At 35.2% G+C, this 115,343-nt stretch carries 120 protein-coding genes, 1 tRNA gene and 1 other RNA gene (1 of these 122 only partly in view); 83 read left to right on the top strand and 39 right to left on the bottom strand.

Annotated features, from left to right (window positions below; translation table 11 throughout):
* The 3 genes in view from QY322_03250 to QY322_03240 are tightly spaced (at most 52 nt apart) and all read left to right on the top strand, a layout consistent with a single transcriptional unit that may run on beyond the window.
* A protein-coding gene (locus tag QY322_03250; protein ID WKZ25383.1) for a DNA adenine methylase crosses the window boundary here: on the top strand, positions 1-285 show its 3' end. Its footprint begins 783 nt before the window's first position; the window shows 285 of its 1,068 coding nt (coding positions 784-1,068); the start codon falls outside the window, past its left edge; its stop codon occupies positions 283-285.
* Positions 286-337: 52 nt separating this feature from the next.
* Positions 338-718 carry a hypothetical protein gene (locus QY322_03245; GenBank protein ID WKZ25382.1) on the top strand — a complete coding sequence of 127 codons (381 nt, stop codon included), beginning with the start codon at positions 338-340 and terminating at the stop codon, positions 716-718.
* Positions 715-1,224: a disulfide bond formation protein B gene (locus QY322_03240; protein ID WKZ25381.1), complete on the top strand. Its 510-nt coding sequence runs from the start codon at positions 715-717 to the stop codon at positions 1,222-1,224. Before QY322_03245 ends, QY322_03240 begins: the two co-directional genes overlap by 4 nt.
* Here the strand turns inward: QY322_03240 and QY322_03235 are convergent.
* Positions 1,207-1,773, bottom strand: coding sequence for a ComF family protein (locus tag QY322_03235; protein ID WKZ25380.1), 567 nt, complete (start codon positions 1,771-1,773; stop codon positions 1,207-1,209). The genes QY322_03240 and QY322_03235 overlap by 18 nt on opposite strands.
* Positions 1,774-1,830: 57 nt before the next feature.
* Between QY322_03235 and smpB the strand changes: the two genes are divergently transcribed.
* Together smpB and ssrA are read left to right on the top strand one after the other, a co-directional pair.
* A complete protein-coding gene (gene smpB / locus QY322_03230; GenBank protein ID WKZ25379.1) occupies positions 1,831-2,265 on the top strand; it encodes an SsrA-binding protein SmpB in 435 nt (144 codons plus the stop codon).
* Positions 2,266-2,274: 9 nt separating this feature from the next.
* Positions 2,275-2,651: a transfer-messenger RNA gene (gene ssrA, locus QY322_03225) on the top strand.
* A 4-nt stretch (positions 2,652-2,655) separates the two neighbouring features.
* On the opposite strand, the gene QY322_03220 is transcribed toward ssrA, so the two are convergent.
* Genes QY322_03220 through QY322_03205 form a run of 4 tightly spaced genes read right to left on the bottom strand, consistent with a single transcriptional unit; the run spans position 2,656 to position 6,680 of the window.
* Positions 2,656-4,053 carry a hypothetical protein gene (locus QY322_03220; protein WKZ25378.1) on the bottom strand — a complete coding sequence of 466 codons (1,398 nt, stop codon included), beginning with the start codon at positions 4,051-4,053 and terminating at the stop codon, positions 2,656-2,658.
* A 4-nt stretch (positions 4,054-4,057) separates the two neighbouring features.
* Positions 4,058-4,270 (bottom strand): hypothetical protein, encoded by a 213-nt coding sequence (locus QY322_03215; GenBank protein ID WKZ25377.1) that lies wholly within the window; start codon positions 4,268-4,270, stop codon positions 4,058-4,060.
* Positions 4,267-4,911 (bottom strand): PH domain-containing protein, encoded by a 645-nt coding sequence (locus QY322_03210; protein ID WKZ25376.1) that lies wholly within the window; start codon positions 4,909-4,911, stop codon positions 4,267-4,269. Before QY322_03210 ends, QY322_03215 begins: the two co-directional genes overlap by 4 nt.
* Before the next feature lie 20 nt (positions 4,912-4,931).
* Entirely contained in the window at positions 4,932-6,680 is a 1,749-nt protein-coding gene (locus QY322_03205) for a SpoIID/LytB domain-containing protein (GenBank protein ID WKZ25375.1), read from the bottom strand.
* A 62-nt stretch (positions 6,681-6,742) separates the two neighbouring features.
* Between QY322_03205 and QY322_03200 the strand changes: the two genes are divergently transcribed.
* The 10 genes from QY322_03200 (at position 6,743) to QY322_03155 (ending at position 14,307) form a co-directional block, all read left to right on the top strand.
* Positions 6,743-7,363, top strand: a complete 621-nt coding sequence (locus QY322_03200; protein WKZ25374.1) for a hypothetical protein — start codon at positions 6,743-6,745, stop codon at positions 7,361-7,363.
* Positions 7,364-7,382: 19 nt separating this feature from the next.
* Positions 7,383-7,697: a hypothetical protein gene (locus QY322_03195; protein WKZ25373.1), complete on the top strand. Its 315-nt coding sequence runs from the start codon at positions 7,383-7,385 to the stop codon at positions 7,695-7,697.
* Position 7,698: 1 nt separating this feature from the next.
* Positions 7,699-8,025 (top strand): hypothetical protein, encoded by a 327-nt coding sequence (locus tag QY322_03190; protein WKZ25372.1) that lies wholly within the window; start codon positions 7,699-7,701, stop codon positions 8,023-8,025.
* A 9-nt stretch (positions 8,026-8,034) separates the two neighbouring features.
* Entirely contained in the window at positions 8,035-8,373 is a 339-nt protein-coding gene (locus tag QY322_03185; GenBank protein ID WKZ25371.1) for a hypothetical protein, read from the top strand.
* Positions 8,370-8,747, top strand: coding sequence for a hypothetical protein (locus QY322_03180; protein WKZ25370.1), 378 nt, complete (start codon positions 8,370-8,372; stop codon positions 8,745-8,747). Before QY322_03185 ends, QY322_03180 begins: the two co-directional genes overlap by 4 nt.
* 1 nt (position 8,748) lies before the next feature.
* Positions 8,749-9,129, top strand: a complete 381-nt coding sequence (locus QY322_03175) for a hypothetical protein (protein WKZ25369.1) — start codon at positions 8,749-8,751, stop codon at positions 9,127-9,129.
* A gap of 13 nt (positions 9,130-9,142) precedes the next feature.
* Positions 9,143-9,484 (top strand): hypothetical protein, encoded by a 342-nt coding sequence (locus QY322_03170; GenBank protein WKZ25368.1) that lies wholly within the window; start codon positions 9,143-9,145, stop codon positions 9,482-9,484.
* 44 nt (positions 9,485-9,528) lie between these two features.
* Positions 9,529-9,804 carry a hypothetical protein gene (locus QY322_03165; GenBank protein WKZ25367.1) on the top strand — a complete coding sequence of 92 codons (276 nt, stop codon included), beginning with the start codon at positions 9,529-9,531 and terminating at the stop codon, positions 9,802-9,804.
* 13 nt (positions 9,805-9,817) lie between these two features.
* Positions 9,818-12,178, top strand: coding sequence for a hypothetical protein (locus tag QY322_03160; GenBank protein ID WKZ25366.1), 2,361 nt, complete (start codon positions 9,818-9,820; stop codon positions 12,176-12,178).
* 476 nt (positions 12,179-12,654) lie between these two features.
* Positions 12,655-14,307, top strand: a complete 1,653-nt coding sequence (locus QY322_03155; protein WKZ25365.1) for a hypothetical protein — start codon at positions 12,655-12,657, stop codon at positions 14,305-14,307.
* Positions 14,308-14,309: 2 nt separating this feature from the next.
* Here the strand turns inward: QY322_03155 and QY322_03150 are convergent, their stop codons facing one another.
* The gene (locus QY322_03150; protein ID WKZ25364.1) at positions 14,310-16,772 is read right to left on the bottom strand and encodes a hypothetical protein; all 2,463 of its coding nucleotides are present in this window, start codon (positions 16,770-16,772) and stop codon (positions 14,310-14,312) included.
* A 56-nt stretch (positions 16,773-16,828) separates the two neighbouring features.
* Here QY322_03150 and QY322_03145 point away from each other — a divergent pair, with 56 nt between their 5' ends.
* Positions 16,829-17,248 (top strand): adenylyltransferase/cytidyltransferase family protein, encoded by a 420-nt coding sequence (locus QY322_03145; GenBank protein ID WKZ25363.1) that lies wholly within the window; start codon positions 16,829-16,831, stop codon positions 17,246-17,248.
* 12 nt (positions 17,249-17,260) lie between these two features.
* Here the strand turns inward: QY322_03145 and QY322_03140 are convergent, their stop codons facing one another.
* Entirely contained in the window at positions 17,261-18,409 is a 1,149-nt protein-coding gene (locus QY322_03140; GenBank protein WKZ25362.1) for an ATP-binding protein, read from the bottom strand.
* A 192-nt stretch (positions 18,410-18,601) separates the two neighbouring features.
* On the opposite strand from QY322_03140, the gene QY322_03135 reads away from it, so the two are divergent.
* The 5 genes from QY322_03135 to QY322_03115 are packed head-to-tail and all read left to right on the top strand — an operon-like array spanning position 18,602 to position 25,490.
* The gene (locus tag QY322_03135) at positions 18,602-19,579 is read left to right on the top strand and encodes a carboxypeptidase-like regulatory domain-containing protein (GenBank protein ID WKZ25361.1); all 978 of its coding nucleotides are present in this window, start codon (positions 18,602-18,604) and stop codon (positions 19,577-19,579) included.
* Positions 19,580-19,599: 20 nt separating this feature from the next.
* Positions 19,600-20,301, top strand: a complete 702-nt coding sequence (locus QY322_03130; GenBank protein WKZ25360.1) for a hypothetical protein — start codon at positions 19,600-19,602, stop codon at positions 20,299-20,301.
* Positions 20,298-22,163 carry a DUF87 domain-containing protein gene (locus QY322_03125; protein ID WKZ25359.1) on the top strand — a complete coding sequence of 622 codons (1,866 nt, stop codon included), beginning with the start codon at positions 20,298-20,300 and terminating at the stop codon, positions 22,161-22,163. Before QY322_03130 ends, QY322_03125 begins: the two co-directional genes overlap by 4 nt.
* 2 nt (positions 22,164-22,165) lie before the next feature.
* Complete coding sequence (locus QY322_03120) at positions 22,166-24,913, top strand: hypothetical protein (protein WKZ25358.1); 2,748 nt, start codon at positions 22,166-22,168, stop codon at positions 24,911-24,913.
* A gap of 1 nt (position 24,914) precedes the next feature.
* A complete protein-coding gene (locus tag QY322_03115; GenBank protein WKZ25357.1) occupies positions 24,915-25,490 on the top strand; it encodes a hypothetical protein in 576 nt (191 codons plus the stop codon).
* Here the strand turns inward: QY322_03115 and dnaN are convergent, their stop codons facing one another.
* Positions 25,491-26,594 (bottom strand): DNA polymerase III subunit beta, encoded by a 1,104-nt coding sequence (gene dnaN / locus QY322_03110; GenBank protein WKZ25356.1) that lies wholly within the window; start codon positions 26,592-26,594, stop codon positions 25,491-25,493.
* A 206-nt stretch (positions 26,595-26,800) separates the two neighbouring features.
* Positions 26,801-28,174 carry a chromosomal replication initiator protein DnaA gene (gene dnaA / locus QY322_03105; protein WKZ25355.1) on the bottom strand — a complete coding sequence of 458 codons (1,374 nt, stop codon included), beginning with the start codon at positions 28,172-28,174 and terminating at the stop codon, positions 26,801-26,803.
* Between the two features lie 157 nt (positions 28,175-28,331).
* Between dnaA and QY322_03100 the strand changes: the two genes are divergently transcribed.
* The 10 genes from QY322_03100 to QY322_03055 all read left to right on the top strand — a co-directional run bounded on the left by QY322_03100 (position 28,332) and on the right by QY322_03055 (position 35,383).
* Complete coding sequence (locus QY322_03100; GenBank protein ID WKZ25354.1) at positions 28,332-28,532, top strand: hypothetical protein; 201 nt, start codon at positions 28,332-28,334, stop codon at positions 28,530-28,532.
* 46 nt (positions 28,533-28,578) lie between these two features.
* A complete protein-coding gene (rpmH, locus tag QY322_03095) occupies positions 28,579-28,725 on the top strand; it encodes a 50S ribosomal protein L34 (protein ID WKZ25353.1) in 147 nt (48 codons plus the stop codon).
* Positions 28,725-29,060 (top strand): ribonuclease P protein component, encoded by a 336-nt coding sequence (gene rnpA, locus QY322_03090; GenBank protein WKZ25352.1) that lies wholly within the window; start codon positions 28,725-28,727, stop codon positions 29,058-29,060. The genes rpmH and rnpA overlap by 1 nt, the downstream gene beginning before the upstream one ends.
* 28 nt (positions 29,061-29,088) lie before the next feature.
* The gene (gene yidD / locus QY322_03085) at positions 29,089-29,226 is read left to right on the top strand and encodes a membrane protein insertion efficiency factor YidD (protein ID WKZ26133.1); all 138 of its coding nucleotides are present in this window, start codon (positions 29,089-29,091) and stop codon (positions 29,224-29,226) included.
* Positions 29,227-29,244: 18 nt separating this feature from the next.
* The gene (locus QY322_03080; GenBank protein WKZ25351.1) at positions 29,245-30,054 is read left to right on the top strand and encodes a YidC/Oxa1 family membrane protein insertase; all 810 of its coding nucleotides are present in this window, start codon (positions 29,245-29,247) and stop codon (positions 30,052-30,054) included.
* Between the two features lie 13 nt (positions 30,055-30,067).
* A complete protein-coding gene (locus QY322_03075; GenBank protein WKZ25350.1) occupies positions 30,068-30,514 on the top strand; it encodes a KH domain-containing protein in 447 nt (148 codons plus the stop codon).
* Positions 30,515-30,531: 17 nt separating this feature from the next.
* Complete coding sequence (locus tag QY322_03070) at positions 30,532-31,623, top strand: O-antigen ligase family protein (protein ID WKZ25349.1); 1,092 nt, start codon at positions 30,532-30,534, stop codon at positions 31,621-31,623.
* 12 nt (positions 31,624-31,635) lie between these two features.
* Positions 31,636-32,055: a ribonuclease HI family protein gene (locus tag QY322_03065; protein ID WKZ25348.1), complete on the top strand. Its 420-nt coding sequence runs from the start codon at positions 31,636-31,638 to the stop codon at positions 32,053-32,055.
* A gap of 133 nt (positions 32,056-32,188) precedes the next feature.
* Positions 32,189-34,723, top strand: a complete 2,535-nt coding sequence (locus QY322_03060; GenBank protein ID WKZ25347.1) for a DUF4012 domain-containing protein — start codon at positions 32,189-32,191, stop codon at positions 34,721-34,723.
* Positions 34,724-35,383 (top strand): 50S ribosomal protein L25, encoded by a 660-nt coding sequence (locus tag QY322_03055; protein WKZ25346.1) that lies wholly within the window; start codon positions 34,724-34,726, stop codon positions 35,381-35,383.
* Here QY322_03055 and QY322_03050 read toward each other — a convergent pair whose 3' ends face one another.
* Complete coding sequence (locus QY322_03050) at positions 35,384-35,638, bottom strand: hypothetical protein (GenBank protein ID WKZ25345.1); 255 nt, start codon at positions 35,636-35,638, stop codon at positions 35,384-35,386.
* A complete protein-coding gene (locus QY322_03045; GenBank protein WKZ25344.1) occupies positions 35,619-37,679 on the bottom strand; it encodes a valine--tRNA ligase in 2,061 nt (686 codons plus the stop codon). The genes QY322_03050 and QY322_03045 overlap by 20 nt, the downstream gene beginning before the upstream one ends.
* A gap of 426 nt (positions 37,680-38,105) precedes the next feature.
* On the opposite strand from QY322_03045, the gene QY322_03040 reads away from it, so the two are divergent.
* Positions 38,106-38,444, top strand: coding sequence for a sigma-70 family RNA polymerase sigma factor (locus tag QY322_03040; GenBank protein ID WKZ25343.1), 339 nt, complete (start codon positions 38,106-38,108; stop codon positions 38,442-38,444).
* Position 38,445: 1 nt separating this feature from the next.
* Here QY322_03040 and tsaD read toward each other — a convergent pair whose 3' ends face one another.
* Entirely contained in the window at positions 38,446-39,510 is a 1,065-nt protein-coding gene (gene tsaD, locus QY322_03035) for a tRNA (adenosine(37)-N6)-threonylcarbamoyltransferase complex transferase subunit TsaD (GenBank protein ID WKZ25342.1), read from the bottom strand.
* 12 nt (positions 39,511-39,522) lie between these two features.
* Complete coding sequence (locus QY322_03030) at positions 39,523-40,602, bottom strand: L-threonylcarbamoyladenylate synthase (GenBank protein WKZ25341.1); 1,080 nt, start codon at positions 40,600-40,602, stop codon at positions 39,523-39,525.
* Between the two features lie 35 nt (positions 40,603-40,637).
* Between QY322_03030 and QY322_03025 the strand changes: the two genes are divergently transcribed.
* Positions 40,638-41,354, top strand: a complete 717-nt coding sequence (locus QY322_03025) for a hypothetical protein (protein WKZ25340.1) — start codon at positions 40,638-40,640, stop codon at positions 41,352-41,354.
* Here QY322_03025 and QY322_03020 read toward each other — a convergent pair.
* Complete coding sequence (locus QY322_03020) at positions 41,347-41,985, bottom strand: VTT domain-containing protein (GenBank protein WKZ25339.1); 639 nt, start codon at positions 41,983-41,985, stop codon at positions 41,347-41,349. The two genes, QY322_03025 and QY322_03020, sit on opposite strands and share 8 nt — an antisense overlap.
* A gap of 20 nt (positions 41,986-42,005) precedes the next feature.
* Between QY322_03020 and QY322_03015 the strand changes: the two genes are divergently transcribed.
* Positions 42,006-42,245, top strand: coding sequence for a hypothetical protein (locus tag QY322_03015; protein WKZ25338.1), 240 nt, complete (start codon positions 42,006-42,008; stop codon positions 42,243-42,245).
* Here the strand turns inward: QY322_03015 and QY322_03010 are convergent.
* Positions 42,196-43,932 (bottom strand): VanW family protein, encoded by a 1,737-nt coding sequence (locus QY322_03010; protein WKZ25337.1) that lies wholly within the window; start codon positions 43,930-43,932, stop codon positions 42,196-42,198. The two genes, QY322_03015 and QY322_03010, sit on opposite strands and share 50 nt — an antisense overlap.
* A 21-nt stretch (positions 43,933-43,953) precedes the next feature.
* On the opposite strand from QY322_03010, the gene QY322_03005 reads away from it, so the two are divergent.
* The 8 genes from QY322_03005 to QY322_02970 all read left to right on the top strand — a co-directional run bounded on the left by QY322_03005 (position 43,954) and on the right by QY322_02970 (position 49,879).
* Entirely contained in the window at positions 43,954-45,357 is a 1,404-nt protein-coding gene (locus QY322_03005; GenBank protein WKZ25336.1) for an extracellular solute-binding protein, read from the top strand.
* Complete coding sequence (locus QY322_03000) at positions 45,338-46,099, top strand: hypothetical protein (GenBank protein WKZ25335.1); 762 nt, start codon at positions 45,338-45,340, stop codon at positions 46,097-46,099. Before QY322_03005 ends, QY322_03000 begins: the two co-directional genes overlap by 20 nt.
* Before the next feature lie 75 nt (positions 46,100-46,174).
* Positions 46,175-46,477: a co-chaperone GroES gene (locus tag QY322_02995; protein WKZ25334.1), complete on the top strand. Its 303-nt coding sequence runs from the start codon at positions 46,175-46,177 to the stop codon at positions 46,475-46,477.
* 27 nt (positions 46,478-46,504) lie between these two features.
* The gene (gene groL, locus QY322_02990; GenBank protein WKZ25333.1) at positions 46,505-48,136 is read left to right on the top strand and encodes a chaperonin GroEL; all 1,632 of its coding nucleotides are present in this window, start codon (positions 46,505-46,507) and stop codon (positions 48,134-48,136) included.
* 80 nt (positions 48,137-48,216) lie between these two features.
* A complete protein-coding gene (locus QY322_02985; GenBank protein ID WKZ25332.1) occupies positions 48,217-48,420 on the top strand; it encodes a hypothetical protein in 204 nt (67 codons plus the stop codon).
* 63 nt (positions 48,421-48,483) lie between these two features.
* Complete coding sequence (locus tag QY322_02980; protein ID WKZ25331.1) at positions 48,484-48,834, top strand: hypothetical protein; 351 nt, start codon at positions 48,484-48,486, stop codon at positions 48,832-48,834.
* On the top strand, positions 48,824-49,429 hold the full coding sequence (locus QY322_02975) for a DNA-3-methyladenine glycosylase (protein ID WKZ25330.1): 606 nt from the start codon (positions 48,824-48,826) through the stop codon (positions 49,427-49,429). The genes QY322_02980 and QY322_02975 overlap by 11 nt, the downstream gene beginning before the upstream one ends.
* Before the next feature lie 21 nt (positions 49,430-49,450).
* Positions 49,451-49,879 (top strand): NUDIX hydrolase, encoded by a 429-nt coding sequence (locus QY322_02970; GenBank protein ID WKZ25329.1) that lies wholly within the window; start codon positions 49,451-49,453, stop codon positions 49,877-49,879.
* Here the strand turns inward: QY322_02970 and QY322_02965 are convergent.
* The 3 genes from QY322_02965 to QY322_02955 all read right to left on the bottom strand — a co-directional run bounded on the left by QY322_02965 (position 49,862) and on the right by QY322_02955 (position 51,136).
* Positions 49,862-50,539, bottom strand: a complete 678-nt coding sequence (locus QY322_02965) for a M23 family metallopeptidase (GenBank protein ID WKZ25328.1) — start codon at positions 50,537-50,539, stop codon at positions 49,862-49,864. The genes QY322_02970 and QY322_02965 overlap by 18 nt on opposite strands.
* Before the next feature lie 120 nt (positions 50,540-50,659).
* Positions 50,660-50,731, bottom strand: a tRNA-Cys gene (locus tag QY322_02960).
* Positions 50,732-50,761: 30 nt separating this feature from the next.
* On the bottom strand, positions 50,762-51,136 hold the full coding sequence (locus tag QY322_02955) for an Hsp20/alpha crystallin family protein (protein ID WKZ25327.1): 375 nt from the start codon (positions 51,134-51,136) through the stop codon (positions 50,762-50,764).
* Positions 51,137-51,294: 158 nt separating this feature from the next.
* Between QY322_02955 and QY322_02950 the strand changes: the two genes are divergently transcribed.
* Complete coding sequence (locus QY322_02950) at positions 51,295-52,152, top strand: PEGA domain-containing protein (protein ID WKZ25326.1); 858 nt, start codon at positions 51,295-51,297, stop codon at positions 52,150-52,152.
* On the opposite strand, the gene QY322_02945 is transcribed toward QY322_02950, so the two are convergent.
* Genes QY322_02945 through QY322_02930 form a run of 4 tightly spaced genes read right to left on the bottom strand, consistent with a single transcriptional unit; the run spans position 52,135 to position 55,947 of the window.
* Complete coding sequence (locus QY322_02945) at positions 52,135-53,094, bottom strand: decaprenyl-phosphate phosphoribosyltransferase (protein ID WKZ25325.1); 960 nt, start codon at positions 53,092-53,094, stop codon at positions 52,135-52,137. The genes QY322_02950 and QY322_02945 overlap by 18 nt on opposite strands.
* The gene (locus QY322_02940) at positions 53,087-54,112 is read right to left on the bottom strand and encodes an MraY family glycosyltransferase (protein WKZ25324.1); all 1,026 of its coding nucleotides are present in this window, start codon (positions 54,110-54,112) and stop codon (positions 53,087-53,089) included. The genes QY322_02945 and QY322_02940 overlap by 8 nt, the downstream gene beginning before the upstream one ends.
* Positions 54,113-54,472 carry a hypothetical protein gene (locus QY322_02935; GenBank protein WKZ25323.1) on the bottom strand — a complete coding sequence of 120 codons (360 nt, stop codon included), beginning with the start codon at positions 54,470-54,472 and terminating at the stop codon, positions 54,113-54,115.
* Positions 54,451-55,947, bottom strand: coding sequence for a hypothetical protein (locus QY322_02930; GenBank protein ID WKZ25322.1), 1,497 nt, complete (start codon positions 55,945-55,947; stop codon positions 54,451-54,453). Before QY322_02930 ends, QY322_02935 begins: the two co-directional genes overlap by 22 nt.
* A gap of 109 nt (positions 55,948-56,056) precedes the next feature.
* Between QY322_02930 and QY322_02925 the strand changes: the two genes are divergently transcribed.
* Positions 56,057-57,010, top strand: coding sequence for an SDR family oxidoreductase (locus QY322_02925; protein WKZ25321.1), 954 nt, complete (start codon positions 56,057-56,059; stop codon positions 57,008-57,010).
* 2 nt (positions 57,011-57,012) lie between these two features.
* Here QY322_02925 and QY322_02920 read toward each other — a convergent pair whose 3' ends face one another.
* From QY322_02920 to QY322_02905, 4 genes are read right to left on the bottom strand one after another with little or no spacing between them, the layout of a single operon-like run.
* On the bottom strand, positions 57,013-58,506 hold the full coding sequence (locus QY322_02920; GenBank protein ID WKZ25320.1) for a glycosyltransferase family 2 protein: 1,494 nt from the start codon (positions 58,504-58,506) through the stop codon (positions 57,013-57,015).
* 2 nt (positions 58,507-58,508) lie between these two features.
* Positions 58,509-59,936, bottom strand: a complete 1,428-nt coding sequence (metG, locus tag QY322_02915) for a methionine--tRNA ligase (GenBank protein ID WKZ25319.1) — start codon at positions 59,934-59,936, stop codon at positions 58,509-58,511.
* A 14-nt stretch (positions 59,937-59,950) separates the two neighbouring features.
* Positions 59,951-60,313, bottom strand: coding sequence for a Trp family transcriptional regulator (locus QY322_02910; GenBank protein ID WKZ25318.1), 363 nt, complete (start codon positions 60,311-60,313; stop codon positions 59,951-59,953).
* Positions 60,294-60,629 (bottom strand): hypothetical protein, encoded by a 336-nt coding sequence (locus QY322_02905; protein WKZ25317.1) that lies wholly within the window; start codon positions 60,627-60,629, stop codon positions 60,294-60,296. Before QY322_02905 ends, QY322_02910 begins: the two co-directional genes overlap by 20 nt.
* Positions 60,630-60,649: 20 nt before the next feature.
* Here QY322_02905 and QY322_02900 point away from each other — a divergent pair, with 20 nt between their 5' ends.
* The 3 genes from QY322_02900 (at position 60,650) to QY322_02890 (ending at position 65,109) form a co-directional block, all read left to right on the top strand.
* Positions 60,650-61,576, top strand: coding sequence for a DNA recombination protein RmuC (locus QY322_02900; GenBank protein WKZ25316.1), 927 nt, complete (start codon positions 60,650-60,652; stop codon positions 61,574-61,576).
* 76 nt (positions 61,577-61,652) lie between these two features.
* Complete coding sequence (locus QY322_02895; protein ID WKZ25315.1) at positions 61,653-62,210, top strand: hypothetical protein; 558 nt, start codon at positions 61,653-61,655, stop codon at positions 62,208-62,210.
* A 49-nt stretch (positions 62,211-62,259) separates the two neighbouring features.
* A complete protein-coding gene (locus QY322_02890) occupies positions 62,260-65,109 on the top strand; it encodes an exodeoxyribonuclease V subunit gamma (GenBank protein ID WKZ25314.1) in 2,850 nt (949 codons plus the stop codon).
* 31 nt (positions 65,110-65,140) lie between these two features.
* On the opposite strand, the gene QY322_02885 is transcribed toward QY322_02890, so the two are convergent.
* From QY322_02885 to QY322_02875, 3 genes are read right to left on the bottom strand one after another with little or no spacing between them, the layout of a single operon-like run.
* Positions 65,141-66,043, bottom strand: a complete 903-nt coding sequence (locus tag QY322_02885; protein WKZ25313.1) for a hypothetical protein — start codon at positions 66,041-66,043, stop codon at positions 65,141-65,143.
* Entirely contained in the window at positions 66,040-66,939 is a 900-nt protein-coding gene (locus QY322_02880) for a peptidoglycan bridge formation glycyltransferase FemA/FemB family protein (GenBank protein ID WKZ25312.1), read from the bottom strand. The genes QY322_02885 and QY322_02880 overlap by 4 nt, the downstream gene beginning before the upstream one ends.
* The gene (locus QY322_02875; protein ID WKZ25311.1) at positions 66,936-68,765 is read right to left on the bottom strand and encodes a 3'-5' exonuclease; all 1,830 of its coding nucleotides are present in this window, start codon (positions 68,763-68,765) and stop codon (positions 66,936-66,938) included. Before QY322_02875 ends, QY322_02880 begins: the two co-directional genes overlap by 4 nt.
* Before the next feature lie 77 nt (positions 68,766-68,842).
* Between QY322_02875 and QY322_02870 the strand changes: the two genes are divergently transcribed.
* A complete protein-coding gene (locus tag QY322_02870) occupies positions 68,843-69,751 on the top strand; it encodes an LCP family protein (protein ID WKZ25310.1) in 909 nt (302 codons plus the stop codon).
* On the opposite strand, the gene QY322_02865 is transcribed toward QY322_02870, so the two are convergent.
* Both QY322_02865 and QY322_02860 read right to left on the bottom strand, forming a co-directional pair.
* Positions 69,723-70,910, bottom strand: a complete 1,188-nt coding sequence (locus QY322_02865) for a hypothetical protein (GenBank protein ID WKZ25309.1) — start codon at positions 70,908-70,910, stop codon at positions 69,723-69,725. The genes QY322_02870 and QY322_02865 overlap by 29 nt on opposite strands.
* On the bottom strand, positions 70,886-72,049 hold the full coding sequence (locus QY322_02860) for a hypothetical protein (GenBank protein WKZ25308.1): 1,164 nt from the start codon (positions 72,047-72,049) through the stop codon (positions 70,886-70,888). Before QY322_02860 ends, QY322_02865 begins: the two co-directional genes overlap by 25 nt.
* Between QY322_02860 and QY322_02855 the strand changes: the two genes are divergently transcribed.
* Entirely contained in the window at positions 72,023-74,428 is a 2,406-nt protein-coding gene (locus tag QY322_02855) for a glycosyltransferase family 39 protein (protein WKZ25307.1), read from the top strand. The genes QY322_02860 and QY322_02855 overlap by 27 nt on opposite strands.
* A 47-nt stretch (positions 74,429-74,475) precedes the next feature.
* Here the strand turns inward: QY322_02855 and QY322_02850 are convergent, their stop codons facing one another.
* The 7 genes from QY322_02850 to rpsT form a co-directional block, all read right to left on the bottom strand.
* Positions 74,476-75,066: a hypothetical protein gene (locus tag QY322_02850; GenBank protein WKZ25306.1), complete on the bottom strand. Its 591-nt coding sequence runs from the start codon at positions 75,064-75,066 to the stop codon at positions 74,476-74,478.
* A gap of 13 nt (positions 75,067-75,079) precedes the next feature.
* Positions 75,080-76,261: a hypothetical protein gene (locus tag QY322_02845; GenBank protein WKZ25305.1), complete on the bottom strand. Its 1,182-nt coding sequence runs from the start codon at positions 76,259-76,261 to the stop codon at positions 75,080-75,082.
* Complete coding sequence (locus QY322_02840) at positions 76,248-77,576, bottom strand: Ig-like domain-containing protein (GenBank protein ID WKZ25304.1); 1,329 nt, start codon at positions 77,574-77,576, stop codon at positions 76,248-76,250. The genes QY322_02845 and QY322_02840 overlap by 14 nt, the downstream gene beginning before the upstream one ends.
* A gap of 5 nt (positions 77,577-77,581) precedes the next feature.
* The gene (locus QY322_02835; GenBank protein WKZ25303.1) at positions 77,582-77,785 is read right to left on the bottom strand and encodes a hypothetical protein; all 204 of its coding nucleotides are present in this window, start codon (positions 77,783-77,785) and stop codon (positions 77,582-77,584) included.
* Positions 77,786-77,787: 2 nt separating this feature from the next.
* Positions 77,788-78,453 (bottom strand): type 4a pilus biogenesis protein PilO, encoded by a 666-nt coding sequence (pilO, locus tag QY322_02830; GenBank protein WKZ25302.1) that lies wholly within the window; start codon positions 78,451-78,453, stop codon positions 77,788-77,790.
* 1 nt (position 78,454) lies between these two features.
* Entirely contained in the window at positions 78,455-78,913 is a 459-nt protein-coding gene (locus tag QY322_02825) for a PilN domain-containing protein (protein ID WKZ25301.1), read from the bottom strand.
* A gap of 120 nt (positions 78,914-79,033) precedes the next feature.
* Positions 79,034-79,300, bottom strand: coding sequence for a 30S ribosomal protein S20 (rpsT, locus tag QY322_02820; protein ID WKZ25300.1), 267 nt, complete (start codon positions 79,298-79,300; stop codon positions 79,034-79,036).
* Between the two features lie 22 nt (positions 79,301-79,322).
* Here rpsT and murJ point away from each other — a divergent pair, with 22 nt between their 5' ends.
* The 24 genes from murJ to QY322_02700 all read left to right on the top strand — a co-directional run bounded on the left by murJ (position 79,323) and on the right by QY322_02700 (position 100,829).
* Entirely contained in the window at positions 79,323-81,029 is a 1,707-nt protein-coding gene (gene murJ / locus QY322_02815) for a murein biosynthesis integral membrane protein MurJ (protein WKZ25299.1), read from the top strand.
* Positions 81,030-81,081: 52 nt separating this feature from the next.
* Positions 81,082-81,354 (top strand): hypothetical protein, encoded by a 273-nt coding sequence (locus QY322_02810; protein WKZ25298.1) that lies wholly within the window; start codon positions 81,082-81,084, stop codon positions 81,352-81,354.
* Between the two features lie 5 nt (positions 81,355-81,359).
* The gene (locus QY322_02805; GenBank protein ID WKZ25297.1) at positions 81,360-81,758 is read left to right on the top strand and encodes a type II toxin-antitoxin system VapC family toxin; all 399 of its coding nucleotides are present in this window, start codon (positions 81,360-81,362) and stop codon (positions 81,756-81,758) included.
* A 42-nt stretch (positions 81,759-81,800) separates the two neighbouring features.
* Positions 81,801-82,523, top strand: coding sequence for a hypothetical protein (locus QY322_02800; GenBank protein ID WKZ25296.1), 723 nt, complete (start codon positions 81,801-81,803; stop codon positions 82,521-82,523).
* Positions 82,520-83,002, top strand: a complete 483-nt coding sequence (gene grpE, locus QY322_02795; GenBank protein ID WKZ25295.1) for a nucleotide exchange factor GrpE — start codon at positions 82,520-82,522, stop codon at positions 83,000-83,002. Before QY322_02800 ends, grpE begins: the two co-directional genes overlap by 4 nt.
* A 4-nt stretch (positions 83,003-83,006) precedes the next feature.
* Positions 83,007-84,920 carry a molecular chaperone DnaK gene (gene dnaK / locus QY322_02790; GenBank protein ID WKZ25294.1) on the top strand — a complete coding sequence of 638 codons (1,914 nt, stop codon included), beginning with the start codon at positions 83,007-83,009 and terminating at the stop codon, positions 84,918-84,920.
* Positions 84,917-85,102 (top strand): hypothetical protein, encoded by a 186-nt coding sequence (locus tag QY322_02785; GenBank protein ID WKZ25293.1) that lies wholly within the window; start codon positions 84,917-84,919, stop codon positions 85,100-85,102. The genes dnaK and QY322_02785 overlap by 4 nt, the downstream gene beginning before the upstream one ends.
* Before the next feature lie 18 nt (positions 85,103-85,120).
* Positions 85,121-86,023, top strand: a complete 903-nt coding sequence (locus QY322_02780; protein WKZ25292.1) for a DnaJ C-terminal domain-containing protein — start codon at positions 85,121-85,123, stop codon at positions 86,021-86,023.
* Positions 86,024-86,057: 34 nt separating this feature from the next.
* Positions 86,058-86,564, top strand: coding sequence for an NUDIX domain-containing protein (locus QY322_02775; GenBank protein WKZ25291.1), 507 nt, complete (start codon positions 86,058-86,060; stop codon positions 86,562-86,564).
* Positions 86,565-86,689: 125 nt separating this feature from the next.
* Positions 86,690-87,760: a transcription termination factor NusA gene (gene nusA / locus QY322_02770; protein ID WKZ25290.1), complete on the top strand. Its 1,071-nt coding sequence runs from the start codon at positions 86,690-86,692 to the stop codon at positions 87,758-87,760.
* A 30-nt stretch (positions 87,761-87,790) separates the two neighbouring features.
* Positions 87,791-89,182: a GTP-binding protein gene (locus QY322_02765; protein WKZ25289.1), complete on the top strand. Its 1,392-nt coding sequence runs from the start codon at positions 87,791-87,793 to the stop codon at positions 89,180-89,182.
* Positions 89,172-90,101, top strand: a complete 930-nt coding sequence (locus QY322_02760) for a hypothetical protein (protein WKZ25288.1) — start codon at positions 89,172-89,174, stop codon at positions 90,099-90,101. The genes QY322_02765 and QY322_02760 overlap by 11 nt, the downstream gene beginning before the upstream one ends.
* A gap of 2 nt (positions 90,102-90,103) precedes the next feature.
* Positions 90,104-90,241 (top strand): hypothetical protein, encoded by a 138-nt coding sequence (locus QY322_02755; GenBank protein ID WKZ25287.1) that lies wholly within the window; start codon positions 90,104-90,106, stop codon positions 90,239-90,241.
* A 159-nt stretch (positions 90,242-90,400) separates the two neighbouring features.
* Positions 90,401-90,670, top strand: a complete 270-nt coding sequence (gene rpsO, locus QY322_02750; protein WKZ25286.1) for a 30S ribosomal protein S15 — start codon at positions 90,401-90,403, stop codon at positions 90,668-90,670.
* A gap of 30 nt (positions 90,671-90,700) precedes the next feature.
* Entirely contained in the window at positions 90,701-93,046 is a 2,346-nt protein-coding gene (locus tag QY322_02745) for a polyribonucleotide nucleotidyltransferase (protein WKZ25285.1), read from the top strand.
* Positions 93,047-93,121: 75 nt separating this feature from the next.
* On the top strand, positions 93,122-94,171 hold the full coding sequence (locus tag QY322_02740) for an AAA family ATPase (protein ID WKZ25284.1): 1,050 nt from the start codon (positions 93,122-93,124) through the stop codon (positions 94,169-94,171).
* Positions 94,172-94,183: 12 nt separating this feature from the next.
* Positions 94,184-94,609, top strand: a complete 426-nt coding sequence (locus QY322_02735) for a metallophosphoesterase family protein (protein ID WKZ25283.1) — start codon at positions 94,184-94,186, stop codon at positions 94,607-94,609.
* Complete coding sequence (locus QY322_02730) at positions 94,606-95,220, top strand: HAD-IA family hydrolase (GenBank protein WKZ25282.1); 615 nt, start codon at positions 94,606-94,608, stop codon at positions 95,218-95,220. The genes QY322_02735 and QY322_02730 overlap by 4 nt, the downstream gene beginning before the upstream one ends.
* A complete protein-coding gene (locus QY322_02725; protein WKZ25281.1) occupies positions 95,213-95,794 on the top strand; it encodes a uracil-DNA glycosylase in 582 nt (193 codons plus the stop codon). The genes QY322_02730 and QY322_02725 overlap by 8 nt, the downstream gene beginning before the upstream one ends.
* A gap of 26 nt (positions 95,795-95,820) precedes the next feature.
* On the top strand, positions 95,821-97,464 hold the full coding sequence (locus tag QY322_02720) for a ribonuclease J (protein WKZ25280.1): 1,644 nt from the start codon (positions 95,821-95,823) through the stop codon (positions 97,462-97,464).
* 31 nt (positions 97,465-97,495) lie between these two features.
* On the top strand, positions 97,496-97,789 hold the full coding sequence (locus QY322_02715) for a hypothetical protein (protein WKZ25279.1): 294 nt from the start codon (positions 97,496-97,498) through the stop codon (positions 97,787-97,789).
* Positions 97,790-97,841: 52 nt separating this feature from the next.
* On the top strand, positions 97,842-99,932 hold the full coding sequence (locus tag QY322_02710) for a DNA translocase FtsK (GenBank protein ID WKZ25278.1): 2,091 nt from the start codon (positions 97,842-97,844) through the stop codon (positions 99,930-99,932).
* 18 nt (positions 99,933-99,950) lie between these two features.
* The gene (locus QY322_02705) at positions 99,951-100,571 is read left to right on the top strand and encodes a helix-turn-helix domain-containing protein (GenBank protein WKZ25277.1); all 621 of its coding nucleotides are present in this window, start codon (positions 99,951-99,953) and stop codon (positions 100,569-100,571) included.
* Between the two features lie 21 nt (positions 100,572-100,592).
* Positions 100,593-100,829, top strand: coding sequence for a hypothetical protein (locus tag QY322_02700; protein WKZ25276.1), 237 nt, complete (start codon positions 100,593-100,595; stop codon positions 100,827-100,829).
* A 2-nt stretch (positions 100,830-100,831) separates the two neighbouring features.
* Here the strand turns inward: QY322_02700 and QY322_02695 are convergent, their stop codons facing one another.
* Positions 100,832-101,056, bottom strand: coding sequence for a hypothetical protein (locus tag QY322_02695; protein WKZ25275.1), 225 nt, complete (start codon positions 101,054-101,056; stop codon positions 100,832-100,834).
* Between the two features lie 61 nt (positions 101,057-101,117).
* On the opposite strand from QY322_02695, the gene QY322_02690 reads away from it, so the two are divergent.
* The 10 genes from QY322_02690 to rpsG all read left to right on the top strand — a co-directional run bounded on the left by QY322_02690 (position 101,118) and on the right by rpsG (position 115,201).
* Positions 101,118-102,848, top strand: coding sequence for an alanine--tRNA ligase-related protein (locus QY322_02690; protein WKZ25274.1), 1,731 nt, complete (start codon positions 101,118-101,120; stop codon positions 102,846-102,848).
* Positions 102,817-104,880 carry a hypothetical protein gene (locus tag QY322_02685; protein ID WKZ25273.1) on the top strand — a complete coding sequence of 688 codons (2,064 nt, stop codon included), beginning with the start codon at positions 102,817-102,819 and terminating at the stop codon, positions 104,878-104,880. Before QY322_02690 ends, QY322_02685 begins: the two co-directional genes overlap by 32 nt.
* Before the next feature lie 18 nt (positions 104,881-104,898).
* A complete protein-coding gene (locus QY322_02680) occupies positions 104,899-105,564 on the top strand; it encodes a sortase (GenBank protein WKZ25272.1) in 666 nt (221 codons plus the stop codon).
* A gap of 20 nt (positions 105,565-105,584) precedes the next feature.
* A complete protein-coding gene (ruvX, locus tag QY322_02675; GenBank protein WKZ25271.1) occupies positions 105,585-105,950 on the top strand; it encodes a Holliday junction resolvase RuvX in 366 nt (121 codons plus the stop codon).
* Positions 105,943-106,140 carry a hypothetical protein gene (locus tag QY322_02670; GenBank protein ID WKZ25270.1) on the top strand — a complete coding sequence of 66 codons (198 nt, stop codon included), beginning with the start codon at positions 105,943-105,945 and terminating at the stop codon, positions 106,138-106,140. Before ruvX ends, QY322_02670 begins: the two co-directional genes overlap by 8 nt.
* The gene (gene mltG, locus QY322_02665; GenBank protein ID WKZ25269.1) at positions 106,130-107,083 is read left to right on the top strand and encodes an endolytic transglycosylase MltG; all 954 of its coding nucleotides are present in this window, start codon (positions 106,130-106,132) and stop codon (positions 107,081-107,083) included. The genes QY322_02670 and mltG overlap by 11 nt, the downstream gene beginning before the upstream one ends.
* 93 nt (positions 107,084-107,176) lie before the next feature.
* Complete coding sequence (locus QY322_02660; GenBank protein ID WKZ25268.1) at positions 107,177-110,554, top strand: DNA-directed RNA polymerase subunit beta; 3,378 nt, start codon at positions 107,177-107,179, stop codon at positions 110,552-110,554.
* Positions 110,544-114,272, top strand: a complete 3,729-nt coding sequence (gene rpoC / locus QY322_02655) for a DNA-directed RNA polymerase subunit beta' (protein ID WKZ25267.1) — start codon at positions 110,544-110,546, stop codon at positions 114,270-114,272. Before QY322_02660 ends, rpoC begins: the two co-directional genes overlap by 11 nt.
* A gap of 1 nt (position 114,273) precedes the next feature.
* The gene (gene rpsL / locus QY322_02650; GenBank protein WKZ25266.1) at positions 114,274-114,696 is read left to right on the top strand and encodes a 30S ribosomal protein S12; all 423 of its coding nucleotides are present in this window, start codon (positions 114,274-114,276) and stop codon (positions 114,694-114,696) included.
* Positions 114,697-114,721: 25 nt separating this feature from the next.
* Positions 114,722-115,201: a 30S ribosomal protein S7 gene (gene rpsG / locus QY322_02645; GenBank protein WKZ26132.1), complete on the top strand. Its 480-nt coding sequence runs from the start codon at positions 114,722-114,724 to the stop codon at positions 115,199-115,201.
* The last annotated feature ends 142 nt before the right edge of the window (positions 115,202-115,343 follow it).

The following is a 115,343-nucleotide window of genomic DNA, read 5'->3' as shown; positions in this document are numbered from 1 at the left end:
GGTTTGCGTGAGTATCAGGACCAAAAATCCCTTTATTGTTCAAGAACACAAGTAAAAAATGTATTTAGAGATTTAATCTTAAGTGCAAAAGCTAAATATATCTTTTTAAGCTACAACAACGAAGGTTTAATGACAACAGACGACATTAAACAAATAATGAGCTTGCGTGGGAAATATGGTCACTTTACAAAAGAATATGGCCGTTTCAAGGCAGATAAATCACAAAATAGGAAATTTACAACAAATAGAACAACAGAATATTTACACTTTGTAGTTTGTAATTAACGAACGTTATTAAAATCTAAGTTCTAAAAGTGTAAATATGTTACAATAATTCATGCCTTTTAGTAAAAATGTCATTATTATAATAATATCTTCAGCAATTTTAATAATTGGTGCATCTGTTCTTTTAGTTAAATCAGGTAACACTCCTGGTAAATATGATGATTTTGCAAAGTGTTTAAATGAAAAAGGTGCCGAGTTCTATGGTGCTTTTTGGTGCTCACACTGTAGAAATCAAAAAAATATGTTTGGTAAATCTGTAGATTTTTTAAATTATATTGAATGCTCTACTCCAGATGGTAATAGTCAGTTATCCCAATGCACTGAAAAGGGAATCGAAAGTTATCCAACTTGGATTTTTGCAGACGGAAGCCGAGAAAATGGAGTGATACCACTTGAAAAACTGGCCGAGAAAACAGAATGCTCATTACAATGACAGAATTTTTATCAGTTCTAACTATTATTGCTCAAGTTCAAATTATTATTCTTTTAGTTTTGATGTATCTAAACAGAAAAAAGAAATCTAACTTTTTTAAAAAAATAGTTAAGTTTGCAGATATTTATACTTTTATAATTGCTTTAGTATCAATGCTTGGGAGTCTATATTATTCTGAGATTGCAGGTTTTGAACCTTGTAAGTATTGTTGGTATCAAAGAATTCTAATGTATCCACTAGTTGTGATACTTTTTGTTTCCTTAAAAAATAGGTACAAAGATGTTTCAAAATATGTTCTTCCCCTCTCTGGTATGGGTGTTTTACTTGCAGGATTTCACTACCTAACTCAGCTTGGATTGCTACCATCTTCCTGTGTTGCGGTTGGCTATTCAGTGGGCTGTGCAAAAGTTTTTGTAATGACTTTTGGCTACATAACAATACCTTTAATGTCTTTTACTGCTTTTCTTTTAATCTTTTTACTCCAACTGTTATCTCGCAACCGTTAAACTGAAAACCTTTTTAAAACCTGCATTTATAAGCACTTTTTTGGCCTCCTTTATGGTAGAACCTGTTGTGTAAACATCATCAAAAATAATAATTTTTTTATTAATTATCTTTGATATTTCATAATTTTTATTAAGAATAAAAACATCTTCAAGATTTTGGTGACGAGCAAGACCCTTTAATCCCACTTGGGGCTGTGTATTTTTGTTCCTAACAAGTAAGTCAGAAACATACTTCCAACCAGTTGCCTTTGCCAGCTTCTCTCCAATTATTTCTGACTGGTTAAAGCCTCTCCAATTCTCTCTCCTGAAATGTAATGGAATCGGGAGTAAAACAATGTTTTTGGGTTGTTCAAAAGTTTTTAAGTTTTTAAGACTAATCTCTGTTAGTTCATCTGCTATGTCAAACGCAAATTTATACTTTAAAGAAATTATTGCTTTTCTAACTATGCCTGTATATGTAAATATAGAATAATTACCATTTCTTAAGCCACCCTTTGGAACCTTATTAAAACAGGATTCACATATATATTTTCCTTTAAAATTACACATTAAACACTTTTTAGGAAAAAGAAAATCATAAATCATATATAATCAACGATATAGATTATGAAATCATTTAACAAGAGAGCTAGGTTTGAGTATGAACTAACTCCAGAGAGGGTTGAGGCCGGTATTGTCTTAAAAGGAGCTGAGGCTAAATCGTTTAGAGATGGTAGGGTAAATTTGTCACAGTCACACGTTAGAATTATTGAAGGTGAAATTTTTTTGATTAATGCAAATATCCCCGTTGATGGTCTGCAAAAATATGAACCTACAAGGATTAGGAAGTTGTTGTTACATAAAAATGAAATACTAGCACTTGTTACAAAAACAAAGCAAGCAAAGTTGCAAATTGTGCCTACGATGATGTATAATAAACGACGTAGAGTCAAAGTAGAACTTGTACTTGGAAAGTCAAAAAGAAAGTTTGATAAAAAGGATTCTATAAAGAAAAAAGATGTTCAGCGTGATATTGAACGCGAACTAAGAGGTAAAGATTAGTTATTAAATGGGGATGACCGGTTTCGACGGATAGCTCTTTTACAAAACAGCAAGCCAAGTTTGATAAACACTTGTCAAAAGATATCAAAAACTAAAAGCAATGCCTAAAAACATCGCTCCTAGCTTCGCTTATAACTATCAAATGTTATACGCTTAACTGGCGTCCTGAAGTCTGATTCTCGATCGGACCGACTGGGTGTAAACCAATTCGAGATGCTGTAATTTTCCTTTTGATTTAAAGGAATTTTACAAAAGATAATTAAATCTTACTTTTAATCTCCTGTTAGTTGGATAAGTTAAAAGGAAATTTCATTAACTAAATAAGCTTGTAGAAGTTTTGTTATAAAGTTTTTCGGATGAGGGTTCGATTCCCTCCATCTCCACTAAGTGTTAGTTGTTTGGTTCTATGAATAAAAGTTTAGGGCCTGTCAGAAGTATGATTTTGTTTTCCTTCTCAGATACTACCAAATCAGTTGTGTTTTTAATTTCATCGTTTATGTATTGCATTTTGAAGTTTCCATTTTTTTCCAAAACTACTACTCTTCCCCTATCTTTTTCTAAGATATATACATATTTTAAGTTTTCATTAGTATAAATTGCAGTTGGATTAATTAATTGCTCAGATATTCCTTTTAAACTAATTGATTGGGGGTTACCTAGTGTAAATTTTGTAACTTTTCCTGATGATGATATTGCCCAAATAGATCCGTCTATGGCAACGTCTGTAACTTTTGATAAATCCATCTCTATTCCAGGTGCCAGCCAACTTGATTTTGAGGAAAACCCTCCTTGGCTACCAGAATATCTATATATTTGATTGTCATTAATACCCAATGTGTAGATATTACCTGCATACAAGTAAAAAATACTATTTTCCCAGTCTTTTTCTACCTGTTTCTCCATTCCACTTGATTTAAGTTCATATATGCCATCATTTTTTTCCAAGAAAAGTCTATTTTCATATGAACCAATTTTTTCTATACCTTCACCTTCGCTTGAGTTGACAACTAAACGTGCGTTTTTGTTTTTAATTTCTACCCTAATTATGTTTTTGGTGTCCTTGTCTAGAATAAACATTTCCTCACCAGAAGAAACAACTTCGTAACCCATAAAGCCTGATGTTTGTAGGGTTAGGTCTAGAAATTCTTTTATTTCAGCTTGAATCTCACCTAAAATATTTGCCTCAATTGAATTGATTTTTTCTATTAGCTCATCAAGTGTGTTGTTTTTAAAACCACTTGATTTCAACTCCAATGCAATTGTTTTTGAGTTAACAAAACTTTTTCTAGCATCTTCAACATCAACCGATCCCGAAACAGCCAAGTCATAATCGCTTAAAGCTTGGTTTAAAAGAACTGTACTTTTTTTATTAAATTCATTTATCTTTTTTTGATTTATCCCAAATACAACACTTACGATTAATAAAATCAAAACAATAATCCCAACACTTATAACTGTTTTTCTTTTCTGGTCTGTTGAATCGTTAACTTGGTGAGTGTTTATATAAATATCTTCTTCAACTGTTTCAATCTGTTGTTCAACCTTTACAATCAACTTTTCCAATCCTCTGGTAATTGAGTAGATATCACCAATTTTTGCAATTCCTGAAACTTTAACTGTTTTGTCTTTACCTTCTGCAAGTTTTACTTCATTTCCACCTCTATCTAAAAAAGCGGTGCATCCGGGTTCACAGACTATTGTTATTTTTGAAGAATTCTGATCCAAACTTACATATCCTACTCCCTCTAGGTTGGGCCGACCCAAATTCGATGTTAATTTTAATGGCATTTCACTACAAGGTTATTAAGGCGAAGAATAATACTGCTATGGCAAAAAGAAGATGGACAAAAGCCAAGAGTTTAAGTTGATTTTCAAAACCAACTTTAACGGTAGAAACCATCAATTGGACCTGCCTAACAACCACTAAAGAAAAAATAATATATAACCCTAAAAAGACTAGTATAAATATTTTCAAAATTGCCCAGACAGTAATGTCAAAAATCATCTAACTCTCCCCTCTATTGCCTCTTGTTGTTCCTCAATTCTTAAGTCTTGTAGAATTTTTGCAACCTTGTCAGGCTTAGGCACTGCTTCAAACTCAAAATTTGGAACTTCTGAAGCTGTTTGAATTAAAACATCACCATAGTTAAAAACTGTTCTGATAGCACCACCCATTTTATAAGTTACGTCCTGAATCTTGTCTATATTGGCGTCACTTACTTCTTTATAAATTAAATTATAAAAATCAATATCAATTACTCTTTCATCTGTCACGATATAAACATTAAAAAACCAAGTTAAAAAGCTTTCCAAGGTGTACGCAATCGAGATTAAATACCAAATTAAAATAAAGATAAACATAAAGTTATCTGGAATATTATCAAACAACGGTAAGCCTGAAACAAAAAATGGTGTTAAAAATAATATAATACTTGTAACTATCCAGCCCAAGTTAGTTATAATATGCTTTCTTAAAAGTAAAACTATTTTCTCTTCATTATCTTGTGTTTCAAAATGAATTCTTGAAGGCATTTCTGCAAATGAAGATAATGGATTTGCGTGATGACTAGGTTTATTTTTATATAAGCTATTTTGTTTTGGATAATTCACTGTTTTTGGTTTGTGTGCAGAAAATACTTCAGGCATATATTTTAGATTATACCAGATTACTTCTTTTCAATATTGAAAAATGCAAATCCTTTTTGAGGAATACGTATAAATCCGGGCGCTCTTAAAGCAAATGCACGTTTGAATTCTGCCCCGCTCATCTGAATACTGTTTATAGTAACACTATTAGTCGTTCCATTACCTAGCAATACAGATGGTGAAGTAGTGGCGGTTTCGATACCACCATACTTACTTGCAACACTTCTTAGTTCTGAAATACTGTATGGGTTACCAGGCCAGCAACCCGTTGTTACTGGCGAAATTCTAGATTGTTCTTCTCCTGTTCCTTTAGTCAAAACCAGATGAGCATTAACTATATCGGCCATTTCTTCAGGACTTAACCATGGATTGCTTTTTCCACAAGTACCCCCTTTCGACCCATACTCTCCAAATATATCAACATACCACGCTAAATATGTCCAAGGTGACCCCCCAAGCGTTTCGTATGTTTTCTCAAGAAAATTAGTTCCACCTTGTCCATCTGTTGTATCCCACCCAGTCGTATTCATCCACCCTCCGGTTGTTGAAGAATATTGATAACTACCGGACCCCCCCGTCATTATTATTCCTTCAGTCTCCTTGACTGCGTTTTTCCAATTGTCAGTATTTTCTTCACGCTTAAACTCCTGACAAGACTGGCCTGGACAAATGGTAGATTTTCCATACGCGAAACTTCTAGCTGCAATCGCTTGAGCTTTCAAAACCTCTTTTGGCCAGGAACCGGGCATTTCATATATATGTTTTAAATATTCTTCTAATTGATAAGGCTCATTATTGAAAACCTGACCATATGTATTTTTACCATTAACAATAATTGTTACATTAGTGTTTACTTGTGTAAGATTTACACCCGGATAGTAATAACGTAAAACGTCTTCTGCCGATTTTCCATTTTTCACCCTACCCAGTGCTCCATACTGGCTCATTCCATTCCTATGTGTATATGCGCCAAAAGAAAATACCGCATAGTAACCGCTGGGGGCAGAAGAAAGAAAATGAGATCTCGAAGACACACCTGTAGAGGCAAGGGTACCATCCCCAATACTAGCTATAAAATTACCGGAACGTAAATTTATAATTTCTTGTTGTTTAGCACTTAGGGCAGACAAAAAGGTATCAACCTTTCCAACTTCTGCCTCTAAAAACTTGGCGTCTCCACTTACTTTCTTTTGTAAACTTGCTAGTGATATTTTATTTTTTTCTAATGACTCCTTATCATTTTTTAAATTATTAATTTCTTCTGAATATTTTTCTATAGTTTTTCTGTCTTCTTCAGCAACCATTTCTGTTATCTTTATTGTTTTAAAAACATCGATTACATTAACTGATGATATTAAGGCGGTTATTGGGTCATATAATCTTGATGTAATGTACTGATTGACTGCTTTTTGGTTTAAAATTTTTTGGGCATAGGATGAATCTTTTTCTCTTTCTTGAATGTTACTTTCTTTGACAACCAACTCCTTAGAAATTGAGTTAATCCTAACGTTTAGACTGTCAATTTGTTTTTTTAAGCCTGCAAGGTTGGCTTTATTTTGCTCTTGTGCGGGTGCGTAGGCAGCTGCAATTCTAGGTAGTATCACATTTATACATTCGTCCATCTCAGACTGAGACAATTCAGAAACACTTTTGTTTAGACAGTCTGATTCACTTACAGCTTTTGTTGTAGATGGTAAGTTGTAGATAACAAACAATGAAAAAAGAATAAATATTAACAATAAACTGTACTTTAAAAATTTGAAATTCATGATTATTTTATTATACCAGCTGAAAACACTTTGTCGGTATGTTAAACTCAAAGTTGATAATTATGAAAAAAATAATATTGAGTTTGTTCATTCTTTTGAGTTTAACTAGCACATCAATTAAACCTACATTTGCACAGGTCCAACCAGGGACAGGTGGACAATGTCCTAGGGGAACAATTGGATGCAATTCTTCATCAGGAAAACTTTGTTACCCAGTAAGTCAAGGGTGCCCATCTGATACGGTACAGCAAACAATGGTTCCTGGTGGGATAGTTCCAACCGATGACTGTTCTTACGTGTGTAGAGGCTCACAACAAGCTATTGAATGTGTAAGGTGTAGAGACGGAGAGTTAACCCCTATGGGTGGTGGTAATGTTTCTGACCCGATGGCTGGATGTGATGCAGAATCAATAAACACAGCCATAGGTTGTATTCCTGTTGGTGACACAAATTCATTTATGGGTTGGATATTGGGTTGGGCTGTTGGTATTGGTGGTGGAATTGCATTTTTGTTAATTGTCTATGCCAGTTTTATGATTATGACTAGCCAAGGAGTACCAGATAGATTAAAAGCAGGTCAAGAACTTTTAACTTCTGCAATTTCAGGATTAATTATGTTAATTTTTAGTGTATTTATATTAAAGTTCATAGGAATTGATATACTAGGATTAGATAGTTTATGAATGAAATAAAATTATAAAAATGTTTGAAACATCAACCTTTACATCGATTCAAAACAACGCCGGTTTACCCGCTTGGAACGTGTTACTGGAGCCCGCCGGATTTATTGAATTGGCACTCCCATACATCTTTGGTGTAGCTGGCATAATTTTACTTTTTAATATTGTCACTAGTGGTTTTAAAATGATGACATCACAGGGAGATCCAAAAGTAATGCAGGTAGCCCAAGCAAAGTTAACCACATCTGCAATTGGGATACTCATTTTGTTTACATCTTTTTGGATTGTAAAACTAGTAATGCAATTTCTTGGGATAGATTTAACTTTATTTGGATAATATGAATAAACTAGCAGTTGAAATAGGAGATACATTTTTAGGAGGTTCTGGACAAAATTTAAAAAATACTGAAGGTGTTGGTGTTTTTGTTAGTAATTTTTTTGCTGGTGCAATTTCAGTTGCAGGAATAATTTTACTTTTTTTGTTGGTCGGTGGTGGAATTGCAATGATAGCTGGAGCTGGTAAAAATGATCCTCAAACAGTACAGAAGGGTAAACTTGCTGCAACTTCTGCCTTAATTGGTTTTGTGGTTGTATTTAGTGCTTATTGGATAGTTAAATTAATTGAATCAATAACTGGACTGGATTTAATTGGAGGTATAAATTAGAATAAAAGTATGGATAATAACCCATTTGGCACAGTAACAGTACCTGAAGGTTTGCAACAGTATGGTTTAGAACCTGGTCCTGCGTTTGGTAAACTTATACAGTTTGGCCTACGTGCATTGGTCGTTGGAGCTGGAATTTATGCTTTATTTAACTTGGTTTTAGCTGGTTACTCTTTTATGGGTGCGGGTGATGACAGCAAAAAAGTCGCAGCAGCTTGGGCACAAATCTATCAAACTATTATTGGTCTTGCTTTTTCAGCTGGTGCTTTTGTACTAGCTGCAATCTTTGGACAGCTACTTTTTGGAAGTTGGGATTTCATACTTAAACCAACCATACCTACACCATGAACAAATTAACTCAAATCGAACTATTTGAAAATGACGGATATGAAGGTTTTGGATCATTGGGTTTAGAGGGTGGAATAACAAGCTCAACTTCAGCTGTAATATTTCAAAATTTTATTTCGACCGCAATTGGGCTTGTCAGTATAATCGCCATTGTTTGGTTTGTGATAATAATCATTACTAGCGGTATTTCATATATGGGAGCTGGTTCTGACCAGAAGGCAACTGAAGCTGCTAGAAAGAGGATCACAAATGGGCTAATTGGTTTACTAATTACAATTTTTGGTATTTTTATAATAAATTTAATGGGTCAAATATTTAACATTGAAGGAATATTACAAATACCTAACTTATTAGATAGGATTCAAATCAAATAAAATGGATAATAAATTGTTGGCGGGCGGTGAAATTGACAAAGGTGGAGGTATTACAAATCCCTTGTTCGGTGATATGTATACCAGCCTTGTAACAAGACCAACTGGTGGTGAAAGTTTTTTACAACTTTTACTCCCCAAGGTTGTGGGGATACTGCTTGTTTTTGGTGGTGTTGCATTTTTCTTTATGTTCCTCTGGGGTGCAATTACATGGATTGTGTCTGGTGGTGACAAGGCTAGTGTTGAAAATGCAAAAGGAAGAATTACAAATGCAATTATTGGTTTGGTTTTAATGGTTGGAGTTTTTGCAATCGCAAAACTGATTGAAGGTTTCTTTGGAATAGACATTTTGTCTATTGACATAGGTCCACTGGTTATTCAATAATACGCTTATACATATGAATAATTTGCTTGCACAAATAGAGTTAAACCAAGGGCTAGGTAATTTTCAACCAGCAACAGGTCTTACAGTTGAAGGTATTGTTTCTGGTTTTATAGGATTAGTGCTTGTAGTTGCAGGTTTAGCCTTTTTCTTTATTCTAGTTATTGGTGGTATTAAATGGATACTTTCAGGTGGTGACAAAGCTCACACAGAAGGAGCAAGAAATCAAATTACAGCAGCTTTGGTTGGTTTAGTTATTGTTTTTTCAGCTTGGGCAATAATTCAATTAATTGACACCTTCTTTGGAGTTAACTTAATGAAGTTAACCATTCCTTCAGCAGGACAACTGTCTAAATAATCTTCTCTTGCTCAATTTATTGTTTTCATTTAAACTTACTTTGTATGGAACCACCACAACTATCAGCATTGACAGGTGTATTTGAAAACGTAGTCGCTGCCCTACTGGCCCTAGGTGGAATAGTTTTATTTTTAATGCTTCTTTCAGGTGGATTTAAATATTTAACTTCAGGTGGTGACCCTAAGGCTGTAGAAGGAGCTAGAAACACACTTACCTATGCAATTGGTGGTTTAATACTTTTGGCAGGTTCTTTTTTGATTTTAAAAATTATAGAAACATTCACAGGTGCTAACGTCACCAATTTTACAATTACGAGGTAACTTTAAATGTTAAATGAAAAATTTATCTAAACTTCTTTTTTTCTGTATTGTCCTTTTATCTACTTTAACTGTCTTTTTTACATACAAGATTGATCGCATTTCAGCTGGAGATGAAGGTGCGGTACCTGGAATTAAGTTTCCGTGTGACGAAACAAGCGACGATGAATTTCACTCTTTAAGACCCTACCAAGGTGCACCATGTGGAGATGCTGGTAAAGCTTTGTTTTGTAGCAATGAAATACAATTTATAGAAACATTTGACTTGAGCAGTCAGTGCCCAAGAAACGGGAGAACTGGTGACTATACCTGTGATGTAAACTATCCCGTAGGTCCACATAATCTATATATTGAACTTTCAGAATCTGAGTTTGCGATACTTGGCAACACGGAACAAGTTACAAATAACTATGGTGGCACAGAAGAATTTGACGATGCACAAAAATTAAACGAGTACGCCAGTTGGTACCTGTCTGGTGTTGTTGGTAGGGCTGAATATGGGACCCCAACAAATGAACAAGTTGTAAATTATTCAGGGCCTGTTAATAAGCTAATCCCCTATATGATTCAGGAACACCAAAGGAGAAAAACAATTACCGATGCCTCTGTTAATGTGGCATATGAAGATGAGGATATAGGAGCTACTGTAAGCGAACCTCAAAATCACGACCAGATTGTGGTATGTGAACAAGATGGAAACCCAATTCCATGTAGCCAGGGTGGGGAACCATTAAGGCTTAGTAGCTGGGGTGAAGGTAGTCTTTCAACTTTAAATTGGGTTTTAAATCTTATTCCAGGGATAGATAAATGGAACAACAAATTCCCTCCTCTACCTTGGGACTTTGAAAAACAAATAGACTATCAAAAAGCGTATCAAGAATGGCAGGGTAAAGTTTGTGTTGTCCTTCCCTTTTTAGGTCTTCAGTGTGCAGATCCTGCAATTGGAGGCATTATTGATATTGTTCCAAACAAATGGTCTGAGTTGTATTCATATATTCCACTATCCTCAACGGTTGACAAAAAAGGTGCAAATTACATAAAGGGCGATGGGCCAAATTTTGAAGGTGGGGCTGGTACTGAAATTTCTTTTCCCAATGGAATACAATTTACGGGTATGAGGCAAGCTCCTCTTTATTTTGCCCACACACAAGAAGTTAAAGATTTATCCGAATTACTAAATACTACATTTACCCCGTCTGGTTATGAAGCTGAAAAACTGTCTGAAACAGTAGAATCACTACCAACAAACGAGTTGGGTTTAAGTTGTAGTGCCGCAAACATTAGAGTAAATGAGGGTGACAACCTGTTTCCTGGTGACCAAGATGAAATGCAGGTGTTGGGAGTTCAATATCAAATTGACCAAGTTCTTTGTAAGGTGACTGAGACTTTTAGGTGTATTCCAAACGTCTATCCTTGTGTAGAAAGGTTATTTTACACGCATAAGTGTAATGCTCAGGTATATATAACTCTAAAAACAGGAACAAAAACGCCTTGGGCAGATGAAATATTTGCCCAAACAGTTGCAGACTCAGGAAGTACATTTAGAAAGATATTTCCAAAAGTTGGGGAGGGTGCACCAGTTGAATGTATTGCAGATATACCAACAGTTACAGACGTGACATATGACACATCAAGAAGTGATAGTCCCAATGGTGGCGACCAAGAGGTAAAGATAACAAATTATCCGTCAGATGGGGCAAATAGTACCACGCAACTCACATTCCCCCACATTGGTTCAGTCTATGAATATTTCTTAAAAGGAATACAAACAGCCCTACGACCCAAAGGATACGGTGAGCCAATTGCAAATGGAAATTGCGAACCAACAGTACTAGACTCTTGCGATGTTACCGTACCCGATTCAGCTGTTCCGTCAAAATACTTAGGTAGTTTTAAAGAAAACTTTATTGATTTAGCAGATAGATGGAGCCAAAAATGTCCCGGACCCGAGAACAACATGGCAGAGGAATGCTATAATTTTGTTGCTAGCGTTGCCCAGAAAGAAGGTGTCAATCCCGCTTTTGCTTTAACAATATGGCTTAATGAATCTGGGGCCAGCAATTATTGCGAGGGTGGAGAAACAACTCAAGATATGGGTGTTAATTTAAAAGAAATTTACCAAAACTTGCCAGAGCAAGTGCTTAAATTCACACAACTTGCAAAACAACAGTTTTGTTCTGGAATGTCTGGGTATACCGAACCAATGCATGGATGGCTTAGCCGATACCAAAGCTCGGCTGGAATATGCGACCCTTCAGACACGGTGGCTTCACAGTATTATTACGATGTTATGAACACAACTTGGAATTGGGTCACGGGGTGTCCCAAAAATGGCAAATTTGGTATTCAGTGGCCGACAGATTTCAGCTGTCCATAATACTTTCCCCAACTTTCAGAAACGATGCCTTTTATTCCCATACAATAGGCTTATCGGGAAGGCCAATTGCAGAAAAACCAGGAAATCCCTTTTTAAAAAAATTTACTTCTACTTCAATGAGATTAGGCGTGAGGCCAAAGTGGCTTGCTGACAAAATCTTTGTAAGTATTACAAAAAAAGTGTACTACAAATTCATAAATTATTATAAGCATTAAGAAGCTCCTAGTTCCTAATAAACTAGGAGCTTCTATTCCTAAAAACTAAAGATTTTACAATATGTGGCTCATAGATAAAAATCTACGGACTAACAATTGTTGGAGGCTTCAAAGGTTTTGGTGTAATCAGTGAGGTTTGAAAGACTATAAGCAAGGTTTGAGACCATAAGTGAAGCCTAGAAACTTTTTAGTTAGGTAAGATTCGATATGTTTTTGATTATCGTTCTATAAAAAAACATAAAAATATTGTAATATATGGTAATGCCTAAGTTTCTTAAAAAACTATCTTTAATTTTTCTTTCTTCAATTCTTTTTTTAAATTCTATGGTCATGCCTTTTGCAGTTGCCCACGCAGCCGACGAAGCCCCAAGTAATTGGTACAACCAAGGTTTTACTGACTGGTATGCAAAGGTATATGGAGATGAATCCCCCCCATCTGAAATCTTTGGAGAAAGGTATACTGCAGCTCAGGTACAGTGGATTTTATATAGTTTATTTTCTTTTCCTATAAATTTTTTGGGAGATAAGGTTCAAAAATCAGTTGCATGTATGTGGGCATTTACAGGAGGCAGTGTTATTGACAAGGCCGAATGTATCCAACTATCCCTTGAGGCGGCAGGTGGTGCAATAGATGTAATATTTATCAGTACAGGAGTTACAGGAAACGATACCCGACAAGGTTCGTTTGCAAGTTCTATCATTGACGAGTACCAGAACAGGCCTCTTTCTGGAATTAAGTATATAAACAATCTAGTCTCTGGTTTTGGCGTAGTTTCTAGTGTTCAGGCACAAGGATTTGGATATGGTGCAGTTGATGGCCTGCAACAATATTGGCAAGGATTTAGAAATGTTGCTTACGCACTTGTTGTGTTTGTGGTTATTGTGTTTGCATTTATGATTATGTTTAGAGTAAAACTTTCACCCCAGCTTGTAATCTCAGTCCAATCAGCATTACCAAAAATTGTTGTTGCATTAGTTTTAGCTACGTTTTCGTATGCTATTGCTGGTTTTGTAATTGACTTATCCTATGTGGTTGGTGGATTACTTGCACAGCTTATGCACCTTGCTGGATTTTCCACTTCTTTTGATGAAGCATTTAGAACAATTATGCCTATCGAGGCTACCACAGCACTCGGTGGTTTTTATATACTCATATATATGTTTTCATATACGATATTGTTCTTTTTGGCGGCAGCATGGTCCATCATTGGTGCGATTGGAGGACTCTCAATATTTGCCGGGATAGGAAGTGTTTTGGCAATCTTAATGACCATCTGGGTACTTATATTAATGTTGTGGTATACCGTCAAGATACCCTGGGTACTTCTCAAAAATTTAATAAGTCTATTTCTGTCTATTGTTGTGGCTCCTATTCAAATAGTGATAGGTGCACTCGTACCTGCAATAGGTTTCAGTATGTGGTTTAGAAAAATCATAGCTGAAGCTTTAGTTTTTCCCTTAACAGGTTTATTTTTATTTCTAGCTGTAAAAACTTTAAATGCATCCTTTGCTGCTAGTTGGGGACAACTTTGGGAATTTACAGGTGCGATGAGTAACACAAACCTATGGGCACCTCCGATTTTGGGTTCATCTGCAGACATGGCTGGTGTTTTGTGGATAGCCGTAAGTTTTGTATTTATAACAATGGTTCCAAAAGCGGTTGATATTATGAAAATGCTTGTCATGGGTGCTAAATTCGACTTTGGAAGTGCAATTGGTGAAGCCATGGCACCAATTGATATGGTTAGAAAGTCCGCACCAGGTCGAGCGGTTAGTGATATTGCTACAGCTGAAGGAGCAGTTAAAGCAATGAATAGTCGTGCCGCTGAATGGGTCGCAAGAAAAGTTGGGTATCGAGGAGAATGGGACGACGCAGTTAATAAATTCAAAGCGATGCTCCAAAAGACCCGGTAATACTACCGCTTATTATTAAGAGTTTTTAAAGCATCAAATGAGCTTGTAAAAGGCATTGTTGCCTCATCTTGTTGTTTAGCACCTAATTTTTCAGCTGCTGGAGCAATGCTTACCATCCATTGTGCTATAGCCTCAATCATTAAAACCATGCTATCTCTATAATGATCGAATGATCCTTTATTGTCTGGCAACGAAGTGTATGCTGCTTCAACCCATTGTTTCACACCCTTTTTTGATCCATTTCCATCCCAAAAAAGTGTAGGGTCTAATCCTCTCCATTTACCCCCAGCATCCCAAATACCGTGATCAACAAAGGCTAGATGCGAAACTACCGCATAAGCGGTATATACAATTTCGTAAAAAGGTCTGGGTATATTTGTTAATTTCGGGGTAACGCCGTCACCTTCTGTTTCACCCAAATCCATAGGTACATATTCCCCACGGGTACCTATATCCATTTTTTTAATAAGAGTTCCTAATCCTTCAGATGCCGAACCTGCAAAATAAGATTCCTGAGTCTTCTTGTCTCCTTGACCGTACATTAATCTCATTACATCGCCCAGCATTTTTAAATTTACATGCCATGAATCAACGACGTATGGACTTTGATTTTCAAAATCTATTGAGTCACTCGCAAGTGTTTCTCCTTCATTTAATTTATCAAAAACGGTTTTACCAGCTTTTGGATCCACAACCATTGTCTTTAAAAGATTAATACCATTAAACATTCCTCTTATTGGTATTGGTAAAACTTTTCCCTCTACCCATGTAGGGTAACCAAAAATTGACTTTTCCAAAACCTTTAATGCAACAGTGTTAAAACTCATCATTTTTGTAGTATCTCCCTTTGCAAATCTAGCTCCTCGAATATTATCTACTTCGGTTTGATCTTTTTCATTGAGTTTTATTTCACCTTCATACATTCCCAATATAGCAGCCCCGAGCATGAGCCCCCTATCTTTTAAGATTTCACTTTTAATTTTTGGGTCTTCTTTTTCAACCACAATCTTTCTTATAAAATCCCAAGCTTGGTCACTTGCAACACCAGGGAAAGCGGGTGTTCTAACCCTAGCCTTAAGCATATATTCCAATTCGTGTTGCATCGAGAGCCAAATGTTTACTGCATCGTATCCAGTATTTGGTCCTGCTATTGCTGGCTTAAATTGCCAGCTTTTATCCTTCTTATCCTGTTCCCATTCAAAGCCATAGGCTAAATCATTAACATTTAATGTTGCAATGTTTGTAGTAAACGCAATTTCTCCTGCCCATTTTGCCAATCTAGCTTTTGGGGTGGATATAAACGAGTCCCACCCATTTTCAATCTCTTTTGCAGTTTTTTGTACCTTTGATAATAGATCTTTATATTTTGCATCGTCAGGAGCGGTAAATTTTGTAGGATCTTCTCCAATTGAATCTAAGATATCCTTTGCATCATGGACATGTAAAGCTTGCATAAGGCTTTCTGAAGTTTTTCTTTCTTTTTCTTTATCTGTAGTTAAATAGAAAGACAATAAATTTGTTTGGAAAGTTTTGCCGTTAACTGTTATTTCTTTTGTCTTGTTTCCATCTTTTTTAAACAGACTACCCAAAAATGCACGTTCTGTTTCTGACATTTTCATCTCAGTTTCTTGACCCGCTGGCTTATTCGGATTAAACCTGTTAAGTGAAGCGATCGCCATATCAAAATGAATTTGATTAGCAACCATTTTTCTTAACGTTTCACCAGCTCCTTCGCCAATTTCTTCACTCGGTTCCACACCTTTAAGGTCCAGTCCTTTTAAATTACCAAAAATCAATCTTAAATCATCTGTACCTAAAACTTTTATTCTACGTCCAGAAGCTAATGCCCCGTACATATACAGACCATCATAATAAAACATCTGAAAAACTGATGCATGTTCGACCATTTTTTCAATACCACCGAATCTTGCCATATCTGCCATCAAAACTTTTGCTAATGGCTGGACTTCTGGTTTTAGTTTATCAACGCTAACATGCTTTGACAAAGTAGATTCAAGTCGATTTGTCATTTGATCTAAAGTTGCACCATGTCTTTGTAAACCAAATTGATCCGCAACCATATTTAAACGAATTCCCTTAACATCAGTTATCAACAAACCCATCGCATCAACCGTAAACCCTCGATATATTTGGTTTAGTTTTTCGGGATCTTTAGGCAACCTCTCTTTCGCTAATATGTCTGTTAAAGCAAAGAATGAAGAGCTACTCTCCCCCCGTTCTTCAGATAACAATCGAGCAACTTGTTCAGCTATTTGCGCAGATAGTTGGTCTGCAGGATCTTCCAATTGATTTTTTACCTCCATGCCAGTTCTTAAATTATGTCCCTCATCAGGCTGTACATTGGCTAAATTTCTTACAGATTCTGGCGAATATCTTTCACCGCCAGGTAAAGAAGCAGGTATGCCAATAGAAAACTTGGAATTGATTTGAGATTCATTTCCCATACCTCAAATTGTATCATAAAAACATTGATTTTTACTAAAATTGATATAATTCAAATATGACTAAAAATATCGTTCTTATTGGCGGCTGCTTTGATATCTTACATATTGGACATATTAAATTTTTAAAAAAATCAAAAAGCTTTGGTAATTACCTAGTTGTTTTATTAGAACCTGATGAAAACATCAAAAAAACAAAAGGGGATAAAAGACCTATTTTTAAACTTAAGGAAAGAAAAGAAACCTTAGAATCTTTAAAATTTGTAAATAAAGTGGTCATTGTTCCCAAGTATGCAAATCATGAAACATACGATAGATTAGTTTCTAAAATCAAACCAAATATAATTGCAATTACAGAAGATGATCCAATTAAAGATAAGAAATCAATACAAGCAAAGTCAGTTGGCGCAAAATTAAAAATTGTTAAAAAATATAAGTCCCTCTCTTCCACAAAAATTTCAAATTTCTTAGGTTTTTAAAGGCTATGGACTCTATATTTGAGTATATGGCACATATTCAACACCAGAAGTTACTTTTAATGGTTTTTTGATTAAAGAAATTATTGTTTTAGACTTGAAATCTTTTGATTTTTGTTCAAAATAATTCATGTTTTTTTCAAAATCAGTATCTATTTTAGCAGCAAGTTTAAATTCATACATATGAATTCCGTTATCGTGCACTAACAAGTCTACCTCATGACCCTCTTTGTCCCTTATGTAATAAAGTGGTGGCTCTTTTCCTTTGTTTATATATTTTTTAATAAATTCTACAATTAAGTATGTCTCAAAAATCGCTCCTGACATCGCTCCTGCTTTTAGATTCTCGAGGCTATCCCATTTTGTTAAAAAGGAAGCAAGTCCAGTGTCCAAAAAGTATAACTTTGGGGCTTTAATTATTCTTTTTGTTATATTTGGGAAATATGGCCTTAGCAAAAATATTTGTTTTGTAGCTTCCAAAAGAGAAAGCCATTCTACTGCGGTAGAGACAGGAATACCACTATCTCTTGCCATATCAGATATGTTTAACACTTGGGCAGTCCTCGCTGCACAAACTTGGATAAATCTGTTAAATTCTGACAATTTAGTTACCCCAAAGATACCTGAAAGATCCCTATCTAAATATGTTTGGACGTATGAATTAAAAAAAATATTTCTGTCTGGTTTATCTTTTGATTGAAAAACTGGAAAACCACCTTCAAATATTTCTTCAAAAACCGTCTTCAATTTAGGCTTCTCCTTCTGAGATAGGCCGAGTAAATCTAAAATTGCAACTCGACCAGCAAGAGACTCTTGGATATTTTTTATTAAATTAAACTGTTGAGATCCTGTAATCCAAAATTGGCCATTTTTATCCGACCGATCAACTATTTCTTTAATTACAGGGAAAAGTTCTGGAGCATATTGAACTTCATCAATAATTACAGGAAGTTTGAGTTGCTCTATAAAAAACTTTGGATCTTTTATTGCAAGTTCTCTTTGATTTAAATCATCAAGAGTTACGTATGTTCTGTATTCGTTTTCCGAAAGCTTCTTCAAAAGTGTGGTTTTCCCAACTTGTCTCGGACCTCCAAGAAAAACCACTTTAAAGGTCTTGCTAGCTTTAGAAACAATCTTTTCTAAATCTCTAGGTATGTATTTCATATATGTCTATATTACATTCACAGCGTAAATTAGTCAAGTTTTGGTTTTAACTATTTTTGTGAAAAGAATACTATAGTTGCACCAAAAGCTTCACATAGTAATCTTAAATAAGGGTTACCCCTTTTTATTAACATGGAACAACATCCAATACCACAGCAAATAAGCTCATATCAATTTAAATTGGTTGGAGATATGACTTTAAAACAATTTTTTCAGGTAGCTGGTGGTGTTATTATTTCTTTGATTTTTTACTCCACTCCCCTACATCCAATAATAAAGTGGCCAATTATTTTCCTGTCTGCGGGTTTAGGTGCTGCAATGGCTTTTCTACCTTTTGAAGAAAGGCCACTTGAGAGATGGATTATTGCTTTTTTTAGAAGTATATATTCTCCAACATTGTTTACTTGGAAAAAAACTGATAAGCCTTTAAGTTTTTACACTGAAACCGCTGTTGCGCCACCTGTTCAGTCAATTACAAGTGCTTCACCAACAACTACAGAACAAAACACAACAAAGTTTGAAGAATTAGAAAAATCATTTTTACAAAAAATTAGTGGATTGTTCTCCATTAGTGGACAACCTCCACCAACAAGCCCAGCCCAACCATCTGTTGTACCAAGTAATACACCTATTACCACAACAGCTCCCACACCTAAGGTTGATCTAGGTAATATACCAGCACCTGTAAACCAAAGTCCTAATCCTTCTTTATCTGTGCCACAACAAATTCCTACTGTTGTTACCAGATCTGCACCAAAGTTAGTAGTTGAAGAAACTCCATCTCGTCAAGCTTCTGGTGCACAGGCTCAAATTACTAGTATTGAAGGTCAAAAAATTGAGGAGAAAACAATTACTTCTGACATTGCGGAGTTTTCAGTTGATGCTGCTCCACCCTCACCACCAATTGCCATCAACACAATTGTGGGTCAAGTTATGGACCAAGACAGAAAGATTGTTGAGGGTGCAATCCTAGAAATCAAAGATTCAACAGGTAGACCTGTTAGGGCCTTAAAAAGCAACAAGGCTGGGCATTTTATAATTGTTACATCACTTGCAAATGGTAGATATGAAGTTACAGTTGAAAAGACAGGTTTTAACTTTGAACCAGTTTCATTTGAGGCCAAGGGAGAGATGATACCTGCAATAGCAATTAGAGGAACAAAAATATAGGTAAGAATTTATAATAAATTATGAATAATACAACACAGACACCAGTAACAAACAACGTTAAAGGATTTATTTCAAAAATTCCCTACTTTGGTACTCCAGACATACCCCTAACATCAACAACTCAAGACTTTTTGCCGATTGCTGATATTTTAGATGATGTGGTTTTGTATAAGGATGGGGGAGCAGCAATTGTACTTGAAACATCATCTTTAAATTTTGGGTTACTCTCAGAAAAAGAGCAGGGGGCTGTGGTTGCAGCATACGCAGCACTAATCAATTCACTCTCTTTTTCAATTCAAATTATGGTTAGGACACAAAGAAAAAACATCTCAGGATATATTAATTACTTTGATGAACAATCTGCAAAAATCACAAACCCAAGACTAAAAGCAATTACTGACGATTATAGAAAATTTATAACAGAATCTATTAAGAAAAAAACAGTTTTGGGTAAAAGGTTTTTCATTGTTTTACCTTTTAATCAACTCGAACTTGGAGTTACTAAATCAGCGCAGTCAGTTTTGAAAAAGGGTCCATTACCTTTTTCAAAGGATTATGTATTAAAAAAGGCAAAGGTTACTTTGTTTCCCAAAAGAGACCACTTGATAAGACAGGCGGGAAGACTAGGTTTAAAATTAAAACAACTAAAAACTGAAGAGCTAATTGATCTTTATTTTTCAATAAACAACCCTGAACCACCAGCAGTAAAGAAAGACATATGAAAAACGATTTAACACCACCAACAAACATTAAGCAGCCAATTACTGTTGCCGTGCCACCAAAAACTGACAACAAACCACTGACGGGTTATAAACCTAGGGTGACAAACCCTAATCTCACTATCGCAAGCAAAGAGATGTTGTTACATGATGCAATTGCATCCGACCACGTTGAAGTTGATTTCAACCACGTAAAAATAAACAATGTCTACTATAGAACCATTTTCATAGCAGGCTATCCTAGGTTTGTTGCCCCTGGTTGGCTTGAACCAGTTGTTAATTTTAATTCCTCCTTAGACATGAGTTTTTATATTTACCCTGTTGCGGGTAAGTCTGTATTAGACGATCTTCGACGCAAGATTGCAGAAATGGAGGCGGAGCTTTCAACAGATATGCAAAGAGGGAAAATAGTTGACCCATCAACAACTGCAAAACTGGAAGATGCGAGGGCACTACAGGAGCAACTTGTCAAAGGAATTGAGAGGTACTACGAATTTTCTTTCTATATCACAATACCAGCCAACAACCTTGACGAATTAAACAATGTCACAAGACAGGTCCAATCAACACTAGGTTCACTTTTAATTGTTTCTAAAAACGCAACACTTGACCAGAAAGAAGGATTTCTTTCAACTGCACCATATGGGCAAGACAGATTAGCAATTACAAGAAATATGGATACAACATCAGTAGCTACAACTTTTCCATTTACATCTGCTGAACTTTCATCAGATAAAGGTGTTCTCTATGGTATTAACTCTCAAAATGAATCTTTTATTATCTTTGACAGATTTAGTTTGGAAAATGGAAACATGACAGTCTTTGCCACGTCAGGTGCAGGTAAATCTTATTTTGTTAAAACAGAAGCAGTTAGGTCCTTGATGATCGGCTCAGAAGTTATCATTCTAGACCCTGAAGCAGAGTATAAAGCCCTTTGTGACGCAGTTGGCGGTCAGTATATCGCTTTTTCATATAATAGCCCCGCAAAAATCAACCCATTTGACCTAACACAAATTAGAGAAGAAGGTGAGAACCAGTTAGGACTAAAAATATTATCACTTCATTCTTTGATGAAAGTAATAATGGGTCAAATATCTCCAACTCAAGAGGCCATGTTAGACAGAGCCCTAATTATGACTTATAAAGCAAAGGGGATTACTAATGACCCGGACACACAATCAAAAGAACCACCTTTAATGGAGGATCTTTATAAAACATTAATTGGGATGGAGGTTCCAGAAGCACTTGACCTTGCTTCACGTATTGAAAAGTTTATTAGAGGTTCATTTCAAGGAATTTTTGACAAACAAACTAACATTGATCTAAATAATCCATTTACTGTTTTTTCAGTTAAAGATATTCAAGACGCAATACGTCCAATTATCATGTTTATGATTCTTGACTATATTTGGACCAGAGTTAAAAGAGATATCAAAAGAAGAATCCTAATTGTTGAAGAAGCTTGGCAAATGATGAAATATCCAGATACTGCACAGTTCCTTTGGTCTGTTGTTAAACGGGCAAGAAAATACTATCTAGGTCTAACTACAATTACCCAGGATGTTGAAGACTTTTTAGGTCAAGACATTGGTAAGGCAATTGTTACAAACTCTGCATTACGTTTACTTTTAAAGCAATCTCCAACAGCCATAGACAAACTAGGTGAAATATTCTATCTTTCTCAAGGAGAAAAACAACTTCTAATGGCTGCAAACGTAGGTGAGGGAATATTTTTTGCAGGACCACATCATGCACCAATTAGAATTGTTGCCTCAGAAGCAGAACATGAATTAATAAACACCAAACCACAAGACATACCTACTAGTACAATGCCAAACACCAAGGCTTGGAATAGACAGGAGTAATTATGGATTTAAACACTGTCACATCACTTCAAACCGATTTTGGGAGGTTGTTTGATGAAAATTTTAAATTAAGGGATAAGGCGATTTATAATAAACAAATTGCTAGTTTCAACAAACGTTTAGAAAGTGTTGGAATTTCTTCAAGACTAACACCAAAAGAGGTTGAGCTAAAACTGCAACAGGCCTATGAGCTATTAATAAAAGTTCCTAAGTTTTCGGAAATAAACAGGCCAAATGACATGCCTGTGAATTCTACCTTAACCCCTGAACAATTGAAATATTTCGGGGAAGCTGCAGACAAAAGAACTCAGCAAAACATAGACATCAGAGCAAGAGAAAAGCAAACAATCGATGATTTTATAAAACAAAACCAAGAAAGAATTGCGACAGCCCAAAAACTTCAAGAAAAATTAAGAAATAAGGTTATTTACGCCAAAGTCGTTTTACCGGAACCACTACCCCTTGATGAAATTGAACAAAAAGATTTACAAGTTTTGAGAGAGTACGCACAAAACGATACTTCTAAAAACACGGGTGAACTTTCACCTAAACAAATTTTAATTTCCGACCTTGCAACCAAAATCGAAGGAGAATTGGGTCATGAACTTGACAACCTATCACTTGAGCAAAAGGAGCTTTTAATAACCACTACGGCCGTGGAAATTGTAGAAAAAATAGCTAAACCTGAAGAGACATACGAGAATCTGATCCAAAATTCAATTTTAAAATCAGTTAACGAAGATGGACAAAATGTTTTATCAAACAACCTTAATGATGATCGACTAGCAGTACTAACGAAAGAAAATGCCATTTTATTACAACAAACAAACACGGAGCCCTTAGTTTTTAGTGAGAAAATTTCCCAAAGTATTTTTGGCAATAATATTACTTCTGCAATTTACGGACCAAGGTCTTTTGAAACTATACTAAGCGATAATAAAATCGATGGTCAAACAACACACAAGATTGATCTGGGTTCATTAAATCAAATTTCAATACAGCAACGGAACCATCAAAACCAGTTTCTAGAAAACATTAAGGGTTTTGGCTCTGACAAATCAAGGGAGTATTTTTATGGTAGATTTACGAGTAATGCAAGGGGCTACATAGCAGAAAAGATATCAAAACTACCAACTGGGAGCTTAATTAAAAAGGCATATTCGGACCCAATTGTTCAAAGTATTTTTGCAAGGTATGGCTTGACAAGTCCTGTTGCTTGGCAAGCAACAAGCCAACTAGGTGAATTTTCAAGTTTTATGGTAAGAATCGCCCCAAATACCGCAAACCCAGTTTTGTATTTGGCAAGTAGATTTAGTAAGACACAACTGGTCACACCCATATCAACAGTGACAGGGGGGACGATTGGAGCAAGTATCGCAGCCCAAGCCGCATCAACATATACATCAGTAGCTCTTACTGGTGGTGTCATGGCGGCTGAAGCTTTTGCAGGAGGGGCTGCGGGGGCCGCTGCAGGAAGTGTTGTCCCTGTTGTGGGAACAATAATAGGAGCTGTAGCTGGAATGGTTGGAGGACAAGTGTTTTCAGCCGCAATGTCAAAACTCAAAGTTTGGTGGACGGAAAACAAAGATAAAGTGGGCCCAGCAATTGCTATTGGTGCTGGAACATTGGGTGCATTGCTTTTTGGTGCAGGACCAGGTCTGGGTATTGGCCTTGTAGTTGCTGGAGCAACAGTGGGATTTGGGACACTGGCAACCGGTGCTTTTGGAATACTTGGTTTTATTGGTAGATCGGTAGGAATTGCCATTGCAACCCCTGTAATAGTTACTCTTTTAGTTCTCCCTCCACTTGTTGCTTTTATAATGCTTGTCATAAACAACAGTGCATATGTTATACCACCAGCCCCGCCGTCACTAAGTCAATCTTCAAACCCATATATTAGCGTTATTAAAACAGTAGAGCCAAGTGGGCCATTTGAAAACAGTGATTTACCCTTAACAATTAAGTATACCGTCACAATAACCGCAAAGAGAAACACCTTAACAAATATTTCATTTAAGGACACTTGTAAAATTGTTCAAGAGGCATCAACTCCTCCTTGTACAACATCTTCTTTTGTTGTCCCTGATGCAATTTCTGTTGCGTCACCATATGTAATAACATATGAAAACACCTACAACGTTTTTACGACAGACGCTCTTGTAGTAAACACTTTTGAAGTTACAGCAACAGCAGGTGAGGGCGGTGAACAAACAACTTCAGGTGCAGCGTCAATTAGAATCGGTAACCCACCCAACCAATGTTTCAATATCGTCGAAAATGGCTTTAGCGCAGATCAATATTCATACATTTTAGGTGCAATATCTACCTTGCAAGGTGAATATAATGGATATGCATCAAAAATCTGTGCAAGTCTTGGTGGAAAAAGTGTTGATATTAGATATGCAGGAAATGACCCTAACTATTGGGGTTGGTGGGAAGATGGATACGTAAGATTATACAGTAGGGGTGTAGCTAACCAAAGAGATACTAATTATATTCTTTTCCATGAATTAGCTCATGTTCTAGCTACAAATGATGACAGTTGGTATAACCAATATATAAGCTATCCTGGAATAACAAACGAGCCTCACCCATATTGTTTTTACGACTACATAACAAAGACCGGTGCATGGCCATATTCAGAAAGATTTGCTGAAGCTGCTGCTTTCTATGCCGACGATAGATGTGGAAATTTTAGACAAAGAAATCCAGCACACTATAAATTTATGAATGATGTATTATTTAGATAAGATGAAAAACATAATTTTATATATTATAAATAACAAAAAGTTTTTTATAATTTTTTTCGTAATTATTTTATTCTTTATAGTTATTTTAACCAGAAAAGATAAGGGCTCGACACCAACACATCTTCCAATAAATAATGATGTTGCTACATACAACGAATTAACACCTGGAACAAGCTCAAAAGAAGAAGTTTTATCTAGAATGGGGACAGCAATAAAAGCAAAACTGGACGGGAATATGGAAACTTACGAATACTTATCATCAAACCCTAATTTTAACTCTGAAGTTATCATCATAGACAACAGATTAAGTTATCTAAAAGTTGTTTACACAAACAAAGACAATAAATACAAGGAAGACTTTGTCTCCCTTTATGGTAACCCGGAAAATATTCTCTATGGCCCAGACTATTCTGTTGGTTACACACTAAACGCTTATCCAAGTAAGGGTATTGCTTTTATTTCCCACACAAACTCTTTTAGAGTAAGTGAGGTTTGGTATTTTAAACCTGTTTTGTTAGAAGATTTTATGAGTAATTACGCAGTTGGATACGACAAAACTCCAGATTTATCGAGATAGTCAATTTGTTTTTATAGGCATTATAATGTGAATTAGGTTAGGGGATTTAGGATCTAGGAATTTTGAAGCTTTGTTGTTATCTGATACAAACATTTTAATTTCATCTGCTTCTACAATTTTTAAAAATTCTTCTAAAAATCTAAAGTTAAACATTACATCAATTGCCTCTTGCTTTAATTCTTCTGTTTTAATTTCAATTTCTGTTTCCTGATTACCTGAAGCTGAACTTTCTGCTGTAATTTTTAACGTTTCTTTTTTAATCTGAAGCTTAATAATATTTCCAGACTCTCTTGCAAATACAGATGCTGTTTTAATAGCTTTTTCAATTTCCTCTTTATCAATTATCAATTCACAAATTGAAGATTGGGGAATTATTTTTTCATAATCTGGAAATTCTCCCTCAATTACCCTTGACGAAAGAATTGTGTCCCCAAACCCAAAAACAACTTGATTATTTTCTTTGTCCCATGACATTGAGATTTCTTCTTCATCCACTTTTGATATCTCATTAAGTATCGCCTTAGGGATAATGATCTTAAAATCTTTTTGCTTAGTCTCTAGTTTAATCTTAGTTTCTGTAAGCCTAAAACCATCTGTTGAAACAAGTTTTAATTCATTCTCGCTAAAAATAAACAGAACTCCAGTTAAGATAGGCCTAGTTTCATCGTTTGATACTGCAAATAAACTTTTTGAAAGTGCTTTTGCAAAATCCTTAGACCTTAATTTTATTGTATTTTTTCCTACTTCGTAAGGTAAAGTAGGGAAGTCCGCTGTGTTTGAACCTAAAATATTTGACTTGAATTTATTTGAAGATATTTTTAGCTGTTCCTTATCTATTTCCAAATCTATTGAACCCGACGATAAATTTAATACTAAGTCATTAAAGGTTTTTCCATTAACAGTAATTTCACCCTCCCCCTCCATTTTTACTGGAATTGAGGTTGTTATTGATGTTTCTAGGTTAGTTGCACTAAGAATAAGTCTTGATTTACTTGCCCTTAAAAGAATATTACTTAATATTGGTAGTTGCGCTTTACTAGAAACAAAATGTGAAGATAGTGTCACGGCCCTTTGTAGATTTTCTTGTAAAACAGTTAGTTTCATAAATAAGGCTTAAAATTTTTCTTTAATATTGTTTTTAGTCAAATATTGTTAATGTATTAATATCATATAATTAATAGTAGTGGTAGTAGTAGTAACTGTGGATAAGGTGATAACAGCCATGTCTTAGGCAGGGGATAAACTGTGCATAATTATGTGGATAACTTGTAGATTTATGTGCATAAGTTGAAAACTTTATAAAGTTACCCTCAAAGTGTATTTTTTATCCCCCGAATATCCTCTTGGATATCCACATCGTTGCCGAGTAACTGGGTTACTTTTTCCACAGCATGCATTACTGTAGTATGATCTCTTCCTCCTACTAACCTACCGACTTCTTGAAGGGGTAATCCAACCTGTGTTTTTAAAAGGTACATTAAAATTTGCCTTGGTCTGACTATTGGTCTTTGTCTTGACTCGCCTAGTAACTGTCTTTTCCCTAGCGAGTAATATTTTGCAATTTTATTAATCAATTCATCTGGACTGATTTTAATCCTGGTCTCACCAACTTCATCAGATTTACCTAAAAGTGACTGTATTAGGTCCATTGTTACCTCCTTTTTGTTAAAGTTGACCTCTGTAAATAGTTTGACCAAAAAACCTTGAATGCCACGAGCAGAGTCAACATTGCCTGCAACTAAAGCAGTCATCTCGCTTGTTAATATTATTCCCCTCTCCTCTGCCTTTATTTGAACAATTGCCGAGCGTAGTTCAAAATCTGGGGGAGCAACGTCTACTATTAAACCTGCTTGAAATCTGGTTTTAAGTCTTGCCTCTAGTTTTGGTATGTCTGTCGGAGGTTTATCTGATGTGAGTATCACCTGCCCACCTGCTGAAGTTACTGCATTAAAAGTATGAAAAAATTCCTCTTGTGCAGTGTCTTTCCCCGCAATAAATTGGATATCGTCAATAAAGAGTGCGTCCAATTTTCTATATTTCTTCCTAACCTCTGCGGTTGTTTTGTTTCTAATTCCGTCAACAATGTCATTTGTAAAATCCTCTGCGGTACAAGCCAAAATTTTTGAATTTGTGTTTTTAAGTATCATGTTGTGACCAACTGCGTGCATCAAATGAGTTTTCCCTACTCCTACCCCACCATAGATAAAAAGGGGATTGTATGAAACACCGGGATTTTCAGCTACGGCTTGTGCAGCAGCGTGGGCCATTTGGTTACTACCTGATACTGCAAATTTTTCAAAAGTGAAAAAGGTTCTAATGTTTGCTCTTTTAATAGCCATTTCAACCTCTTCCTTATCTATTTTAGGAGTGTCAAAAAGTGGGGTTATTGTCTCCACTGTTTGTTTTGTGTGAACAGTGGACTGCTTAACAATAAAAGTAACGTCAACTGATTTTTCTAGTTGTTTGGTTAGTGTGTCCTGTATTAATCCTGCATACCTTTGCTCTACTTGTTGTTTTACAAAAAAAGACTCACACCCTATTTCTGCAATAACTCTATCCCCTATTTCTTTCAAATCAGAAAGATGTGTTTGAGAAACATAGGTTTTGTAAGATGCTTCAGAAACAGAAATTTTAATAATTTCCAAAACTTCTTTCCAGGTTTTAATGTAGTCTTCTTTTTTCATTGAAAATAGTAAGGGCAGGAGAGTCACATCATACAAAAAGTTATCCACAATATACAAGGGGCAATTACCCAATTCTTTTTATTAGTCAAAAAAAGTAAAAAATAATTGTAAACAAATGGTTGAAATTTACGAGGAGAGAGAGTAATATCAGGCTATTATGACAACTGAGTTGATTCTTGCGACAATTGATGGTCCTGGTGTGGTAGATTTTAAACTGGAAGATTCAATAGGTGTATGCGATGGCAGTGTCCAGGGTTTTGATCAAAACAGTGTTATTGCAAGAGTTTTTCCAATTCCTGAAAAATGTGAAGCATGCCCTTTTGGAGAAAATAATTGTACTGAGTCAAGGGCGGATTAGTTTTTTTAGTATTTAGAATCTTGGTTGTTTCTGTTATACTTCACCCATGTCAACAAAAAGAACATTTCAACCACACAAAAAAAAGAGAATTAAAAAGTTTGGCTTTATGGCTAGGAATTCCTCAAAAGGAGGAAAAAAGGTCATTAAAAGAAGGATTTTAAAAGGAAGAAAAAGACTAACTGCAAGTGAATAATGTTACCCTCTAGGAACAGACTCAAGAAAAAAGTTAATTTTGCACGTATTGAAATAGATGGAAAGATGTATCAGTCTACGTCCTTTGGCATGGGATCCTATTTTAGAGATGATAATGAAGAGTCTTGTTTTGGTTTTATAATTTCTACAAAAATATCAAAGAAAGCTGTTGTCAGAAATAGGATAAAGAGAATAATGTCTGAAGTGGTTAGGCAGAAGTTACCTACCCTCAAAAAAGGATACGATGTTGTATTTTTAATTAAACCAGCGGTTCTTAGGGCCGATAAAAAAGACTTGGAAAGGGAAGTAAATGAGGTTATTATTAAAAATATATAAATCTACTCTTTCTCCCCTACTTGTCTTTATGTTTGGTGGAGGAGGTTGCAGGTTTAAACCCACCTGCTCTGAATACACGGTGTTAATGATTGAGAAACATGGTATCATCAGAGGTGTCTTTTTAGGTCTAAAACAACTACTTAGGTGTAATAGTTGGTCAAGGTAATTTTTTTAAAAAAACTATATGAATATTTTTACTGTTATATTAGTACAACCACTTACAAATGGTCTTATCCTTTTTTATAACCTACTCTTTTCAGATATGGGACTAGCCATTATTGGTTTTAGTGTCTTTTTAAGATTTTTAACAAATCCCCTAACCAAACCCTATATGAACTCAATGAAGAAAATTAAGGACGTTGAGCCATTAGTCAAAAAACTAAAGATCAAATATAAAAGCGATCCAAAAGCTTTAATGGCTGCTCAAACTGAGCTTTATAAGCAAAAAGGAATTAACCCAACTGCAGGTTGTCTCCCCTATATTTTAAATATCATTATTATGATTGCACTGTTTAATGTTTTTACAAGAGTGCTGGCTCAAAATGGAGATACGGTAAAAATATTAAATGATTTGTTATATGGAGCCCTTAAGTTTGCAGATGGAACAGTTATTGATACTAAGTTTTTATACCTAGATGTTAGATACCCTGACGTTTTTAGATTTGATGGTATTCCCTTTCCAATTCCAGGCCCACTATTGTTATTAGCTGGAGCGTTGCAGTTTTTTTCAGCTAAAATGATGGCACCTTTAGTCAAAAAAGAAGAAAAAATTGCCAAGGCTACAACAGGTCAAGCTGATGATATGGCAGTTGCAATGCAATCTTCAATGATTTACACCTTCCCACTAATGACTATTCTTTTTGGTATTAATTTCCCTTCTGGCCTTGCACTTTATTGGTTGCTCTTTTCAATTTTCCAAATGTACCAACAATATAAAACTTCAGGTTGGGGCGGTCTTACCCCTTTTCTAAATCGGATAGGTTTGTTACAATAACGCCATACTTAATATGAATGACAAGATAAAATCTTTAACAGAGGAGTTATTAAAACTTGCTGGAGTTACTGCAGATGTTGAAGTGGTTGACTTGGGAGATAGCACTTATGAGGTTAATCTTTCAACAGAAGACGAAACAGGTCTACTGATTGGTTTTAGGGGGGAAAATATAAACGCCCTCCAAACAGTATTAGGCATTATTTTAAAGGGGCAAACTGGAGAATGGTATAGATTAATTGTTAATGTTGGTGACTACAGACAAAAACAGGATGAAAAGTTAAAAGAACTTGCTGATCAATCTGCTGACAGGGCACTTGAAACAAAAGAACCCCAACCACTTTATAATTTAAGTGCATCTCAAAGAAGGGTTGTTCATATGCACTTATCGGAGCGAAGCGACGTGGACACTCTCTCTGAAGGTGTTGAGCCAGATAGATATTTAGTTATCAAGCCCAAGTAATTGTATAATACAACTAAATGTTGTATTTAATTTCACTTCTCTCTCTCTCACTTCCTTTCCAGCTGGTTTATCACTTTGATATTTTTGCCACATCTGTTTATGGTTTTAGTATTGACTATTTAATACCTAAACTTTATTTGACAGATGTTGTTACTTTATTAGTAATTTTTTTTGGAATAAGAAAAATTAAGTTTACGAGAAAATATTTAATTTTTACCCTTCTTTATTTAATGTTTGCTTCAATAAACATCTACAATTCATTGTTTGCAACACCCGCTATTTATGGTTGGATTAAAGTTTCAGAAATGCTTTTGTTGGGTTTGGTTATAATTAACTTAAAAAAGTTTGATATTTACAATCATTTTATCAAACCACTTTCTTATTCTATTTTTATTGTTTGCGTCCTTGGTTTATTACAATTTTTAACCAAAGGTTCTATCGGTGGCATTTTTTATTGGTTGGGAGAAAGAGCCTTTATTTTTAGTGACCCAAACGTCGCCCCATACCCGTACGCTACATTTTCACACCCCAACTCTTTTGCTGGTTTTTTGCTGATTTTTGGAATGTTTTTGTTACAACTTAAGTCTAAATTTAATCCAAGGTATTTTTGGGCCTTATTAATACTAGTTATAACTAATTTAATTTTAACTAACTCTCTTAATGTTTACTTGACAGTTTTAGTGCTGCTTTTAGTAAAGTTAAGAACCATATTTGCTTCTGGTTTGTTTTTTATCGATTTCGGTGAACGCTTTATCGTCCACAGGATAGAACTTATAAAAGCATCACTTCAATTGATTAAAGAGAACTTTTGGACAGGGACAGGTGTAAACAACTTTATTCCAGGTTTGGTTAAAGTGAGCAATACTTATCTAAACGTATGGGAAATGCAACCAGTACACAATATTTTTTTATTAGTTTTTTCTGAAACAGGAATTATGGGAGTAATAGTATTTTGTTTCGTTTTGCTAGCTGGTGTTACTTCTGTCAACTACTATTTGATTGCAATAATTTTTACAGGAATGTCTGATCACTATTGGATAACCCTCCAACAAAACTTATTGCTTTTTACCTTTGTCTTGGCACTTTCTAAAATAGCGAAAAAACATTAATATACAAAAGATATGATGACAATATATTGTGATGGTGGTTCAAGAGGAAATCCAGGTCCTTCAGCTTCTGCTTTTGTTGTCGTTGACGACTCAAAAAAAATAGAGTATTCAGAAAGCAAATATCTTGGTATTAATACTAACAATGTAGCAGAGTATGCAGCTGTTTTAATGGCCGTTGAATGGTTAATAAAGTTACCAGTTGTTAATGAAAACTCTTCAGTAGTTGTGAATCTTGATTCTCAGTTAGTAGAAAGACAACTAAACGGTTTTTACAAAGTTAAAAACAAAAATTTAGTAAAAATATTTAATGATATAAAAACATTAATCAAAAAATACAACTTAAAAATAGTTTTTCAATGGGGTTATAGAGAGAAAAATGTTTTAGCAGACAGTTTAGTAAATAAAGAACTTGATGTAAATACTTCACGTTAAGGAACATGCTTGGTAATAGAGTGTTATTTGCTTCAACGGGAAAATGAAAATTATTTTTGTTTATCAAAAGAAACCGCATACGGTAATTTGAAACCTTAATTTTTATACAGCTTCTGTGGTACGATTATTGAATATGGAAAACTTTGATGGGCTGGTTGGAATTTACTCTAAGGATGGCGCATTAACAGATAAGTTAAAGGAAAAGTTTAGTCAAAAATATTTAAAAACTTTAGTTTCACAGGATTTTGAAAAATTAAAAGGCAAAACCTTAAGTTATCTAATTGTAAACCTTTGTGATTATGAAGATTACTTAAGTAAGGTGTCTAAGTTTATTAACGACATTGACTGTAAGATTCTTGTTTTACACCCACTATATGTTTTAAAGTCTAAAAAGTTTGTAACAGAGGACTTATTGCAAGGTTTAATTGATAACTCTCCAAACCTTGGGATATTGTTGGTACCTGATATTTTAGGGCAGGGTGTTTCATACAACCCAGACAGTCTTTCACACGATTTAATTATGCAATCCATCTTAAGTGAAAGGATAAAGGTAAATGAGACTAGCCAACTAGTTAATGCAATCTCTGTTGTCAAATTGTCAGAGGTTGTAGTCCGTGAAATGTTTTCCTTTGGTATCTCCGGCCAAAAAGTGGCCTTAATAGGCCCTAGAAAAACCAAGAAGCTGTTTATCACCGACGACTTAAACGTAGATCAACAAAATATTGTATTTAAAAAAGAACCATGGCAGCAAGTTGAACTACATTCAAGCACTAACCTAAATTGCGAGTTTTCATTAAGGACTGCAGTTAAAAGCACAAAAGATACTTTTTTACTCACTACACAAAAAAAGGTAGACAGCCATTTGTTGCCTAAAGAGAAAATAGTATTTAACAAAAAGCAAAAGGAAAGCAAGATTCCGATATCTAAAAAAACTCTCAAAGCATTATTGTTTTTGGTCTTATTGATACTCACGCCATTTTATTTGATGTTAATTTCTGCCACCCTTCTTTATTTATCAACCTTTTTGATTTTCGGTAATAATACTTTGGCAAAAACTTTAGTTAATGCTGGTCTAGAGACGTCCTCATATTCAAAAAAATTAAGTTTTGGTAACAATTTTATATATGATAGTGGGAATATACTGTATAAGTCTGCACTTTTAATTAAAGAGGGTATCGTTTTGGCAGACACTTCAAGATCCTTGGTTGGCAAGGTAATGGGTGATAGTAGTTTTGACTTAGCATTCGAAACAAATAGTATTTCGGCAAGCCTAGACAAGCTCCACACAGATACAAGTTTCCTGCAAGGTGATATTAATGACTATCAAGGTTTTTGGGCGGATTTGTTGAAAAGTTACCTTTCAAAAAGATCGATTAACATTGGGCTTTATAAGAGTAATTTGTATGAACTTAAAAATTTAGTTTCAAGAAGCAATAATCTATTGGGAATTGACAAGCCAAAAAAATATTTGATTTTGTTTCAAAACAATATGGAGCTTAGACCAACAGGGGGATTTATAGGATCGTTTGCATTAGCCACTTTTGACAAAGGTAGGTTAACAGAAATGGTTGTAAATGATGTCTATAGTGCAGATGGTCAACTAAAAGGCCACGTGGACCCACCTGAGCCAATTAAAACACACCTTGGAGAGGGGGGCTGGTACTTAAGGGATTCAAATTGGGACCCCGATTTTTCAAGTTCAGCGGTTAAGGCAGAATGGTTTTTAGACAAAGAGATATCACAACAGGTCGATGGAGTAATTGCTATCGACCTCTATTTTGTCAAGAGATTGATAGGCGTTATTGGTCAGATTAATTTAACTGATTACAATTTAACTCTTGATCAAAACAACCTATATCAAGTTATTCAATCTGAAGTTGAAGACGAATTTTTTCCTGGGTCTATAAAGAAGGCTTCAATACTAACATCACTATCAAGGCTTTTAATTAATGAAATTAGATCTTTACCCCAAGACAAATATCCACTTCTTTTCAAAGAGGTTTATCAAAGTTTGGAAAGAAAACATATACAAGTATTTCTACACGACACTTACGCCCAGTCTGCCTTATACAACTTAGGTTATACTGGCCAGTTAGATTTTTCCACAGAATGTGGTCCTAGATGTTTTAGAGATAGTTTCCTTGTTGTTGATGCCAACTTGGGGGTTAACAAGGCTAACTATTTTATTAAACGAGACCATGATTTAAATTTGACAATTAACACAAGTCAGATAACACACGAACTTTTTACTACATATGATAATTCTGCTAGCCCAGCAATAGGTAATCAAGGTTTGTATAAAAATTATGCAAGGATTGTATTACCTTTGTCTGCCAAAATTGTTGGGATCAGAGAATATGATCTTTATGCAGGCTACAACGATTTAAGCTATGATTTAACCGAAATTGATGGACGTCTCGAGGCTGGTTTCCTGATTGAAGTAATACCTTCAACACAAAAGAGGATACAAGTTGTTTGGGAGACCCCAAATGAAACCATTGCTCAAGGAGGGCAATATGATTTAAATATCTTTAAACAAGCGGGAACAGACGAAGACCTGATTAAAATAAATATTACTACAAATAATCTTTCCTTGACCGGAAAGGGTATTTCAAGCTATAATACAACTCTGGCTAAAGACCTTAGCATTAGATTATTTTTAAAATAGATGACAATCAAACTAAAAACTGAAAAAAGAGAAGTAGTTGGTAGGAAGGTTAAAACACTTCGTAAGGCTGGCAAAATACCAGCTAACATTTTTGGTAAAAATATAAAGTCAGAGACTATTGTTGTTGATGCAAAAGAGTTTAGAGAAGTATTCAAGACAGCAGGTGAGACCCAGCTAATTGATTTAGGTGGCAGGTCTGTGTTGGTCTCAAAGGTTCAAGTCCACCCAGTAAGTGGGGATATGTTGCACATTGATTTTAGACAGGTTGATTTGAAAGAAAAGATCGAGGCAAAAATTCCAGTTGAGTTAATAGGTGAGTCTCCTGCTGAAAAACAAAACTTAGGTACTGTTGTTCAACAACTTGACGAAATTGAAGTAGAAGCATTACCAACAGATTTACCTGAGAATATAGTTGTTGATCAATCTATTTTAGCCGAAGTTGATCAGGCAATCTATGTAAAAGATATCAAACTTGATTCAAAAGTTACAGTGATAACAGATGGAGAATCAATAGTTGCCAAAGTTGAACCACCTCAAAAGGAGGAAGTTGTAGAGGCACCAGTACCGGTGGAAGGTGAAACACCAGCTGAGGGCGAAGCTCCAAAAGAAGGTGAAACACCAGCTGAGGGCGAAGCTCCAAAAGAAGCAGTTAAAGAGTAGTTATCTATTATAGTTTGGATCAATTTCGTAAACTTTATCCATTCTCCCTAGTTCTACCCAAGCATCTCTATATGTTGGATGTTTTAGTGTAATTTCCTCCCAATAGTCACTATTATCAGTTGCACCAAGTACAGCAACCTCCTTATTTCTGTGCGACTGAATATTAAACAACGAAAACAAGATAATAAGTATTGCTAAGTTGATATAAATAAGGACAAGTAAATCTTTCTTGTAGCTATACCTTATCTTGACCATTACTAATCTTAGGCCAAGACTCGGTTAGTAGTAAAGTGTCATTTCCCAATTCCTTCCAACAAGCTTCTGTTACAAACGGCATAAAAGGATGGAGGAGTTTCAAAAATACAAATAAACCTGACTTTAATTGTTTATACCCAATTTTTCCAGCTTTTGCTTCTTCTATGGCTTCGTCACAGTACCAATGCCAAAATTCTTCATAGACTGTTTCAGCGGCCTTGTTTAGGTTATATTTTTCTAAACTTTTAGTTACACTTTCGGCAATACTTTTAATTTTTAAGTCAAACTTTTTATTCTGGTCGGCTTCTAGTTTAAAATCTTTAACAAATCTCGCCGCATTCCAAATTTTATTGCCAAAGTTTCTATACCCTCTAACTTTTTCTTCAGAATAGTTTTGGTCATTGCCAGCACCAGCACCAGCGATTAATGACATTCTTAGGGAGTCTGCTCCATATTTTTCTACAATTTCCAACGGATTAATAACATTTCCTTTGCTCTTGCTCATTTTTTGACCTTTTGAATCTCTAACTATTCCATGAAGATAGATGTTTTTAAAAGGAACTTTGCCAGTTACATAAATACCCAACATCATCATTCTGGCTACCCAAAAAAATAAAATATCATAACCAGTTTCCATAACCGAAAGGGGATAATATTTTTTGTATAATTCACCTTCAGGGTAGTTGAGTGTTGCAAATGGCCACTGACCTGATGAAAACCAAGTATCAAAGGTGTCCTTGTCCTGTTCCCAAAAATCTCCTTTGGGTGATTGTCCATCGGTAACCGTCCATTCTCCCGTTTTTGTGTTTTTCCAAGCAGGGATTCTAATACCCCAAACAATTTGTCTTGAAATATTCCAGTCTCTAATATTTTTCAACCAGTTGAAGTAAATTTTCTCAAATCTTTTTGGAATGATTTTAGTATGACCATCTTCGACTGCTTTGATTGCAGGTTTGGCAAGTTCTTTTGTTTTAATAAACCACTGCTCCATTGGTAGAGGTTCAAGGGTGTTACCACATTTATAACAAGTACCAACTGAGTTGTTAAATTCTTCTACCTTTTCCAAGTGCTCATTGTTTTGTAGTTTCTCAACAATTGTGTCACGAAGGGTAGATGCTTTTTGACCTTCAAATTCACCTGCTTCTTTTGTAAACTTACCCCTAAAATCAATAACCTGATAATTTTCTAAGTTATGTTTTTTACCCAAAAGAAAATCATTTTCATCATGTAGCGGTGTAACTTTCAGGGCCCCTGTACCAAAGTCCATCTTGACGTACTCATCAGCAAAAATAGGCATAACTCTCCCATTGAGTGGATTTATGGCCTTCTTACCTACAAATTTTTTATATCTTTTATCCTTAGGATTAACACAAATTCCACTATCCCCAAATATTGTTTCAGGTCTTGTGGTGGCGACTGTTATGTAATCATTCTCATTCTCTATTTTATATTTAACAAAATAAAGTTTAGACATCTTTTCTATATGTTCCACTTCAAGGTCTGAAAAGGCGGTTCCGTGTTTTGTGCAATAGTTGACAAGTTTTATGTCTCTATAGACCAGTTCATCATCGTATAATTTCTTGAAAGTTTTGTGTACTACCTTAACCACAGAATCATCAAGAGTAAATTTTATATTAGACCAGTCAAGTGAAAAACCTAATCTTTTTAGTTGGTTTTCCATTGTCCCACGATTACCTTGAACAAATTCAAAAATATCTTTATATAAAGTATCTCTGTCAAAATCAAACCTCGACTTGCCTATTTTTTCTAAATGTTTTTCATATACAACTTGTGTTTCAAAACCAGCGTGGTCTGCTCCAGGTATCCAAAGAGTAGAAAAACCTTTCATTCTATGGTATCTAATTAATACATCTTCAACTGTATACATAGCATGGCCATAATGGAGAGCAGCATTAGCATTTGGTGGGGGAAGGGTTATTGAAAAAGTCTGTTTAGAACCATTTGGTTTAAAACTATCTGATTTTTCCCATTCAGAATATATTTTTTCTTCATGCTCATTGTGGTTATATTTACTGTCCATAAATGTATTTTAACTTAAAAATTTGCATTTTGCAGACGAAGAGAGTAATATCGGCCCATGACAGAGCCAAAGTTAGAAAGTATACATTGGACAATGAGGTGGATGGACCCCCGCCCAGGTGATCAAAATGTAAGTCTTAAAACTGGGAAATTAGTAAGCATTGTTATTAATAAGGGTGGTGAAAATCTCGAATGTCGTTCAGTTGACTATTCAAATTTTTGTAAAAATGAATGTAATTTTACAGGTTGTCCAATTAAAAGAAATCTAGAGCGAGGTTAACCCCTTATTTATTCAGATTTAGTCTTGGGTTTATGTCTACGACATTGTAATCAAAGTATTCTATTAAATCACTATTTTTATCACGAAGTGGAAAGCTCTACTTATCATAAATTGGAAATTTTATTTAAATTGAATTAAAATACGTAAATGGAACTAGGTCGAAAGATTGGACATGCGGTTTCTTCGGTTCTATGTAGAACCAAAAAGAAAGAAGAATATTTAAAGAAAGAAGATCTTAATTGGGAAGTTTTTAACGAAGATAAATTCCCAAGTCCAACTGTTGTTGAAACTGAGGTTGAATCTCGTTCAGTAGTAGAAAGCAGTCTTAATAAACTGAGACCAAGGCAAAGAGAAATTGTTAAGTTGGTATATTTTGTCGGATTAACATATGAAGAAATCGGACAGAGGTTTGGTCTTACCACCGAGAGAGTTCGACAAATTAATGTACAAGCACTAGATAGACTGAAAAAAATAAACAGGTGGTAGTCTATTCGATCTTTAGTCTTGGGTTTATGTCTACTGAGTTTATATTTTCCAATCCTCCGTATTTAGTAATTAACTTCTTAGTATTTAGACCTTTATTTTTGAGATATGCACAAACTCCAACCATCCCTGCATTATCACCATTTAGTTTTTTGTTGTATGGAACAAGAAGTTTAATTTTATGTTTTTTGCATAGTTTTCTAAGTCTTTTTTTAATTTCTATGTTGTTTGCCACACCTCCCCCAAAAAGTAGATTTTGTACTTTAATCTTCGAATTTCGAATTTGATATTCTAGCACCTTTTCTATGTGGTCAAAGGCCGTTGATTGGAAAGAGGCTGAAAGATCATATATGTCTTGTTTGCTTGGATTTTTAACCGATTCTACAAGTCTTAAAAAAGCAGTTTTTAGTCCTGAATAACTAAATCTATCTTTAGTTTTATCATTTTGTAGTGGTAGTGGTAATTTATTTTTGTCAGGAGTACCTAAACGTGCAAATTTTTCTAAAATTGCCCCTCCCGGGTACCCCAGTCCTAGTAGCCTTGCTCCTTTATCTAAGGCTTCTCCCAAGGCGTCGTCTGAGGTTTCTGCTAGTATCTCGTATTCTCCAATGTTTTTGATTAAACAAAGTATCGTGGTTCCTCCAGAGAGTACCAGACCAAAAGCTGGGAAGATTGCTGACACATTACTAGTAACTTTCGAGTTTGGTCTTGCAAATGGAGAGAGTAGGTGTGCCTCGATGTGGCTTATAGGTACTAGTGGCTTATTGTGTTCTCTGGCTAGTTCTTTTGCTTTATTAACCCCAACAGATAACGCTATGGCTAATCCTTTACCTACAGTAACTGCGATACAGTCAACAGATGAGAGTCTGCAATTAGCTTTGGCCAATGCCTTTGAAATTACCCAATCAATACGCTCTTGATGTTGTCTTTGTGCGAGGCTAGGAAAAACACCTCCGAAGCTAGAATGAAGGCTTGATTGGCTCCAAACGATATTCGAAACGACCTGCAAATTGGCCGTAACAGCCACAGCAGTCTCATCACAACTCGTATCGATAGATAAAATACGCATAATTCTTGTATATTATATATTTCCCCAGCTAATTAGACGGTTATTCTCGTTTGATTGCTCAGTTGAGGGATATTCTATTTTGACCCAGACTATAATTGCGTCTTCTGAGTAACTTTTAATTTCTTGAATCACTCTGTCTGCCCACTCTATAGCAATAACAGTATTATTTAGTAATAATTTATTAATTCCAAGCTCTTTAAGTTCGCTGTCTGGCTCGGTCATTCTCCAGGTATCTATATGATAAAGAGCCTGGGTATTGGTTTTTGGAGTATAGTGATTTAGTAGATCATAAGTTGGTGATGTAATTTTATCTCTTATATCCATAGCACGAGCTAGACCTTTGACAAACTGGGTTTTACCTGCCCCCATTTTACCCGTTAAGGCAAAAATAATTGCCCTTTTGTTGTGGTAGTTTTCATATTTTTGCCAAAGTTCTTTGGCTATGTTTTGCGTGTTTTCCTCACTCCTTGAAAGAACTTCATTTTTGTCTTTCAGTTTTATTTCTCCTTGTCTTAGGATGACTGGTTTATCATCGAGTGTGGTATCAATTACCGTTGATGGTTCATTGCGTGGAAGTTCTCCTGCATCAACCATTAAATCAATTAACCCTTTTTGTTTTTCTGAGATGTTATCTAAAATGTCTGAAAGTTTATATGGTCTTCTTTGATAACTTGCATTCGCTGATGTTGCTGTAATTGGTTTTTTTAGTTCACTGCACACTTTTTGAAAAAAATCATAATCAGGTATTCTAATTCCTAGCGTGCCGTTTTCTGCCTCGACCCCGTCTGCAACTAAATGTTTCCCTGTTGAAATAACAGTAACAGGTCCAGGGAGAAATTTTTTATATAAACCCCTAGCAGTTTGGTTGAGTAAAACATACTTTTCAGCCATTTTTATATCAGTAACACCAACTGAAAATGGTTTTCCAAATGGCCTATTTTTAAAATTTACAAGCTTTTTTACAGCTTCAGGGTTTGTTGCATCCACTGCTGCAATATATACAGTTTCAGTTGCCATAAAGACAAGTTGTCCTTTTTGCAATGCTTGTACAGCAATATTAATCGCGCCATTGTTTTCCGGAATGATTTTCATTTGAGTATTTTATCATTCGTAGTATAATTTTACGAATGGTTGACCTTCCTAAAAATATTCAGAAAGCACTAAACAATATCTACGTTACCACATCCCCGACCTCAATTTTTTTATATGGGTCTAGAGCACGAGCAGATTTTATAGAAGGTAGTGACTATGAAGTTGGCGTGCTTTACAAGGAAAACAAAAAAGTAAGCAGATCTGATTTGGAAAAAATGAACGGTGTCGACAATCTTAGGATTTATCCGTTTGATCATGACCAGTTTATTAATGGTGACATAGACACTCCATTTCCAAATAATACCTATATGAGAAGTTTGGTTACTAAAGCCATAACTCTATATGGAAACACGGTTGTAGAAACGTTAACCCCACCAAAGATTAGGATGATAGACTTGTTTGAGGAAGCCACTTTTCAAATCTCACGTGCTTATACAGCAATGTTATCAGATCGAGAGGGTGATATTGTTAGTGCAAAGGCAGGTTTTGTCAAATCTGTTTTATATGGCACCTCCGTATTGATTGCTTTGAAACTACAAAAGTTTGTTGTTAGTTACGACGAAATTGTAAGATTGTCGCGCAGTTTGAATCTAAGTGATGAATATGTGCGTTTAATTGAACACTCATTTGATGTACGAAATGGCGCAGAACTAGAAAAACAAATGTTATACAAAAATATGTCATATATATCTAAGGAAGTGATTGCTCCAATCAAGACAGAGTTAGGTTTGGGTAATAAAGTAATTATTTGAGCTTTTCAACTTGTGGTTCATCCTCTTTGAAATTCTTATATTCTTTTTTAATTGACTTAAATATTACAAATATTGCAATTGCTAGAAATATCCAAGCAAGGACGCCAATACTACTGGTAATTTTTCTCAAGTTTTCTTTTTCATAACCTGCAAAGTAGCCCAAAAAAACAAGCATTGAGACCCAACTTAATGATGCAAAAAATGCATAAAGGTTAAATTTAAGTAGGTTATATTTTTCTACTCCTGCAATATAACTAATCCAAAATCTTGTTAGGTTAGCCATCATTGAGGTTGTTAGGATCGCAGGTCCATTATTTTTTAATATTCTTTTTGCAAAACTGGCATTTTTTTGTTGGTGAAGTTTATTAACAAGCCACATTCCTGTTTTACTACCCAAAATGTATGCAAGTATAAAAGCTACCCATGTACCCAAGGTTCCCCAAACAATGATTGGAATAAGGGGAATGTTTGGATTTCCATTTGAAAGGTATCCTGCAACCAAAAGAATTGCACCTCCCGGGACAGCCCAACCTAGTGGTGTAATTTCAATTAAACTCCCAAAAAAAATTATTGGATAACCCCATTGTTCAAAAAGTAGGGCAATTTGATCTAGTAGATTTAGTAAATCCATAGTTGGTATTATATATTATATTGAGAAAGGAAACTAAATCGGCAGGACTTGTTTGGTTAGAAGGTTATTATAGTTCATTAAGTTTACCAATTTTTGAAAAAACTGACAGCAATAGTATAAGCGGGCTACCTCTTCAGAAAGACGATCAAACACCCATGATAGACATAGAAATTGTAACATATCTGAAAACAGGGGAAATACCAAAATCATCTATAGCCCAGTACCACGTAAGTAAACAGCTTGCCATGGGCGATAGTTAGAAACAAACTTTTGGTCAATAAGTGTTTCATCACCCCTTGTTACTTTGTAATCAAAAACAACCCTTGCCCCATAGGCTCTGTATTCAATTTGTTTTGTTGTTCCCATTGGTAGGGAAGGATCGTCAACATACAAATCTTCTGCTGGTGTAACTGAAGACGTGATTATCGGTTTGGAAACTGATGATACTCTGCCGTCGCTGGTTCCATATATTTCAAAAACTAAACTTGAATTCTTGGTATCAATAATAGGTTGAATCAATAGATGTGCTTCTGTGTTGTTTTTGAATTTTAAATCGGTTGTTGGATAATAAATTGTTGCATCTAGACCTGGAGAAAACCCTTGCTCATAATAACCAACCCTATATGAGTGAGCTCTTCTTTCAACTATTGGTAGTCCAGCATTTAAGACAGCTCTAAAAAGTGTTGTAGAGACTTGACATATACCACCACCATCACCAAGAACTGTTTTTCCATCTTTAATGACATATGCTGATTTGTAACCAGTAAGGGCTGATATGTCTCCGATAATATTATTAAACGAAAATGTTTCATTAGGACCAACCAGAATTCCCTTAAATTTTGATTGGCCGAGATTAATATTGTAAACCCTGTTTGCAATTGAACCCCTGTAGTATGACAAACCTCTTCCTAGTAGTGTATTAATACCTAGGTTGTTTACATCTTCATTTTTAATCTTTGCTGGTTGCTTAACAACTGGAACACCAAATGACAAAGATTTAGTTTCAGAGTCTATGATTTTATCTAATGATGTTGTTATCTCACTTAATAGCTCATCCTCATTAACAGTTATACCTTCTTTAGATGGTGTAAACTCCAACACCTTTCCATTTTCAACTATAAAAACAGAGTTTTGAGGATTTCTATTTATTTTTCTTGATATGTCTGAAATTTTTAAAATAATGACATCTTCCATAAATTGACCTTTTGGATTAACAAATTTTAGTAAATCGTTTTCTGAAAGGATAATGTTGTCAAATTCGTGTTTAAGATCTATCTTTGAACCTATGAACTTTTTAGCTAGTGATGTGTATTCTAATACTTCTGCTTGATCAAGTTCGTCGTTTGTTTGAATTAAATCTATTACAATTTCTTTGTTGTTTAAATACGAAAGATTATTTTTAATTTCTTGTTCAGTTTTATCTAAGTCTGCAACTATTCCATTTTTACCTTTTTCAACAACTACTTGACCATTTATAATCTTGGCGCTAGGAGTAACTGGTTCTGTCTCTTTAACCAAAGTTATAATTGCTAGTGTTTCCTCAAGTTTTGATTGATTATAGTTTATTGTAAGTGGTAAGTTATGTGGTTTAAAAATCAAACCAATTTTTATTCTTATGTCTAAAAATACATTTCCACTATTTGAATAGTTGTAAGCCCTGCTAACTGTTTTGTCTAAGTCAACTGCATCTACTATTTCTGAGGTTAGAACTTCACTTTCAAGACCCTCTACATTCAACTTCACTTTTTCTGGAATACTAACCTTTTCAAGTTCTTTTTTAGCATCCTCCTTGCTTAGGTCACCTAAATAAATTCCAGCTACATAAGTATTTGGGTATATTTTTTTATTAAACGGTAAAATTGTTATTAACAAAAGAATACTAAATATTAGAAAAATGAATAATGAAACTACATAAATATTTTTTTTAGGTTTCTGTTTTTTGGCCATATTGTATGATAACATTTATCTATGGATACTAACCAGCCTGTAGCTGTTAACCCCACACCAACCCAAATTCCAACTGAAAAGATGGATATCTCAAGCATACCTTCTACACCAAAACCCAAGTTTCCTATTAAAATGATTGCTCTGGTGCTGGGAACACTTGGATTAATTGGAATTATATTTTTTGCTTTTAATTACTTTCGTAGTTCAGGAGGTGGCACCACTTCAGGTGAAGTAGTATGGTGGGGTTTGTGGGAAGATGAGGCAGTAGTTAGTAGCTTAATATCTGAATACCAATCACAAAATCCAAAAGCTACAATTAAATATGTGAGACAGTCGAAAGAGGATTACAGAGAAAGACTGACAAATGCATTAGCCAAAGGCACTGGACCTGATATTTTTAGATTTCATAATACATGGGTTCCAATGTTTAAATCAGAATTAGATCCAGTTCCTGCTTCTGTTTACTCGGCCTCTGATTTTGCCCAAACATTCTATCCAGTTGCCGTTTCAGATTTAAGTTTAAATGCCAATGTTGTTGGTATTCCTTTAGGGTATGACGGTTTGAGTTTGTACATCAATGAAGAAATATTTGAAAAGTCAGGTAAAACATATCCAACGACGTGGAATGAATTAAGGCAAACAGCCAGAGAACTAACTGTTAAGGATGAGACCGGTGGGATAACTCAAGCGGGTGTCGCTTTGGGCAGAACAGAAAATGTTGATCATTGGCCAGAAATCTTAGGTCTTATGATGTTACAAAATGGTGTTGATCTGGTTCGTCCAACGGGTCAACTAGCTGAGGATGCACTAGATTTCTATACTATTTTTTCTATCGAAGATGAAGTTTGGGATGCAACACAACCTGCTTCAACTGTAGCTTTTGCAGCAGGAAAGTTGGCAATGTATTTAGGTCCAAGTTGGAGATCTTTTGAAATTAGATTGCAGAATCCAAATTTAAGATTTAAAACAATTCCTGTTCCACAACTACCAAAAACCGTAGCCAATGAGCCTGATGTAAATTATGCAAGCTATTGGGTTGAAGGTGTGTGGTCAAAAAGTAAAAATAAGACAGTTGCTTGGGACTTTCTGAAATATGTCTCAGAAGAACAAAACCTTGAAAAAATGTATAATTCAGCCTCTAGACAAAGAATGTTCGGGGAGCCATATCCAAAACAGAATATGGGTAATTTGCTTTCGGATCATCCAATAATTGGGTCAACCGTAGTCGGTGCAAAAACAGCCCAGACTTGGTTTTTACAAAGTAGGACTTGGGATGGTCCAACAGGTATAAACAGTCAAATTAACAAATATTTTGAAGATGCAGTTAATGCAGTTAACCAAGGTAAAGAATCAAGTAACTCACTTGAAGCTGTATCTTCAGGGGTAATTCAGGTATTATCTCAGTATGGCATCAGGGTCCAATAATCTTTCTGTAAAATATCACGATATCTTTGATTATAAATTAACCAAAGCAGAGGCCATTAGGTGGCAATACAAAAGTCAAAAAACTGTAGTTAGTGGAATTAAAAATAAACGCAGACTTCAAAGAGAAAAATATTCACAAAAAAAGTTAATAATTGCAAAAAAGGCAGCTAAACTAATTTCTAAAATTCCATCAGTATTATTTGTGGGAATAACAGGCAGTTTGGCCATGATGAACGCGGGTAAAAACAGTGACATTGACTTAATGATAATTACTAAAAAAAATACACTTTGGATTACAAGGTTATTTGTTTATTGTTTAATAATTACAAGTCGCCAATCGTTGCGACGTCCACAAATTGCCAGTGAACGTGACCGATTGTGTTTAAATATATGGCTTGATGAAACAGATTTGATATGGGTTAAAAAAGACAGGAATATCTACACTGCTCACGAAATTGCACAAATAATCCCACTAGTTAATAAGCAAAAAACATATGAGATGTTTTTACGATGTAATCGATGGATATTAGATTATTGGCCAAACTCAGTCAAAATAAGTAGCAAGCAGTATAAGGTATACAGTAATCAAAAAAGTAGTTTATTAACAATAATTGAGCCCATTGCCTATAAACTTCAAAGATTATATATGAGTAGCAAACTAACTAAGGAGGTGGTTACCCCAACTCGTGCCCTGTTCCATCCCCGTAATAACTCAAAATATATTGATAGAAAGTTAAAATAAGGTAGCACTCCACTTGCCATATTGCTAAATTGCCTCTTGACACAACGTATTCTATGCATAAAATAGAGAAGTAATATGAAAGTTAATTTAAAACCAACTTCAGGATATTTATTAATAGAACCTCTAGAAAAAGAGGTCAAAACCTCATCGGGTATTTATTTGCCAGAAACAACTGGAGAAAAACCACAAATGGGTAAAGTTATTGCTGTGGGCTCAGCAGAAGTTTGTGATTGTAAAGATGGTTCCTGTAAAAAAGAATCTCCAGCTAAAGTAGGAGAAACAGTATTGTATAAAAAATGGGGTGGGAATGAAGTCAAAATCGAAAACAAAGAATATTTATTTGTGAAGTTCGACGATGTTCTGGCTGTCGAAGCCTGAACTTCGGTTACTTGGATATATAATATTATGGCTGCAAAACAATTAAAATTTGGGAAAGACGCAAGGACCGCCTTAATGGTTGGTATTGATTTGGTTGCCAAAGCTGTGGTTACAACACTTGGCCCCAAAGGAAGAAACATTGCATTGGATAAAAAGTGGGGAGCTCCAAACATAGTTCATGATGGTGTATCTGTCGCAAAAGAAATTGATTTACCAGATCCATTTGAAAATATGGGTGCACAACTTGTAAAAGAAGCTTCAAGTAAAACTAATGACAATGCGGGTGATGGAACAACAACCTCAACACTTTTAGCTCAGGTAATGACCGCAAAAGGTATGAAATTGGTTGATGAAAGTGGAAGTAATCCAATGATCCTTAAAAAAGGAATTGAAAAAGCAGTTGTTGCAGTTGTGGCAGATCTTAAAAAAGCTGCAAAGCCCATTAAAAGTCACGAAGAAATAAAACAAGTTGCAACAATTTCAGCTGGGGACGCTGAGATTGGTGAGAAGATTGCAGAAGCTTTGGATAAAGTTGGCCGTGATGGTGTTGTAACAGTTGAAGAGGGTAAAGGTTTTACGATTGATATCGAATACAAAGAAGGTATGGAATTTGACAAGGGTTATGCTTCTCCATATTTTGTTACAGATCCTGCCAAGATGGAATCAGAAATTGAAAATCCATATATATTATTGACTGATAAAAAAATAACTTCCATCCAAGAATTGCTACCATTTTTAGAAAAATTTGTAAAAGTTAGCAAAAACTTAGTAATTATTGCAGATGAGATTGAAGGCGAAGCTCTAGCCACATTAGTTGTAAATAAATTAAGAGGATCATTTAATGTTCTAGCTATTAAAGCTCCAGGATTTGGTGACAGAAGAAAAGAGATGTTAGAAGATATTGCAGTATTAACAGGAGGAACAGTTATATCAGAAGATACAGGTAGGAATTTTGAATCAATTGAGATGACAGATTTAGGACAAGCTGAAAAAGTTTGGGCAGATAAAGATAATGCAAGAATTATAGGAGGAAAAGGAGACAAGGACGTAATCAGTAAAAGGTCAAATCTTTTAAAATCCCAAATTAAAGCAAGTGATTCAGATTATGACAAGGAAAAATTACAAGAAAGACTTGCAAAATTAGTTGGAGGAGTTGCACAAATTAATGTTGGTGCTGCGACAGAGATAGAATTAAATGAAAAGAAAGAAAGAGTAAAAGATGCAGTTGGAGCCACAAAGGCAGCTGTTGAAGAAGGAATTGTTCCAGGGGGAGAAACAGCAATATTAAGGTCAAGAGAAGTAATTAAGAATCTAAAACTTGAGGGAGATGAAAAATTAGGTGCAGACATTGTTTTTGAGTCACTTGAAGAACCATTTAAATGGTTAGTTAAAAACGCAGGAGATGATCAAGACAAAGTATTAAAGAAGATCCTTGCTTCAAAAGATAGAGATTTTGGCTACAATGCCCTAACAGGTGAATTTGGATCACTAACAAAAATGGGAATAGTTGATCCTGTAAAAGTAACAAGATCAGCTCTAGAAAACGCAGCTTCAGTAGCAAAGACTGTAGTGACTACTGAAGGGCTAGTTACAAGCCTACCTGAGCCTGTTACCCCAGCTCCTCAAATGCCACAAGGTGGTATGGGAATGGATTATTAAGCCCACTTTGTGGAATTTTCAATTTGCAATCTGCAATTTTCAAACTTGACAGTGTCGTTTGGTGGGTATATAAAGTTGTTATGACAATTGAATTTAAAAGGCCGCAGCCCCCTACTAAAAAGAATCCGTTGGAAGAAGCGCTTCTTGAAATTGCTTCAGATATAGGTGTACCAAGAAATCGTTGGGAACAAACATGGTATGATCTTGCCAAAAAAGTAGGATATACGGAAGATCAAATTGAAGCTGAAGCCATTAGAAAACGACAGGAAATTACTAAGCCATAGTTTCTTCAAATCTTTTGATCAGTAGTTAAGTTTTTTGTGACAGTTTTATAAAGTTAATTTTTAATGAGAAATTGTTTTAATAAACTAGACGAATCTGTTATTTTAGAACTTGCAAAAGCTAAGAAGTACTATGAATTGGCTAAGATCTCTGCGCAGGAAATAGCACAAACGGCGCTCACTTCACATTCTCAAGCTGGGGATAGGTTTCACTCACAAGGCACAGCAGAATTAACAAGACAAAAATATGAAACAATTCTTTCTTTAAAAAAAGAAATTGACTTAAAAGGCGAAAAAATAGTTTTTAACTACAATAACGAAACAGTCTATATCGTTGATAACCCAATTATGCTTTCAGGGTTTAAAATAATATCTAGCATGTCCCCGTTGGGAGAAAAAATTTTAAATGAAAAATAAACTTTGGGAAGAGGCTGAAAACAAACATCAAAAAGACAAATTTATAGGGCCATTAGTTAAAAAGTGGGGAAGTTGTACTATTAAACCAATTTCAAAATTAAAATATTTTGAAGATTTGGTTGATGCAATTTGCTCTCAACAATTGTCAGGTAAGGCTGCAAAAACAATATTTGGAAGAGTTAAGACTTTGCTTGTTAAGGTTACTCCAGAAAGTATATTATCCAAAACTGATCAAGAATTAAGAGACTGTGGCTTGTCGTGGCAGAAAGCTACATATTTGAAAGATCTTTCAAATAGAATTATGAATAATGAATTACGGATTATGAATTTGAACAAACTAACTGATGAAGAGGTAATAACAGAATTAATTAAAGTTAAAGGAATTGGAAGATGGACTGCAGAAATGTTTTTAATGTTTTCACTTGGGCGACCTGACATCTTTCCAATAGATGATCTAGGTATTAAAAAAGGTTTTGAAAAAGTAACTGGCAAGAAATGGGACAAGATAAAATCTGCAAACTTTGCGGAAAAGAACTGGAAGCCTTATAGAACATTAGCCTGTTGGTATCTATGGAGATCACTTGAAAATAGATAATTTTGTGGTACATTTCCTTCTATGAAGGAAAATCTAGAAAAACTGAGAATAGAGAAGTTCAGTGTAATTTTTGTAATTTGGGATGGTCAAATTCAATTAGAGGAAAGAATAGAACCTAAGGACAAGTATTTTGGCTACACAATAGTTCCAGGCGGTAGTTGTGAAAAAGGCGAAACATATGTGAGTGCGTTAAAGCGTGAGATGAACGAAGAATATGGAGCAACACCAACGAAGTTCGAACAAATTGGAGTTATTCGGAATGAGGACAAAGATACTGTTAATTTTAGACATATATTTTTGGTTACGGAGTGGGAAGGTAAATTAAATAATGTTGAGATGCGAAATAAGCACTTACGCACCAGTCTCAAAATGGCAAAACAATTATGTAAACACCCCATTTCTCAGCAAGTGTTAACCCTAGTTGAAGATCATTTATCTCGGCAAGACTGAAAGTGGGTTTATAGGTACACCCCTATCTCTTACTTCTAAATGTAAATGGTCTCCAAAAGATCTTCCAGTTGCTCCCATTTCACCGATTACTGTGTCAGTTGTTACTTCCTGACCTTCAACAACGTTAATTTTGGATAAATGGGCATACAAAGACTTTAAGTTGCTACCATGGTCAATAATAATATGTTTACCATATCCAACAGTAGAATGAATTACAGTATCAACTTGACCCTTTTTAATAGGCTTTATATGGTCTCCAGTTTCACCATCTAAGTCAATTGCTGGATGGAAAAACTTATAAGTTTGTGTAATTCTCATATTTTCAACAGGATTTTGTATTGCAACTGTTGTGTGTATGGGTGTACTAGATTCAAGAACAGAAACAACAGCCTCATCGGTCATATCTCCATATGAAACAGAAGGCAAGAAAGAGGATGCAATAAGCATCAAGGCTATGTTTGTGCCTAGAAGCTTTTTAACTGTTTTGTGCTCAAAGATGTATCTAAACAGCTTGTGTGTGTAGCCACCAACATGGTATTTGATATTTAGCCTCTTTTGGGTTGGGATGATAGGCTCATCCAAAGCAGATTTACGCCTTTTAATTAGCCGATATTCCACGGCAAGGCGATAATTAGGCAGATGTAGGGTTAGTTTTTGCATATTTCCCCCTTCGGGTAAAAAACAAAAATCCCGCAATAATCTTGCGAGATGTGCTTATTCTAACATATGAAAAGCCCAAAAGTCAAATAATATGGGGTATTTTAAAAGTAAATAAAAATGAGATCCGGGCGGGAATCGAACCCGCGAATAAGAGTTTTGCAGACTCTCGCCTTACCACTTGGCCACCGGATCAGTAGCCATATTGTATCATATGGCTACGCTTTAATTAGCCTTGACCGTAATTTTTCTTGGTCTTGAGCTTTCGGTCTTTGGAATATCTATTTTAACTACTCCATCATTAACAACCGCTTCTGCCTTATCCCATTGACCCCCTGATAGTGCAGTGGTGTAGTAATATTGGTATGAAGATGACTTATACTCATTCTTTGTTTCTGTCTCTTCTTTGACTTCTGCTTTAATGGTGAGTACACCGTCTTCAATATCAATTTCTACGTCCTTTTTGGGTACACCTGCAACAACCGCCTCAACAATAATGGACTTATCAGTCTCATGGATCTTAAGCCCTTTTTGCAAGGAAGGCATTGCAAAGCTATCGTCTAATAAACTTCTAAATGGTTCAAATCTTACAAGTTGCATATTTTTTTATTACCACCTCCTTTCATTTCTATTATCACTCTATGTAACTGAGTGCCAAGTAAATAATAATAATTTTAATTTTCTTTGTCAAGTGTTTTTTTAAAAATAATTAAGAAGCTAGACTTGTAACGAGCTTGGCTCGTGATAATATTAGATGAATGAAAAAGAAATTGATAAGCATATTCCTTGCGCTTTTAGGTATATTAGTTGTTGGGTATGGGGGGTTGTCTTTTTTGGGTCTATTTAAAGATCAAGAGTCAGGAATTCTAGTTGAAGCTGATCCTGAGTCTATTGTTTACATAAATGAACAAGAGGTGGGAAGAACGCCATACGAAGCAAACTTAAGTGCAGGTGAAATAACCTTAAGGGTTAAACCTATTGATACTGGGATTATTTTAGATGACTATGAAACCAAAATAAACTTAACTTCAGGAGTAAGAACAATTGTCAAAAGAACATTTAAAGACGTTGAGGAATTTTCAAGTGGGGTAGTTGTTTCATTTGAGAAACTGGGAGGATCAGAGTCATATATCACGGTTGTGTCTGTACCTGATAATGCACAAGTTATTGTTGACAATAAAATTGTTGGTTACACACCCCTACGTGTAAAAATGCCAGCTGGGGACCACAACTTAATTGTTTCGTCTGATAAATATCTTGAAAAGTCTTTACCAATTAGGGTCTATGCAGGATACAAATTAACAGCCTCAGTTAAGCTTGCAAAATCAGACGTTGTTGAGTCACAAATAATTGAAGAATTGTCTGGTAGTACAGACATAGAGGGCCTAGGTAAAATCAAGGTTAACCAAACAGATATAGGATTTTTAAGGGTCAGAAGTGGAGCTAATACAGGATTTCCAGAAATTGGACAAGTTAAGCCAGATGAGGAGTATGAAATTTTAGAAATAGATGAAAATGGAATTTGGTACAAAATAGAATTTGTAGGCACTGAAGGCGAATCGCAAGCAGGCTGGGTTAGTGCAGAATTTGTGACAAAGCTAAATTCCCCTAACTGATACTCCTGAATAGAGGATGAAGTAAACAAATCCTACCCAAAGACTAATTGAAATGATGAGGGCCTTGTCTGACAAGAAAAGTTTTTCTGGAGCTTCTGACTTACCTTCAAAAATTAGAACTTGGTATCTCATAATGCCAAAAATTACTAAAGGGATTGTTGCCATCATCAACTTGTTAACAGTTGTTGCTTTTGAAACCTCGGCCAATAAAAGCCAAAAGTCCAGAGAAGCTCTTGGACTTTCATAAAATGTGTACAAACCCCAACTCATCCATGTGGCATTACCAAACATTGTTACATAGCTGTTTAGAAGCTCTCTCGAGTACTTAGAAAGACTTAAGCGTGTTCTACCATCTTCTGCATTGGATAAATTTATTTCAGACCTTCTTTTACCTGCCGCCAAAAATAGTGAGGCTGAGACTACACAAAGCAAAAACCAGACGGAAAGATGTGCATCTATTACCAGGGCTCCTGCATAAACCCTTAAAATAAAACCCGTGGCAATAATTAAAATATCAATTACGTGAATATTTTTCAAACCTAAGCTGTATAAGACCTGCATACTTAAGTAGAAAACCAAAAGTACAAAAAACAAATGGTTTAATGCTTCAGCTATAACCAAAGAAACAAACAGTAGGATTAGCATTTCAAAAATTGCCAAATTAAGAGGTAACTTTCCTGATGCTATTGGCCGATTCTTTTTGTGAGGATGAAGAACATCTCTTTTAGCATCCATTATGTCGTTAAAAATATATGTTGCGGAGGTGGCTAGTGAGAAAGAGATAAATGAGATAATCACATTTGCCAACAAGCCCTTTTCAAACAATGTGCCTGTTAAAAAAATAGCTGCAAAAAGCGCAAAATTTTTGACCCAATGGATAGGCCTCGCCACTCTTATAGCCTCTTTAGCTGTGTTCATCGCCTGCCAAATTAAGTTAGTCATTCTTCTTTCTGGTTAAAAATAATATTAAACCGCCCACAACCAGTATTACACCAATGATTGTATACAACTTGTATGTGCTATTCAAATTGAGAGCCAGAATTCCAAGTATCGCTGTGAGTGACCAGTAAACCTGTGAAACCTGTTTCTTGCTTAAACCATAGTCTAGGAGTCTGTGGTGTAGATGCCCTCTGTCACCCCAAACAGGAGACTTTCCTGACATTATTCTGCGCATTATTGTGTACCCTGTATCAATAAGGGGTACACCTAAAACTACTATCAATGTTCCCACCTTAGTTGTTGACAGTATTGATGCTATGGCTAACATATATCCCGCCAGAGTTGAACCACCATACCCTGGCATAATTTTTTGTGGAAACTTGTGCCAAAGAAAAAAACCCAAAAAAGCACCTGCGGTGATGCCGGTTAAAAGAATAACAGGCCATTGGGTTGTATCGGTAAAGTAGGAAAACGAGAGTGCGGTTATGGTTAAAGCAGAAATTACTGTTACACCTGACAATTGGCCATCAATTCCTTTGGCGCCCATATTGACCACATTCATCATAAAAACAATCCAAAGAAGGGCGAATACATTAGAAAAAAGTGGGTTAGACAGGTCAATAATGCCACCAAAAGGGTTAGTTAAAAAACTAATTCCAATACCTTGAGATACAGGAATGTAGGCTGCCAAAAATCCCAAAGCCAATCTAAGATATGGATTTAAATTATATTTATCATCAAGATGACCCATCACAAAAACGATTCCCGCTCCGATTAAAATCGAGACAATATGTTTGTCTATAGGAATAAAGATAAGTGAAGCAATAAATATTGCGATAAAAACTGGAATACCCCCACCTCTTGGGATTGGCTTCGTGTGGATTACTTTTGGATGGTTAGTTTTTCTTGGGTCATCCATAATACCAAGTTTTTTGGCATATATAATTACAACAGGAGTAACTAAGGCTGATATTAAAAAAGCCGTGAGTAGGGGTGTAAAAAAAAGATTAATTGTACCCATTTAATTTGCAAAAGATCCAACTAAAAATACTATTTTGGAGGTAGCAATCACATTTAGAATAGTAACTGAAACAGAGGTAAAGGCTAATATCTTTTTAATATATTGGCCACTAACTTTTAATGCTATTATAAAGTTTGCCGTTACCAAAAAAGTTGAAATTAGCGAGGGGACTAATATCATATAGTTAGCAGCTAATTGGCTAGTACTTTTAGGTAATCCAAAAAAGAGAGGTATCTCGGGGGGAAGAATAACAGTCGAAACTAGACTAATAAGAATAAATACACAATTTACAATGAAAGAAGTCACGAAAAGAGACTTCAATGGGACAGAAGTTTCTTTTATTTGTTCAAGTAGAGCCATATTTGTGATGAACCAACTTCAGAGATTATATAATAGTTTTGGTCCAAAAACACATCTAGAGATTTAAACGGTTTTGAGTTTGGGGTAATTACTACAAATTTAGGCATAGCGTTTGTGAGTTCTAGTATTGTTCTTTCTTCGGTTGAAAAGTCCATAAAGTGGTAATCAGCTACATATTTTGTTGGTGGAAGCCGTCTTGATAGTGAATATATGGCAGCTGAGTCACCGCTCCAGACAAAGACCCGATCATCCTTAGAGGCTGATTTGGTTAGAAAATCTGCAATCTTATAATTATTAGAAACTTCACTCGAAAATTGATTAAAATATTCGGTCCTCTCAGTTTGCATGGTTGCAAATTTTATAAACCTTTCGTAATAGGGAATTGTAGGATAATACCAAAACTTAAAGTAGTAAGGAACAAAAAAAGCCAAAGTAAGTGGGATAATAGTAAAACTTTGCTCAATACTTTTAAGAGTAAAAAGCATGGCCAAAAGAATAGTTGTTGGGGCAAGTGATTGTAAAAAATAGTGTGGGTAAGGTCGTTCAGACAAAGATACTGCAAAAAGAGTTGCCAACAACCAACTTGAAACGAAAACAAATTGCTTAGAAAGTTTATTCCTTAAAAACCAAAGAACTACAAATCCTAAAATCATTAATCCAAACCGAATAAGTAGTGGACCATTTTTAACTAGAAAAGGTATTTCTTCAGATGATCTTTTCCAACTACTTAAGTAGCCAAAATTTTGTAAGTAGGCAGCTACTAGGTATTCTGAAAATGCACCTTTAAAGTAGTACCAAGCAAAGGTTAAAAGTATTGGGACCAAAAAACCAAGAGACAGGTATATTATTTTCTTAAATAAGTTTATAAAGTCACCCTTTTTGGTGAATATTAGCCAGAATGCTATTAAACCCATTATGTCAAAAGCAGCTACAATTTTATAAAGTGAAGCTAGGGAAAAGAGAATTCCTATTAAAAACATATTCCTAAAGTTGTCCTTTTTAGTAAATACATATATAAAGGCAAGTAATATTGGTACCATCATGAAGTTTTCTGCATTGGCTATATTACCCTCAAGAAGTGGCAGGGTTGAGAAGATACCAAATATAATTGTACCTATTTTGTGAAGCCTTTCCTTTTGAGGGAATAAGTTTTTGACTAATTTCCAAAATAGATAAATAGAAAGAAGGTTAAAACCAGCAAGTAATACTTTAAAAACGAAAAGATTTCCTGAGATGGCAGCGGTCAAATAGAGTAGTGGTGGTTTGTTGTCGTGCAGACCAGAGTATAGCTCAACTCCTTGTCTAACGCCTTCTCCAAGAGTTAGGTAAATCATTTCATCACCGTAATAGTATGGTTCAAAAAATGAAGGGATTCTAAGTAGTAGAATAACTACAAAGAAAATCTCAAGCCAAAGGGGAGTATCAATAATTGATATTAGTTTGTTCCAAAGCGGTAGGATTATTTTGTTCCACATCGCCATACTGTTATAATCATAACATATGCAAAACATTTTAGTTACAGGTGGTGAAGGATTCACTACGAAGTAGCAAACTTGAATAGAGAAACTATAAAATCAAATATATATGGATAATATACAAAAGGTCTTGGTCACTGGGGGGTGCGGGTTTATTGGGTCACACCTATGTAAATCTCTACTTGAAGACGGGTATCAAGTTACCTGTTTTGACAATCTAATTACTGGTAGCAAAAAAAACATAGAAGACCTGCTTTCAAATCCAAACTTTGAATTTGTTGAAGCTGACATATGTCAGCATTTAGAGAATATTGAAGAATTAGAAAATGTTAACTATATTTTCCATCTTGCCTCACCGGCCTCACCAATTGACTATCAGAATCACCCCGAAGAAACACTTTTGGTTAATTCTCAAGGAACTCTAAATATTTTGAATCTAGCGAGTAAACAAAAATCTAAAGTTTTAATTGCCTCGACGTCTGAAATATATGGAGACCCATTAGAGCATCCACAAAAAGAAACATATTGGGGGAATGTAAACACATTTGGGCCAAGATCTTGTTACGATGAAAGTAAAAGATTTGCAGAAACTGCTGTCTATGTTTATTTACATAAGTATGATCTGGATGCAAGGATAGTTAGAATATTTAATACATATGGACCAAATATGCAAAGAGACGACGGAAGGGTGGTAAGTAATTTCATAAACTGGGCATTGAAGAATGAAGAAATCAAGATTGATGGTGATGGAAGCCAGACAAGATCCTTTTGTTATGTAACCGACTTAGTTGATGGTATTAAGAAGGCAATGTTTTTCGAGGACACCAAAGGAGAAATATTTAATTTAGGCAATCCTGACGAATTTACAATCAGTGATCTGTCAAAAAAAGTTATTGAATTAACAAATTCTACTTCGGAGGTTATTCATAGTAAAGAATTTAGACCTGACGACCCAATGCAAAGATGCCCCGACATAACAAAGGCAAAAGAAATTTTAGGTTGGGAACCAAAAGTTAATTTAGAAGAAGGCCTCAAGAACACAATTGAATATTACAAAAACTAGTTTTATACCTTCTCTGTTACTTTGTACTCAATATATTTTCCAAGCATTAGTCTTGTGTGTGCGTCAAGACCTGGAAGAGCTGAAAAGAAGAAACCCGCAATAGGCATCAAAATAAATTCAAAGGGAGCAAGAATAGAGCGCCAAACTGACAACCCCTCAGGCCTTTTCGGTTTATAAATATTATCAACAAAAAACAATACAAAGAAAAAACTAAGTGAAAGGGTTAGTATTATGGAAGAGAGCTTTGGAACCATAAAACCAAGTGCTGTTCTACCAAAAGCAGGATTAATTAGTGTCGGTAACGTCAATCCGATGGTTATAATAAACCAGTTAACAGGCCACATAAAATGTGACCAAATAACATGCATAAGCCTAGTTGTTTTATCCCAAAAGGGAATATCTCTATCCACTAAATAGTTTTTGATAATCCAAGAGTCATCTGATGTTCCCCATGCCCATCTTCTGTATTGTTCATATTGATTTTTCATGGTTTTCCAATGAGACGTGGACTGTGCCGCATCAGCATGAAGTGGTAAGTAAATTGGTTCAACCTCAAGTCCTCCCTTAACTTTGTAGTAAGCCTTGAAAAAAATACCCCAATCCTCTGGAATTCTGTTTGCATCCCAATAACCAACTTCGTCCAGAAGTTTAAATGAGAGGGAATAGTTTTGGGCGTTAATGAGCCTATCTTTTCTTGGAAGTTGTGATAAATTCCAAATTGAACCAAATGTGTTTGGAACTCTTGTGATTGCTGGCAACTCCCAGATATTATTGTAAAACATTACAGCCGGTTGCCAAAATTGTCTATACCTAGTTGGAGAATCTAAAAACTTGAATGACAGACAAGCAAAATGGTTGGGATGATATTTGTGATCTGCGTCACAACTTGTCACTGTTAAGTAATTGATATCTAGTTTGTCTTTGCCCAGATGGTGTTTTTTGAACCAAATAGCCGCGTGTCGTTCATTTGATGCCTTTCCTATAACTTCACCATGTTTTAATTTGTGTACTGTCTGCACAAAATTTTTAAAATTTTTACCAAACTTTGAGTAAAGAGTATTAAATTTTAAGTCACGCTCCTTTTTTTCTTCTTTTTGTTCCATCGCGATAACAACACTTAACATCTGTGTTGGTAGTGTCTGTTTAATCAAGGAATCTATAGTCCTCTCTAGAATATGCAAAGGTTCCTTGTAAGTAGGAATGATAATTACATTGTGTACTTTTTCCCAGTCTGGAAATGATTTCAAGTCACTTACCCAGTCATACTTTATATATGCCTGAATTTTGGTGTGTGAGATAAAAGAAGTGACAGCAATCAAAAAAGACTGATAAAACCAATAGACGTTAAAAAGAAGGACAAAATATGCAACAGCATTTGGAAACACAAATATTCCCCAGTAGGGAAGAAGTATCATATTCCAAGAAAAAAATCCTGGTAGAATCTCAAAAAATCTCAAGACCTTTTTTTCATTTTTGATGATCCATTTTCTAAACATTGTTATTTGATTCTGGGGAATAACGGTTCCTGCATCTTAATTACTGGACCACCAAAAACTTTGACAATTTTATCAACAGTTTCAGGTAAAAATGGTTTTAAGTTTAATGCAATTTCTGCAATCTCTTCTAGGTAGTATTGCAGTTTCTTTTTAAGTTCTATTCCTTTTAATTTCCAAACCTCACTTTTATTAATATCTTGATCTATTTGGCTTACTTTTTCCAAAATAAATTTCATTGCAACGTCAAACCTATATTCCTCAATAGCTTTTGACACTTCAGGGTAGATATTTGTTTCTTTTGATGTAAAGCTAAAGTTTGAAGTTTCACAAAGTTTGGCAACTCTAGAGACTAGATTACCTAAACCATTTGCAAGATCGGCATTGTAGACATCTTTTAACTTCTCTTCTGAGAAATCCCCATCTGTAAACGGTGAGAATTTGGCCAAGAAATAATATCTCAGTGCGTCAGCGCCATATTTTTTAATCATTTCATTTGGGTCAATTACATTTCCTAAAGTTTTACTCATCTTTTGTCCGTTTATTGTAAAATAGCCGTGGATAAATAGCTCCCTTGGTAATTCTAGATTTGCAGACATTAAAAACGCAGGCCAATAGACAGCGTGAAACCGTGATATACCTTTTCCTATTACATGGCAATCTGCTGGCCAATATTTATTATACTTTTCTTCATCCCAGCCAAAACCGATACCTGATTGATACAAGTTCAAAGCATCAAACCAAACATAAATTTTTTGATTTGGATCGTCTGGCACAGGAACACCCCAATTTTTTGCCCTTTCATTGCTTCTTGAGATTGAAATGTCTTGAAGCGGTTCTTTAAGAAATGATAGAACTTCGTTTTTTCTCTCCATTGGAGTAATTCTTAATTCATCACTCTTAATTAGTTTAATTAGCTTGTCTTGGTATTTTGACAGCTTGAAGAAATAGTTTTTTTCTTTTACTTGTTCAAGTTTTTTACCAATATGTTCAAAACATTCCCCGTTTTCATTTAACTCCTCCTTTTCGTAGAATGTTTCGCAACCAACACAATAAAGACCTGAATATTCTTTTTCATATATATCTCCGGCCTTGTCGCATAATTGCCAAAGTTTTTGAGAAGAAGGGAAGTGTTTTTCTTTATCACTTCCTTTTTGCCATATATCAAATTTACAGTTTAGGTTTGTGACGAGTTCCTCAAAGAGTTTGTTGTTTTTATCTACAAATTCTTGTACGGGAACACCAGCATTTTCGGCTGCTTGAACGTTCTTTAACGCATTTTCATCCCCACCTGAAAGCAAAATAACATTTTCTCCTAAGAGCCTATGGTATCTAGCCAAAATGTCACCTTGTACAAATTCTAAGGCATGTCCCACGTGGGGTCTGCTATTGGTGTATGGGATTGCGCATGTAATGTAATATTTTTTGTCCATTTAACGGTATTATACTAGTTTCTAGTCCTAGTGCCCAGCCTTTTGATTTTTTCGCTCCAGACATTTGCCCATTCTTCAGCTGCCATTTTTGTAATTGCTAGTTCTATACCTTTTTTATTCATTAATTTTTCAACTGTTGCAACGGTTGCTGATGATACTTTTAAATTTGTTTTTATATTTTGATAACTTCTTTTTTTTGAAAGCCAGTAAATAATAGCTAGTCTCTTTGAGTAAGTTTCAAGCTCATTTTGATTAAAGAAGTCCGTCAGGAAGGTTTCTTTTTCGCTCTTGTTTTTGAGGTCGTCAAGGGTTTGCAGGAAAGTATTTATAACCTCTTTCTTTAAACTTTTATTTAACTCATTTTTTGAAACGCGCATATATTTCAACTACTACACCTATGCCAATTAACAACAAAAGGTTAAGTATGTTACCAACTCCATAAAAAATTAGCAACAAAAAGATGGTGAAAATGGTTGAAATTAGAATTGCTCTTTTTGTGTTTGCAAGAAGTAGGGCAAACACAAAAAAAGAAAAGGCGAAAAACAAAACAAAAAAAAGAAAGATTAAAAAAGGACTAGGGTCTGTAAAGTAGATAAGTCCTGCAATAGAAAACAGTAAAACGAAAATCAGAACAAGAGTTGGCAGGAAGTTCTTTCTTTTTAGTATTAACTTATTTCTTTGCTCTTTCTTCATTTCTAAATTAGAATTATAGTATGGAAACCCTACTTTTGATTATAATACTAATTGTACTTCTATTTCTCCTTTTTTTAGTTACAAAACCTAAATCTTCACCTGAACTGTTGGAATACTTAAAGATGACAAATCAAAGGCTTGAAAAACAATCAGACAGTTTTAATCAAAGGTTGGATAATGCAACGAGAGTTATAGCCGGAGTTCAAAGAAACATAGGGGAGTTTAGTGAGATAGGTAGGGGAATGAAGGAACTACAACAATTTCTTTCCTCACCTAAATTAAGAGGTAACATAGGGGAGCAAGTTTTAAAAGAACTCTTAAAGCAGTTTTTACCACAGGCATCATTTTTGCTTCAACACACATTCAAAAGTGGTGAAAAAGTAGATGCTGCCATCAAAACATCGTCAGGCATAATACCAGTTGATTCAAAATTTCCAATGGAAAGCTTTCGTAGAATGTCGGGCGATGGTGATGAGTCAACTAAAAAACTAGCAGAGAAAGATTTTGAGAGAGATGTTAGAAAACATATAGACGATATTTCAAAAAAATATATTCTAGTTGATGAAGGAACCCTAGACTACGCTCTAATGTATATACCTAGTGAGTCTGTATATTATGAGGTGGTTAATAACCAAAACCTTTTTGATTACGCAGGAGAAAAAAGAATACTTCCTGTGTCTCCAACCACTTTTTATGCATACATAAAAGCAATATTAATGAGCTTTGAGGGTCAAAAGATAGAGAAACAAGCAAAAGAAATATTATCTTCATTGCGCGCCATTAAAAAAGACTATGGGAAAGTAGAAGAAAATTTAGGGGTACTACAAAAACATTTAGTAAATGCAACAAACATGATGAGCAATGTGTATTCAGCATTTACTAATTTGGGAAATAAAATTGAGAATACACAGAATTTTGAAACTGTAACCAAGAACAAATTATCATAGCTTCTACCAAAAAAGTTTGACAAACGTGTTTAAAAATTGCTAAGGTGGGTAGTATGTCAAAGGGGGTGATTTATATATGATTTCTCAAGTAGTAACAGAGTTAAAGGACACTTTGGTTGCAACAATTAAAGGTGCAGATGATGTCGTAACAGCGCTTCGTGATGCAGTTAAAAACCAAATTGTTGGAACACTTAAAAATGTTTCCGAAGTGGGGTCAACAACTTTAGATAGTGCTTCTGATGTAGTAGAAGCTGCAATGGTTTCAGTTCAAAACACGGGAGTAGCAGTGGTGAGTATTGCCAAGGTCTCGGTTTCATCAGTAGTTTCTGGAGTGTCAGAAGTAGGTGGTGACGTTATATCAGCAGGGGCTAAGGCAGTGTCTGGGGCAGTTAAAGGTGCAAGTGATCTTGGTGAAGATGCAGGAGTAATTGCAGTTTCTGCCATTGAAGGTGTAGTTGAAAGCTTGACTGGTTTAGGTCAAGACGTTTCAGAAGGGACGAAAGCTGCAGTTGTCAGTGCTGTGCAAACAGCAGATGCAATTGGATCGGAAGTCGGAGGTTCGGTCAGAAAAGCACTTATGTCAGCAGTTTCATTGCCTAAAGATGTAGTGAGTTCAGTTTTGGGCAAAGAATAAAATATATTTTGTAAGATGGAATTATTTCTTCGTGTTACAATCTCATTGTATGCGTGAGAAAAAGTTAAACAAAAATCAACTTAGGGCAATAAAACATAAAAAAGGTCCTTTGTTAATCATTGCTGGCGCAGGAACAGGAAAAACAACGGTTATAACAGAAAGAATTAAGTATTTAATTCAAAAAGGATTAGCAAAACCTGAAGAAATTTTAGCCTTAACTTTTACTGAAAAGGCGGCCCTTGAGATGGAAACCAGAGTGGACGAGATTATGCCTTTGTCATATGGTGATATCTGGATAACAACGTTTCATTCTTTTTGTGATCAAATCTTAAGACAAGAAGGACTTCATATTGGCATCCCCACAAATTATAAGTTGATGACCACAGCAGAAAGTATAGATCTTTTTAAGAGAAATTTATTTAACTTTAGTCTGGACTACTTTAAACCTTTAGGTAATCCGAACAAGTTTATTGAAGAAATATTAAGACATATAGGTAGATTGCAAGACGAAGCAATTAGCCCAACAGAATACCTCAAATGGGCAAACTCAAAATTAAAAGCATTAAAAACTAAGGGAGATGAAGTGGGACGACTAGAAGGACAAAAGTGGATAGAACTGGCGACTGTTTATATGGAGTACAGCGAACTAAAACTTAAAAGTGCAAAGTTTGATTTTGGAGATCTAGTGTCAAAGACGTTAGAGCTATTTAATAGTAGACCAAACATACTACTTAAATACCAGGAAAAGTTTAAATATGTTTTGGTTGACGAATATCAAGATACTAATTATACCCAAAATGAATTGGTCAAAAAATTGGTTCAGAAGTCAAGAAATATAACTGTTGTAGGCGATGATAATCAATCTATTTATCGCTTCCGTGGCGCCTCTATATCTAACATACTGCAATTTAAGGAGGACTTTAAAAACATAGCCACAGTTACATTAAATGAAAACTACAGATCTACACAAAAGATACTTGATGGAGCATATAGACTTATCAAAAATAACGACCCATATACACTAGAGGCTAAGTTAAAGATCGACAAGAAGCTAGTATCTAAAATGAGTACAAAGGGAAAGGAAATTAGAGTCATCCACACTCAACAAGATTCTAGTGAGGCGGAGGCAGTTGCAAAAGAAATTGAAACATTAATAAGTGATAGTAAACAACAACTTCTATACAAAGATGTTGCTATTTTAGTCCGTGCCAACAACCATGCCGATATTTTTATTAGAGAGTTTGAAAGAATGGGTATTCCACATCAATTCTTAGGCCCAAGCAAACTATTTGAAAGACAGGAAATAGTTGACCTAATTTCTTACCTTAAAGTGCTATATGACCCCGAAGATACGGGAAGTTTGTTTAGGCTTTTAACCTGCAATCTATTTGACTTTAAGCCTGTCAAATTGACACTTCTTTTGAGCCAATCGAAGAGAAAGAGTACATCACTTTTTGAAGAAATATTAAAGGATAAGGATTTTAATAAAGTTACTGAACTTATAAGTAAACATTTAAGTGACATAAATACAAAATCAGCTGGAGAGATTTTATATGAGTTTATTAATGAAGTTGGCATATATGCAAAAACAATTGAGAGTGGGGACGTCGTAATAGCTAATAACATTTCACTTTTTTTCAAAAGAATTAAAGAGTATGAGAATGAAAACCCAAAAGCAAAACTATATGAAGTTGTTGACTACATAAAGCTCCTATTAGAAGTAGGAGAAAGTCCTCAGGTTTCAAACACCCAGTGGCAAGAGAATAACGCAGTGAATATTCTAACTGTTCATTCAGCAAAAGGCTTAGAGTTTCCTGTGGTTTTTATGGTGAGTCTGGTTTCAGATAGATTCCCAAGTAGAAACAGATCAGAAATATTGCCGATACCAGATGATTTGATTAAAGAAGAACTACCGTCGGGAGATTTTCATATTCAGGAGGAAAGAAGACTTTTCTATGTTGGTATGACGCGGGCCAAAGAAAGACTTTATCTAACATATAGTGATTTATATAACGACGGCAAGAGAAAAAAGAAAATATCACCATTTGTATTAGAAGCGCTTGATTATCCTCAGTTGGAGGCTATAGACAACATTTTGACTGAAAAAAAACTTGAGCCATATGCCAAAAAGAGTGTAATAGAGAAATTATCACCAAAACCATCTCATAAAGTAGAGTATCTTTCTGTTAGTCACATTGAAACGTTTCAAAATTGCCCACTTCATTATAAATTAAAATATATATATAAAATTCCCACTCCTCAAAATGCTTCTGCCTCTTTTGGTTTATCTATACATAATACCTTGAAAGATATCTATACGTCTGTTAAAAATGGATTAGATGTGTCAAAGAGTGATGTTTTAAGAATATATAAAGACAACTGGATAGAAGAAGGTTTTTTAAACAAAAAACATAAAGAAGAATTCTATAATAAAGGCAAAGGATATTTGTTGGGATATTTTAAAAATTCTTTTAATAAAAATATTGTACCTGAATTACTGGAAGAAAAATTTACACTTAAGTTGTTTAATGACTTAAAAATTAAAGGAACAATTGATAGGGTAGACGTCTTACCCAACGGGAAGTTGGAAATAATAGATTACAAAACAGGAGCAACATTGCCAACACAGAAAGAAGTAGATAATAATCTACAGTTATCAATATATGCCTTGGCAATGTCTGAAAATTACAAAAAAGATTTGAAAGACATAATACTTTCACTCTATTACTTTGATAACCAAGAGAAAATTTCATCAACCAGAACAGAAGAACAAATAGAAAAAGTTAAAAGTGAAATATTTGAAATAAAGAAAGAAATTGAAAGTAGTGACTTCAAATGCAGTAATGGCTATTTTTGCCAACAAGGTTGTGAGTATTCAATGTTTTGTGGTAAGGATTAAGAGCTAGGTAGCCTGAATTTAGTATATATCCTTATTTCCAAAACCGAAATAAGTTATATATCCGAAATCGGCTATAACATCCAGGGTAGAGGACTTCTTTTCCACCAAACTGTTTTTTAAAGTGGGTAAAGCCGAGCCATGATTTATTTGGGAAGCGCTCATCATATATACCTTCAAAATCAAAAACTTTACAACCCATCTTTTTACCCCATAGTATACCTTGATAGAGAAGAGAGTACTGGGAGAGGGAAGTGCGTCCTTCCTTATTAGTAAAACCTTGCCAATAATGTGTGATATAGTTAGATACACCGTGTAAAGAGACCGTGAAAATCGCTCCCCCTATAATACTGCCAGATTTATTGTGCGACGTAAGGAATAGAGACTTGGATTGTGGGAAACTTCGGTTTAAATTTACGAGCGTCTCGATACTTGGTACATACCGGTTAAAGTTTGCAGACTTTTTCCATGCATTATGAAAAGATTTAATTTCATCGGGGGTTGAGCATTTTTTAATCTCTAACCCCTCCCCTTTTCTGATTGAGTATTTACAATCTTTCGAAAAATTACGGAAAATCTGGTCTCTACTTTGTATTAAATCTATGTGTATAGTTTTTGAAGGTAAAAATGGATTTTTTGACAATCTAAATCTATTTTGTAGTAATAAACTATGGTAAGAAACGAAGCTGTTGGTGAAGGCTAAATCGGGCTCAATTATTGTTTGAAATACTCTATATTTTTTTTCTATGTTTGTTATTACCCCAAAATCAATCTTTTTAGGCCTTTGGATCTTCAAAACTGAGCCTAAAAATGGAATCTTTTTAATAAAATAGTTAATATTGTTTATTCTCTCTACAATCCATCCTTGTGATTCTAAGTATCTTGCATAGTTTTCTGATTGTCTTATATCTTGAAGATATTGTTTTTTAGCAATCATTTTTTAAGGCGAAGTATAAACCATCTAATTTTTTCAAGGATTCTATATAGGAAATATACTGGTCTATTAACCACCAAGTCCCAACTACCAACAAACTCAACAACTTTTGGGTTATATCCTTCCTTAAATCTAGTAAAGCCTGTACCAATTTCCCTGCCCCACAAGTCAAACGTTTTTAAACCTTTGACTTTACCAAACCTTATTGCCTCCCACATCATTAGATTATTGGCCATAATCTCTTTGTATTTATTAGTTGAAGCCCCATATGGATAGTAAAGGAAGTCCTTGTTGTTAAACAAAATCCAGGTAGAAACTATCTCGTTGTTGTATGTTGCAGTCATTAAGTTTGCAACACTTCTCTTTAAGTGCTTCCACATTAGCTTGTGATATTTTGGTGTGTGTGAGTAAAATCCTTGTCTTTTGTTTGTTTCTTCTGTCAATTTTAAATATTTTTCAAAAGCCTCGTCACTGTTGTCTATTTTGACTTCTATGCCATATCTTTGTGCCAACCTTATGTTATACCTAGTTTTACTTGTAAATGACTTCAATAGTTCATCTTCACTTAATTTTAGATCTATCCAAAAAGAAGTTGGGGTAAATAGTGTTTTACCTTGAACAAGTCCCCACTCCCGAAAACTGCTTTCTAGTTTCTTTTCCCATAACACATTTGGCTCAAGTTTTACAAAGATGGCATTATGCTTTTCTGATTCTTTTTGAATTGTGTCCAAGTCTGTCTTTGTGGGTTTTTCTCCTCGTATTAATGTTCCAATTGTGTAATTGGTGTGTGGAATTTTACTAAATATAATAAGTCCAGCTTTTGAAAATTCAACAATATTCCCCCACTCTCTCCTAAACTCTCCCCATTCTCTGGTTTGTAGTGGATGCTTGTCCATCATTTTAAATACTTATCTAGTATATCATCGAAATTAAGGTCATTATCGCTGATTTGTGAATCATTATCACTATTTCCTGCAACCGTTTCGATTCTACCATTTAACAATTCTTCAGGTATGTCTGACAAAAACCTGCTTGGTGAGTTAGAAGATGTTTCACCGTAAAAAAGTCGTTTACTGGCATAGGTCATATATAGTACTTCTTTGGCTCTGGTTATTCCAACATAACAAAGCCTTCTTTCTTCCTCCATTTGATCTTTTTCCCAAAGTGATCTTGAATGAGGAAACAATCCTTCTTCCATTCCAACCATAAAAACAATTGGAAATTCTAAACCTTTTGCTGAGTGAAGAGTCATTAGTGTAATAGCATTTTTATTACTATTTTTGTTTGAGCCAGCTTCGACTAGGGCTGTATTTTCCAAAAAGTCATATATATTTGGAAACTCAATGGCAACAGATCTAAACTCCTTTATGTTTTCCAAACGTTCTGCGTCTTCTGGGTCAACCTCCTTGAACTTAGTTAAGTACTCAGTTTTTGCAAGGATAATATCCATTATTTCAAGAGTTGTATGTGTTTCTGTATCAACATTAATACTTTGAAATTTTTCAAACCTACGCTTGCCTAATGCCAGAGCTCTTTTTTGAGAAACTATATCCTTAGGATTGGCAATTAACCTAAGGTATGAAAGTATGTCCTTAATTTCTTTTCGGTCATAGAACCTTACACCGCCGATTAATGTGTATGGAATTCCAGAATGTAACAAGGCTTCTTCTATGACACGGGATTGTGCATTTGTTCTATATAAAACTGCAATGTCTAAGTATTTGTTTTTACCGACCTTGACAGTTCTTGTAATTTCTCGAGATAGGTATTCTGCTTCATCAAAACCGCTCCTTGCGGAGTAAATCGATATCTTTTCACCCAATCCCTTTTCTGTCCAAAGTTTCAAAATTGGATGACTGGTGTTTTTTGATATTACAGAATTTGCAGCTTCCAAGATGTTTTGTGTACTGCGGTAGTTTTGCTCCAAATTAACAACTTTTATCTGGGGATAGTCTTTAATTAATAGATTTATGTTTCTATAATCTGCGCCACGCCAACTGTAAATCGATTGACTACTATCACCCACAGCAGTAACAATTCCCCTATTGCCGTCCAACAGTCTAATTAGCCTATACTGTATTTTATTGGTGTCTTGCCATTCATCAACAAATATTTGTTTAATTCTATTTCTCCACTTATTGATAACTTCAGGAACTTCAAAAAGCAAAACTGTTTTTATTAACAAATCATCAAAATCTAATGCATTTATTTCTTTTAACTTTTTTTCATATTCAAAGTAAACATCTGCAACTGTTCTACCAAAATCACCAACAGCAATTTCTGCATAACTGCTTGGAGTAAGCATCTGGTTTTTTATTTCACTTATAGAGTAAAGAATAGAAGCAGGTTTAACAGAATCCTTGATATTTAATTTATTAACAATATCTTTAATCAAGTCCTTTTGGTCATTGTCATCATATATTAAAAAGTTTTGATCAATCCCAATGGCTTTACCATCAGCTCGGAGAACCCTAACACTAAAACCATGAAAAGTACCAGCAAACCCCAAATTAATATCACCCATCCTTTCATTCATCTCTTTGGCGGCCTTGTTGGTAAAAGTTAAAAGGAGACAGTTTTCTGGATTAACAAGTTTTTTGTTAATTAAATGTATTACCCTATGTGTTAAAACTTTGGTCTTTCCTGAACCTGCGCCAGCAAGTACCAATAGTGGACCGTTTACATATTCCACCGCCTCAATCTGCTGTTTATTTAAATTATCCATAACTTGTATATCTTACTTTAAGCAAATACAATATTAACATGCGGGTCTTTAAATTTGTTCTCCTATTTCTGTTGATTATGGTAGTTTCAACTACCCTTGCTGGATACTTTACCTTTAAAAGTCTACCAAAAGTAACAGACAATCAAACAATTTTGATTCTAGGTAAAGGAGGTGAGGGACATATTGCACCCAACTTGACAGATACAATAATGGTGGTCCACTTTGATAGTGATAATAAATCAGTTGGTGTCTTGTCTTTACCTCGAGACATATGGATAACTGCAATTAGAGCAAAACTAAATACTGCTTATCACTATGGTGGTTTTGAAATGGCGGGAGAAAGTGTCAAGTCGGTTACGGGTTTTACTCCTGACAATTTTCTAGTCGTAGACTTTACCCTCTTTACGGATTTAATAGACGTAGTGGGTGGAATTGAGGTTGATGTTGATAAATCTTTTGTTGATGAAAAGTACCCGATTGCTGGCAAAGAAAATGATTTGTGTGACGGAGATCGTACCTACGCATGCAGATACGAAACAGTGCAGTTTACTGAGGGAAAACAAATTATGGATGGTGAAACTGCCCTAAAGTTTGTAAGAAGTAGAAATGCAGTTTTGGATGAGGGATCTGAGCTTGCCAGAGAAAAAAGACAACAAAATGTAATATCAGCCATAAAAGAAAAAATGTTATCTTGGAAAGTATTTTTAGATTTTAAAGTTGTTCGGGGTGTCTATAATACAGTTCTCTCTCATCTTGAAACCGACATTAGTTTTGATAGGTCAATAGCTTTGATAAAATTTGTCTACGATGCAAGGGATAGCGTCAAATTCTTATCCATACCTGAAGAGATGTTTACTGTTTCTCAGGATGACAGAAGATATGATAGACAATATGTATTTCTGCCCTCATCTGGTTCTTGGATAGAGTTTCAAAATTGGCTTAAACAAGAGCTTCTGGTTACCACCCAACCCACCCAAACTTATTAATCCAAACAACTCCCCAAAAATTGACTAGTATACCCACGAACAATAGTATCCAGTGGATTTTCTTGGGACCATCATAATTTGCAACACCCTTAATAGTTAGAAAGGTTAGAAAGGGATAAAAATCTACTGCAAATCTATATCCAAATTGGGCAAACCCCGTTCCTCCGTGGATTCCCACTACTATAAATATTAAAAGAATCGCTAGGCTAAATAGCTTGGTGGTTAAATCTTTCCATTTTGCACCAAAGGCAAAAATAAAGGCTGGAGTAGTAAGCCATATTGCCATACCTGCCCACGAAGGACGAATGTATGGGAATTCACTTATAACTTTTGGCATTGCCAAAAACGCTATTTTTAAGTCCTCCAAAATATAACTTGGATGCATAATGCCTTTTGCAAACCATGGTTCATTTTCAGTTCCTGGAATTAAAAAGTATCCTTGGTTGAAAAACGAACCATATCTACTAAAGTTGTAAAACATGTCAAAGAAAAAAAATAATGAAAAAGTCAAACCAAAGTAAAAAATTGAATTTAACCTCTTATTTTTTTGCCAAAGTATATAAGCAAATATTGGAAAGGTTAGTATCAAATGAACTCTTGATAAATAGGCACATCCCAACAAGATTCCCATAACAATAGGTCTTTTTTTAACTAAGGCCTCATTTATTAATAAGGTTAGAAATAGGGCCATTGTTATTTGGCCTAAGTACCAGACAGATCCAACGCTTGAAAGAAACCAGACAATACTTCCCAAACCGATTAATATTGCTGACCAAATTGCAAGTCTTAAATCTTTTTTAATTATCATCGACATATAAAACGTGGAAACAGTAAGTAAAACCCCAATTATGTGTGCAAAAATATGCTGTGGGAAATTTAAACTCCATATTTTGACAAACGGGATTAGTAAAATTGCAGGCATTGGTGGATTAACTATAAAAAACCTATACTCATCAAGTGGTGCTTTTTCAATCCAAGGGTATATGCCCTCAACAAAAAAGTTACCCTTTAAAAAAGCATCAGCCAATAACACAAAGTGGTTAAATGGTGTGTTCCCTCCTGAGGTGAAAAGATAAATTATAAATAATCCAATTGCTAATAATAATATTATCAACTTAATTCTATGACGCATAATTACCAACCTAATTGAATTGCCCATAATACTCCCCAAAAATTAACGATAACAGAAATAATAATTAGGGCAAGGTTAAAAATATTTAATTTAAAACGAAGACTTAAGACAATCATAAGAAAAACAATAAAATCTAAAACAAACCTGTAGCCAAATTGCACCCACCCTTGAGAGTAATGTAACAAACCTGGCAATGAACATAATATTGCAGAAAGATATGAACTTCTTTCAATCTTATTTTTAAACTTGGGCCACAAGACAAGTAATAACAAAGGTGAAGTAAAAATGATACCCATTCCAAATGGCGAGGGTTTAAGATCGGTTATGTTTCCATCTAATATTTTTACGTCAGGGGGCATAACTAGAAAGGTATATAAATGAAGTGGAACATTTTTAATATTGAAGTAACCAAAGTTGTTTCCAGTAGAATATTTTAAGCTAGAGTCCTTGTATTGCTGATATACTTGCTTGTACCCGTTCTCAAAAACATTTCCAAACCTCATCCAGTTGTATCCCAAATAGATGGGTACAAAAACAAAAGCACCAAGTAAGAATATGGCAAGTTTCTTTTTTTGTTTAAGCAGTTCCAGAAGGAAAAATAGTCCAGCTAAGATAATTGGTATTCTTGTCAAAGCAGCAAGTGCAAAAAAAACTCCGGAAATAAAATGCAACTTTTTAAAATGGAATATTAATGATATTAAAATAAAGAATATGGCAACAGTATGGGCAAAAAACCAAGTTGTTCCAACGATAGATGACCAAAAAGCTACTGTGCCAAATGCAAAGAATAATGAAAGAAGTACTGAGTTTATCCTTGATGTAAAATGCATTAACAGAAAATAAATTAGGGATACATTTAATGCCCCTATTAAAATAGAGACTACTTGTTGTGTTATATCGTTTTTTAGTAATACAAAAGGAACGAGTAAAAACGATGCACCTGGGGGGAAAGGTATGTAATTTCTACCTTCAAATTCTATCTTGTCGTGATAAAATGATGGCAGGTCAGGTATGTCCACCTTACCCACGATAATTGACTTTGTTAGGTATAAATAGTGGTCATACCAGTTTCTTGGTTCAGAATAGATATTTTTATAAATTAGAAAAGTTCCAATAAAAAGTAAAACAGGGACTAATATATGCAAAAACTTAAAAACTACTTTCATTCTTTAGATTTTAACATCTTAATGGTCTTTTTTTCTGCTTTAGTTTTTAGAATTTTTTTAGCCAACTTCGGAACACTAGAATTAGACTATGGAACTTTTGTTGCCTGGGGCAACTCTTTGTCAGACTCAGGTTTTAAAAACTTTTATAACAGTTGGTCCGATTATTTCCCTGGCTACCTTTATGTTTTGTTTTTACTAGCCAAGATAAATTTATTTTTACCAGAACTCCAAATTGTTATTTTTAAGTTTCCAGCCATTATTTCTGACGTTTTAACAGGTTATCTAATCTACAGAATAGTAAATGAAATTAAGGGGAAAAAAATAGCTCTTATGGCATCAGCTCTATATCTTTTTAATCCAGCTGTTTTTGCAAACTCGTCACTTTGGGGTCAAGTTGATAGTTTAACTGCGCTATTCTCTCTTTTTGCTATATATATGTTTTCAAAAAATCTGTTTGTCTCTGCAGTTGCTTTAGCACTGGGTACCTTAGTCAAACCACAAGCAGCCTTTGTTTTACCCGCCATTTTGTACCTGTTCATTACTCAGAGAAAGAAACTAGTTGAATATCTTAACTATTCTGTCGTGGGGTTGTCTGTTTTTGTCTTAGGGTTTATACCATTTAACAACAAGTCCAACCTAATTGATTTTATCTTGGAAAGATTCTCTATTTCATCTGGCCAGTATCCATATGGTTCAGTAAATGCATTTTCTTTTTGGGGTCTTTTTGGGTTTTGGAGGCCGGATAATATAACAGTATGGATAGGTTTGGGAGTGTCAATTATTTTGGTTACGTTAGTTACCTTGGTTGTTTATAAAAAGAGAACTGCAAATGGAGAATACCTGATTGCGAGTCTTTCTCTACTTATTACTTTTTTGTTTCTAACAAGAATTCACGAAAGACATTTATTGCCAGTTTTTGCTCCCCTAGTTGTAGCCTCTGTAAATGCACCAATATTACTTGTTGTTTATGGTGGGTTGTCTGTAACTTATCTTGCCAATTTATACTATGCTTTTCAGTGGATATCAAAAAACTTTAAAGAAGTATTTAATCCCTTTCTAATTAAGTTTTTCATTGTCACCAACATTTCACTATTGTTATTGTCTATCACCGCAATCTTTAAAAAATTTAAATATAGCTTGAATGTTAATTTTAAAAGAAATAGTTTTACCAAAGTGTTTGAAACATCAGACATATCAGTTAAAAAAACCAAAATTTTACTTGTCATAATTTTAGTTTTCAGTTTTGCCTCGAGAATATATTCGCTGGGGAGCATTAAAGAAATGTACTTTGATGAGATTTATCATTCATTTACGGCAAAATTAGTACTACATAATGACCCAAAAGCCTGGGAGTGGTGGAATCCACACCCCGAGGGATTTGCATATGAATGGACACATCCACCTCTTTCAAAATTAGGTATGACTTTAGGAATGAAGTTATTTGGTGAAAATTCTTTTGGTTGGAGAATTCCTCAGGCAGTATTGGGGACTTTATCAATCTATTTAATATATTTATTGTCTGTCTTAATTTTCAAAGACAGGCTGGTTGGTATTTTATCTGCTGGCGTGTTTAGTTTAGAAGGCTTGCCTTTAGTCCTAAGCAGGATGGGAATGAATGATGTCTATGTATTGTTCTTCTCGTTGTTGTCCGTATATCTTTTTGCAAAAAATAGGAATTTTATGTCAGCAGTAGTTTTTGGTTTGGCAATTGCTTCTAAGTGGTCAGCTATTTATACATTACCAATTATATTTATTTCTCATTTTGTGTTTAGAAAGAAAATTTCTTATTCATATCTTTCTTTCTTGGTTATTCCACTGGCAATTTATGTAGCAAGTTATGGCTTGATGTTTAAAACTGGACACACTTGGGGACAATTTATTGAGGTCCAAAAGCAAATGTGGTGGTACCATACAAATCTTGAAGCCCAGCACCCTTATACGTCACCTGCTTGGTCTTGGCCCTTACTTGTAAGACCTTTATATTTATATGACGGAAAGGTGATTGATGACCAGGTTGCAAAGATTTATGCCTTGGGTAACCCAATCGTTTTTTGGTTTGGTCTATTTTCTATAATTTTATCAATTGCAATTTCATATATAGAAAAGAACAAGAAGTTGGGTTTTGTGGTGTTTAGTTATTTGATTTTTTTTATTCCTTGGCTGGCCAGTCCTAGGATTATGTTTTTATATCACTACCTCCCATCGATTCCATTTTTAGCTATCGCTAGTGGATTTGTTCTTCGTCGTTATCCCAAAATAATCCCTTACTTCTTTGGGGTTAGTTTTATATTATTTATTTATTTTTACCCTCACTGGACGGGATTAAGAATTCCAGTTTGGCTAGACGAAAGTTATTATTGGTTTAACTCTTGGAGATAATTGTAAGGAAACAAATTTAAGAACTAGAATCTTACAAATCCAAGAAGTTATAAAGCTAGAAGCAAACTTCCAATTAAGATTAATATTCCAACAGCTGTACCAAGTATTGTTGGCCATGTTGTACCAACTTCTGGAAGTGTTGGTTCTGAGGATGTAGTAGCAGTAGTACTTGGTGAGGCTGTAACTGTAGAACAAACACAGTTGGTTGATGATAGACATTGAGTGTTTCTACAATTTCCAGCTGTTGCTCCACTTGGGATGTAACACATCAAGCCACTTGGACACTGAGTGTTTGATGTACAACTACTATTACATAGTGGAACAGGTGAAGCTGTAGCAGTAGCGGTTGCTGTGGAAGTTGCTGTTGCAGTAGCCGTAGGAGTTGCTGATCCTGTTGCAGTTGGTGTTGCTGACCCAGTGGCTGTAGGTGTAGCCGTTGACGTTTGGATAGTAAAACTTAAATTACAACTTGATGCTTGCTCAGTTGGCTGAACTTGAGCAGCAGGTCTACTTGATGGTACGTTTGGTGCAACAGCTGTGTCTCTTGTTTCATATAGTCTAAGTGCTGTAAATATGGCAACACCAGCTAAGATTAATGTTGTTAAGACTATCCCTATCATTGTAAATTTATTTTTCATATATTTATCACTATTATTTCCAACCCAATGACGTATGGTTTATTTGAGCTGTCACATTAAAGGTTGTAACTCCAGCAGGAATTGTGTAACTTTGGCAATAGTCAGGGCTTGTTGGTCTAATTGTTGTTGTTTCTGCTTGTTGAACAGTGTTAATTGTAAATCTAGCTTTATTAAATGATCCAGAACTTGCAGATCCTGTTACACAGAAGTTAACATCGTCACCAGTTTTTAATTGAGACAATTGCGCAGATGTTAATGGTGCCCATTTTTCATCATATGCTTTTACATCTTGGCATTTGGCAGTTATTGAAGGTGTTGTTGCTGGTGGTTCGCTATCGTCGTCACAGCCACAAGAACTAACATATGTTCCGTCATAATTACCACCATCAATCTGTATGGTTCCACAGAAACAATTTGGAGGTTGTGAGTATGGAGATGATCCAGGAACCGAATTGGATTGCAAACATGGTCCTCCAGTATATCCATTTACTCCGACTCTACAGTACCATCCTCCAGTATACGTGCCAGGCATACCTTCACCTATCCTAATTGTGTAACCTAAACTGGCAGCAACATTACCACAAGTTTGGCCTGATGTATTACAAAACCCAGGTATTAGATTGTTCGATGGATATTCACTAACTTCATCACACCAATACCCACCATTTGACTGACAAGTGGATTCAGTGTTGCCCCCACTAGGTGGTGCGGTTACCCATGGTGTTTGTGGGTCGGTGTGCGCATCTGGTCTGGTACAATTTCCGTAGACACGACAATTACACACTTGGGTTCCACTTTCTCTTCTACACTCTTCATATTCAGACTCTAAAGACGCTTTTTCCCTAATATCTTGATTTTGTTGGACTAGATATGTTCCTGCCCCAACCCCCCCAATTAAGAGGAATAAACCAAGAATTGTTGCAATTACTTTCCCCCCACCAAATTTTTTAGAGGGTCCTTTTGCATTTGGTCCTGAGGTTACTACTGATGGCATTACAATATCATCACTAGGTGCTGCTGAACCTGTGTCAGTAGTAGGAGATGCAGTTGGTGTTGGTGTGTTGTTTATCGGTGGTTGTCCAATTGTATCAACCATTGGTGGGGAAGTATCCTCAATCATTACTGGTGGCATATCATCAGCTACTGGTACAGTATTATTCTGTGGATTTTGAGTTTGATTATTATCCTTGGGCATATTGTTTGTTCCAAATAAAAATAGATGACAAAAGTATTCCTATACCCATTATGAATAAGCCAATGGTAGCTGTCAAGCTTCCAGTTTCTGGTGTTGGTGGAAGTGTTGCTGTGGGTGTTGCTGAAATTGGCGTTGATGATGAGCTGGCAGTAGGTGATGCAACAGTTGTAGCAATAGCTGTAGATGTTGGACTAGGACTTAAGGATGCCGATGGTGTTGCTTCAAAAGCAGGCCCTTCTGCTGCACTAACTACAAAAGTTCTTGTGATAGTTCTTAAAATTCCAGAAGCGTCTCTCCATTTAACAGTGAGTTTATGTTCTCCAGGTGCTAGGTCATTTGGAGGACTCCACTTCCAACTTCCATTTGAAGAAACGGTAATTGTTTGTGATTGCATTTCTGATTCAACGATTACTTCAATTTCTGTGTTTTTTGGTCCAGAACCAAAGAATTCTGGATTAACTGTTGTTATAATTTCCCCTTCTTCAATTGATTCAACTAGGACATTATCAACAGTTTTTGTAGTTTCTGACTTTGTAACTTCAAATCTTGATGAAACTTCTACAGACTCAGGAACGGTCAGATTACTTTCTGGTAAGTTTCCTGACATATCCTCTTGCAAAGTTCTAAAATCATATGTTCTTCCTAGTACAATGGTTGGGACAGATTTAATATATTTGGGGTAAATTACAGCTTGGGCTAGCGAGTTTTGACCACCCTGAACAGATATTTCAATGGGGGTGGTATCTGGTAGGTTTGATATGTAGGTTGATATTGGTATTACATATGATCCTCCTTGTGATGAAATAGCAGAAAGCACGATTCCATTAATTGTTAAATAAACAATTGAAACCGCGGGTGTTGATGCATCTGGTTTTAAAATATTTCCTGAAGCAATTAAATTTTGGTCTGAGGTTGTTACAATATTTTCTGTTGTTTCTTGCCAAGGAATACCATTATTGTCATAGTCATTGCTGTTAGAATTTATTTTTAAATAAATTTTTGTGTTTGGGTTTATACCCATTATTGTGGCAGAGTGGACAAAGTTTTTTCCAATTCCTTCGCCAAGTGCCACTTTACTAAGAGTTAGCTCACTGGTTCCCCATTTGACAAACCCAGTGCTTTCAATATCTGTAGTCCAAGTTACAGTGAAGCTTGAGTTAGTTATGTTTGTAAACCTAACATTTTTAGGAATGGCATCTATGTTTGCGCCTAACTTAAAAACTTGCCTTGAGTTTATTAGAAAAACTCCAGCAATAATTCCAAAAATCAAAACCACAATGCCAATTATGGTGGGTAATTTATACTTTTTAATCATTCTTTTTAAGGGTATATTTTAGATTCCAAAACTTCAATAGTACTTTCGTTAAGGGTTGGTGAAAGTGGGAGTAGTACCTCTCTTGGAACATTCACATTGGTGTCATCTGTGATGTATGTTCTATAAACAGTAAACACAATCCAGAACACAACTGTAATTAGTGTCAGTATTAATAATATAACTAGACTTGGTAATTTACTTTTTTGCATTTTTATATTTTAGATTGATTGATAAATGGCAATCTACCTGTAAGTGTCAATACAATAACCCTAGTACTATCAGATGAGTTAGTTGCATTGATGACAAAGGTATCTATTTTTATAGGACGTCTTAAGTTTTCTATAGATTTCAAAAAGTTTAAAAGGTCTTGATAGCTACCTGTCACCGAAATTGTTAAATTAAGCTCATTCACTTCACCAGGTAAAGCTTTTAAATCTCCTGCCTTTGCCTTTTTGCTTGATGCACCCGAGAGAAACAAGTCTGTTGAAGCAATATTTAATATTCCTACCTGATGGGTAGCTGCCAATTTCTCCACCTGATCAATTACTGTTTCAAGGTTTGCAGATTTTGGCACGGCTTGATCAATTAAATTTAATCTTGAGGACTGGTTTTGTAAAACTAAAGATGCTGTTTTTAGGTTTCCAATCTTCTGGTTTAGAGAGACAATTACACTTTCTTTGTTTCCTATTTCGTTATTAAGTTCAATTATGGTCAAAACCGTAGGTTTAATGGCAAAGATAGAAAACACTATAATTGTTGTTAAAGACAGAATAATTTCCAAATATACTATCAATGTTGGTTTGGATTTATAAATATTTAGTATATTTAAAAAGAATCCCTTATATCTTGAGTAGTCTCTCCTCCATCCTTGTGCCATATTAGTTTAACCCTCCTGTTTTTTGTTTGTACTTTGCACTAATAGTGAACGTGGTGACAAAGCTGTTTTCGATACTCGAGGCCACTTGAGATAATTCAACCTTATCAAATATTTCAAGACCCTCAAGATTTACTAAAAACTGGGCAACAGCTTGTTCTGAAAAAGAAACCGCTTTAATTTGGAGGTCCTCACCAGTTAGTTGTATAGATGAAACAATTAAGTCGTTTGGAAGTACGTTTGTAATTTTTTGAATTAATTCACTGTTTTTTCCATCCAAATATAGAGTATTTGCAACCTGAAGCTGGTTTTGATAAAGCCTAAATTCTTGCTCCACATCTTGGTATGCGTTGACTTGAGCCATGCTCACATTTAGTTCTTCATTCAGGTCTGAGTTTCTGGCGTCTAGCCAAAATCTAGATAAAAATGCAGACATCACTATTAGTTCAGTGACGATAACCATAAATCGGAACGAGGACAGCGCCCATTTTAGTATCCTACCAAAAGTAGTACTCTGAAAATCATCATTAGGAAGTAAATTAATTATTTTGGACTTATTAATGGGCATATACCCAATTTAGCATTATTTGTTCTTTTTTGAAAGAGTTTGAAGTTTTGCTGGCATCAACTTAGCAAGTTGTGACTTAATTCGACCAGCTTTATTTTTGTGAATGGTGTTTTCTTTTGCTGCTCGGTCTGTAAGTGAAGTAGCTTTCTGAATTGACTTTAAATCCTTTGACTTTTTTGCTTTTTTTACAGCAATTTCAAGTCCAGAAAGTGTAATTTTATTAACAATTTCTTTCCTCTTTGAACCCCTCAAAGCTCTTTTGGCTGTTTTTGTTACTGGCATGTGGGTAGTATAATCAAAAAAAATGAAATTAACAATCCCAACAAAATTAAAATCCTTTTTCAATAAATTCAAATCATTGCTTACTGAGCAACAGAACTCTGTTTTATCTGCTGCAACATTAATCATGATAATGATTGTTGTTTCAAGACTCTTGGGGTTGGTTCGCCAAAGAGTGTTGGCTCATTATTTTATGCCTCAAGACTTGAGCTTGTTCTTTGCAGCTTTTAGGTTGCCAGACACAATATTTGAAGTTTTGGTTTTTGGCACATTTGCTTCAGCTTTTATACCAGTTTTTACAAAAACATTAAAAATATCAAAAAGTAGAGCTTGGAGAGTTGCCGGTGTTGTTGCTAATTGGGGAGGACTTATCTTTTTGACTCTTGCATCGATAGTTGTTATATTCGCTCCCTTAATTTATAAATGGCTAACTCCAGGTTTTAGTCCAGATGACCAAAATTTAATTGCCAACTTTGCGCGAATTTTATTTATAGCACAGGGATTTTTTGTTATCTCCTATGTCTTGACTGCTGTTTTAGAATCATCAAAACGTTTTTTTGTACCTGCCTTAGCGCCACTTTTTTACAATCTTGGAATAATTATAGCAACTGTGGTTTTTTCAAATAAATATGGTCTATATGCACCAGCAATCGGTGTAGTTTTGGGATCAATTTTGCATTTTTCAATTCAATTACCACTTGCCTATAAGTTAGGATTTAGGTTCAGCAGAAGCTTAAAGATCACAAACGATGTTAAAAAAATTGCCAGACTTTCACTACCGAGAATTATTGAAGTCTCTTTTTTGCAGGTTGCTAAATTTGTTGAGCTTACGTTTGCATCTCTAATATCAGTCCCTGCTTATACGTATTTTACATTTGGTAATTCAATCCAACTTCTCCCTGTGGGCCTATTTGGTACATCTATTGCCAAAGCGGCGCTCCCAACCCTTTCAGCTCAGGCCGATGACATCCCAGCTTTTAAAAAGACTCTGTATCAAACTTTAAATCAAGTGGTGTTTTTGATGATGCCCATAGTTGCTTTTTTGGTTGTTGCTAGAATTCCTGTTGTTCGATTGATTTTTGGAACAGATATTTTTACTTGGGATGCTACAGTTCAAACTTCGTTGGTGGTTTCTGCATTTGCAATTGGCATTTTTTCCCAAGCGGCCAATTCAATCTTGGCCAGAAGTTTTTATGCATTGAGTGATACAAGAACACCAGTTAAGGTCTCAGTCGTAACTTTATTGTTTAATATCTTACTAAATTACATCCTAGTTATAGTTTATAAACTACCTGTTTGGAGTTTGGCTTTAGCCTTTTCAATTTCTATGATTATTCAATCTGTTATTCTCTTCATTTTAATTACTAGACGAATTCACAATGGTTTAAACACAGCCCTCTATTTGCCAATTTTAAAATCAATTATAGGTGGGTTAGTTTCAGGTTCTACAATGTATTTTATTTTGAAGTTTTTTGATAAGTCTGTTTGGATTAAGAAGTTGTCTTTCATAACGAACCTTGACCTTCCTTTTGACCGGTTTGTATTAGACACTAGGTACGCAGTTAACTTACTTATATTAACCATAATAGTAGGACTAATTGGTACCATTGTTTATATCCTAACTTTAAAAATTTTGAAGTCTAAAGAGCTGGATATTTTTATCAACCTGTTTCGCAGAATGGTTTTGGGTCAAAAATATTCAACTGCAATGACAGATGAAGTAACTCCCTAATTTTAAAAAATACTTGACAACCAACTAGTCAAATTGTACAATTTGACTAGTTATGTTGAAGAATTTAAAAACAATATCTGCATATGAGGCTAGAAAGAATTTTGGTGAGTTGATGAACCTCGCTTATTATAACGATTATGAAATAATTGTTGAAAAAATGGGTAAACCCATGATTAAAATTATTAAAGTGGTGGCTCCAGCAACAAGTTCTCCTTCTAGATCTGAAATTATGGCTAAATATGCGGGTGTGTGGGATAAAAAAGAATTAAAAGTGATAGAAAAAAATGCAAAGAGTTTTAGGAAAAAATTTAATTTTATTGATTAAACAAGATGGGGCTATTACTTGATAGCGATGTAATTATTGATCACTTAAATAATAAAAGTGATTATCTTTCTTCAATCATTAGTATTTCAAAAGAAGGTCTTTTTATGAGCATTATCAATTGGTCTGAAATAACATATGGAATTAGAAAATTAAAAGACCCCACTAAGGCAACTAAACAATTTACAAATTTTATAATTGAGTTAGATATAAAAATACTTGATCTTGATTTAAAAATTGCAGATAAATTTCTTGATTTAAAAATAGACTTAGAGAAAAAGGGCACAAGGCTTGAAGATTTTGATTTGATAATTGGTGCAACAGCAATGGTTAACAATATAACTTTGATTACAAGGAACACTAACCACTTCTCACGTATTCCAAACCTCTTGATATACCCAAATTAACCTCTTGACAACTGTTGGCACTCTTGTTATATTACTGCTAAGATGAACTCACTTAGTGCAAGGCAAACACAGATACTAAAGGCTTTAATTGATGAGTATATAGAGACAGCAGAACCTGTTGGTTCTAGTCAGTTAGAAAAAAAATATAACCTAGGTGTTTCCCCCGCTACCATTAGGAATGAGATGAATCTTCTTACAAAGTCTGGATTTTTAAAACAACCCCACACTTCAGCAGGAAGAATTCCAACGTCAGGAGCAATGAAATTCTATGTAGATCAGTTGATGGAAGAAAAACAAATGAGCTTAGCAGATGAAGTTAAGGCCAAAGAAGAGGTTTGGGACGAAAGAGAAAACTTAAACAAATTTTTAGACGAACTAACACATTCTCTAGCAGATAGGACAGGTAGTATGGCAATTGCTGCAACTGAAGATGGTTCTGTTTGGCAGGCTGGTTATTCAAACATTTTTACATATCCAGAGTTTGGTGACGTTAGATCTTGCACCTCGTTATTTGATTTTATTGACGAGGATGAAGTATTAATGGACTTTTTCTTTAATAGGTTCCCAATTGAGACGACATACGATGTCTTGTTTGCAGAAGATATGGGATTAAGAAACTTACCTGTGGGGATTGTTGCTGCTCATTTTAAGGTTAAAAATAAAAATGGCGCAATAGGAGTAATTGGACCTGTAAGACAGTCTTATTCTACGGTTGTACCAATGATAAGATATTATAGAAACATGTTAGAGGAAATAATGCAATGATTAAGAAAATGAATACTAAAAAAACAAATGATAAAAAGATAAATAATGAAGAGTTTGATGCTATGAAGAACCAACTTGCGAGAGCAATGGCAGACTATTCTAATTTACAAAAGAGGACGGAAGAAGAAAGGGGTACAATGTATAAACTGTCAAGCATTTCTTTTATGACTAAAATATTGCCAATAGTTGACAACTTAAAACAAGCACAGGAACACCTCAAAGATGGTGGCATATCAATAATTATTGGCCAGCTTGAAACCTTAGCAAAAGAAGAAGGTTTTGAAGAAATAAAAATTCAAGTTGGAGATCAATTTAACGAATTAACAAGTGAGGTGACAGAGGTAGTTGAAACTGACAAAGAATTGGACGATAATAGTATCTCAGAAGTTGTGCAATCTGGTTGGAAATACCAAGACGGCACTACCGTAAGACATGCAAGAGTAAAAGTCTTTAAATTCATAAAGAAGGAGGAAGCATAATAATATGTCAAAAATAATCGGTATAGATCTAGGAACAACAAATAGTTGTGTAGCAGTAATGGAGGGTGGTAGCCCTAAGGTTATTAGTGCTTCTGATACTGGAAAAAATACTACACCTTCAGTAATTGAGATTGCAAAGGGTTTAGTTGGTGATGTTGCCAAGCGTCAGATGATTCTAAACCCAACTAACACTATTTCTTCTGTTAAGAGGTTGATGGGTAGAAGGTTTGAAGACAAGGAAGTTACCAGAACTCAAAAAATGGTTTCTTACAAAATCGTTTCAGGTAAAGGTGGTATGGCTGACGTTGAGATTGATGGCAAAGTCTATACCCCACAAGAAATTTCAGCTCGTGTTTTAATGAAACTTAAAAAAGATGCAGAAAAGTATTTGGGAGAAACAGTAGATCGTGCAGTTATCACAGTCCCTGCATATTTCGATGATTCACAAAGGCAAGCTACAAAACAAGCAGGTGAAATCGCGGGACTAACAGTAGAAAGAATAATCAATGAGCCTACAGCGGCTGCGCTCGCTTACGGCCTAGACAAGAAAAAGGCAGAAAAGATAGCAGTATATGATTTAGGAGGTGGCACTTTTGATATTTCTATTTTAGAGCTTGGAGATGGAGTTTTTGAAGTTAAATCCACAAATGGTGATACACACTTAGGTGGTGATGATTTTGACGAAAAGATAGTTGACTATATTGCAGAGGAATTCAAAAAAGAAAATTCAATGGACTTAAGGCTTGATAAGCAAGCACTACAAAGAGTAAGAGATGCTGCAGAAAAGGCAAAAATTGAATTAACAGCTTCTGAGGAAATTGAAATTAATCAGCCATATATAACTCAAAAAGATGGCCAACCTCTTCATTTAACAATGAAGTTAACAAGGGCAAAGTTAGAAGCAATTGTTGAAGAACTAATCCAAAAAACTATTAAACCAGTTGAAGATGCATTAAAAGACGCAGGTCTTAAAGCATCTGACATTAATGAAGTAATTATGGTTGGTGGAATGACTAGAATGCCAAAAGTTCAAGAAGAAGTAAAGAAATTCTTTGGTAAAGAACCAAACAAGTCAGTAAATCCTGATGAAGTGGTTGCAATTGGAGCTGCAATTCAAGCGGGAGTTTTAGCTGGAGATGTTAAAGATATCCTTCTTTTAGATGTTACTCCATTAACTTTAGCTATTGAAACAATGGGTGGAGTTGCAACACCAATGATTCCAAGAAACACAACTGTCCCAACATCAAAGACTGAAGTTTTCTCAACTGCAGCTGATAATCAAACACAAGTTGAAATTCACATAACCCAAGGAGAAAGACCACTTTCAAATGACAACAAAGCTCTTGGAAGATTTGTACTTGATGGTATTCCACCATCTCCAAGAGGTGTGCCACAGATTGAAGTTATGTTTGACCTCGATGCAAATGGAATTTTAACAGTAACCGCAAAAGATAAAGCAACTGGAAAAACACAAAATATTAAAATTACAGGTTCTGTTGGGCTAACAGATGAAGAAGTTAAAAAAGCACAAGAAGATGCAGAGAAAAATAAGGCAGAAGACGAAAAGAAAGCAGAAACCATTAAAGCTAAAAATACTGCAGACTCAACAATTGTCATGGCAGAAAAAGCAATTAAAGATGCAGGAGACAAAGCTCCAAAGGAAGCAGTAGAGAAAGTACAAGAAAAAATCAAAGCACTAAAAGAGGTTCTTGAAACTGGATCAAAAGAGGACTTAGAAGCAAAAACAAAAGAACTTTCAGAAACTTTGTCTGAAGTAGGGCAAGCAATGTATGCTAATCAAGCACCACCAGCAGGAGATGGTCAGCCAGCGGCAGAAGAACCAAAAGAGGAAGAAAAAACCGATGAAAAGAAGAAAAAGAATGATTCAAAAGTTGAAGAAGGGGAAGTTGTTGAATGACGATAGAAACTAAGGCACAATTAGTTCCAGAAGACCCTCAACGAATAATATGGAAAAATAAATTAAAGTTGTGGGTTTCGGGGGATATTGACTACACAACTCTTATGGAAAGTTATCCGGCATACACATTAGATGAAAAAATAAAGAAATTTTTTTTAAGAATCCTTCCTAAATTCAATTAGCTAGAGTAGAATAAGCCAATGGCTACAAAAAATGATTACTATGATTTACTTGGAGTAACTAAAACTTCCAGTGGCCAAGAAATTAAAAATGCATACAGAAAAAAAGCTTTGGAGTGGCATCCTGATAGACATCAAGGTGCTGACAAAGAAGAAGCAGAAAAAAAATTCAAAGAAATAAATGAAGCATATCAAGTTCTTTCTGATTCTAATAAAAAGAGTGCATATGACAACTATGGCCATGATGCATTTTCCCCAGGTGGAATGGGGTCAAGGGGTGGAAATCCATTTGCGGGAGCAGGGCAAGGTTCACCATTTACATATACTTGGTCGTCAAGCGGTGGTCAGCCCTTCGGTGCTCAGGGTGGGAACCCCTTTGGTAACGTAGATTTTGGAGACCCATTTGATATTTTTGAAAGTTTTTTTGGTGGTGGAAACCCCTTTGGTGGCCAAAGAGTAAGACAGATACCAAGGTATTCAGTCAAGCTTACTTTCATGGAAGCAGTAAAGGGTGTAGAAAAAGAATTTGATATAGAGGGAAGATTAAGAAAAATTAAAATTCCTGCAGGAGTTGATGAAGGTACAAAAATTAACTTTGGCGACTTTACTTTATCAGTAAATGTAACACCTCATGAATTTTTTGAAAGAGATGGGGATGATATCCATATAAATGTAACAATTCCCTACTCAATGGCTGTTTTGGGTGGGACTATTAAAGTTCCAACTATTGATAAGGAAGTAAAAATAAAAATAAGAAATGGGACTGCATCTGGAACAATGATTAGATTAAAGGGGCAAGGCGCTACAAATCCACATCACAAACAAAAAGGTGACCAATATGTAAAAATAAATATACTAGTTCCAGAAAAACTAAACAGAACACAAAAAAGAATAATTGATGATTTGAAAGAAGAAGGATTATAATTTCCTTTTTGGCCAATATATTATCTAAAATATCATGAAACTAATAAAACATATTGAAGATGCACCATTGTTAAAAAGTAAATCTGTAAAGAAAAGATTTGCAGTTAGGGCGGTTTTGTTGGATAAAAACGGTTTAACTCCTGTGGTTTTTGCATCAAAGATGAATTACCATAAAATACCAGGGGGTGGAATTGAAAAAGGAGAAAGTAAGACCGAAGCTTTAGTCAGAGAAGTTTATGAAGAATCAGGATGTATGGCCAAGATTGAAAAAGAATTGGGTAAGATTACTGAATATAGATCTAAATTTGAATGGTTTCAACTTCAAACTTCATATTGTTACATTGGAAAAGTTATTAAAAAAGGAAAACCACATTTTGACAAAGGTGAGGTGAGTGAAGGTTTTGAAATGTCATGGTTTACGTTGGATGAAGCAATCAAGATTTTAAAAAATGACAAACCTAAAGACTACGAAGGTTGGTTTATACAACAGCGTGATCTGGCTTTTTTAGAGGAAGCAAGAAAATTAATTGATCTACAATAGAAGAATAACTATAAAATCCATAATTTTAGATTGATTAAATCTCCGTGATGTTGTAAACTTCAATTCTGGTGGGGATAACCCGCCATTTTTGTTAAAATATAAAATTGACCAAGTAAAAAATAGCTATGAATAATCAACCAAGAACAGAATTTAACCAAGCTCTAAAGGCAATAGCTCAAGAAAGAGGGCTTGATGCTTCTGTTATTCTAGATGCTATTAAACAAGCAATAATTGCAGCTTTTAGACGTGATCAGAAAGAAGCTGGAATTGAATACCCAGAAGAAGTAGTAATGGACGCACAAATCGATTCTTTGGATGGTGGTGCAAAAGTTTTGGTGGATGGGAAAGATGTAACCCCTCCTGGTTTTGGAAGAATTGCTGCACAAACTGCAAAACAAGTAATTCATCAAAAAATTAGAGAAGCTGAAAGAGGAGTAATTATGGAAGAATTCACGGGTAAAGTTGGCTCATTAGTCTCTGGGATTGTACTTCGTTTTGATGGTCCCAATGTTAGAGTTGATATTGGTAGGACAGAAGGTTTCATGCCTGCAGAAGAAAGGGTTCCTTCAGAAAGATTGTCATTAGGTCAAAGGCTTACCTTTTTACTTAAAGACATCAGAGAAACAATTAAGGGCAAGGAAATCATTCTTTCTCGTAGTGACAGTCAGTTCGTAGTTAAGCTCTTTGCAAGAGAGGTTCCAGAAATTGGTGCTAACTCTGTTGAAATAAAATTAATTTCAAGAGAAGCTGGAGTAAGAACAAAAATTGCAGTTTATTCAGCTCAAGCGGGAATTGATCCAGTCGGAAGTTGTGTTGGTCAAAAGGGTGTTAGGGTTCAAGCAGTTACCAATGAACTGGGTGGGGAAAGGGTTGATGTTATCCCATGGAATGATGATCCCGCAGAGTTGATTAAATTAGCTTTGGCTCCTGCAGAGAACTTGAAAGTAAAAGTATCTAAAAAGACTCTAGAAGCAACAGTTACAGCTCCAGATGACCAATTATCACTAGCTATTGGTAAAGATGGCCAGAATGTACGTTTGGCTAGTAAATTGACTGGATATAAAATTGAAATTTTAGGAGCACCCGCTGAACCTATCAATGAAATAGATAGTGTAGAGATTAAAGAAAATGTTACTGAAGATACACAATCAGATCAAAAACTAGAAGATGAGTTACCTGAAAAATCACAAGAATGATACAAACAAGTAGCTTAAGAACAAAAATATATGAAAACAAAAAGACAACCAATAGTAGTAGTTTTGGGGCACGTAGATCACGGTAAGACTTCACTTCTTGATGCATTAAGACAAACCAACGTTACTTCAGGAGAAGCTGGTGGCATAACTCAGTCAATCGGTGCTTCTGTCGTTACTACTAAAGATGGTAAAAAAATAACCTTTATAGACACTCCAGGTCATGCAGTCTTTTCAAATATGAGATCTCGTGGGTCAAAATTAGCTGACATTGCACTTTTAATTTTGGATTCAACTGGTGGAATTAAACCTCAAACCAAAGAAGCAATAGATTTAATTAACGAAACCAAAATTCCATTTATCGTAGTTTTAACAAAAACTGACCTACCAACTTCAACAATTGAAACAGCTTTAGCAGAACTTGAAAAAGAAGGAATTTTCTTTGAAGGCCGTGGTGGTCAAGTTCCATACATAGGGGTTTCGGCAAAGAAAAATGAAAAACTAACTGACTTATTGGACTTAATCAATCTTCTAGCAGAAGTGAGTATTATTGAGGGTGATAGTGAAATGGAATTAGAGGCAGTGGTCATAGAAACCTCTAAAGAAAAGGGTGGAAATATGGTTTCAGCTGTTGTTAGAAATGGAAAATTAAGTGTTGGTAAAGATATTTATTCAGACTTGGCTAAAGGCAGGGTTAAGGGTCTTTTTGATGATAAAAACAAACCTGTTAAGGAAGTATTACCTGGTGAACCCGTAAGAATTCTGGGTTTTGAAGGTTTGCCTGAAGTTGGAGCTGTAATAACAGATAAAGAAGTAAATAAAAATAACGAAACCTCAAACCATAGGAGTCAGATCGATAAATCTAAAACCCCTATTTACTTAAAAGCAAATAATGCAGGGTCATTGGAGGCTTTAGTATCATCAATCCCACAAGAATTTGCAGTTATAGAATCAACTGTTGGTGATGTTACTGAGTCAGATGTGTTAAACGCGAAGGCAAATGGCGCATCAATCTATGTTTTTGAAAGTAAGATTTCATCAAGTGTTAAAAAGTTAGCCGAACTTGATGGTGTTAGGTTGGAGAGGTTTGACGTAATTTACGAGCTTTTGCAAAGGCTGACGGACATTGTAAAAAGTGGTATGGTTGAGGTGTTAGGAAAGGCTCAAATTCTGGCTGACTTTCCATTTGATGGTAAAAGAGTTGCAGGGTGCAAGGTCCTATCAGGAAGAATTGAAAAAACGTCTGACACGAGGTTAATGAGGGATGAAAAAGAAATTGGAAAAGTTAAAATTATTTCGATAAAAAAACAAAAGATTGAGGTTCCTGGCGTATCACAGGGGGAAGAATGTGGAATATTCTTTGCTCCACAACTTGATTTTCAGGCAGGAGATGCTATAGTAGCCCTAAAGAGAGATGGAAAATAGTTTTACTTCACTTATAACTTCTGCCAACGAAATTTTAATTTTGTTGCCAAATAAACCATTTTTAGATCAGGTTTCAGGTGCCCTTTCGTTGTATTTATCACTCAATGCCTCTGGTAAAAAGGCCGTGATCGCCTGTTCTGCCCCAATGACCGCAGAATTTTCAAGGTTGGTTGGTGTTGATAAAATAGCTTCAGATATAGGTAGTAAAAACTTAGATATTAGCCTTGTTAATTATGATGCCAATAGTGTGGATAAAGTTAGTTATGACATCAATAATGGACAATTTAAGTTAACAATTAGTCCAAAATCAGGTTTTAACTCTCCCACAGTAGAGCAGGTTAAAGTTGACTATTCTGGAGTATCTGGAGATCTAGTAATTTTAATGGGTGGGGCTAATGACTCACACTTTCCAGAAACAAAAAGAGAAGAGTTACAAAAGACAAAAATGGTTCATATAGGGACAAGACTTTTAGAAATAACTTCAAGTGACTTGTCTGTTTTGTCATATGCAAGGCCTGCATCTTCCACTTCAGAAATTGTTGCTAGTTTAATCAAAGAAAGTGCATTAGTAGTTGACCAAGACATTGCCACAAACTTACTTATCGGCATTGAAGAACAAAGTAAGGGTTTTCAAAGTAGTGAGGTAACAGCGGAGACGTTTGAAATTGTTGCAGAACTCCTTAAACTTGGTGGAAAAAGAATGCCAAAAATTATTCCTGCCAAAAATTATCCAAATGGATCAATACCAAATAAACCTTTTGCTCAAGTACAAACAATTAGTAAGACACCAGAACCTATTTTTGCAGAGGCCTCCAAAGGAAAACAAATGACACCAGAAGAAGCAGAAATGGAATTAAACCAAGAAATTCCAGCCGCATGGTCTGAACCAAAGATTTTTACGGGAACTAGTTTAAGTTAATTATGACAACTGAAAACAACAAATGGGAAAAAGTAGAAATATCTACTGGTCATTTCATATATCGAAGAGATGTGGATCCTAAAAATAATGGAACAAATGCCCCCAGCAGGATCCAAACCGTTTACACAAGTTACAATTAGAGAATTTGTGATAAGTGAGATTAAGAAAAAGGCCAAGATTGTATGCAATCTTATATATAAATCTTAATTCCCCTTTGTAAAATCTAAACTTGCCTGATATAATACAAATATTCGATGATGGTGAGGCAATAATGCTTTGACCATACATGACTGAACAATATGGCATTAAAAATTGACGAGAAGAAAGAATTAATTAAAAAGTTTGCAAGAGAAAAGGGTGATACTGGATCTCCAGAAATTCAAATTGCACTTTTATCTACCAAGATAAACAAACTTGCAGAACACTTAAAAGAACACAAAAAAGATGTTCATAGTAGACGTGGCTTACTTTCAATGGTTGCAAAAAGAAGAAGACTTCTGTCATACTTGGCGAAGAAAGACGAAATAAGATATAAAGCATTAATTAAAGAGCTTGGTCTCAATAAGTAACAGCTTCAATTAGAGAAAAATATAGTTTAAATGAATAAAAGATTAGTTAAGACATTCAAATTAGGTGGAAAAGAAATTACATTAACCACAGGGGTACTAGCAGAACAAGCGGATAGTGCTGTGTTGGTTAAAATGGGAGAGACTGTTGTTTTGGCAACAGTTACATCAGCACCATTAAAACAAGAACTAGATTATTTTCCATTATCTGTTGAATACCAAGAAAAATTATATGCAGGTGGAAGAATTAAAGGATCAAGATGGGTCAAAAGAGATGGTCGACCAACAGATGAAGAAATTTTAGTAGCAAGACTTATTGATAGGTCAATTAGACCACTCTTCCCAAAAACTTATAAAAAAGAAGTACAGATAATTATTTCTGTTCTTTCTGTTGATGGTGAAAATATGCCGTCAATGGTAGGTGCTATTGCAGCTTCAGCCGCAGTACACACAAGTAATCTTCCGTGGCTTGGTCCTGTTGGGGTTGTTAATTTAGGGCTTAAAGACGATAAATACATTGTAAATCCTACAAATACTGAACTTTCAGAATCAATTTTAGACTTAGTTGTTTCATCTACTAAAGATGCAGTTCTAATGATTGAAACTGGAGCAAAAGAAGTAAGTGAAAAACAAGTTGTTGACGGTGTAAAAATGGCATTTGATGAAGCTCAAACAATTAACTCTGCACTTGAAGATTTTGCAAAAGAAGTTGGGGTTACAAGAGATACTTATGTTGAAGACAAACCATCAAAAGAGTTAGAAAAAGAAGTATTGAAATTAGTCAAAGACCAGATACCAGCACTTGTCAAAAATATGGCCACCCATGAAGGATCTTCAGATGAGTTTAAATTATTAGTTGAAGCAGTTTCAGAAAAGTTTGAAAAAATTGAAGACAAAAAATGGGTGACTGAAATAATTGATCATCTTAAAAAAGATTACATCAGGGAACAAATCTTGAAAAAAGGAATAAGACCAGACGGAAGAAAATTAACAGAAATTAGAAAATTAAACTCAGAGGTCAGTTTTTTACCTAGAACACATGGTTCAGGACTATTTACTAGAGGTCAAACACAAGTATTATCTATTGCTACATTAGGTTCAACTCAGATGGGACAACTTCTAGAAACGGCAGAAGGTGAACAAGAGAAAAGATATATGCATCATTATTCAATGCCACCTTTTACTACAGGTGAAGTGGGAAGAGTTGGTGGAGTGGGTAGACGCGAAATAGGTCATGGAGCTCTTGCTGAAAAAGCATTAATGCCGGTTTTACCAACAGAAGAAGTATTTCCATATGCAATTCGTGTTGTTTCAGAAGTTATGAGTTCAAATGGTTCAACTTCAATGGCATCTGTTTGTGGTTCATCCCTAGCTTTAATGGATGCGGGAGTTCCAATTAAGGCTCCTGTTTCAGGAATTGCAATGGGTTTAATTATTGAAGGAAAAGATGTTGCAATTCTCTCTGACATTATGGGAATTGAGGACTTTAACGGCGATATGGACTTTAAGGTTGCTGGAACAGAAAAAGGAATCACTGCAATTCAACTAGATGTTAAAACATTAACTTTAACACCAAGTATTTTAGAAAAGGCACTTGAACAGGCAAAAACGGGACGCGCAGAAATGCTCAAGTCAGTAGTTTCTGCAATTGATAAACCTCGAGCTGAAGTAAGTAAGTATGCACCAAAGATTACTATGGTTAAAATTCCAGTCGATAAGATTGGAGAATTAATTGGTCCTGGAGGAAAAGCTATTAAGAAGTTGATGGCAGATACAGGGACACACATTGATGTTGAAGATGATGGTAGTGTGGCAATTTCAGGGATTGAAAAAGACGGAATTACAAAGGCAATTGAGTATGTTGAAGGATTGGGTAAAGAGGCAACATCTGGTGAAATTTATGAAGGTGAAGTGGTAAGAATTATGCCATTTGGAGCATTTGTAAATATTTTACCTGGAAAAGATGGAATGGTTCACGTTTCAGATATGGCGGAAGGATATGTAGCTGACGCTAATGATGTTGTTACAATTGGGCAAAAAGTACAAGTCAGGGTTAAAGAAGTTGATGAAATGGGCAGAATAAATTTATCTATGAGAATGGATCCTGCAACCGACAAACCAAAAGAAGAAAGAAGAAGTGGTGGGGATAGAGGTAATGACAGAGGTGGAAGGCCACAAAGTGGAGGATTTAGAGGTGGTGGGGATAGAGGTGGAAGACCTCAATCAGGAGGATTTTCAAGAGGACCAAGGACTGGTGGATTTAACAGAGACAGGGGTAATGTAGATAGAGGTGGAGACAGGGGCCAAAATGGTAGATCCAGTGGACCTCATTTCCCAACTTCAAGATACTTTCAGACTGATCAAGGCGGGGATAGATAACACTTCGTCTATTTTTTAATCTTTCAATTTGCAATTCTCATTCAATTTTCTATGGTTCAATGTTACAATTAAATAATGTCAGATACTGCCTTTCAAGAAATTGATATTCTGTCAACTAAAGTTGCCAGTTCTTCTGTACCTGAAGATTTAAAAAAATCTGTTTCTATACGTTTGGATCAACTTAAAAAATTAACTAACTCTCCAACATTCTTGCCTGAGTATGACAGAATGGATAGTTACATTGGTTGGATTACAAGTCTGCCATGGACTCAAAAATCACAGGACAACTTAGATTTAGTAAATGCCAAGAAAATCCTGGATGAAAAACACTATGGTCTGGAAGATATTAAATCAAGGGTTTTGGAATATTTGGCTGTAATGAAACTAAAACAAGAAAAAGGAGAAGCAAAAGATATATATCGTGCTCCAATTCTTTGCTTTGTAGGTCTTGTAGGTACTGGAAAAACAACAATTGCCTTTTCCATTGCTGAAGCCCTGGGAAGAAAAATAGCGCGTATTCCATTTGGAGGTATGGGAGACCCTCTTGACCTGCGTGGTCAGTCCAAGATGCATCCTGAAGCAGAACCTGGAAAAATTATTAAAGCAATGAAAGATACACAATTTAAAAACTCTGTAATACTTCTTGATGAAATTGACAGGGTAACAGATCAGGGCAGAGCTTCTATTATGGGTGTGTTGGTTGAACTTTTAGACCCTGGGCAAAATCATGCGTTTTCAGATCATTATATAGATTATCCATTTGACCTTTCTGAGTGTATCTTTATAGCTACAGCGAACAATACAACAAACATTTCAACCGCAGTTATGGACAGAATTGAGCCAATTATGATGCCTAGCTATTCTGATGAAGAAAAAATAACCATTGGAAAAAGATATGTTTTCCCCAAAGCTTTAAAAGATGCAGGGTTAACCCCAGAAACCCTACAAATTGATGATGAAGTTTGGGCAAACCTAGTCAGACCTTTTGGATATGATGCTGGAATTCGTACAATGGAAAGAACAATTGGCGGAGTTGTCAGAAAAGTTGCAAGAGCAATTGTTGAAGGAAAAGGAACAACATTTCATGTCACTACTGCAAATGTAAAAGAATTCCTTCCGTTGTAGTAGAATAACTTTGTGAAACTTTTAATTATTGGTGACTCCCATGGAAATATTGCAAATATAAAACATGTTATGGGCTTTGCAAAAAAAATTAATGCCTCTGCAGTTATTCATACTGGAGATTGGTATAACTTTGACAGCATAAAAATAGTTACAGATTGTGGTATTCCATTATATTCTTGTTTGGGTAATGCAGATATAGATCCAAGATTTGATTTTAAAGAATTTGTAGAACTTGAAATTGATAATATTAAAATAGGTTTAGTCCATAATATTAAAAAAGTAAAAACAGATAAAGATAAATTTGATGTTATTTTTTGTGGACACAACCATCAACAAAGACAGATAGGAAATATGATAAATCCTGGAGCTTTGGAAAATGGAATAAATTTTGCAATTTTTGATACCAAAACCAAAATGGTAGAATTCATAAATATATGATTAAAAATATTGTTCTTGACTTTGGTGGAGTTGTACTAACAGATGATGACGTTGGGGTCTTGTTTGATAATAAGGAAATAAAGGAAAGGTATGGAGTATCCGATCAAGTTCTTCATGACGCTTGGGTTAAATACTGGCACGAAGTGGGAGAGGGAAGAATGACAATTTTTCAGTTTTACGATAATTTTCAGAAAGAAATATCTGGAAAGGTAGATGGGGGTTTGTCGATAGAGCTTTTTAAAATATACAAATCTAGGACTCGTACTTTAGAACCGTACGATATATTACCGAATCTGAAGAGAAAATACAAAATACTTGCTTTAACCAACATATTCAAAGAGGGTTACGAGTTTAAAAGGGAAAAATATGGTCTAGACAATTTTTTTGAAATGATTATTGCCTCTTGTGAGGTTGGTGTTTCAAAACCAAATCAGGATATATTTCAAATATTATTAGATCGATCAAAGATAATCCCTGAGGAAAGTTTATTCGTAGATGATCGAGAAAAGAATACAGTTCAAGCAAGCAAAATGGGTTTTAATACACTTCTGTATGATAACTTTACTAACTTCAAAGAAAAATTAATTGACTTTGGTATTAAATATGAATAATTACAAAAAACTCCACAATCTTAAAGATGAAATGGAAAAGGATGAAACCCTCCCACTTAAAAAAATTGCAAATAAGTTAGTTTTTGGTTCTGGGAACACTGAGGCAAAAATTCTTTTTGTGGGTGAGGGCCCAGGGAGACAGGAAGACCTACAAGGTTTGCCTTTCGTTGGTCAAGCGGGAAAATTGTTGGATAAATTACTATTACTTGCAGGACTCGAGCGAAAAAAAGTTTTCATTACAAACATTGTTCATCATAGACCTCCAGAAAACAGAGATCCACTACCTAATGAAATTGAAAGCTATGGTAAGTATTTAGACGAGATTATTAAAATAATTGACCCAAAAGTGATAATTACATTAGGCAGGTTTTCCATGGCAAAGTTTTTGCCTGAAGTATTCATATCTCAGGTTCATGGTAAAGAACACAATATTGTGTGGAACAGTAAAGAGATAACTGTTATACCTATGTATCATCCAGCAGCATCTTTAAGAAATGGGAAGATTCTAGAGGCAGAAAAACAAGATTTTCTTGCTTTAAAAGAAACTCTAACAAGAATAATTATTTTTTCGTGATATGATATAGGTTAAGAATTATAAAAATGGTACGCTTCATAGCACTCTCTGGAACGACAGGGGTTACAGAAAACTTAAATGTCTACGAATACAAGGATGAAATGTTTATCCTTGATTGTGGTGTAGGTTTTCCTGATTTAGAAATGCCTGGAGTTGACCTTGTTATTCCAGACTTTTCATATGTTGTTAAAAATAAACACAAACTAAAAGCTATCGTTTTGTCTCAAGGCCATGAGGATCATATTGGAGCATTACCATTTTTATTAAAACAGGTAAATGCACCAATTTACTGCGCTCCTCTGGTTGCAGAATTTTTAAAAGAGAAATTTAGAGATAATAGAATTACTGACTTTAAAATCAATACTTTCAATTCGGATATGGATACTTTCCAAATAGGTTCATTTAAGATATCTCCATTTAAAGTTACTCACTCGGTTCCAGACACTGTTGGTTTTGCAATAGAAACACCAGAGGGGAAAATTATGCATGTCCCTGAACACAAAATTGATCAAGAGTCTGTTGACGGTCACTCTTTTGACCTAGATAGGGCCAGAAAACTTGCAGAGGGTAATGTGATTTGTTTAATTTCTGATTGTTTAGGGTCAAACGAACCAGGATTTGCACCAAGCGCTGTTCCTGTTGAAGAAAGAATTTTAAATATTGCTAAGAATGCCAAAAACGCACTATTTATGAGTGCCATGTCATCATCAATTGGCAGGTTTCAACAAATGATCAATGTTGCAGTTAAGTTAAATAGAAAAGTAGTTTTTGTTGGAAGATCTATTCAACAAAAAACAGAATCTGCACATAAGCTTGGGTATTTAAAATATTTGGATAGCCAAGTTGTAGATCTTAAAAAGGCCAAAAGAATGCATCCAAAAGACCTATTATATATTGTGGCTGGGTGTTATGGCCAAGTTGGCAGTTCTGTTTACAGATTAGCTACAGACGACGATGATAGATTTTCAATTTCTGATGGAGATATGTTTATTTTTTCAGCAAACCCTGCCCCACCTTATTCAAAAGAGAGCCAAGATTTTATAATAGATGAACTTATAGACCGCGGTGTCGATGTTCACTATTATGACTTAAAAGAAGGCTTACATGTTTCTGGTCATGGTGGACAGGAAGACATCAAAATGCTTTTTGATATAGCAAAACCTAAATATTTTATACCAACAGGTGGAACTATAAAACATATGCATTCATATGAAAAACTTGTAGTTTCAACAGGTAAGCAAAAATCTCAAGTATTTAAATTAAAACCTGGAGATTCTATAGAATTTGAAAATGGAACAGCCAGAAGGGGTCAAAAAGTAAAAGTTAAAGAAGTTATGGTTCATGGTTTGGGGATTGGGGACATTGGAAAGACTGTCCTAGAACACAGAACACTTTTAGGTAAGCAAGGTATGGCAGTTGTAGTTTTTAAAGCAACTAAAAGTGGTAAGGTCTTGGGTAATCCAGAAATTGTAACTAAGGGATTTGTGTTTGAAGGTATTAGTGGTGGGCTTTTAAATGACGCAATGCAAAGGCTGATGAAACACTTAAAAACACACAGTAATTTGAACTCCAAAAAGATTAAAGAAGACGCTATAAAATTTTTAGAAGGTTATTTCTTCAAAACAACAGGTCGAAGCCCTATGATTATTCCAATTGTTGTTGAAGTTTGACAGTTATAGACTTCTGGATTAAAATTGCCCCATGAAACAAGAGAAGGTGCCTAGCAGTAAGGTTTTGGGCTATCTTAGTGGTGTTGGGATAGGTGAGTTTGTTAGTCACATAGCAGATGAAAAGCTAACTCCAAATGAAATCATTGGTGTTATTAGGCAAGCCGCCTTGCGTGAGGCGAAGAAAAAACTTGCTGATGCGGAAGTTGTAATAAAGTCTGTCGAGGGAGTAGAAGCCCAGGCACCAAATGCTGGAGATTTTGAAAAAAATAAAGCCAAGAGGTTACTAAGGTTGGCAAAAAAATTAGGTGCTTCCACTAAAGAATAATAATCTTTCAACTAGCTACAAATTGTAAAAGTTGATATGATGTAATTATCATATGGCAAGGAAACACAAAAAGAGAAAGATAGACAAGAGGGCTTATAAACTAAAACTTAAACCTCAGACTGTTGCAACAATTGCACAAATATTTTTTCTTGCAGTTGCTCTACTTATCATAGTTTCCTTTTCAAGGCGTGGTTTGGTTCTTGTAAGGTTTAACGACATCATAATGGAGATGTTTGGTTTTGCTACAATTTTCTTGCCTTTTATATTTCTATCTTTTTCGTTTTTACTAAGTAGAATAAAACTTCCAATCTCACAGCCCAATGTCATTGTTGGTTCGTTGTTAATGTTTTTATCTCTTTCTGGTATGGGGAGGTCAGGTAATTTGGGTTTAGTCTTTTGGGATGGTGTTTCTACTTTAGTTACGCCGATTGGAGCTATTATTATTTTTCTTGGAGTTTTACTCACAGGTTTTGTAATTATGTTTAATACTTCATTTGACGCAGTTTTTAAACATGTGGCTCATATGTTTTCCACAATAAAAACATACATATTTGGACAGAATTCTGCTGGTGGGGGTAAGATGCTGCCAAGAAAAGACTTTAAAATTTCAGGTAGCAGTCCTAGTGTTTCAACTTCTACAGAAAAACTAGATATAGTAGCACCAAAAGAACCACTAGAAGAAAAAATTGTAAGTAACATTAAAGGTGAAGATGCTATCTGGAAATATCCATCCCTAGATTTATTATCTGATGAAGCTCTAGGTAAGGTTGATAGGGGTGATATCAATGGAAATGCAGATATTATTGAAAAAACACTAGAATCTTTTGGAATTTCAGCCAACATTGTAGAGGTTAATTTGGGACCTGCCGTTACACAGTATGCAATCCAAGTTGCACTTGGTACTAAGCTATCTAAAATTACAGCTTTAGAGCGAGACCTCGCACTTGCACTTTCTGCGCCAACAGGGACTATCAGAATCGAGGCTCCAATACCAGGACGTAATTTGGTTGGTATAGAGCTTCCAAATAAATCTCCAGAATTTGTTCCTTTAAAGAGAATTTTAGAGTCAGATGAGATGAATAATAGAAAATCAAAATTAACAGTTGCATTAGGCCTTGATGTTTCAGGAAAGCCGGTAATTGCAGACATAGGTAAAATGCCCCACGTTTTAATTGCAGGACAAACTGGTTCTGGAAAATCTGTTGCGGTTAACACTTTTCTAGCATCAATATTGTTTAGGGCAAGTCCGTCTGAAGTTAAATTTATTATGGTTGACCCTAAAAGGGTTGAGCTAACTGGTTATAATGAAATACCCCATTTATTGTCCCCCGTCATTGTGGATTCAGATAAAGTTTTATCAGCTCTTCGTTGGCTAACTAGAGAAATGGACAGAAGATATAAGTTGTTTGCACAGGCTGGGGCCAGAAATATAGATAGTTATAATGAGATGAGTGGCTTTCAAGCCCTACCTTACATTGTTTTATTAATCGATGAGTTGGCAGATATTATGCTTCTATCTCCAGTTGAAGTTGAAGATGCAATTACAAGAATTGCTCAAATGAGTCGTGCAGTTGGAATACATATGGTACTTGCAACTCAAAGACCGTCGGTTAACGTCATAACGGGATTAATTAAAGCAAACATTCCAACTAGAATTGCGTTTGCTGTGTCATCGCAAGTTGATTCAAGGGTTATATTAGATACACAAGGTGCTGAAAAACTATTAGGTAAGGGAGATATGTTATATTTACCACCAGATCAGGCAAAACCTGCAAGAATTCAGGGTGCTTTTGTAAATGACGCTGAGATCAAAGGTCTTGTTAGTTTTATTAAAAATCAAGGTGTTCCTGTTCAATATACTGAAGAGGTAACAACAATGACCAAATCTGGAAAAGCTCCAGTACCAGGTGTAACTGGTGATACAGACGACTTTTTTGCAGAAGCTGTAAGGGTGGTTTGCCAATACGATAGAGCGTCTGCATCTTTATTGCAAAGAAAATTATCAATTGGATATGCTAGGGCTGCTCGTGTTATTGACCAACTTCAAGATGCTGGAGTGGTTGCAGTCTCCGATGGTTCATCAAAACCGAGAGAAGTTTTAATTAAAAATGCAGATGACTTTTTGGCTTCATTTAGTAAGTAAAAGTTTTTTTATACAAATATGAACACTATTGGGGAAATATTAAAAACGGCTCGAAACTTAAAAAAAATTAGTTTAAGTGAAATTGAAAGAGAGACAAAGATTAAGATTGAGTTTATAAAATTAATAGAAGAGAATGCTTGGGATAAATTACCTGCATTTCCTGTAGTTTCAGGATTTGTTAGAAACTTGGCAATTATGTTAGACATTCCTCCAGAAAATGCCAATGCAATATTAAGACGAGATTATCCGCCTCAAAAGTTACCAATTAATCCAAAACCAGACGTTAAGACCAATTTTTTTTGGTCACCAAAGCTCGCTTTTGGTTTAGGTGTAACGTTATTGGTCTTAATGGTTTTAAGTTACTTGGGCTTTGAATATTTTAAATTTATAAAACCACCAAATTTAGAAATATTTTCTCCTAAAAATAATGGAGTTGTTTTAAATAATAAAGTTTCAGTTTCAGGTAGAACGACAACTGATGTATTTTTAACAATTAATAACCAACCAATAATAATTGACCAAGAAGGCAATTTCGCAACAGAACTTCAGATAACTCCTGAAACCAACAATTTAAAATTCATTGCTGTTTCAAGATCAGGAAAAACAACTGAAAAAATAGTTAATATTAATGTAGAATGAACGATAGTATAATATAACAATATGGATTCAGTACAAAGACTATTAGTTATAGTAGTTATCTCTTTAACAGTTTTGTTGGTGATAGTTGGTATACAAGTTGTTTTTATAATTTTAGATTTACGAAAATCAGTCAAAAGACTAAACTCCATTTTAGAAGATGCAGTTTTGGGTGGAGGTCTCATAAGACCTGAAAGATTAACAGGAATTGCAGAAATGTTTAAAAGAGATAAGAGTATAACTACCCATGGACAAGAATAGATTTATTTTTTTCTAAACCCCTGGATTAAACGTATTACTTGAGGAATAATTGGCTTGTGTAAATTACGCCTTCGCATATCGGTCGCCCCTATCAAATCTATTGTACCAGGATCCAAATTTGGGAGTTTTTTTTCAAGTTCTTCGGTGCTGATAAGGCCTTGAGCTTCCAAAGCCTTTGCGTATGCTGCATCTTTAAGTATAATGCCACGTACCTTTAAAGTTTCCATATGATACAACTATTATAATCCCAGCTAGATAGGTGTCAAATTTAGATATATAATTCAGTTTATGATTGCAAGTAATCAAGTCCGAGAAAAATATTTGCGTTTCTTCGAAAAAAGGGGGCATAAAATAATTCCTCCTGCTCCACTTGTTTTAGAAAAAGATCCAACAACCCTTTTTACAAGTTCAGGTATGCAACCCCTAGTTCCATATTTAATGGGAGAAAAACATCCTGACGGGACCAGACTAGTTGACAGCCAGCCTTCAATTAGACTTCAAGATATTGAAGAGGTTGGGGACAATAGACACACCACTTATTTTGAGATGTTGGGCAACTGGAGTTTAGGTGATTATTTTAAAGAGGAACAGCTACCTTGGGTATGGGAATTTTTAACAAAAGAATTAAAACTTTCACCAGCAAAGCTATATGTTTCAGTTTTTGAGGGTAATGACTCAGTTCCAGAAGACACCGAAAGTTTCAATATCTGGAAAGATCTGGGGGTTTCTGAAAATCACATTTTTGAATATGGTGTAAAAAAGAATTGGTGGAGTAGAAGCGGAACACCTGATGAAATGCCTGAAGGTGAAATTGGTGGACCAGACTCTGAAATATTTTTTGACTTTGGAGAAAAGCTAAAATTACACGAAAATAGTGAATTTAAAAGTGAAAAATGCCACCCAAATTGTGACTGTGGTAGGTTTTTAGAAATTGGTAACTCAGTCTTTATTCAGTACAAAAAGATGAAAGATGGAAGTCTTGAAGAACTTCCACAAAAAAATGTTGATTTCGGTGGTGGACTGGAAAGAATAACCGCTGCATTAAATAATGACCCAGATGTTTTTAAAACTGATATCTTTTGGCCAACAATTATGAAGTTGGAAAAAATTACAGGTAAAAAGTATGAAGATGAGAAAAAGAATTTTAGAATAGTTGCAGATCATTTAAGGGCATCAGAAGCATTAATTAATGCTGGTGTAGTTCCTTCAAATAAAATGCACGGATACATATTAAGAAGACTAATAAGAAGAATGGCTATAAAATTTTCCGATGTAGACAAGGTGATTAGGAATACTGTTATTTTGGAGGAATTAAAGAAGTTTAAGGTAAGTCTGGATAATGGTTTAAAAGAAATCAAAAAAGTCAAAAAAATTACAGGTAAAATTGCTTTTGACTTGTATCAGTCATATGGTTTTCCACTTGAACTTACGATTGAGTTGTTTACCGACAAAGGACAAAAAGTAGATTTAAAAGAATTTGGTGATGAATTTGAAAAACACAGAACAGCTTCAAAAAGTCTCTCAACTGGAATTTTTAAAGGTGGGCTTGAAGACATTTCGGAAGAAACAACTAAATTACACACAGCAACACATTTATTACATTCCTCACTTCGTAAAGTTTTGGGTGACGTAGTTTCTCAAAAAGGAAGTCATATTACGAAAGACCGACTTAGATTTGACTTTTCATATTCTGAAAAATTAAATGAGGAACAGGTAACTAATGTTTTTGACACAATCAATCGTGTGGTTGATGAAGACTTACCTGTTACATTTATAGAGACTACTCCAGAAGATGCAATTGAAAAAGGTGCCTTGCATTTTTTTGCTGAAAAATATGGTGAAAAGGTAAAAATGTACACAATAGGTTCAAATGAAGACTATTTTTCAAGAGAAATTTGTGGTGGACCTCACGTTACTAGCACAAAACTTGTTGGGAATGTTAGAATGATTAAGCAGGAGAAAATTGGCTCCGGCGTAATCAGAATATATGTTGGACTTTCTTCAAAAACAAAAACCTAATACAGAGAATTTTTGGGCTCTTTTAATTGAGCCGGAATGGATTACTTCTGCCGTCTGGCAAATAAAAGATGGTAAGGTAGAAGTTATCGCAAAATCTCCACCAACCCGTTGGGAAGACAATTTATTGGAAGCAATTGATACTTCACTATCCGCTTGTTCACAGTTTTTACCTGAAGAGTCAATGGATCCCAGTAGGACGGTATTCGGTTTATCTAACAACTGGATAGAAGATGGAAACATAAAACCTGAAAAACTTGAGGAGTTAAAAGTAATTTGTGAGAAGCTATCACTTGTTCCCTCTGGTTTTGTAGTACTTTCTGAAGCTATCTCCCACTTTCTTAAAAGTGAAGATCATGGCGACACTAATGCTTTAGTCTTAGGACTTAGTGACCAGAATATAGAAATTGCAATATTTAATTTGGGAACTTTATCTGGTGTTACAAACGTTTTAAGAAGTGTTTCGGTGGAAGATGATTTAATGGAAGGACTCACAAGATTAAAAGATACAGTTGAAAATTTTCCTTCTAGGATCGTTTTGTATAACCAGAAAGAGCAAGAACTAGAAGATGTTAAAGAAATTTTAAACAACTCGGATTGGGAAAAAGTAGGTCAAAGCAAGTTTATCCATACGCCAAAGATAGAAGTTTTTGACCCAGAGAAAAAGATAATTGCAGTTGCCTTAGCTGGTGGATCTGAACTGGGGGCTGTTGGTGGTGTTGAAGACAGTCAACTGCCTGATGAAACAGTTGTTGAAAGTTTGGAATCAGAAGAGGTTGAAAACATTCAAGAGCCTAATAAACTGACTGCTGAAGAGTTGGGTTTTGTCAAAGAAGAACCAGATCTTCCAATAACCCAAAAAATACAGCTTCCTGATTTAAAAAATAAAATTAAAGGTCTAACCACTTTTAGTAGGCCTAGTATAAAAATGCCTAAACTAAATTTAAACAACAAGATGTTGGTAGTTGCGGGTTCCGGAGCCCTGACTTTAGTTGTGGCAAGTTTTCTTTTGTGGTGGTTTTTACCTAAAGCTGTGGTGACCATATATGTTTCACCAAAACAAATTGAGGAGAATATAGAGATACAGTCAGATTCAAGTATTAAGACTAGTGAAAATGAGATAAGCGTCAGTGGTGAAAAAACTATTTCTACAACTGGCACAAAAACTGTTGGAGAAAAGTCAAAAGGTAAGGTAAAGGTTCAAAATGGCACAGCCTTTCCTATCAACTTAGCAGCGGGAAGTACTTTGTTGTCCTCGTCAGATTTAAAATTTGTAACTTTAAGTTCAGCATCTATCTCTGGTGCATTGTCTCCATCAAATCCTGGAACTGGAGAAATAGAGGTGGAAGCGGGAAGTATTGGTTCAGAATATAACATATCCAAAGACGAGATATTTAAGGTGGGGAATTATCCAAAAGCTGAGGTTGATGCCATTTCCCTTGATGGTTTTGGTGGTGGTTCAAGTCGTCAAATTTCGGCAGTTAGTGAAAGCGATAGAAAGAAAATACTAGATGAGTTAACAGAAGAATTACTAAATGACGCAAAATCTCAAATTTCACAAAAACTTGATTCCAATCAGATACTTATTGACTCGTCAGTTGAAATTGTTTCTCGTGACGAACAGTTTAGTAATAAAGTTGGTGATGAGGCCACATCTATCAAATTGTCGTTGAAACTTGATGTTAAAATTATATCCATTTCTAAAGATGAACTCTTAGCCAAATCTAAAGAAATACTAAATGACAAGATTCCTACGAATTTTGTTCTAAAAGATGATCAGATTGAATACGAAATCATGGCTGAAGATGACCTCTTTAATGTAAGAGTAACGGCAAATCTGTTACCAGACATAGACGAGGGTGAAATTGCAAAGAAAATAGCAGGTAAATACCCTGAACTTGCCGAGGACTACTTCTCTAGTATTACAGGATTTACTAAGGCAGAGTTTAAAATAAAACCGTTATTCCCCGGTAAGCTGGGAACTCTTCCCCATATACCCAAAAGAATGACAGTGAGTTTTGCCGTTGAAGAGTAGTTGATTTACTTTAAAAAAATGAATTTTAGTCACAGAAGAAAAGTTATTAAATTATTGTCGTTTGGATTAAGCGCTTTTGGGCTTACTATATTGTTTGTTTCAATTTGGCCCATTGTTGTTTATCAACTGACCAATGCAAGATCTTATTCCACCCTTCTATCCCCTTTAGTATTAGAGAAAAAAGATGAAACAAAAGAACCCACCGACTATACCAAAGCATCAACCTGGTTTCCTACGGCTGACACAAAAGATTTTGAGGAGTCAAAAGTAGATTTTTACACAATTACAATCCCGAAACTAAAAATAGAAGATGCCATTGTCGCAATCGGGGGTGAAGATTTGTCCAAGCACCTAGTACAGTATCCTGGAACAGCCCTGCCGGGTAGAAACGGCAATGCTGTAATTTTCGGTCATTCAATTCTACCAATTTTCTATAACCCTAAAAATTATATGGCGATATTCTCAACACTTCCTACTTTAAAAAATGGTGATCAGATTTTTGTTAAATTTGATGGTGTTTCATACGATTTTGTAGTTGAAGAACTGTTTGAAATATATCCAACAGACATTCAGATTTTAGAACAAAACAATTCTGATTCGTTTTTAACACTGGTAACTTGTACCCCACCAGGAGACCCCAGAAATCCAAAACGTTTAATTGTTAGGGCAAGAGTGGTAAGCTAACACCAAACCACAAAAAGATTATGAAATTTTTAGGCATTGATTATGGTAGAAGAAAAATAGGTCTTGCTGTTTCTGATGGCAAACTTGCTGAACCATATCAAGTAATTCGCTACAGAGATTGGGATAAAATGATTGCCCACATTCAAAGGATAATTGAAAAGCAAAAAATAGAAAAAGTAGTTGTTGGTATTTCAGAGGGTGAAATGGCAAAGGAGCAAAACGAGTTTGCTAAACAATTTAGAGCTGAAACGTTTGATGAAACACTAAGTTCACATGATGCCCAAGTTATGTCAATTCAATCGGGTATGGGTAGAAAAAAACGACGCGAGATGGAAGATGCATTTGCAGCAACTATTATGTTACAATCATATCTAGACAATGCTTAAAAATGTAATCGCTCCTATTCAGGCTTGGTTAATGTCACAAGGCAAATGTGTTGGCTGTGGTGTTTCATTATCAAACGCAGAAAGTAAAAGTCATAAGTATGGGACAATGGTAACTTGCAAGTGTGGTAGGATTTATATTTATAATGAGAAAACCAAAAAATATAGGCGTGCACTTCTTAATGAAATTTAAACTACTTACAGTAATTCTTTTACCTTTCGTACTTGTTGCAGTTTTTATTTTCTACTTTAGGGGTCTACTTTTGCCAGTCTCTGATAATAGTGGTGAGGTTGATTTTTTAATTAACAAAGGTTCTTCGGTTGCCCAAATAGGTAATAACTTGGAAAGCGCCAAGCTTATACGAAGTGGTATCGCTTTCAAGTTCTATGTGCAACTGACAAATAATACAAATAAAATCCAAGCAGGTGAGTTCCAACTTACTCAAAACCTAAGTTTGGTTGAAATGGTTGATAGACTAAAGAAAGGTCCGACAGAATTTTGGGTAACTATTCCTGAGGGTTTAAGACGTGAAGAAATTGCAATTAGGTTTGCAATCGTCTTAAACAAGGAAACAGATTTTATTGACGAGTTTTTAAGATTAACCGTAGGTAAAGAAGGTTATCTCTATCCCGATACTTATTTATTTCCCAAGTCAGCATCTGCTACCCAGGTTGTTAATAGATTAACCACAACATTTGACCAAAAAGTAAAGAATGCAACCAAAGAACAGGTTATCATGGCTTCCCTTTTGGAAAGAGAAACGTTTACAAATGAGGAAAAACCAGTAGTTGCTGGAGTTTTGTATAAAAGATTAGAAAACGGTTGGCCGTTACAAATAGATGCAACACTGCAATATGCTAAAGATAATATTAAATATAAAAATGTATCCTTGACCAATAAATATTGGGATCCTGCATATGCACAAGATAAAGGTATCGAGTCACCCTTTAATACATACAAGAATCTTGGACTCCCCCCCGCACCAATTGCAAATCCTGGTGCGTCTACAATTAATGCTGTAATTAATTCTGTTGAGAGCGAATACTGGTATTACATCCATGACAATAGTGGCAAGATTCATTATGCCAGAACACTAGATGAACATAATCAAAATATTAATCGGTACTTAAGATAGTTTTTACTTGTTGACACTTATCAAAATTTATATATAATCCCCATTAGGTCTACTTACGTAGGCTTATCTTGTATCACCTATCACCTAAGCTTAATGAAATCAAAAACTAACTTGCGCCGAAATTTTGGGAAAGTAGAAAAAAACCTTCCTAAACTTGATTTGACATTAGTTCAAAGAGAATCTTGGGATTGGTTTTTAAAAAAAGGTGTAGGTGAAGAACTTCAAGCAATATCTCCGATCGACGACTTTACTGGCAAGAATTGGCAATTAGCGTTGGGTGATTATTCACTTGGTAAACCCTCAATCACTGCAAGTTATGCCCAAGAAAAAGGATTAACATATGCAACTCCATTAAAAATTACAGCCACATTAATTAATAAAAGAACAGGTAAAGAAGTCAGCCAAGAAGTGTTTTTAGGTGAACTACCACAGATGACTGTTAGGGGTACATTTATCATAAACGGTATTGAGAGAGCTGTTATTAACCAAATTGTCAGAAGTCCTGGAATTTATTTTTCTGCAGAGGCAGACCCAACTTCAGGTAGATTATTACACAAAGCAGAAGTAAGACCACTCCATGGTTCATGGCTTGAATTTGAGGCAAACAAAAATGATTTGATATATGCAAGAATCGATAGAAGAAAAAAAGTTCTTGCAACAGTATTTTTGAAAGCTTTAGGGTTAGAGAGTGAAAATGAAATAATCAATTTCTTTAAAGAAGTAGATATAGATAAAGATCATAAATACATAGAGGCAACACTTGCAAAGGATGCCACAAAAGGAAAAGATGACGCACTTCTTGAGATATATAGAAAATTAAGACCTGGTGAACCTGTTTTAATTGAAAACGCCACAAATTTATTCGAGAATATGTTTTTAGACAAGAGAAGATATGACTTAGGTGAGGTAGGTAGATACAAAATAGGAAAAAGACTGCCTCTTTCAAGGACTGACAAGTCTGCAAACGTTCTAACCTTGAAAGATATCACTGCTTCACTTACGTATTTAATTGGTTTACAAAATGGTACAGGAAGAGTTGATGATATTGACCATCTTTCAAATCGAAGATTAAGAAGAGTTGGAGAGTTGGTTTCTGTTAACGCATTTCGTATAGGACTATTAAGGCTTGAGAGGTCAGTTAAAGAGAAAATGAGCTTGATATCAGCTGACGACAGGCCACTCCCTTCGAATTTAATTAACGCCAGACCACTAATTTCATCACTTAATGAATTTTTTAGAAGTAATCAATTGTCAACAATTCTAGATGACACAAACCCACTTTCTGAAGTTGATAATCTAAGAAGAGTTTCTGTTTTAGGTTCTGGTGGAATAAATAAAGAAAGAGCATCCTTCTCAATTAGAGACGTAAACTCTTCCCAATACGGAAGGTTAGATCCTGTCAGGTCCCCAGAGGGTCCTAATATTGGTTTGGTCACATATTTATCATTGTATGCAAAAGTTAATGAGTTTGGATTTTTGGAATCACCTTATAGAAAAGTAGAAAAAAAAGGTAAAAAGGTAAAAATTCTAGATGAAATCGTTTACTTAACGGCTGATGATGAAGAAACTTATAATATTACCCATTCAGGAGTGGGTATTGATAAAGATGGATATATAACTGACGCCAGAGTTCCACTAAGACATATGGGTAACTTTGTTGAAGGTCCATCAAGTTTAGTTGACTACATAGATATTACACCAAGGCAGTTGGTGGGTACCTCTGCCTCATTAATTCCATTCTTGGCTCACGATGAAGGAAACAGGGCATTGATGGGTTCTAACATGCAATGTCAGGCTGTGCCACTGGTTGCACCTGATGCTCCAGTTGTTGGAACTGGCATGGAATCCGAGATTTCAAAAGCAATGATTAGAAACATTTTGGCAAGGCATAGTGGTATTGTTGAATATGCAGACAATGAAAAAATAGTAATAAAACTGGATAAAAAGGTCTCCATCGAGGATCTTGAAAAAATTAGTAACAACGAAGATATTGAAATTATTGAAAACGGCAAAAAAGAAGTTTATTCACTTGTTAAATTTAAGAAAACAGCTCATTCAACCTGCTACAATCAACGTGTAGTTGTTAAACCGGGTGACAAAGTTAACGAGGGAGATTTGCTGGTCGATGGACCCGCTAGTCAGGACGGAGAATTGGCACTTGGTCGAAACTTAATGGTGGCCTATACATCCTTTGGGGGTTATGGATTTGAGGACGCAATCTTAATTTCTGAGAGGTTAGTTAAAGAAGACTTATTAACCTCAATCCATATCGAGGAATATGATGCTGAGGTAGTGGACACAAAATTAGGAGCAGAAGAAAGAACAAAGGATATTCCAAATGTTTCTGAATCTGAACTTTCAAATTTGGCTGATGATGGAATCGTTGTAATTGGTGCCGAAGTTGGGCCAAATGATATCTTAGTTGGTAAAATTGCACCAAAGGGTGAAACTGAATTAACGTCAGAAGAGAGGTTGTTAAGGGCCATCTTTGGCGAAAAGGCACGAGAAGTTAGAGATACTTCACTTCGTGTTCCTCACGGAGAGAAAGGTATTGTGGTTGGTGTAAATATTTTGAGCCGAAGTAAGGGTGATGACTTGGGCCCTGGAGTTATTGAGAAGATTATAGTTAAAGTAGCTCAAATAAGAAAAATTACTGTGGGAGACAAAATTGCAGGAAGACATGGTAACAAGGGTGTCATTGCAAAAATAATGTCCGTATCTGATATGCCGTATCTTTCTGATGGTACACCAGTTGATGTGATTATTTCTCCACTTTCAATTCTTTCTCGTATGAACTTGGGACAGCTTTTAGAGGCCCACTTTGGTTTGGCACTTCATAAGAATAACGAAAGAGGAGCATTTCCAGTATTTGATCATATTACAGAGAATGACTTGGTAAATGAACTTAAAAAAGCCAACTTGCCAGTAAATGGTAAGGCCAGGTTAATTGATGGTAGAACCGGTGAGGAATTTAAGGAAGATACGGTGGTTGGTGTTGGTTATATTCTAAAGCTGACCCATATGGTCGAGGATAAAACCCACGCAAGGTCAACAGGACCTTACTCTTTGGTTACGCAACAACCTTTGGGTGGTAAGGCCCAAATGGGAGGTCAAAGACTTGGAGAAATGGAGGTCTGGGCGCTTGAAGCTCACAGAGCTCAGCACGTATTGCAAGAAATGTTAACCATCAAGTCAGACGATATTGTCGGTCGTGCCAAAGCCTTTGAGGCAATTGTTAAGGGAACTGAAATTCCAGAATCTACAATACCAGAATCCTTTAAGGTTCTTGTTCGTGAACTTAATGCCTTGGGCTTAAATATTTTACCAAAGGGTGTTATACTCTCAGATACCAAAATTGAAGAAGATACAAAGCAGGGCAAAGAATTTGCACAAGCCCTAGGTGCTGAAGCAGTAGCCACAGAAGAACTTTTGGATCCAAAAGGAAATATGGAGGTAGAAAATGTTAACTAATACACTAGACACATTGTTTGATTTAAAGAACTTAGAAGACTTTGGTTCATTAGTAATTAGGCTCGCGTCCCCAGACGATATAAGAAAATGGAGTCGCGGTGAGGTAACAAAGCCTGAAACTATAAATTACAGAACTTTAAAGTCTGAAAAGGACGGCCTTTTTGATGAAAAAATCTTTGGACCTTCAAAGGATTGGGAGTGTTATTGTGGTAAGTATAAAAGAATTAGATATAAAGGGGTAATCTGTGACAAGTGTGGTGTAGAGGTTACACAATCAAGAGTAAGACGCGAAAGAATGGGACATATCAACCTAGCTTGCCCAGTAGCCCATATCTGGTTCTTTAAAGGAGCACCTTCAAAAATATCAATGATTCTAGGTGTTGCACCAAGAGCAATTGAACAGGTCATTTATTTTGCACGATACTTGGTCTTGAATGTGGACGAAGACAAGAAAAAGACAGCAATCAAAGTACTGGAGACTGCTTTAGTCGAGAGTGAAAATGAAATTATAACTTCCTTTAAGGATAAAAAGAGTCTTTTAGCAGAAGAAGCTAAAAAGGCAAAGGAAAAGATTGAAGGAAAAATTAAAGACAAGGAGCAACTTGCCCTAGCATTAAATGAAATTGAACTTGATCAAAGAAAAAAGGAAACTGCTATTTCAGAAGATGAAAAAGCAAACCTGAGCAGAAACTCAAGATTGTTTGAAAATCTAATAAGTTTGGTCAGAGGCCTTAAACTTTTAAGTATTCTTTCAGAAGAGGAGTACGATGAACTTTACACTTTTGGTGCAGCTGACTTCTTTGAGGCTAAAATGGGTGCTGAGGCAGTTCTTTCTGTGTTGGCTGAAGTAAATCTTGAAAAAATATCTGAAGAGTTGAAAAAGGAACTAAGTGAAACAAAAACAACAAGTGCAAAGTATATAAAAGCAGTTAAAAGACTTAAATTAATAGAAGGATTGAAAAAATCAAAGATTGATCCAACTTGGATGGTTATGAAAGTTTTGCCTGTCTTGCCACCAGATTTAAGGCCAATGGTGCAGTTGTCAGGTGGTAGGTTTGCAACATCTGACTTGAACGACTTATATAGAAGAGTAATTAATAGAAACAATAGACTTAAGCACTTAATAGGTCTTGGCGCTCCTGAAATTATTTTAAGAAATGAGAAAAGAATGTTGCAAGAGTCCCTAGATTCATTATTAGATTCTTCTCAAAGAAAAGCAACCAGGAGGGCAAGAGGAAGACAACCTTTAAGATCTTTAAGTGATTTACTTAAAGGAAAACAGGGTAGGTTTAGACAGAATCTGCTTGGTAAAAGAGTTGATTATTCAGGTAGAAGTGTAATTATAGTAGGACCTGATCTTAAATTAAATCAATGTGGTTTACCAAAAGAAATGGCTTTGGAAATGTTTAAGCCATTTGTTCTTCGAGAGATGATTACAAGAGGAATTGCCCCAAATGTAAAATCTGCTAAAAACATGCTTGATAGAAGGCCACCTGAAGTTTTTGACATATTGGAAGAAATTACAAAAGATCATCCAGTATTGTTAAATCGTGCGCCAACTTTGCATAAACTATCTATCCAAGCTTTTTATCCAATTTTGATTGAGGGTAGCGCAATTAGACTTCATCCTGCTGTTTGTTCAGGTTTTAATGCAGATTTTGATGGAGATCAAATGGCAGTTCACGTACCACTATCAAAACAAGCAATTGAAGAGGCAAAAACTTTGATGTTACCAGAGCATAACTTATTAAGACCTGCCGATGGTTCACCAGTTTCAACGCCAGCGTCTAAAGAAATGGCATTGGGTGTCTATTATTTGACGTCAATCGACCCAAGTCTTAAAAAGTACACAACTATTTTTTCAGATAAGAGCGAAGCTTTACAAGCTCATCAGAGTTATTTAATTGAATTAAGACAGCCAATTGAGGTTCGCATTGATGGGAAAATAATCGAGACAACAGTCGGTAGAATTACTTTCAATGAAATATTGCCAGATGTTTTTGAATTTGTTAACGAGTCTTGTACATCCACTGTAATTAAGAAGTTGTTTAGCGTTGCATATGCCAAGTGTGACTCAGGAACTGTTGTTAATATGATTGATAGTGTTAAGTCACTAGGTTTTACGGCAGGTACTATCTCAGGTCTATCATTTGGTATATTTGACGCAGTATTGTTACCTGAAAAGGCAAAAATTATTAAGGCTTCTGAAACAAAAGTCGCTGAAATTGAGAGCAACTTTGATATAGGTTTAATTACACTATCTGAAAAGAAAAGAATGATTCAGGAGGTTTGGCTTGAAGTATCCGAAGAGTTGGCTGATAAAACTTGGGATCTAATGGAGCCTACAAACCCAATTAGGGTGGTTATTGATGCTAAGGTTGGTCGTGCAAGCCGAGATCAGGTCAAACAATTATCAGCTATGAGGGGTCTAGTTGTTGATCCACTTGGAAAGATTGTTGAACTTCCAATTAAATCAAACTTTAGAGAAGGATTGTCTGTCTTTGAATATGTTACTTCGTCAAGGGGTTCAAGAAAAGGTTTGACTGACACTGCAATCAAGACAGCCGACGCCGGGTACTTAACAAGACGTTTGGTAGATGTCTCTCACGATTTGATTGTAAGGTTGGTTGACTGTGAAACAACTGAAGGTTTAACAATTAGAAAATCAGATAGACCGCAAGCCTTCACAAACAGGATTACAGGTAGATATTTAGTTAATGATATAAAAGACAAAAAAGGTAAGGTTTTGGGAGTTAGTGGAGACTTAATTAGTGAAGACTTGGCTCTAAAATTTGAAAAAGAAGAGGTTGAGGATGTTATAGTTAGGTCAGCTTTGACTTGCTCAGCAAGACACGGACTTTGTGTTAAGTGTTACGGTTGGGACCTTTCTACTAAAAAGGATGTAGAAGTGGGTACACCTGTTGGGGTAATTGCTGCTCAGTCAATCGGTGAACCTGGTACACAACTTACACTAAGAACCAAACATGCTGCCGGTGCAGTTGGTGTTGACGTTACACAAGGATTACCAAGAGTTGAGGAACTGGTTGAAGCAAGAACTCCAAAAGTAGTTTCTGCAATGGCTGAAATATCTGGAAAAGTCAGTGTTTCTGAGACCGAAGAGGGTATAAAAGTTGTAATTTCTGCGACAGGAAAATCTAAAGAGGAAAGGGAATATATATTACCTAAAACCTTGGAAATAAGTGTTGAAGATGGCCAGACAATAGATGCTGGTGAAGCACTTGCTAAAGGACCTCTTGATATTAAAGACGTGTTGTTGATTTGTGGTTTAAGATCAGCTCAAGAATACTTAGTGACAGAGCTTCAAAAGGTATATGAGTCACAGGGTATTGGCATTAATGATAAACATTTTGAGGTCATTGCAAGAAAAATGAGTGATGAAGTTAGGGTTGTAACTGCAGGAGACACATCCTTCTTACCAGGTGAGTTGTCAAGTAAAGCAACATTCGAAAGTGAGAATGAAAAAGCTTTAGCCGCAGGAGGAGAACCAGCATCAGCTCAACAAATTATATTAGGTATAACTAGAAGATCTCTTTACACTGAGAGCTGGCTATCTGCTGCATCGTTTGAACAGACAACAGATGTGTTAACAGAAAGCTCACTACTCTCAAGAGAAGACAAACTACTTGGTTTGAAGGAGAACGTTATTATTGGAAGATTAATTCCTGTTACTGCAGAAAAAGCCTTAATAAAAAATTAATATGCCTACAGCAAACCAACTAGTAAAATACGGTCGAAAATCAAACAAGAAAAAGTCTAAAACAACTTCTTTAAAAAAGTGGTTTAACGCCAAAGATAGAGAGTTTGGCGAAAATTCATCACCCTTTAAAAGAGGTGTTGTATTAACAGTTAGAACTCAAACACCTAGAAAACCAAACTCAGCGCTTCGTAAAGTTGCTAGAGTTAGACTCTCAAACAAACAAGAGGTTACTGTTTATATTCCAGGTGAAGGCCATGAATTGGCAGAGCATTCTGTTGTTTTGGTTAGAGGTGGAAAAGTTAAAGATTTGTCTGGTGTAAAATATACAGTAGTTAGAGGAAAACTTGATACAACAGGAGTATCTGGTAGGCAAACATCAAGAAGTAGATATGGGGCTAAGAAAAATCAGGGAGGAGCTAAGTAAGCGGAAGCTTATTTCGGACAAAAATATGCCAAGAAAAGGACCAGCAAGAAAAAGATTAGTTGAAGTAGATCTTGTTTATGGAAGTAGGTTAATTGCAAAACTTATAAACAGGAGTATGTATGATGGCAAAAAATCAGTTGCTCAAAAAGAAGTTTATAGAGCTCTTACTTTAATTGAACAAAAAACAAAAGAAAATCCCGTAACAGTATTCGATAAAGCAATTGAGAACATCCAACCAGAAATGGAAGTTAGAGCCAAAAGAGTTGGTGGAGCCGCATATCAAGTTCCAATGCAAGTTAGGGGTGAGAGAAAAGAATCATTGGCTATTAGATGGCTTGTCAACGCAACGAGGGCAAAATCAAATTCAGAATTTCATACCTATGGTGAGAAACTTGCTCAAGAACTAATGGACGCTGCAAAAGGTGAAGGCGGAGCAGTAAGAAAGAGACAAGAAATGGAAAAACAGGCTGATGCGAATCGTGCTTTCTCACATTTTAAATGGTAGAAGTCGTATTTTCGACCTTTTCTTCATATCATTTTTGTTTGCATGACTCCTTCGGGACAAGCCCTCGTCAAACAGATGCAAACATTTTAATTGAATTCACTACATAAACTGAAATCAAATTTTAGAGGGTGGAGAAAAAAGG

The sequence above is a fragment of the bacterium genome (assembly GCA_030583725.1).
GTDB lineage: Bacteria > Patescibacteriota > Microgenomatia > UBA8517 > UBA8517 > JAUYMM01.
Note: the sequence above shows the minus strand (reverse complement) of the source record. Positions and strands in the feature narration are given on the sequence as shown.

Bases quoted from the DNA above. Each gene is read 5' to 3' on its own strand.
- rpsL (WKZ25266.1), top strand. From the start codon at position 114,274: ATGCCTACAGCAAACCAACTAGTAAAATACGGTCGAAAATCAAACAAG.
- QY322_02780 (WKZ25292.1), top strand. From the start codon at position 85,121: ATGGCTACAAAAAATGATTACTATGATTTACTTGGAGTAACTAAAACT.
- QY322_03200 (WKZ25374.1), top strand. From the start codon at position 6,743: ATGAAAAAAATAATATTGAGTTTGTTCATTCTTTTGAGTTTAACTAGC.
- QY322_03165 (WKZ25367.1), top strand. From the start codon at position 9,529: ATGGAACCACCACAACTATCAGCATTGACAGGTGTATTTGAAAACGTA.
- QY322_02745 (WKZ25285.1), top strand. From the start codon at position 90,701: ATGAATAAAAGATTAGTTAAGACATTCAAATTAGGTGGAAAAGAAATT.
- QY322_02660 (WKZ25268.1), top strand. From the start codon at position 107,177: ATGAAATCAAAAACTAACTTGCGCCGAAATTTTGGGAAAGTAGAAAAA.
- QY322_03125 (WKZ25359.1), top strand. From the start codon at position 20,298: ATGAAAAACGATTTAACACCACCAACAAACATTAAGCAGCCAATTACT.
- QY322_03065 (WKZ25348.1), top strand. From the start codon at position 31,636: ATGATGACAATATATTGTGATGGTGGTTCAAGAGGAAATCCAGGTCCT.
- QY322_02755 (WKZ25287.1), top strand. From the start codon at position 90,104: ATGACAACTGAAAACAACAAATGGGAAAAAGTAGAAATATCTACTGGT.
- grpE (WKZ25295.1), top strand. From the start codon at position 82,520: ATGATTAAGAAAATGAATACTAAAAAAACAAATGATAAAAAGATAAAT.
- QY322_02765 (WKZ25289.1), top strand. From the start codon at position 87,791: ATGAAAACAAAAAGACAACCAATAGTAGTAGTTTTGGGGCACGTAGAT.
- dnaN (WKZ25356.1), bottom strand. From the start codon at position 26,594: ATGAAACTAACTGTTTTACAAGAAAATCTACAAAGGGCCGTGACACTA.
- QY322_02885 (WKZ25313.1), bottom strand. From the start codon at position 66,043: ATGATTGCTAAAAAACAATATCTTCAAGATATAAGACAATCAGAAAAC.
- rnpA (WKZ25352.1), top strand. From the start codon at position 28,725: ATGTTACCCTCTAGGAACAGACTCAAGAAAAAAGTTAATTTTGCACGT.
- QY322_02975 (WKZ25330.1), top strand. From the start codon at position 48,824: ATGAAAAATAAACTTTGGGAAGAGGCTGAAAACAAACATCAAAAAGAC.
- QY322_02810 (WKZ25298.1), top strand. From the start codon at position 81,082: ATGTTGAAGAATTTAAAAACAATATCTGCATATGAGGCTAGAAAGAAT.
- QY322_02720 (WKZ25280.1), top strand. From the start codon at position 95,821: ATGGTACGCTTCATAGCACTCTCTGGAACGACAGGGGTTACAGAAAAC.
- QY322_03040 (WKZ25343.1), top strand. From the start codon at position 38,106: ATGGAACTAGGTCGAAAGATTGGACATGCGGTTTCTTCGGTTCTATGT.
- QY322_03100 (WKZ25354.1), top strand. From the start codon at position 28,332: ATGACAACTGAGTTGATTCTTGCGACAATTGATGGTCCTGGTGTGGTA.
- pilO (WKZ25302.1), bottom strand. From the start codon at position 78,453: ATGGCACAAGGATGGAGGAGAGACTACTCAAGATATAAGGGATTCTTT.
- dnaA (WKZ25355.1), bottom strand. From the start codon at position 28,174: ATGAAAAAAGAAGACTACATTAAAACCTGGAAAGAAGTTTTGGAAATT.
- QY322_02825 (WKZ25301.1), bottom strand. From the start codon at position 78,913: ATGGTTATCGTCACTGAACTAATAGTGATGTCTGCATTTTTATCTAGA.
- QY322_03155 (WKZ25365.1), top strand. From the start codon at position 12,655: ATGCCTAAGTTTCTTAAAAAACTATCTTTAATTTTTCTTTCTTCAATT.
- QY322_03080 (WKZ25351.1), top strand. From the start codon at position 29,245: ATGAATATTTTTACTGTTATATTAGTACAACCACTTACAAATGGTCTT.
- QY322_03130 (WKZ25360.1), top strand. From the start codon at position 19,600: ATGAATAATACAACACAGACACCAGTAACAAACAACGTTAAAGGATTT.
- QY322_03135 (WKZ25361.1), top strand. From the start codon at position 18,602: ATGACTTTAAAACAATTTTTTCAGGTAGCTGGTGGTGTTATTATTTCT.
- QY322_02670 (WKZ25270.1), top strand. From the start codon at position 105,943: ATGCTTAAAAATGTAATCGCTCCTATTCAGGCTTGGTTAATGTCACAA.
- QY322_03245 (WKZ25382.1), top strand. From the start codon at position 338: ATGCCTTTTAGTAAAAATGTCATTATTATAATAATATCTTCAGCAATT.
- QY322_03210 (WKZ25376.1), bottom strand. From the start codon at position 4,911: ATGCCTGAAGTATTTTCTGCACACAAACCAAAAACAGTGAATTATCCA.
- QY322_03055 (WKZ25346.1), top strand. From the start codon at position 34,724: ATGACAATCAAACTAAAAACTGAAAAAAGAGAAGTAGTTGGTAGGAAG.
- QY322_03220 (WKZ25378.1), bottom strand. From the start codon at position 4,053: ATGCCATTAAAATTAACATCGAATTTGGGTCGGCCCAACCTAGAGGGA.
- QY322_02995 (WKZ25334.1), top strand. From the start codon at position 46,175: ATGAAAGTTAATTTAAAACCAACTTCAGGATATTTATTAATAGAACCT.
- QY322_03175 (WKZ25369.1), top strand. From the start codon at position 8,749: ATGGATAATAAATTGTTGGCGGGCGGTGAAATTGACAAAGGTGGAGGT.
- QY322_03020 (WKZ25339.1), bottom strand. From the start codon at position 41,985: ATGGATTTACTAAATCTACTAGATCAAATTGCCCTACTTTTTGAACAA.
- QY322_02840 (WKZ25304.1), bottom strand. From the start codon at position 77,576: ATGATTAAAAAGTATAAATTACCCACCATAATTGGCATTGTGGTTTTG.
- QY322_02710 (WKZ25278.1), top strand. From the start codon at position 97,842: ATGGCAAGGAAACACAAAAAGAGAAAGATAGACAAGAGGGCTTATAAA.
- tsaD (WKZ25342.1), bottom strand. From the start codon at position 39,510: ATGCGTATTTTATCTATCGATACGAGTTGTGATGAGACTGCTGTGGCT.
- nusA (WKZ25290.1), top strand. From the start codon at position 86,690: ATGAATAATCAACCAAGAACAGAATTTAACCAAGCTCTAAAGGCAATA.
- QY322_02935 (WKZ25323.1), bottom strand. From the start codon at position 54,472: ATGGCTCTACTTGAACAAATAAAAGAAACTTCTGTCCCATTGAAGTCT.
- QY322_02715 (WKZ25279.1), top strand. From the start codon at position 97,496: ATGAAACAAGAGAAGGTGCCTAGCAGTAAGGTTTTGGGCTATCTTAGT.
- QY322_03005 (WKZ25336.1), top strand. From the start codon at position 43,954: ATGGATACTAACCAGCCTGTAGCTGTTAACCCCACACCAACCCAAATT.
- QY322_02925 (WKZ25321.1), top strand. From the start codon at position 56,057: ATGGATAATATACAAAAGGTCTTGGTCACTGGGGGGTGCGGGTTTATT.
- QY322_02690 (WKZ25274.1), top strand. From the start codon at position 101,118: ATGATTGCAAGTAATCAAGTCCGAGAAAAATATTTGCGTTTCTTCGAA.
- QY322_03160 (WKZ25366.1), top strand. From the start codon at position 9,818: ATGAAAAATTTATCTAAACTTCTTTTTTTCTGTATTGTCCTTTTATCT.
- QY322_03115 (WKZ25357.1), top strand. From the start codon at position 24,915: ATGAAAAACATAATTTTATATATTATAAATAACAAAAAGTTTTTTATA.
- QY322_02685 (WKZ25273.1), top strand. From the start codon at position 102,817: ATGTTGGACTTTCTTCAAAAACAAAAACCTAATACAGAGAATTTTTGG.
- QY322_02680 (WKZ25272.1), top strand. From the start codon at position 104,899: ATGAATTTTAGTCACAGAAGAAAAGTTATTAAATTATTGTCGTTTGGA.
- QY322_02970 (WKZ25329.1), top strand. From the start codon at position 49,451: ATGAAGGAAAATCTAGAAAAACTGAGAATAGAGAAGTTCAGTGTAATT.
- QY322_02910 (WKZ25318.1), bottom strand. From the start codon at position 60,313: ATGCGCGTTTCAAAAAATGAGTTAAATAAAAGTTTAAAGAAAGAGGTT.
- QY322_02890 (WKZ25314.1), top strand. From the start codon at position 62,260: ATGCGTGAGAAAAAGTTAAACAAAAATCAACTTAGGGCAATAAAACAT.
- metG (WKZ25319.1), bottom strand. From the start codon at position 59,936: ATGGACAAAAAATATTACATTACATGCGCAATCCCATACACCAATAGC.
- QY322_03120 (WKZ25358.1), top strand. From the start codon at position 22,166: ATGGATTTAAACACTGTCACATCACTTCAAACCGATTTTGGGAGGTTG.
- QY322_02945 (WKZ25325.1), bottom strand. From the start codon at position 53,094: ATGACTAACTTAATTTGGCAGGCGATGAACACAGCTAAAGAGGCTATA.
- rpsG (WKZ26132.1), top strand. From the start codon at position 114,722: ATGCCAAGAAAAGGACCAGCAAGAAAAAGATTAGTTGAAGTAGATCTT.
- ruvX (WKZ25271.1), top strand. From the start codon at position 105,585: ATGAAATTTTTAGGCATTGATTATGGTAGAAGAAAAATAGGTCTTGCT.
- QY322_02930 (WKZ25322.1), bottom strand. From the start codon at position 55,947: ATGTGGAACAAAATAATCCTACCGCTTTGGAACAAACTAATATCAATT.
- QY322_02775 (WKZ25291.1), top strand. From the start codon at position 86,058: ATGAAACTAATAAAACATATTGAAGATGCACCATTGTTAAAAAGTAAA.
- QY322_02920 (WKZ25320.1), bottom strand. From the start codon at position 58,506: ATGTTTAGAAAATGGATCATCAAAAATGAAAAAAAGGTCTTGAGATTT.
- QY322_02805 (WKZ25297.1), top strand. From the start codon at position 81,360: ATGGGGCTATTACTTGATAGCGATGTAATTATTGATCACTTAAATAAT.
- QY322_03170 (WKZ25368.1), top strand. From the start codon at position 9,143: ATGAATAATTTGCTTGCACAAATAGAGTTAAACCAAGGGCTAGGTAAT.
- QY322_02875 (WKZ25311.1), bottom strand. From the start codon at position 68,765: ATGGATAATTTAAATAAACAGCAGATTGAGGCGGTGGAATATGTAAAC.
- rpmH (WKZ25353.1), top strand. From the start codon at position 28,579: ATGTCAACAAAAAGAACATTTCAACCACACAAAAAAAAGAGAATTAAA.
- rpoC (WKZ25267.1), top strand. From the start codon at position 110,544: ATGTTAACTAATACACTAGACACATTGTTTGATTTAAAGAACTTAGAA.
- QY322_02865 (WKZ25309.1), bottom strand. From the start codon at position 70,910: ATGGGCAATTCAATTAGGTTGGTAATTATGCGTCATAGAATTAAGTTG.
- QY322_03060 (WKZ25347.1), top strand. From the start codon at position 32,189: ATGGAAAACTTTGATGGGCTGGTTGGAATTTACTCTAAGGATGGCGCA.
- QY322_02785 (WKZ25293.1), top strand. From the start codon at position 84,917: ATGACGATAGAAACTAAGGCACAATTAGTTCCAGAAGACCCTCAACGA.
- QY322_02950 (WKZ25326.1), top strand. From the start codon at position 51,295: ATGAAAAAGAAATTGATAAGCATATTCCTTGCGCTTTTAGGTATATTA.
- QY322_02940 (WKZ25324.1), bottom strand. From the start codon at position 54,112: ATGGGTACAATTAATCTTTTTTTTACACCCCTACTCACGGCTTTTTTA.
- QY322_02895 (WKZ25315.1), top strand. From the start codon at position 61,653: ATGATTTCTCAAGTAGTAACAGAGTTAAAGGACACTTTGGTTGCAACA.
- QY322_02740 (WKZ25284.1), top strand. From the start codon at position 93,122: ATGTCAGATACTGCCTTTCAAGAAATTGATATTCTGTCAACTAAAGTT.
- QY322_03205 (WKZ25375.1), bottom strand. From the start codon at position 6,680: ATGAATTTCAAATTTTTAAAGTACAGTTTATTGTTAATATTTATTCTT.
- QY322_02700 (WKZ25276.1), top strand. From the start codon at position 100,593: ATGGATTCAGTACAAAGACTATTAGTTATAGTAGTTATCTCTTTAACA.
- QY322_02850 (WKZ25306.1), bottom strand. From the start codon at position 75,066: ATGAAAAATAAATTTACAATGATAGGGATAGTCTTAACAACATTAATC.
- rpsT (WKZ25300.1), bottom strand. From the start codon at position 79,300: ATGCCAGTAACAAAAACAGCCAAAAGAGCTTTGAGGGGTTCAAAGAGG.
- QY322_03215 (WKZ25377.1), bottom strand. From the start codon at position 4,270: ATGATTTTTGACATTACTGTCTGGGCAATTTTGAAAATATTTATACTA.
- QY322_03190 (WKZ25372.1), top strand. From the start codon at position 7,699: ATGAATAAACTAGCAGTTGAAATAGGAGATACATTTTTAGGAGGTTCT.
- QY322_02760 (WKZ25288.1), top strand. From the start codon at position 89,172: ATGGAAAATAGTTTTACTTCACTTATAACTTCTGCCAACGAAATTTTA.
- QY322_02800 (WKZ25296.1), top strand. From the start codon at position 81,801: ATGAACTCACTTAGTGCAAGGCAAACACAGATACTAAAGGCTTTAATT.
- QY322_02870 (WKZ25310.1), top strand. From the start codon at position 68,843: ATGGTAGTTTCAACTACCCTTGCTGGATACTTTACCTTTAAAAGTCTA.
- QY322_03030 (WKZ25341.1), bottom strand. From the start codon at position 40,602: ATGAAAATCATTCCGGAAAACAATGGCGCGATTAATATTGCTGTACAA.
- QY322_02695 (WKZ25275.1), bottom strand. From the start codon at position 101,056: ATGGAAACTTTAAAGGTACGTGGCATTATACTTAAAGATGCAGCATAC.
- dnaK (WKZ25294.1), top strand. From the start codon at position 83,007: ATGTCAAAAATAATCGGTATAGATCTAGGAACAACAAATAGTTGTGTA.
- QY322_03010 (WKZ25337.1), bottom strand. From the start codon at position 43,932: ATGGCCAAAAAACAGAAACCTAAAAAAAATATTTATGTAGTTTCATTA.
- QY322_02955 (WKZ25327.1), bottom strand. From the start codon at position 51,136: ATGCAACTTGTAAGATTTGAACCATTTAGAAGTTTATTAGACGATAGC.
- mltG (WKZ25269.1), top strand. From the start codon at position 106,130: ATGAAATTTAAACTACTTACAGTAATTCTTTTACCTTTCGTACTTGTT.
- QY322_02880 (WKZ25312.1), bottom strand. From the start codon at position 66,939: ATGATGGACAAGCATCCACTACAAACCAGAGAATGGGGAGAGTTTAGG.
- groL (WKZ25333.1), top strand. From the start codon at position 46,505: ATGGCTGCAAAACAATTAAAATTTGGGAAAGACGCAAGGACCGCCTTA.
- QY322_02980 (WKZ25331.1), top strand. From the start codon at position 48,484: ATGAGAAATTGTTTTAATAAACTAGACGAATCTGTTATTTTAGAACTT.
- QY322_02900 (WKZ25316.1), top strand. From the start codon at position 60,650: ATGGAAACCCTACTTTTGATTATAATACTAATTGTACTTCTATTTCTC.
- QY322_02725 (WKZ25281.1), top strand. From the start codon at position 95,213: ATGAATAATTACAAAAAACTCCACAATCTTAAAGATGAAATGGAAAAG.
- QY322_03145 (WKZ25363.1), top strand. From the start codon at position 16,829: ATGACTAAAAATATCGTTCTTATTGGCGGCTGCTTTGATATCTTACAT.
- QY322_02855 (WKZ25307.1), top strand. From the start codon at position 72,023: ATGCAAAAACTTAAAAACTACTTTCATTCTTTAGATTTTAACATCTTA.
- QY322_03050 (WKZ25345.1), bottom strand. From the start codon at position 35,638: ATGGTCAAGATAAGGTATAGCTACAAGAAAGATTTACTTGTCCTTATT.
- QY322_03180 (WKZ25370.1), top strand. From the start codon at position 8,370: ATGAACAAATTAACTCAAATCGAACTATTTGAAAATGACGGATATGAA.
- QY322_02985 (WKZ25332.1), top strand. From the start codon at position 48,217: ATGACAATTGAATTTAAAAGGCCGCAGCCCCCTACTAAAAAGAATCCG.
- QY322_02860 (WKZ25308.1), bottom strand. From the start codon at position 72,049: ATGAAAGTAGTTTTTAAGTTTTTGCATATATTAGTCCCTGTTTTACTT.
- QY322_03150 (WKZ25364.1), bottom strand. From the start codon at position 16,772: ATGGGAAATGAATCTCAAATCAATTCCAAGTTTTCTATTGGCATACCT.
- QY322_03240 (WKZ25381.1), top strand. From the start codon at position 715: ATGACAGAATTTTTATCAGTTCTAACTATTATTGCTCAAGTTCAAATT.
- QY322_03185 (WKZ25371.1), top strand. From the start codon at position 8,035: ATGGATAATAACCCATTTGGCACAGTAACAGTACCTGAAGGTTTGCAA.
- yidD (WKZ26133.1), top strand. From the start codon at position 29,089: ATGTTTGGTGGAGGAGGTTGCAGGTTTAAACCCACCTGCTCTGAATAC.
- QY322_03075 (WKZ25350.1), top strand. From the start codon at position 30,068: ATGAATGACAAGATAAAATCTTTAACAGAGGAGTTATTAAAACTTGCT.
- QY322_03000 (WKZ25335.1), top strand. From the start codon at position 45,338: ATGGCATCAGGGTCCAATAATCTTTCTGTAAAATATCACGATATCTTT.
- QY322_03070 (WKZ25349.1), top strand. From the start codon at position 30,532: ATGTTGTATTTAATTTCACTTCTCTCTCTCTCACTTCCTTTCCAGCTG.
- murJ (WKZ25299.1), top strand. From the start codon at position 79,323: ATGAAATTAACAATCCCAACAAAATTAAAATCCTTTTTCAATAAATTC.
- QY322_02905 (WKZ25317.1), bottom strand. From the start codon at position 60,629: ATGAAGAAAGAGCAAAGAAATAAGTTAATACTAAAAAGAAAGAACTTC.
- QY322_03235 (WKZ25380.1), bottom strand. From the start codon at position 1,773: ATGTGTAATTTTAAAGGAAAATATATATGTGAATCCTGTTTTAATAAG.
- QY322_02705 (WKZ25277.1), top strand. From the start codon at position 99,951: ATGAACACTATTGGGGAAATATTAAAAACGGCTCGAAACTTAAAAAAA.
- QY322_03045 (WKZ25344.1), bottom strand. From the start codon at position 37,679: ATGGACAGTAAATATAACCACAATGAGCATGAAGAAAAAATATATTCT.
- QY322_02845 (WKZ25305.1), bottom strand. From the start codon at position 76,261: ATGCCCAAGGATAATAATCAAACTCAAAATCCACAGAATAATACTGTA.
- QY322_02965 (WKZ25328.1), bottom strand. From the start codon at position 50,539: ATGCAAAAACTAACCCTACATCTGCCTAATTATCGCCTTGCCGTGGAA.
- QY322_03140 (WKZ25362.1), bottom strand. From the start codon at position 18,409: ATGAAATACATACCTAGAGATTTAGAAAAGATTGTTTCTAAAGCTAGC.
- smpB (WKZ25379.1), top strand. From the start codon at position 1,831: ATGAAATCATTTAACAAGAGAGCTAGGTTTGAGTATGAACTAACTCCA.
- rpsO (WKZ25286.1), top strand. From the start codon at position 90,401: ATGGCATTAAAAATTGACGAGAAGAAAGAATTAATTAAAAAGTTTGCA.
- QY322_02835 (WKZ25303.1), bottom strand. From the start codon at position 77,785: ATGCAAAAAAGTAAATTACCAAGTCTAGTTATATTATTAATACTGACA.
- QY322_02730 (WKZ25282.1), top strand. From the start codon at position 94,606: ATGATTAAAAATATTGTTCTTGACTTTGGTGGAGTTGTACTAACAGAT.
- QY322_03195 (WKZ25373.1), top strand. From the start codon at position 7,383: ATGTTTGAAACATCAACCTTTACATCGATTCAAAACAACGCCGGTTTA.
- QY322_03025 (WKZ25340.1), top strand. From the start codon at position 40,638: ATGGTTGACCTTCCTAAAAATATTCAGAAAGCACTAAACAATATCTAC.